This is a genomic window from Pradoshia sp. TA40_28, from assembly GCF_059694525.1.
The window spans coordinates 230,687-346,029 of sequence record NZ_JCATZO010000001.1; the positions used below are offsets into that span (position 1 = coordinate 230,687).

96 protein-coding genes, 1 pseudogene and 2 riboswitches (2 of these 99 running past the window's edge) are annotated in these 115,343 nt (G+C 37.5%); of the genes and pseudogenes, 78 read left to right on the forward strand and 19 right to left on the reverse strand.

Going from position 1 to position 115,343, the window contains the following annotated elements; genetic code table 11:
- The 14 genes from AC58NB_RS01070 to wecB (AC58NB_RS01135) form a co-directional block, all read left to right on the forward strand.
- Positions 1-490 carry the 3' portion of a tyrosine-protein phosphatase gene (locus tag AC58NB_RS01070; RefSeq protein WP_497424954.1) on the forward strand. It extends 275 nt beyond the left edge of the window, so the window shows 490 of its 765 coding nt (coding positions 276-765); the start codon falls outside the window, past its left edge; it ends in the stop codon at positions 488-490.
- Between the two features lie 333 nt (positions 491-823).
- Positions 824-1,699, forward strand: coding sequence for a UTP--glucose-1-phosphate uridylyltransferase GalU (gene galU, locus AC58NB_RS01075; protein WP_497424955.1), 876 nt, complete (start codon positions 824-826; stop codon positions 1,697-1,699).
- A 55-nt stretch (positions 1,700-1,754) separates the two neighbouring features.
- The gene (locus tag AC58NB_RS01080) at positions 1,755-3,584 is read left to right on the forward strand and encodes a polysaccharide biosynthesis protein (RefSeq protein WP_497424956.1); all 1,830 of its coding nucleotides are present in this window, start codon (positions 1,755-1,757) and stop codon (positions 3,582-3,584) included.
- Between the two features lie 246 nt (positions 3,585-3,830).
- Positions 3,831-4,466, forward strand: coding sequence for a sugar transferase (locus tag AC58NB_RS01085; protein WP_497424957.1), 636 nt, complete (start codon positions 3,831-3,833; stop codon positions 4,464-4,466).
- Entirely contained in the window at positions 4,463-5,329 is an 867-nt protein-coding gene (locus AC58NB_RS01090; RefSeq protein ID WP_497424958.1) for an NAD-dependent epimerase/dehydratase family protein, read from the forward strand. Before AC58NB_RS01085 ends, AC58NB_RS01090 begins: the two co-directional genes overlap by 4 nt.
- On the forward strand, positions 5,326-6,468 hold the full coding sequence (locus AC58NB_RS01095; protein ID WP_497424959.1) for a glycosyltransferase family 4 protein: 1,143 nt from the start codon (positions 5,326-5,328) through the stop codon (positions 6,466-6,468). Before AC58NB_RS01090 ends, AC58NB_RS01095 begins: the two co-directional genes overlap by 4 nt.
- Positions 6,469-6,706: 238 nt before the next feature.
- Positions 6,707-7,843 (forward strand): glycosyltransferase family 4 protein, encoded by a 1,137-nt coding sequence (locus AC58NB_RS01100; protein ID WP_497424960.1) that lies wholly within the window; start codon positions 6,707-6,709, stop codon positions 7,841-7,843.
- A gap of 67 nt (positions 7,844-7,910) precedes the next feature.
- Positions 7,911-9,101 carry a glycosyltransferase gene (locus tag AC58NB_RS01105; protein ID WP_497424961.1) on the forward strand — a complete coding sequence of 397 codons (1,191 nt, stop codon included), beginning with the start codon at positions 7,911-7,913 and terminating at the stop codon, positions 9,099-9,101.
- 847 nt (positions 9,102-9,948) lie between these two features.
- On the forward strand, positions 9,949-11,034 hold the full coding sequence (locus tag AC58NB_RS01110) for an EpsG family protein (protein ID WP_497424962.1): 1,086 nt from the start codon (positions 9,949-9,951) through the stop codon (positions 11,032-11,034).
- Between the two features lie 15 nt (positions 11,035-11,049).
- Entirely contained in the window at positions 11,050-12,099 is a 1,050-nt protein-coding gene (locus AC58NB_RS01115; RefSeq protein WP_497424963.1) for a glycosyltransferase family 2 protein, read from the forward strand.
- 52 nt (positions 12,100-12,151) lie between these two features.
- Positions 12,152-13,156, forward strand: coding sequence for a stealth family protein (locus AC58NB_RS01120; RefSeq protein ID WP_497424964.1), 1,005 nt, complete (start codon positions 12,152-12,154; stop codon positions 13,154-13,156).
- 29 nt (positions 13,157-13,185) lie between these two features.
- Complete coding sequence (locus tag AC58NB_RS01125; protein WP_497424965.1) at positions 13,186-14,637, forward strand: lipopolysaccharide biosynthesis protein; 1,452 nt, start codon at positions 13,186-13,188, stop codon at positions 14,635-14,637.
- Between the two features lie 31 nt (positions 14,638-14,668).
- Positions 14,669-15,661, forward strand: a complete 993-nt coding sequence (gene galE, locus AC58NB_RS01130) for a UDP-glucose 4-epimerase GalE (protein ID WP_497424966.1) — start codon at positions 14,669-14,671, stop codon at positions 15,659-15,661.
- Positions 15,662-15,715: 54 nt separating this feature from the next.
- Complete coding sequence (wecB, locus tag AC58NB_RS01135; RefSeq protein ID WP_497424967.1) at positions 15,716-16,813, forward strand: non-hydrolyzing UDP-N-acetylglucosamine 2-epimerase; 1,098 nt, start codon at positions 15,716-15,718, stop codon at positions 16,811-16,813.
- 658 nt (positions 16,814-17,471) lie between these two features.
- Here the strand turns inward: wecB (AC58NB_RS01135) and AC58NB_RS01140 are convergent.
- Both AC58NB_RS01140 and AC58NB_RS01145 read right to left on the reverse strand, forming a co-directional pair.
- Positions 17,472-17,603, reverse strand: a complete 132-nt coding sequence (locus AC58NB_RS01140; RefSeq protein ID WP_497424968.1) for a hypothetical protein — start codon at positions 17,601-17,603, stop codon at positions 17,472-17,474.
- A 16-nt stretch (positions 17,604-17,619) separates the two neighbouring features.
- Positions 17,620-17,707, reverse strand: a riboswitch (cyclic di-GMP riboswitch).
- Between the two features lie 143 nt (positions 17,708-17,850).
- Positions 17,851-19,008: a HupE/UreJ family protein gene (locus tag AC58NB_RS01145; protein WP_497424969.1), complete on the reverse strand. Its 1,158-nt coding sequence runs from the start codon at positions 19,006-19,008 to the stop codon at positions 17,851-17,853.
- A 201-nt stretch (positions 19,009-19,209) separates the two neighbouring features.
- Between AC58NB_RS01145 and AC58NB_RS01150 the strand changes: the two genes are divergently transcribed.
- On the forward strand, positions 19,210-25,176 hold the full coding sequence (locus AC58NB_RS01150; RefSeq protein WP_497424970.1) for a DUF4350 domain-containing protein: 5,967 nt from the start codon (positions 19,210-19,212) through the stop codon (positions 25,174-25,176).
- A 138-nt stretch (positions 25,177-25,314) separates the two neighbouring features.
- Entirely contained in the window at positions 25,315-26,193 is an 879-nt protein-coding gene (gene galU / locus AC58NB_RS01155) for a UTP--glucose-1-phosphate uridylyltransferase GalU (RefSeq protein WP_497424971.1), read from the forward strand.
- 389 nt (positions 26,194-26,582) lie between these two features.
- Here galU (AC58NB_RS01155) and AC58NB_RS01160 read toward each other — a convergent pair whose 3' ends face one another.
- On the reverse strand, positions 26,583-26,903 hold the full coding sequence (locus AC58NB_RS01160; protein ID WP_497424972.1) for a hypothetical protein: 321 nt from the start codon (positions 26,901-26,903) through the stop codon (positions 26,583-26,585).
- A gap of 464 nt (positions 26,904-27,367) precedes the next feature.
- Here AC58NB_RS01160 and wecB (AC58NB_RS01165) point away from each other — a divergent pair, with 464 nt between their 5' ends.
- The gene (gene wecB / locus AC58NB_RS01165; RefSeq protein ID WP_497424973.1) at positions 27,368-28,510 is read left to right on the forward strand and encodes a non-hydrolyzing UDP-N-acetylglucosamine 2-epimerase; all 1,143 of its coding nucleotides are present in this window, start codon (positions 27,368-27,370) and stop codon (positions 28,508-28,510) included.
- 119 nt (positions 28,511-28,629) lie between these two features.
- Positions 28,630-28,791, forward strand: coding sequence for a YwzD family small protein (locus tag AC58NB_RS01170; protein WP_497424974.1), 162 nt, complete (start codon positions 28,630-28,632; stop codon positions 28,789-28,791).
- Positions 28,792-28,831: 40 nt separating this feature from the next.
- On the opposite strand, the gene tagU is transcribed toward AC58NB_RS01170, so the two are convergent.
- From tagU to AC58NB_RS01185, 3 genes are all read right to left on the reverse strand, one after another.
- Entirely contained in the window at positions 28,832-29,740 is a 909-nt protein-coding gene (tagU, locus tag AC58NB_RS01175) for a polyisoprenyl-teichoic acid--peptidoglycan teichoic acid transferase TagU (RefSeq protein ID WP_497424975.1), read from the reverse strand.
- A gap of 303 nt (positions 29,741-30,043) precedes the next feature.
- Positions 30,044-30,445 (reverse strand): GtrA family protein, encoded by a 402-nt coding sequence (locus AC58NB_RS01180; protein ID WP_497424976.1) that lies wholly within the window; start codon positions 30,443-30,445, stop codon positions 30,044-30,046.
- A 517-nt stretch (positions 30,446-30,962) separates the two neighbouring features.
- Positions 30,963-32,222 carry a C40 family peptidase gene (locus tag AC58NB_RS01185; RefSeq protein ID WP_497424977.1) on the reverse strand — a complete coding sequence of 420 codons (1,260 nt, stop codon included), beginning with the start codon at positions 32,220-32,222 and terminating at the stop codon, positions 30,963-30,965.
- 172 nt (positions 32,223-32,394) lie between these two features.
- Between AC58NB_RS01185 and AC58NB_RS01190 the strand changes: the two genes are divergently transcribed.
- The 4 genes from AC58NB_RS01190 (at position 32,395) to AC58NB_RS01205 (ending at position 37,567) form a co-directional block, all read left to right on the forward strand.
- A complete protein-coding gene (locus AC58NB_RS01190; RefSeq protein ID WP_497424978.1) occupies positions 32,395-34,296 on the forward strand; it encodes a peptidase S8 in 1,902 nt (633 codons plus the stop codon).
- 301 nt (positions 34,297-34,597) lie between these two features.
- Entirely contained in the window at positions 34,598-35,764 is a 1,167-nt protein-coding gene (locus AC58NB_RS01195; RefSeq protein ID WP_497424979.1) for a processed acidic surface protein, read from the forward strand.
- Positions 35,761-36,381, forward strand: a complete 621-nt coding sequence (gene srtD / locus AC58NB_RS01200; protein ID WP_497424980.1) for a class D sortase, LPxTATN-specific — start codon at positions 35,761-35,763, stop codon at positions 36,379-36,381. The genes AC58NB_RS01195 and srtD overlap by 4 nt, the downstream gene beginning before the upstream one ends.
- Positions 36,382-36,547: 166 nt before the next feature.
- Positions 36,548-37,567, forward strand: coding sequence for an LCP family protein (locus AC58NB_RS01205; protein ID WP_497424981.1), 1,020 nt, complete (start codon positions 36,548-36,550; stop codon positions 37,565-37,567).
- A 177-nt stretch (positions 37,568-37,744) separates the two neighbouring features.
- Here AC58NB_RS01205 and AC58NB_RS01210 read toward each other — a convergent pair whose 3' ends face one another.
- Together AC58NB_RS01210 and AC58NB_RS01215 are read right to left on the reverse strand one after the other, a co-directional pair.
- Positions 37,745-38,818, reverse strand: coding sequence for an MraY family glycosyltransferase (locus tag AC58NB_RS01210; protein ID WP_497424982.1), 1,074 nt, complete (start codon positions 38,816-38,818; stop codon positions 37,745-37,747).
- Positions 38,819-39,111: 293 nt separating this feature from the next.
- Entirely contained in the window at positions 39,112-39,846 is a 735-nt protein-coding gene (locus tag AC58NB_RS01215; protein WP_497424983.1) for a WecB/TagA/CpsF family glycosyltransferase, read from the reverse strand.
- A gap of 631 nt (positions 39,847-40,477) precedes the next feature.
- Between AC58NB_RS01215 and AC58NB_RS01220 the strand changes: the two genes are divergently transcribed.
- Positions 40,478-43,327 carry an N-acetylglucosaminidase gene (locus AC58NB_RS01220; RefSeq protein WP_497424984.1) on the forward strand — a complete coding sequence of 950 codons (2,850 nt, stop codon included), beginning with the start codon at positions 40,478-40,480 and terminating at the stop codon, positions 43,325-43,327.
- A gap of 352 nt (positions 43,328-43,679) precedes the next feature.
- Positions 43,680-46,982, forward strand: coding sequence for an N-acetylglucosaminidase (locus AC58NB_RS01225; protein WP_497424985.1), 3,303 nt, complete (start codon positions 43,680-43,682; stop codon positions 46,980-46,982).
- Between the two features lie 232 nt (positions 46,983-47,214).
- Here the strand turns inward: AC58NB_RS01225 and AC58NB_RS01230 are convergent, their stop codons facing one another.
- The gene (locus tag AC58NB_RS01230) at positions 47,215-48,759 is read right to left on the reverse strand and encodes a glycosyltransferase (RefSeq protein WP_497424986.1); all 1,545 of its coding nucleotides are present in this window, start codon (positions 48,757-48,759) and stop codon (positions 47,215-47,217) included.
- Positions 48,760-49,037: 278 nt separating this feature from the next.
- Here AC58NB_RS01230 and AC58NB_RS01235 point away from each other — a divergent pair, with 278 nt between their 5' ends.
- From AC58NB_RS01235 to tagH, 9 genes and pseudogenes are all read left to right on the forward strand, one after another.
- Positions 49,038-49,754, forward strand: a complete 717-nt coding sequence (locus tag AC58NB_RS01235) for an IspD/TarI family cytidylyltransferase (RefSeq protein WP_497424987.1) — start codon at positions 49,038-49,040, stop codon at positions 49,752-49,754.
- Positions 49,747-50,778, forward strand: a complete 1,032-nt coding sequence (locus AC58NB_RS01240) for a ribitol-5-phosphate dehydrogenase (RefSeq protein WP_497424988.1) — start codon at positions 49,747-49,749, stop codon at positions 50,776-50,778. Before AC58NB_RS01235 ends, AC58NB_RS01240 begins: the two co-directional genes overlap by 8 nt.
- 34 nt (positions 50,779-50,812) lie before the next feature.
- The gene (locus tag AC58NB_RS01245; RefSeq protein ID WP_497424989.1) at positions 50,813-51,973 is read left to right on the forward strand and encodes a CDP-glycerol glycerophosphotransferase family protein; all 1,161 of its coding nucleotides are present in this window, start codon (positions 50,813-50,815) and stop codon (positions 51,971-51,973) included.
- A 119-nt stretch (positions 51,974-52,092) separates the two neighbouring features.
- Entirely contained in the window at positions 52,093-53,997 is a 1,905-nt protein-coding gene (locus tag AC58NB_RS01250; RefSeq protein ID WP_497424990.1) for a CDP-glycerol glycerophosphotransferase family protein, read from the forward strand.
- A gap of 344 nt (positions 53,998-54,341) precedes the next feature.
- Positions 54,342-56,636, forward strand: coding sequence for a bifunctional glycosyltransferase/CDP-glycerol:glycerophosphate glycerophosphotransferase (locus AC58NB_RS01255; protein ID WP_497424991.1), 2,295 nt, complete (start codon positions 54,342-54,344; stop codon positions 56,634-56,636).
- 263 nt (positions 56,637-56,899) lie between these two features.
- Positions 56,900-57,298: a glycerol-3-phosphate cytidylyltransferase gene (tagD, locus tag AC58NB_RS01260; RefSeq protein ID WP_497424992.1), complete on the forward strand. Its 399-nt coding sequence runs from the start codon at positions 56,900-56,902 to the stop codon at positions 57,296-57,298.
- Positions 57,291-58,487, forward strand: a complete 1,197-nt coding sequence (locus AC58NB_RS01265; protein WP_497424993.1) for a CDP-glycerol glycerophosphotransferase family protein — start codon at positions 57,291-57,293, stop codon at positions 58,485-58,487. Before tagD ends, AC58NB_RS01265 begins: the two co-directional genes overlap by 8 nt.
- A gap of 59 nt (positions 58,488-58,546) precedes the next feature.
- Positions 58,547-59,353, forward strand: a complete 807-nt coding sequence (locus AC58NB_RS01270) for an ABC transporter permease (protein ID WP_497424994.1) — start codon at positions 58,547-58,549, stop codon at positions 59,351-59,353.
- Positions 59,354-59,371: 18 nt separating this feature from the next.
- A pseudogene (gene tagH, locus AC58NB_RS01275) lies at positions 59,372-60,151 on the forward strand (teichoic acids export ABC transporter ATP-binding subunit TagH); the annotation flags it as partial.
- A gap of 194 nt (positions 60,152-60,345) precedes the next feature.
- Here tagH and AC58NB_RS01280 read toward each other — a convergent pair.
- On the reverse strand, positions 60,346-60,978 hold the full coding sequence (locus AC58NB_RS01280) for a YigZ family protein (RefSeq protein WP_497424995.1): 633 nt from the start codon (positions 60,976-60,978) through the stop codon (positions 60,346-60,348).
- A gap of 306 nt (positions 60,979-61,284) precedes the next feature.
- Between AC58NB_RS01280 and AC58NB_RS01285 the strand changes: the two genes are divergently transcribed.
- From AC58NB_RS01285 to fliS (AC58NB_RS01380), 20 genes are all read left to right on the forward strand, one after another.
- Positions 61,285-62,439, forward strand: a complete 1,155-nt coding sequence (locus AC58NB_RS01285) for a sensor histidine kinase (protein WP_497424996.1) — start codon at positions 61,285-61,287, stop codon at positions 62,437-62,439.
- 115 nt (positions 62,440-62,554) lie between these two features.
- Entirely contained in the window at positions 62,555-63,241 is a 687-nt protein-coding gene (locus AC58NB_RS01290; RefSeq protein WP_497424997.1) for a response regulator, read from the forward strand.
- Positions 63,242-63,365: 124 nt separating this feature from the next.
- Positions 63,366-63,872, forward strand: coding sequence for a GNAT family N-acetyltransferase (locus AC58NB_RS01295; RefSeq protein WP_497424998.1), 507 nt, complete (start codon positions 63,366-63,368; stop codon positions 63,870-63,872).
- Between the two features lie 111 nt (positions 63,873-63,983).
- Complete coding sequence (locus tag AC58NB_RS01300) at positions 63,984-64,832, forward strand: DegV family protein (RefSeq protein WP_497424999.1); 849 nt, start codon at positions 63,984-63,986, stop codon at positions 64,830-64,832.
- A 58-nt stretch (positions 64,833-64,890) separates the two neighbouring features.
- Complete coding sequence (locus AC58NB_RS01305) at positions 64,891-66,273, forward strand: ATP-dependent helicase ComFA (RefSeq protein ID WP_497425000.1); 1,383 nt, start codon at positions 64,891-64,893, stop codon at positions 66,271-66,273.
- The gene (locus AC58NB_RS01310; RefSeq protein ID WP_497425001.1) at positions 66,270-66,962 is read left to right on the forward strand and encodes a ComFC family protein; all 693 of its coding nucleotides are present in this window, start codon (positions 66,270-66,272) and stop codon (positions 66,960-66,962) included. The genes AC58NB_RS01305 and AC58NB_RS01310 overlap by 4 nt, the downstream gene beginning before the upstream one ends.
- Positions 66,963-67,025: 63 nt before the next feature.
- Positions 67,026-67,439, forward strand: coding sequence for a TIGR03826 family flagellar region protein (locus tag AC58NB_RS01315; RefSeq protein ID WP_497425002.1), 414 nt, complete (start codon positions 67,026-67,028; stop codon positions 67,437-67,439).
- A gap of 212 nt (positions 67,440-67,651) precedes the next feature.
- Positions 67,652-67,915, forward strand: coding sequence for a flagellar biosynthesis anti-sigma factor FlgM (gene flgM, locus AC58NB_RS01320; protein ID WP_497425003.1), 264 nt, complete (start codon positions 67,652-67,654; stop codon positions 67,913-67,915).
- A gap of 56 nt (positions 67,916-67,971) precedes the next feature.
- On the forward strand, positions 67,972-68,466 hold the full coding sequence (locus tag AC58NB_RS01325) for a flagellar protein FlgN (protein WP_497425004.1): 495 nt from the start codon (positions 67,972-67,974) through the stop codon (positions 68,464-68,466).
- A gap of 18 nt (positions 68,467-68,484) precedes the next feature.
- Positions 68,485-70,089, forward strand: coding sequence for a flagellar hook-associated protein FlgK (gene flgK, locus AC58NB_RS01330; protein ID WP_497425005.1), 1,605 nt, complete (start codon positions 68,485-68,487; stop codon positions 70,087-70,089).
- 10 nt (positions 70,090-70,099) lie between these two features.
- A complete protein-coding gene (gene flgL / locus AC58NB_RS01335) occupies positions 70,100-70,975 on the forward strand; it encodes a flagellar hook-associated protein FlgL (RefSeq protein ID WP_497425006.1) in 876 nt (291 codons plus the stop codon).
- Between the two features lie 80 nt (positions 70,976-71,055).
- Positions 71,056-71,634 carry a DUF6470 family protein gene (locus AC58NB_RS01340; RefSeq protein ID WP_497425007.1) on the forward strand — a complete coding sequence of 193 codons (579 nt, stop codon included), beginning with the start codon at positions 71,056-71,058 and terminating at the stop codon, positions 71,632-71,634.
- 12 nt (positions 71,635-71,646) lie between these two features.
- Positions 71,647-72,087 (forward strand): flagellar assembly protein FliW, encoded by a 441-nt coding sequence (fliW, locus tag AC58NB_RS01345; RefSeq protein ID WP_497425008.1) that lies wholly within the window; start codon positions 71,647-71,649, stop codon positions 72,085-72,087.
- Positions 72,088-72,090: 3 nt separating this feature from the next.
- Positions 72,091-72,330 carry a carbon storage regulator CsrA gene (csrA, locus tag AC58NB_RS01350; protein WP_497425009.1) on the forward strand — a complete coding sequence of 80 codons (240 nt, stop codon included), beginning with the start codon at positions 72,091-72,093 and terminating at the stop codon, positions 72,328-72,330.
- Positions 72,331-72,455: 125 nt separating this feature from the next.
- Complete coding sequence (gene hag / locus AC58NB_RS01355) at positions 72,456-73,298, forward strand: flagellin Hag (RefSeq protein WP_497425010.1); 843 nt, start codon at positions 72,456-72,458, stop codon at positions 73,296-73,298.
- 305 nt (positions 73,299-73,603) lie between these two features.
- Positions 73,604-73,768 (forward strand): carbon storage regulator, encoded by a 165-nt coding sequence (locus AC58NB_RS01360; protein ID WP_140461804.1) that lies wholly within the window; start codon positions 73,604-73,606, stop codon positions 73,766-73,768.
- Positions 73,769-73,967: 199 nt separating this feature from the next.
- On the forward strand, positions 73,968-74,888 hold the full coding sequence (hag, locus tag AC58NB_RS01365; protein WP_497425011.1) for a flagellin Hag: 921 nt from the start codon (positions 73,968-73,970) through the stop codon (positions 74,886-74,888).
- Positions 74,889-75,020: 132 nt separating this feature from the next.
- Entirely contained in the window at positions 75,021-75,383 is a 363-nt protein-coding gene (flaG, locus tag AC58NB_RS01370) for a flagellar protein FlaG (RefSeq protein WP_497425012.1), read from the forward strand.
- A 12-nt stretch (positions 75,384-75,395) separates the two neighbouring features.
- Positions 75,396-77,402, forward strand: coding sequence for a flagellar filament capping protein FliD (gene fliD / locus AC58NB_RS01375; protein WP_497425013.1), 2,007 nt, complete (start codon positions 75,396-75,398; stop codon positions 77,400-77,402).
- A gap of 22 nt (positions 77,403-77,424) precedes the next feature.
- Positions 77,425-77,826, forward strand: coding sequence for a flagellar export chaperone FliS (gene fliS / locus AC58NB_RS01380; RefSeq protein WP_497425014.1), 402 nt, complete (start codon positions 77,425-77,427; stop codon positions 77,824-77,826).
- A gap of 49 nt (positions 77,827-77,875) precedes the next feature.
- On the opposite strand, the gene AC58NB_RS01385 is transcribed toward fliS (AC58NB_RS01380), so the two are convergent.
- On the reverse strand, positions 77,876-78,079 hold the full coding sequence (locus AC58NB_RS01385; RefSeq protein WP_497425015.1) for a hypothetical protein: 204 nt from the start codon (positions 78,077-78,079) through the stop codon (positions 77,876-77,878).
- Positions 78,080-78,311: 232 nt separating this feature from the next.
- Here AC58NB_RS01385 and AC58NB_RS01390 point away from each other — a divergent pair, with 232 nt between their 5' ends.
- The 20 genes from AC58NB_RS01390 to AC58NB_RS01485 all read left to right on the forward strand — a co-directional run bounded on the left by AC58NB_RS01390 (position 78,312) and on the right by AC58NB_RS01485 (position 99,989).
- A complete protein-coding gene (locus AC58NB_RS01390; protein WP_497425016.1) occupies positions 78,312-80,528 on the forward strand; it encodes a hypothetical protein in 2,217 nt (738 codons plus the stop codon).
- Positions 80,525-80,824, forward strand: coding sequence for an EscU/YscU/HrcU family type III secretion system export apparatus switch protein (locus AC58NB_RS01395; RefSeq protein WP_497425017.1), 300 nt, complete (start codon positions 80,525-80,527; stop codon positions 80,822-80,824). Before AC58NB_RS01390 ends, AC58NB_RS01395 begins: the two co-directional genes overlap by 4 nt.
- Before the next feature lie 41 nt (positions 80,825-80,865).
- Positions 80,866-81,291, forward strand: a complete 426-nt coding sequence (gene fliS, locus AC58NB_RS01400; protein ID WP_497425018.1) for a flagellar export chaperone FliS — start codon at positions 80,866-80,868, stop codon at positions 81,289-81,291.
- A 20-nt stretch (positions 81,292-81,311) separates the two neighbouring features.
- Positions 81,312-82,136, forward strand: a complete 825-nt coding sequence (locus tag AC58NB_RS01405) for a flagellin N-terminal helical domain-containing protein (protein ID WP_497425019.1) — start codon at positions 81,312-81,314, stop codon at positions 82,134-82,136.
- 18 nt (positions 82,137-82,154) lie between these two features.
- Positions 82,155-82,592 carry a YaaR family protein gene (locus AC58NB_RS01410; protein WP_497425020.1) on the forward strand — a complete coding sequence of 146 codons (438 nt, stop codon included), beginning with the start codon at positions 82,155-82,157 and terminating at the stop codon, positions 82,590-82,592.
- Positions 82,593-82,656: 64 nt separating this feature from the next.
- Positions 82,657-83,010, forward strand: a complete 354-nt coding sequence (gene fliT / locus AC58NB_RS01415; RefSeq protein WP_497425021.1) for a flagellar protein FliT — start codon at positions 82,657-82,659, stop codon at positions 83,008-83,010.
- A gap of 178 nt (positions 83,011-83,188) precedes the next feature.
- Complete coding sequence (hpf, locus tag AC58NB_RS01420; protein WP_497425022.1) at positions 83,189-83,737, forward strand: ribosome hibernation-promoting factor, HPF/YfiA family; 549 nt, start codon at positions 83,189-83,191, stop codon at positions 83,735-83,737.
- A gap of 671 nt (positions 83,738-84,408) precedes the next feature.
- Positions 84,409-86,913 (forward strand): preprotein translocase subunit SecA, encoded by a 2,505-nt coding sequence (gene secA, locus AC58NB_RS01425; protein ID WP_497425023.1) that lies wholly within the window; start codon positions 84,409-84,411, stop codon positions 86,911-86,913.
- Positions 86,914-87,072: 159 nt separating this feature from the next.
- A protein-coding gene (prfB, locus tag AC58NB_RS01430; protein WP_497425024.1) for a peptide chain release factor 2 occupies positions 87,073-88,174 on the forward strand; the annotation gives its coding sequence in 2 pieces (ribosomal slippage) (positions 87,073-87,144 and positions 87,146-88,174; 1,101 coding nt in all).
- 138 nt (positions 88,175-88,312) lie between these two features.
- The gene (locus tag AC58NB_RS01435) at positions 88,313-89,242 is read left to right on the forward strand and encodes an ABC transporter ATP-binding protein (RefSeq protein WP_497425025.1); all 930 of its coding nucleotides are present in this window, start codon (positions 88,313-88,315) and stop codon (positions 89,240-89,242) included.
- Complete coding sequence (locus tag AC58NB_RS01440; protein ID WP_497425026.1) at positions 89,239-90,189, forward strand: ABC transporter permease; 951 nt, start codon at positions 89,239-89,241, stop codon at positions 90,187-90,189. The genes AC58NB_RS01435 and AC58NB_RS01440 overlap by 4 nt, the downstream gene beginning before the upstream one ends.
- 198 nt (positions 90,190-90,387) lie before the next feature.
- Positions 90,388-91,260, forward strand: coding sequence for a YitT family protein (locus AC58NB_RS01445; protein WP_497425147.1), 873 nt, complete (start codon positions 90,388-90,390; stop codon positions 91,258-91,260).
- 59 nt (positions 91,261-91,319) lie between these two features.
- The gene (locus AC58NB_RS01450) at positions 91,320-91,658 is read left to right on the forward strand and encodes a c-type cytochrome (RefSeq protein ID WP_497425027.1); all 339 of its coding nucleotides are present in this window, start codon (positions 91,320-91,322) and stop codon (positions 91,656-91,658) included.
- 345 nt (positions 91,659-92,003) lie between these two features.
- Complete coding sequence (gene ftsE, locus AC58NB_RS01455) at positions 92,004-92,690, forward strand: cell division ATP-binding protein FtsE (RefSeq protein WP_497425148.1); 687 nt, start codon at positions 92,004-92,006, stop codon at positions 92,688-92,690.
- Positions 92,680-93,573 (forward strand): permease-like cell division protein FtsX, encoded by an 894-nt coding sequence (gene ftsX / locus AC58NB_RS01460; RefSeq protein WP_497425028.1) that lies wholly within the window; start codon positions 92,680-92,682, stop codon positions 93,571-93,573. Before ftsE ends, ftsX begins: the two co-directional genes overlap by 11 nt.
- Before the next feature lie 99 nt (positions 93,574-93,672).
- Positions 93,673-94,935, forward strand: a complete 1,263-nt coding sequence (locus tag AC58NB_RS01465) for a murein hydrolase activator EnvC family protein (protein WP_497425029.1) — start codon at positions 93,673-93,675, stop codon at positions 94,933-94,935.
- Between the two features lie 847 nt (positions 94,936-95,782).
- Positions 95,783-96,889, forward strand: coding sequence for an AimR family lysis-lysogeny pheromone receptor (locus AC58NB_RS01470; RefSeq protein ID WP_497425030.1), 1,107 nt, complete (start codon positions 95,783-95,785; stop codon positions 96,887-96,889).
- Between the two features lie 4 nt (positions 96,890-96,893).
- On the forward strand, positions 96,894-97,019 hold the full coding sequence (locus AC58NB_RS01475; RefSeq protein WP_497425031.1) for a hypothetical protein: 126 nt from the start codon (positions 96,894-96,896) through the stop codon (positions 97,017-97,019).
- Positions 97,020-97,135: 116 nt separating this feature from the next.
- A complete protein-coding gene (locus tag AC58NB_RS01480) occupies positions 97,136-98,572 on the forward strand; it encodes a S41 family peptidase (RefSeq protein WP_497425032.1) in 1,437 nt (478 codons plus the stop codon).
- A 232-nt stretch (positions 98,573-98,804) separates the two neighbouring features.
- Positions 98,805-99,989, forward strand: coding sequence for a PDZ domain-containing protein (locus AC58NB_RS01485; protein ID WP_497425149.1), 1,185 nt, complete (start codon positions 98,805-98,807; stop codon positions 99,987-99,989).
- 199 nt (positions 99,990-100,188) lie between these two features.
- Here the strand turns inward: AC58NB_RS01485 and AC58NB_RS01490 are convergent, their stop codons facing one another.
- Both AC58NB_RS01490 and AC58NB_RS01495 read right to left on the reverse strand, forming a co-directional pair.
- A complete protein-coding gene (locus tag AC58NB_RS01490; protein ID WP_497425033.1) occupies positions 100,189-100,860 on the reverse strand; it encodes a PH domain-containing protein in 672 nt (223 codons plus the stop codon).
- A gap of 10 nt (positions 100,861-100,870) precedes the next feature.
- Positions 100,871-102,112 (reverse strand): YHYH domain-containing protein, encoded by a 1,242-nt coding sequence (locus AC58NB_RS01495; RefSeq protein ID WP_497425034.1) that lies wholly within the window; start codon positions 102,110-102,112, stop codon positions 100,871-100,873.
- Between the two features lie 387 nt (positions 102,113-102,499).
- On the opposite strand from AC58NB_RS01495, the gene AC58NB_RS01500 reads away from it, so the two are divergent.
- The 3 genes from AC58NB_RS01500 (at position 102,500) to AC58NB_RS01510 (ending at position 104,606) form a co-directional block, all read left to right on the forward strand.
- Positions 102,500-103,657, forward strand: a complete 1,158-nt coding sequence (locus AC58NB_RS01500) for an FtsW/RodA/SpoVE family cell cycle protein (RefSeq protein WP_497425035.1) — start codon at positions 102,500-102,502, stop codon at positions 103,655-103,657.
- A 362-nt stretch (positions 103,658-104,019) separates the two neighbouring features.
- Positions 104,020-104,229, forward strand: a complete 210-nt coding sequence (locus tag AC58NB_RS01505) for a hypothetical protein (RefSeq protein WP_497425036.1) — start codon at positions 104,020-104,022, stop codon at positions 104,227-104,229.
- Positions 104,230-104,358: 129 nt separating this feature from the next.
- A riboswitch (cyclic di-GMP riboswitch) is annotated at positions 104,359-104,444 on the forward strand.
- Positions 104,445-104,480: 36 nt separating this feature from the next.
- Positions 104,481-104,606 (forward strand): anti-repressor SinI family protein, encoded by a 126-nt coding sequence (locus AC58NB_RS01510; RefSeq protein ID WP_497425037.1) that lies wholly within the window; start codon positions 104,481-104,483, stop codon positions 104,604-104,606.
- Positions 104,607-104,734: 128 nt separating this feature from the next.
- On the opposite strand, the gene AC58NB_RS01515 is transcribed toward AC58NB_RS01510, so the two are convergent.
- Together AC58NB_RS01515 and AC58NB_RS01520 are read right to left on the reverse strand one after the other, a co-directional pair.
- A complete protein-coding gene (locus AC58NB_RS01515) occupies positions 104,735-105,061 on the reverse strand; it encodes a helix-turn-helix domain-containing protein (RefSeq protein ID WP_497425038.1) in 327 nt (108 codons plus the stop codon).
- A gap of 169 nt (positions 105,062-105,230) precedes the next feature.
- Positions 105,231-106,178 carry a cation diffusion facilitator family transporter gene (locus AC58NB_RS01520; protein ID WP_497425039.1) on the reverse strand — a complete coding sequence of 316 codons (948 nt, stop codon included), beginning with the start codon at positions 106,176-106,178 and terminating at the stop codon, positions 105,231-105,233.
- Positions 106,179-106,588: 410 nt separating this feature from the next.
- On the opposite strand from AC58NB_RS01520, the gene AC58NB_RS01525 reads away from it, so the two are divergent.
- Positions 106,589-108,238: a pyridoxal phosphate-dependent decarboxylase family protein gene (locus AC58NB_RS01525; protein ID WP_497425040.1), complete on the forward strand. Its 1,650-nt coding sequence runs from the start codon at positions 106,589-106,591 to the stop codon at positions 108,236-108,238.
- Complete coding sequence (locus tag AC58NB_RS01530) at positions 108,222-109,919, forward strand: methyl-accepting chemotaxis protein (RefSeq protein WP_497425041.1); 1,698 nt, start codon at positions 108,222-108,224, stop codon at positions 109,917-109,919. Before AC58NB_RS01525 ends, AC58NB_RS01530 begins: the two co-directional genes overlap by 17 nt.
- Positions 109,920-110,097: 178 nt before the next feature.
- On the opposite strand, the gene AC58NB_RS01535 is transcribed toward AC58NB_RS01530, so the two are convergent.
- From AC58NB_RS01535 to AC58NB_RS01550, 4 genes are all read right to left on the reverse strand, one after another.
- Complete coding sequence (locus AC58NB_RS01535) at positions 110,098-112,038, reverse strand: glycoside hydrolase family 15 protein (RefSeq protein ID WP_497425042.1); 1,941 nt, start codon at positions 112,036-112,038, stop codon at positions 110,098-110,100.
- A 36-nt stretch (positions 112,039-112,074) separates the two neighbouring features.
- A complete protein-coding gene (locus tag AC58NB_RS01540) occupies positions 112,075-112,896 on the reverse strand; it encodes a carbohydrate ABC transporter permease (protein ID WP_497425043.1) in 822 nt (273 codons plus the stop codon).
- Positions 112,897-114,192 carry a carbohydrate ABC transporter permease gene (locus tag AC58NB_RS01545; protein ID WP_497425044.1) on the reverse strand — a complete coding sequence of 432 codons (1,296 nt, stop codon included), beginning with the start codon at positions 114,190-114,192 and terminating at the stop codon, positions 112,897-112,899.
- 107 nt (positions 114,193-114,299) lie between these two features.
- Positions 114,300-115,343, reverse strand: partial view of an ABC transporter substrate-binding protein gene (locus AC58NB_RS01550; RefSeq protein WP_497425045.1) — the 3' portion only. 243 nt of this gene lie beyond the right edge of the window; only the last 1,044 of its 1,287 coding nucleotides appear in the window; the start codon falls outside the window, past its right edge; the stop codon is at positions 114,300-114,302.

The window sequence follows — 115,343 nt, forward strand, 5'->3', positions numbered from 1 at the left end:
GCAGGGCTTCATCCAAACCGTAAACAATTCCTCTTATCTCTTGATTGAATTTCCTTCAAATCATATACCAAGGTATGCTAATACGTTATTTTTTGAACTGCAGCAAAAAGGAATCAACCCTATCCTCGTTCATCCCGAACGGAACATGGCCATAGTTGAGAATCCAAATCTCCTCTACGACTTTGTTCAGAGAGGTGTTAGTACCCAGCTTACATGCGGCAGTATCGCCGGTAAGTTTGGCAAGAAAATTAAGAAAGTATCTATGGATTTACTATCATCTAACTTGATTCATTTCGTGGCATCTGATGCACATAATGTTTCAACCAGACAGTTTTGGATGAATCAAGCATTGGATGAACTAGAAAAACAGTTCGGATTAGACCAAATCTATTATTTTGAAGAAAATGCAGAGTTACTCATTAGCGGGCAAACAATCATGAGAGAAATGCCTCAGCCAGTCAGACAGCGTAAGTTTTTAGGGCTTTTTTAATGATAGATCATGTAGGTGATGCCTCCTAACCTTTATCAAAGGAGACACTCGACCATACTGTGGGAGGTAGGAAAAGCTTCCTTAGATGCAAGTAGTCATCAATAGTATGGTGTGAGGGTGGGTTAGATGCCCATTTGTTTTAAAATTAAAATTCTGAGTATTTCATATAAAATAATTTGTAAGATTATAAAGCGCTTTTGGGAAATTACCCTTACTTAGAATTATTAAACACATTTATATAAATTGTCTAATGTTTTTAGTTTATTTTGATAATTTGATAATATGTACCCATAAAATGCGTGTTTGGATAAAACTTTAGGAGGAGATTTACCTTTGCAAAAAGTAAGAAAAGCAATTATACCAGCTGCTGGACTCGGAACACGATTCCTGCCAGCCACAAAGGCGATGCCAAAAGAAATGCTTCCAATCGTCGATAAGCCGACCATTCAATATATTGTAGAAGAAGCGATTGAATCCGGGATAGAGGATATTATTATCGTGACCGGTAAAGGAAAGAGATCCATCGAGGACCATTTCGATCATGCGTATGATTTAGAGAATAACTTGATGGAAAAGGGCAAGTTTGATCTTCTCGAAAAAGTGCAAGCTCCTTCCAAGGTCGATATCCATTATATTCGCCAAAAAGAGCCAAAAGGATTGGGTCATGCCATTTGGTGTGCACGTAATTTTATTGGCAACGAACCATTTGCGGTCTTACTTGGTGATGATATTGTCCAGGCAGACAAGCCATGCCTTCGTCAATTGATGGATGAATATGAGAAAACATTTTCTTCTATTATAGGTGTACAGCACGTGCCAATGGAAGATACCAATCGATACGGCATTATCGATCCAATTGAGCAAAACGGGCGCCGCTATCAGGTGAAGAACTTTGTGGAGAAACCAGAAAAAGGAACTGCGCCGTCTGATTTAGCTATAATGGGCCGTTATATTTTACGTCCAGAAATCTTTGCATTCCTTGGTGAGCAAAACATAGGGGCAGGTGGAGAGATTCAGCTGACAGATGCAATTCAAAAACTGAATGAAATACAACGAGTATTTGCCTATGATTTTGATGGGAAACGTTATGATGTCGGTGAGAAACTAGGGTTTATTGAAACATCGATTGAATTTGCCCTTCAGGATTCATCCTTGCGCAATGATTTATTGCGCTTTATGGAAGAAAAATTAAATGTAGTGAAAAAATAATTTGTATGGAAAAAGATCGGCATATGCCGGTCTTTTTTAGAGGAGAGGGTAAAACGTGACATACCGTAAAAGGCTAACCACATTGGTATTATTAGACTCCATCATCGTGTTAACAGCTATTTATTGCAGTTACCTGGTTCTCCATCCGTATTTGGGAATTTTTAAAAAGGAAACTTTACTAATCACCTCCCTTGCTCTGTTAATCAGCCATCATGTATATGCATTTATTTATAGACTTTATAACAAAGCATGGGAGTACGCGAGTGTACGAGAGTTATTTGCAATTGTAAAAGCTGTAACGTTCACGATTTTAACAACTGCCATCATTCAACTGATTGTTTTTCAAGATGTTTATGTACGTGCATTGGGGATTACCTGGATGCTTCATATCCTGCTAATTGGGGGGTCGCGATTCTCCTGGAGAGTATACAGGGACCGTTATATGGCTATCAGTGACCATTCAAAAAAGCGGACGTTAATTATCGGAGCCGGTGCAGCCGGAACCATGGTAGCGAGACAGCTGCTTCAAAAGGTGGATGCTGATTTAGCACCAGTAGCCTTTATTGATGATGACCCAAATAAACAAAGGCTCCAAATCCATGGTTTACCAGTAGTAGGTGAGACTGCAGATATCTCAATGGCTGTTGCCTTACATGAGGTTGAAGTTATCATTATTGCAATTCCTTCTCTGTCAAAGGGAGAGATCAAGCGAATTTATGAAGAATGCTCGAAAACAATGGCAAAGGTTCAAATTATGCCCATGATTGAAGAGATTATGTCCGGAAATGTATCAGTCACACAGTTTAGAGATGTTGAGGTTGAAGATTTATTGGGCCGTGAACCAATTCAGCTAGATATTGAGACCATATCTGAATATGTAAAAGGAAAAACAATTCTAGTTACTGGTGCCGGCGGATCGATTGGATCGGAAATATGCCGTCAGATTTGCAAGTTTACACCTGATAAACTCCTTTTACTGGGACATGGTGAAAATAGCATTTATTTAATTGATATGGAATTACGGAAACAATACGGAAAATCGATTGAGATTATTCCCATTATTGCAGATATACAGGATCGAAATCGAATTTTTGATGTGATGGATAAATACAAACCAGACGTTGTTTATCACGCGGCAGCGCATAAACATGTTCCAATGATGGAGTATAACCCGAGAGAAGCAGTGAAAAATAATGTGTTTGGCACTCGGAATGTTGCAGAAGCGGCAGATATATTTGGTGTTGGTACTTTTGTCATGATTTCAACTGATAAGGCAGTAAACCCTCCAAATGTTATGGGGGCAACGAAGCGTTTTGCTGAAATGATTATTCAGAATTTGGCAAAGGAAAGTAAGACGAAGTTTGTGGCGGTACGGTTTGGAAATGTGTTGGGTAGTCGCGGCAGTGTTATTCCATTGTTTAAGAAACAAATTCAAGCCGGCGGTCCTATAACGGTAACGCATCCTGATATAACGAGATATTTTATGACAATTCCAGAAGCTTCAAGGCTTGTGATACAAGCTGGGACATTGGCACGTGGAGGAGAAATATTTGTCTTGGATATGGGGGAACCGGTTAAAATTGTTGACCTTGCTAAAAATCTAATCACCCTTTCAGGATATTCTGTTGATGAGATTGGAATGCAATTCTCTGGTTTAAGGCCTGGTGAGAAAATGTATGAAGAGCTTCTTAATGAGAATGAGGTTCAAAAAGATCAGGTGTTTCCTAAGATTTTTATTGGGAAAGCTCAGCCGATGGAGAAGCGCGAACTTTATGAGGTGATTGAGACTCTTCTTGATATGAATTCGATTGAGATGAAAGAAACGCTTGTTGGGATTGCAAACACGAAGTTTAGTGAAAAACATTCTTTAATGATTGGTAGTTAGGGATTAGTGAAAAAAAGTAAGCCTAACTATTTTTACCTTCACAAATAACAATATCGTTGTTTAGATAATTAGGGGTAATCGTTGGTTAGTGAATGTGAAAAATTGATTCACTAACCAACTTTTAGCAACCTTAAATGTGTTTGAGAGGTTAAGAGTGTCTTTAGTAGCTTAGTAGTTAACTGGAATGATAATTTTTCGAATTAAATCCTAATCTACTAAAGAATAAATTTAAAGGAGTGTTACATAATGTATATGAAGATTAAAAGATTGATAGATATCTTACTATCTTCAATTGGCCTAATAATTTTGTCACCATTTCTTTTGATTTTAATTATTGCTATTAAACTTGATTCAAGAGGTCCGATTCTATTTAAACAAAAACGTATTGGAATCCATAAGACGCATTTCAATATTTTGAAGTTTCGAACGATGAGGATGGATACACCAAAGGACACTCCAACTCATTTACTAAAAAACCCTGATCAGTATATTACTAAAGTAGGTAAGTTTTTGAGAAAGACTTCATTAGATGAGCTACCACAAATTTGGAATATTCTAGTTGGTCAGATGAGTATTATTGGGCCTAGGCCAGCGTTGTGGAATCAATATGACTTAATTGCAGAACGGGATAAATATGGTGCAAATAATGTCCAACCTGGACTGACTGGTTGGGCGCAAATTAATGGAAGAGATGAACTTCCTATAGAAATAAAAGCAAAGTTGGATGGTGAATATGTTAAAAATATTAATTTTGTAATGGATGTTAAGTGTTTCATTGGAACCATCATAAGTGTCGTTAAGAGTGATGGCGTTATTGAAGGTGGGACGGGAACTATTGAGAAAAAGAATTTATTGAGCAATAAGGAGAGCGTTCCTAAATGAAAAAAATATTGATAACAGGTATAAACAGTTATGTTGGGAACAGCCTAAAGGAATGGCTAGGGAATTACCCTAATAGATATCTAATCGATAAGATTAGTTTAAGAGATGATTCTTGGAGAGAGATTAGTTTATCTGAGTATGACGTGATTTTCCATGTAGCTGGAGTAGCACATGTTTCAACAGACCCCAAATTGGAAGATTTATACTATAAAGTTAATCGCGATCTTACAATAGAAATTGCTAAGAAAGCTAAAGCAGAAGGTGTAAAACAGTTTATATTTATGAGCAGTATTATCGTATATGGAGACAGTAGTAGAGAAAAGAAAATAATAACAAAGACTACAGTGCCTACACCAAGTAATTTTTATGGAAATAGCAAACTACAAGCGGAACAAGGTATTAGAGGACTGCAAAATGATAATTTCAAAGTTGTTATTATAAGACCACCAATGATATATGGAAAAGGCTCTAAAGGGAACTACCCTATACTTGCAAAAGCAGCTCGTAAGTTACCTTTTTTTCCTGACATTGAGAACCAGCGTAGCATGCTTCATATCGATAACCTTTGTGAGTTTATTAGGTTAATGATTGATGAAAAAGAAAGTGGCCTATTCTTTCCACAGAATAGTGAGTATGTCAGGACCAGTGACATGGTAAAGTTGATAGCCGAGGTGCATGGTAAGAAGATTATACTTACAAAATTATTTAATCCATTTTTAAATATTATTGGTTTGAAGTTTGGAATAATTAATAAGGCATTTGGAAATTTAGTATATGATAAATGTTTATCTAAATATGATAAGGACTCCTATCATGTAGTAGATTTACGAAGTTCTATTGAAAAAACGGAGGCAAAGTGGTGAAAAAAGCGCTAATATATGCTTCTGTTGCCTCAATGATCGATCAGTTTAATATGGATAATATTTATATACTTCAGGAATTAGGATACAAGGTTGATGTTGCTTGTAACTTTGAGTTTGGAAGTACTACATCTCAAGAAAGAGTAAATGAACTAAAAAGAGAATTGGATAAAATTGGAGTAAATACTTATCACATTCCTGTGCCAAGAAAGATATCTTTGATAAAGGACATGTTCATGGCTTATAGACTAACAAAAACATTAATAGAAAATAATAAGTATGATATTGTTCACTGCCATTCCCCTATAGGTGGAGTCATTGCAAGATTGGCTAGCAAAAATAGTCGAAAAGAAGGAACAAAGGTTATATACACCGCACACGGATTTCATTTTTATAAAGGTGCACCTAAGCTTAATTGGATGATATTTTATCCTATTGAAAAATATTGTGCTATGTTTACTGATACACTGATTACCATTAATAGTGAGGATTTCAAACAGGGAAATCGATTGAAAGTTAATGAAACATGTTATGTCCCTGGAATAGGAATTCATGTAGATGAAATTAATAGTATTAATGTAAATGTTGAAGAAAAGCGAAAAGAACTTGGTGTATCGAATGATGACTGTTTATTATTATCTGTCGGCGAACTTAATGATAATAAAAATCATGAAGTAGTGATAAAAGCTCTAGCTAAAATTAATGCTTCATATAAATATATGATTTGTGGAATTGGTGAAAAAAGGGAATGCTTAACAAGACTAGCTCAAGAATTAAATATCGAAGATAAGGTGATCTTTGCTGGGTATCGAAATGACATAAAAGAAGTATTAAAAGTGGCAGATATATTTTGTTTGCCTTCAAAAAGAGAGGGTTTATCAGTCGCTTTAATGGAAGCTTTAGCTGCTGGGCTTCCTTGCATTGGCAGTAGGATTCGTGGAAATGTAGATCTTATTCAGAATAATCAAGGTGGATATTTAGTAGATAGTGAAAATGTGCATGGATTTAAAGATAGTATTGAAAAGTTAGTAAATAATAAAAATACAAGAAAAACATATGGGGAATTCAATAGGAATTATATAGAAAAATTCAGTGCGGAAAATGTAAAGGAACACATGCTAAAGATTTATAGTAGAGACTGACTTACAGTGTTCAAGTAAACGATAAACTAGGCTCAACAGATATCCATAGATAAGTATAAACAGATAACGATAAAAAAGGTTTTCTATGCTTTAGAAGCTTGTTTTTTGAAGCCTCTATACCAAATAAATCACTCGAATATTTAGTGTTATATAGGCTTATCTATTGAATTATTTGTTTTTAGAATGAGTTTATAAACACAAAGTATTAAAACAATTATGGGGATAAGTTGGTGATATTATGAAAGTTATCTTTGTCCGCTCCAATCCTGTTGACCCGGATTCAAGGGTTGAAAAGGAAGTGAATAGCTTATTAAAAGCTGGGCATGAAGTAGAAATATTAGCCTGGGATAGGAGTAACAAATATAGAACTAAAGACAATGTATTAAACTTAGAAAATGGATCAGTTATCATTCATAGGGTGGGCATTTTGGCATCTTATGGTGGAGGATTAAAAAAAAACCTGGTACCATTAATGAAATTTCAAATCAGATTAGGTATTTGGTTATATAAAAATAGAGATAAATATGATGTTATACATGCGTGTGATTTTGATACAGCTTATGTATCATCTAAAATAGCCAAGTTTCTTAAAAAGAAGTTTGTTTATGATATATTTGATTATTATGTTGACTCTTTTAATGTGCCGAATTTCCTAAAAAAAATAATCAAATCTAGTGATCATAAGATTATTAATAGTGCAGATGCAGTCATTATATGTACAGAAAAGAGAAAAGAACAAATAAAAGGAACTAAGCCTAACAAATTAACTGTAATCCATAATACACCGCCTAAAGTTAAAATAGGACCAGAAGTTCTTAATTTAAATAAAAATAAGATAAAGATTGTCTATGTGGGAATTTTAGCAGATGGTAGATTTATAAAAGAAATTGCAAATATAGTTAAAGACAATATGAATTATGAATTTCATATTGGGGGATTTGGAAAGTATGAAAATTATTTTATTGATTTATCAAAAACATTAGACAACATTAAGTTTTACGGAAAATTACCATACAGAAGAACCCTAGCTTTAGAGAAAAGTTGTGACATTATGGTAGCAATATATGATCCAACTGTATCTAATCATTATTATGCAGCGCCCAACAAATTTTATGAAGCATTAATGCTAGGCAAACCAATAATTATGGCGAGAAATACAGGAGTAGATTATATTGTAACTCACCATAGTATCGGTGAAGTAATTGAGTATAAGACTGATAATCTTAAAGTTGCATTAGAAAATTTAGTTAAGCGAAAAGATGAATGGCCTGAAATATCCAGGAAGATGAAACAACTATATTTAAATGAGTACAGTTGGACGGAAATGGAAAAAAGGCTTATAGAATTATATAGTGAATTGTGTGAAAATGCGTAAAGAGTATAGACAATTGATTTTTATGTAACAAATGTAGTTAATAACTTCTAAATAAAGAGGTGAGCATATGAAATTATTAATTGTTGCACAGAATTTCCAGACAGGCGGAATCCAACGCGCGTTAATAAATATGTTAGATGTAATAAGTAATGACCAATATAATATTGATCTATTTGTTTTTGGGGATGGCTCCATGTTAAAGGAAGTTCCGAAAAATGTAAATATCATTAAAGGGAAGCGCTTGTTACGTTTAGCCGCTACGCCATTTTCTATTATTAAAAGTGAGGGAACTTTTTTTGATAAGTTGTTAAGATTGATTTTGATGTTACTAGTTAGATTAATAGGACCCAAAAGATTTTATCAATTTTTATTTAAATTGGAGAAAAATACAGGTGAATATGATTTTGCGATTTCATATTTTAATGATCTTCCCAATAACTATTTTAACCAAGGTACAAACCAATATGTATCTAATTTCGTGCGAGCTAGAAAAAAAATAGCTTGGATTCACACCGATCCAATATTGGCAAATTTTAACCAAGAGGATTGTAGAAATAAGTATAAAGACTACGACTATATAGTGTGTGTATCGAATGCTGTATCAGAGAAGTTCAAAAAATTCTTGCCTGAATATGCTACTAAAGTAGTAACTGTTTATAACTTCTTTCCAATAAATAAAATTAAACGTTTAAGCAATGAAAAAGTTATACAAACATATGCAGACAGATATTCTCTTATTACAGTGTCTAGAATAAATAATGATCCAAAGAGATTAAACATAATTCCTGAAATTGTAAATAGATTACTACAATCTAATGTCAGTAATTTCCGATGGACCATAGTAGGAGATGGCCCTGATTTAAATTTACTAAAGAAACAGGTGGAAGAATTAGGCGTAGAGGAATATATTAACTTTGTTGGTAATCAACAAAATCCATATCCATATATTAAAGCAAGTTCTTTATTCATATTGGTTTCTAAGTATGAAGGTTATCCTATGGTGATAGGGGAATCGTTAATTTTAGGTACACCAGTGCTAACAACTAATTTTGCTGCAGCTACTGAACAAATAATAAATGGAGTTAATGGTATTATTGTTGAGATGGATGAGGAGTCTATATATTCAAAATTAAAAGGGATTTTAAAACATGGTAATAAAATCTATGAATTAGAAAGATATATTACTGAAAATCCATATACAAATAAAATAGCAAAGCATCAATTGAAGACTATTCTGGATACAGAATACGAAAAATAATCAAAGAGTTTTTGAGCTAAGCTACAGAAAAATCAAAAATTGTTAATTAACGGTATTGATCTAATTAAAAGCTAAATGTCCAATAGTATTTTTTGGTTGGAGACGGTCCATTAAAACAACTATAGCGAACTAGTAGATAAGCTGAATTTTAGGGTATCGCACGGACGTTCCTAACCTGATGGGATTATCTGATATAGCCGTATCATCGTCAAGACAAGTAAGCTTATCAGTCAATGTTATAGAAGCCTTGGCAACTGCATAACCACTGATTGTTACAAATTCAAGAGGAAATAGTGATTTGGTGAATCATGGATAAAATAGATTTGTAAGTAAAAAGTTTAACGATAACAATTTACCGATGCAATCGTTCAATTATATAAATCTAAAGAAATCAGGAGAAAGTTTAGCCGACTCAACCTTCATTTGGTAAATCAGTATTTACAAGAACGAATTAAGAGAAGTGAATGGAAAACTGATGTGAAATATTATAACTGTTATATGAGGAATTTAATCTGTGAAGAAAGTGAGTGTAATATTGTTGCGTTCCAATTCTGTAGATTCCGACTCACGAATTGAAAAGGAGGTTGATTGCCTCTTAAGCAGGTTATAATGTAAAAGTTTTAACTTGGGAAAGAAAATACAAATATAAAATGAAAAAGAATTTCTACAATCACGAAATGGACAAGCAGATATATTGAACATAGTAAAAATATAAATACGATAAAAGAAAATATTAAATTTGATAAGATTTCAAATGAAGATGTCTCAGTTTCTAGCTTGTTTCCCAATAACGTACACTTTGATTTAAATAGGATGTGTTTCTTTGATCATTTCGCTTTTTACCTATATGTCTTCTTTTATAATCTCTGCTATCATGGCTGTTATTTATCAGAAAAGATTTATAAAATTTAATAGTAACACTTTATCTCAGAAATCTAGTAGTAAAGTGATATGGATGATATTTATCGTTGGAGTTCCAGTCTTTTTAGCTTCCGTACGAAATGGAGTTGGCACGGATTTTTACAATTATTTATCTATATACAATGCAACTAAAGGTCTTTCGATAAAGGATATATTTGATTCAGCTTTAAGTGAACCACTGTTTCTTCTAATTAATCGAATTGCAGAGTTAACTTTTGGAGAATGGGGATTATTTTTATTTGTTTCTTTTTTAACATTAATGTTCATTTTTATGACTGCAGATTATTATAAATCCAATCTTAGTATAGCTGCTGTCATGATGATTTTTTATTTATCATATTACTCTACTTCACTCAATATCATGAGACAAATGCTTGCTGCAGCTATAGTGCTTTATTCATTTCGCTTTATTTTAGAGCGTAAGCCAATCAAGTACTTGTTTTTTATTCTCATTGCCTCACAAATTCATACAAGTGCATATATTTGTTTATTATATTATCTAATTGGATTTAAAAGGAATGGGTTATCACTATTAAAAAAAATAATGTATTATTTAGCAATTATTTGTTCATTTATTATAGCTGTACCCTTAATGGAATTAGTGATTCGGATGCCTGTTTTTGCTAAATATTTGCATTCCTATTCGGTTACAGAAAATGGTGTAGGCTTTGGATTTTTAATCCTTATCCTGCCAGTATTATTACCTATATTATTTTTTAGAAAGCAAATAATTAGTAAAGGAAAAAAATATGACATCCTTATTGATTTATTCATATTGCAAATTCCATTGCAATTTATGGGGTATTTTAGTGACTTTGCAATAAGGTTGACGATTTATTCAGAAATCATTCAAATTATTCTTATACCAATACTAGTTAAATCCATAAACGATAAATCTGAAAGACTGATTGTTGGGGGTTATTACACTATTTGGTATGTAGGTTATTATTTTTACTATATGTATTTCTTGAATAACGGAGGAACTTTCCCTTACGAGTGGATATTATTATAGTAGAGGAGGAAAATAATGGAGCCATACTTAAGTATAATTGTACCAATTTATAAAGTAGAACCATATTTACACAAGTGTATTAATAGTATATTAGAACAGACTTTTAAAGACTTTGAATTAATTTTAGTTGATGACGGATCTCCGGATAATTGTCCTGCTATTTGTGATGAATATGCATTAAAAGACGACAGAGTAAGGGTAATTCATAAAAAAAATGGAGGACTAGTAGATGCACGTAAAACAGGATTAGAGGCTGCATGTGGAACATATATAGGTTATGTAGATGGTGATGATTGGATAGAAAAGGATATGTTCGAATTACTCTGTTCAGCTTCTAAATATCACGATGCTGATATCGTGATATGCGATATTTTAGAGAGTTATCCTAATGTAGAGATAAAATTAACACAAAATATAGCTCCAGGTTATTATGATAAAGAGGCAATGAAAAAATATATCTATCCTTTTATGCTCTATTCAGGCCATTTTTTTGAATTTGGATTGTACCCAGCAGTCTGGAATAAAATATTTAAAAAGGAAATTTTGGAGATTAATCAATATAGGGTAGATAGTAACATTCGTATGGGCGAAGATGCAGCTTGCACATATCCATCTTTACTTGATGCGACTAGTATCTATATTTTAGATAAAAAGTATCTTTATCACTACCGTCAAAATTCCTTGTCAATGACTAAGAAATATGATGATAAGTTTTTTGAAGGTATTATGACATTGCACATACTACTTAAAGAAATAATTGCTGAAAAAAATATTTATGATTTATCTGTTCAACTTGACTATTATCTAGCGTATCTTACAATTGGAGCAATCGATAATGAGCTCAATAAATCAAATAAAAAAAATAGTCGAGAAAAACAAAATTATATTAAGAATATACTTTCAAATGATGAAATAAATCATGCTTTACATGTTATTCCATTAAAGGGGATTCCCATTAATACAAAAATATATTTATGGTTATTGAGAAGGAAACAGATTACATTGTTGAACTTGATACTAAAGGGGTACCGAATAATGAGGAAAAAGGACGTAATTAAATTGTAATTTAGACCATTGACATAAAAGGTACATGAAAGGTAAAGAGGAGAAAGAATATATGGAAAATAAAATCGATTTTGTGCTTTTATGGGTAGATGGAAATGACCCCGAATGGCAAAAGGAAAAGATAAAGTTTTCTCCGAATGAAAAGGAGAATGTCTCTATTAATAGGTACCGAGATTGGAATAACTTACAGTACTGGTTTCGTGGGGTAGAAAAGTATGCACCTTGGGTAAATAGAATCCATTTTGTTACGTACGGTCATTTACCGAATTGGTTAAAAATAGATCATCCTAAGCTAAATATTGTAAAGCATTCAGACTTTATGCCCAAAGAATACTTGCCAACATTTAGTTCCCACCCGATTGAGTTAAATTTACATAGAATAGAGGGATTATCGAATCAGTTTGTTTATTTTAACGACGATATGTTTATCATAAATAGGGTTAAGCCGGAGGATTATTTTAAAAGTGGAATGCCATGTGACAGTGTTAGAATGTGTCAGCTTCAAACTGTGCCACAATCAACCTTTAATTATATTTTATTAAATAATAGTAGTGCCTTAAATCAGTATTTCAATAAAAATAAAGTTGTAAAAGCCCATTTCACAAAGTTTATAAATTTAAAATATGGAGTAAAGGGTAGCTTGAGAAACATTCTTTATTCTATTTTAGATAAGAATGAATTTCCTTCCTTTATTTATGATCATTTACCAGCGCCTTATTTAAAATCGACTTTGCAGGATGCATGGGAAAAGCTTCATAGTGAACTAGATAAAACTTCAAAAAATAAATTTAGAAGTATGGAAGATATAAATCAATATATCTTTCGTTATTGGCAATTCGCGAGCGGCCGATTTTATCCAATTAATATGAGAGAATATGGTAAGGGATTTAGTGTTCCTATTGATTTAGAAAGAATTTATAGCACAATCAAACAGCAAGAATACAAAATGATTTGTATTAACGATAACGATGACAGCATTGATTTTGAGGCTATTATGAAGGAATTGAATAGTCATTTTGATAAAATATTTCCCGAAAAATCCACTTTTGAACTCTAATAACAGAATCATTTAAAGGATAGATAATAATGGAAGATAGTAGTATGAAATTCAATGTTCTAACGAATTTATTTTGGAAATTTATGGAACGTGGTGGATCTCAGATTATCCAGTTTTTGGTTCAAGTTCTCCTTGCTCGTGTATTGTTACCAGAGGACTTTGGCTCGATTGCTATATTAACAATTTTTACAAATTTTGCAAATACAGTTATCCAAAGTGGATTTAACATGGCTCTTGTGCAAAGGAAAGATGTTAATGAAGTTGATTACTCATCGGTTTTTTATCTAAGTTTGGGTGTATCAGGAATTATCTATACATTTTTATTTTTAACCGCTCCTTTTATAGGTGACTTTTATAACAATCCACAACTTTCCAGTATGCTTAGAGTACTGTCTATTATATTATTCTTTGGAGCATTTATTTCCATTCAAACAGCAATTGTATCTAGAAGGATGGAATTTAAAAAATTGTTCTTAAGCAGTCTAGGTGGTTTAATTATTTCGGGGATTGCGGGTATCCTGCTAGCATATAATGGGTTTGGGGTCTGGGCACTGGTATATCAGCAAATAATAAACCAAGTAATATTATTTTTAATACTATACTTTACTGTAAAGTGGAGACCTACGCTTGTATTCTCAATTAAGAGAATACAACGACTTTTTTCTTTTGGTTGGAAAATTTTGTTGTCGCAGTTGTTATACAATTTATATAACGATACAAGAACTATTTTAATTGGAAAGTTATATAGCCCACAAATTCTGGGTTATTATAATAGGGGGTCACAACTACCAGAATTAATTGTTGGTAATATTAATGGTTCAATTCAATCAGTTATGTTACCTGCCTTTGCTAAGCAGCAAGATAATAAACTAAGATTAAAATCTATGATGCGAAAATCAATTATTATCAGCTCGTATATTGTTTTTCCGTTAATGGCAGGACTATTTGTAGTTGCAGAACCGCTAGTTGAAGTTTTATTAACTGATAAATGGCTGCCTAGTGTTCCTTTTATAAGGATTTTTTGTGTAGCCGTTGCCTTCATCCCAATTCACACATCCAACCAACAAGCAATCAACGCGTTAGGAAGAAGTGATATCTCTTTAAAACTAAATATCATAAAAAGGCTAGTTGATTTTACTACGCTAGGGATAACGTTTTATATGGGCATCTACGCGATTGCATTTGGTGGAATCATAAGTGGAATAATAGGGACATTTATTAATGCGTATCCGAATAAAAAACTTTTAAATTATGGTTATATTGAACAGTTGAAAGATATAATGCCCTCATTATTATCTTCGATTTTTATGGGAGCAGTTGTATATAGTGTTCAATTTGTTCATATGTCTGTATATCTTACTCTAATTGTTCAAATCATAGTTGGTATTATATTATATTATATTATTTCAAAGCTATTTAAACTTGAAAGTTACGGTTATTTGATACAGACACTTAGAGAATATTTCTTTTCAAGGAAGTAAAATATAAAATTTAAAAAGGGTAGGGAGAGCTTTGAATATACTAGTAACGGGCGGTGCCGGATATATTGGTTCACACACATGTGTTGCTTTATTGCATGCAGGACATTCAGTCATTATTGCCGATAATCTTTGCAACAGCAAGAGTGAAACTGTTGCAAAGATTATGAAAATTGCAGAAAAGGAAGTTGATTTTTACGAAATTGATGTTACAGATGTAGAAGTTGTTAATAATATTTTTAAAAATCATAAAATTGATGGGGTTATCCATTTTGCTGGATTTAAGGCAGTAGGTGAATCTATAGAAAAACCGCTAGACTATTATTACAACAACATAGTAAGTACAATGGTTCTATTAGAAGCTTGTCAGAAATATGGTGTAAATCGATTTGTATTTAGTTCATCAGCGACAGTATATGGAGATAACAAAGTGCCATTTACAGAGGAAATGGAGCTACTACCAACTACAAATCCGTACGGTGAAACAAAAGCAATGAGTGAGCGGATTTTAACTGATATAGCCAATGCAAACCCTGCTTTCTCAGTATCAATCCTTCGATACTTCAACCCAGTAGGAGCTCATGAGAGCGGATTAATTGGTGAAGATCCAAATGGAATACCAAATAACCTTATGCCATATTTAACTCAGGTAGCCAAAGGTAAGCTTGAGAAATTAGGGATTTTTGGTAATGACTATGCAACTGTTGATGGAACAGGAGTTAGAGATTATATCCATGTAGTAGATCTTGCAGAAGGTCATGTTGCTGCTTTGGAAAATGTAACTGAGGGTGTTCATGTATATAATTTAGGAACCGGAAAAGGTACTAGTGTCCTAGAATTAGTGAAAGCTTTTAAAGAAGCTAATGGCATTGAGGTCCCTTATGAGATTGTGGATAAGAGACTCGGTGATATTGCTTCATGCTATGCTGATACTTCAAAAGCAAAGAGAGAATTAGGTTGGAGTGCAAAACGTGATATTACCGCCATGTGCCGAGATGCTTGGCGGTTTGAGGAAAATCATAAATAAGTTAAAAACATTATTCTTAATGTAAATTACTTAAGTAAAAGTTGGTAGATAAAAATGAAGAAAAAAATGATGATAGTATTTGGGACTAGACCAGAAGCTATTAAAATGTGTCCCTTAGTAAAAGAACTAAAGACTAGAACAAACTTGGATACGAAAGTTTGTGTAACAGGGCAACATAGAGAGATGCTAGATCAAGTATTGGAAGTTTTTGGTGTAGTTCCAGATTATGATTTATCAATTATGAAAGCAAACCAAACCCTATTTGATGTAACAATAAATATTTTGAATAAAATGAAGAATATATTGGAAGAATCAAAACCTGATATGGTATTAGTCCATGGGGATACATCTACAACTTTTGTTACATCTTTAGCTTGTTTTTACTTACAAATACCAGTTGGGCATATTGAGGCTGGGCTAAGAACTTATAATATTTATTCGCCTTTTCCAGAAGAGTTTAATCGCCAGGCTGTAGGTATTATAGCAAAGTATAATTTTGCTCCTACAGAAATGTCTAAACAGAATCTTTTGAAAGAAGGAAAAGATCCTTCAACTGTTTATGTGACTGGTAATACAGCTATTGATGCACTCAGGACTACGGTAAGAGACGACTATTCACATGAGCAACTTGAGTGGGCAGCAGATAGCAAACTCATTATGATAACCGCCCATAGAAGAGAAAATCTTGGAGAGCCTATGCATAACATGTTTAAAGCAATTAAAAGAATTGTGGATGAACATATGGATATTAAGGTTATTTATCCTATACATATGAACCCAACTGTCAGGAAGGCGGCAAATGAAATATTAGGGGAAAATGATAGAGTGAAAATTATTGAACCTTTAGAAGTGCTAGATTTTCATAATTTCCTTTCTAAGTCTTATTTAATATTGACTGATAGTGGTGGTATCCAAGAGGAAGCACCAAGTTTAGGAAAGCCAGTTTTAGTTATGCGTGATACTACTGAGAGGCCTGAAGGAATAGCCGCTGGAACACTCAAATTAGTAGGTACAAATGAAGAAAATATCTATAAGAACTTTAAATTACTCCTAGAAGATAAAGAAGAGTATGAAAAAATGAGTAAAGCTAGTAACCCATATGGTGATGGTTTTGCAAGTAAAATAATTGCAGATATATTAGAAGGTAAATAATATAATCCACTCTATTAATTTGTAAAAAACGGTGTTTTCTGGAAGTTGTTTTACCAAGACTTACCTTTTATTTTGGGCTAAGTAGATTGAAAGTTCGTATTACAGTTATTATAAAAAATAAGTGATTAAGAAGACCGGAGAAATCGTTTAAGATCTCTCCGCTCTTCTTAAGGATTAAATACCTCTAACAATTAACCTTGTTGTCACTCTTGAAAAAAATCCACCAAAATGATTGTATAGAAATGGTGATATTTCACAAAGGAGAGTATCTTAACAAACATAATTTTTAGTATAAAGTCTAAATCATTCACCCTTTCTTCACGACATAGATAAGAAAATTATCTTAATATAACCGATATTTTATAGGTAATATTGCTTTTAGTGAAGAAATGAGGGATATAGGTTGAAGCATAGAACGCTTAGGTGTCCAGAGTGTAAGACTTGGTATGATTATGAGGATGAAGTTATACTAGATTTTGCGAATACAATCTATCATAAAGATTGTTATGAATCTCTTGATAGAAGGTTTACTTTGGAGGATACAGGTACATTCTTAGAACTGTGTATGAAACATGGTTTCTTAGAAGGAAGGCTCTTCTTGCATTAAATAATAAGGTGGATGAGTATAAAAAAGAATGGAACCTTTGTTCCATTCTTTTTACATATTGTAGAGTAGTACTTGTAATCCTAAAATAATTCCAACTGCTCCTACAACTAAGATCGCATAGGTTACGTTCTTTTTGATTTTCCTTTTTCGATACATTTCCTCAGGAGTTTGATAGTAATTCAATTCCGTACCTCCTCGTTTCGGTAACTGGCTGACTTAGCGTGAGTTAAGCCTTAGTCCCTTTAGTTTTGCGTCACCAGTTTTCGCTGGCTTTGCCGTTATCAACGTATAGTATAATGGTACAAAATGTAATATATAGAAAACAGGGTCCAAAGTCGCATTTTGTCAAAATATAACTAAAAGTATATTCATTATTCTTATTGACAAATGAAAAGATATCAGCCCTATGGGAACTGATATCCTAAGTATTCTAAGCTATAATCCTTTCAATCAGCCAATAGGCTCCCATCATAAAGGTAAGAATCGATCCGATGACCATAACGTTTCGATAGAAGTTTTTCTTTTGATACCAAACAAGGAGCGGCAGTAAGAGAATTACAATGATAACCTGTACAATTTCGATTCCTACATTAAAGCTGATCAGCGCCGTAACCAACCCCTCTTTTGAAATGTCCATATCCTTTAAGATATTGGCGAAACCCATTCCATGAATTAATCCGAATAAGAAGGTTAATAACCAGCGTTTCGAGACATGTTTCTTAAATATATTTTCAATCGCCACATAGCAAATACTTAAGGCAATCATCGCTTCTACAAATCGGGATGGTAAATCGGCGATTCCAAGAACAGCTAATGTTAACGTAATACTGTGTGCCACGGTAAAGGCGGTGACCAGTGCGATATATTCCTTTAGGCTTTGGCGTCTGATTAAGAGGACGAATAAAAATAATAAATGATCATACCCAGTCAGGATATGCTCCATCCCGAGCTTGAGGAACGAAAGCCAACTGACATTGCTTTTTGGTTCTGCTGCAGTTGTCTCAGTAACTGGTTGCTCTGATTGTTCCTGCTGTCCGGGAGCCAGCAGCATCGTCACTTCCCGATTCTTTTTCCCCTGCAGTGCACTTTCATAGCTTTGGTTGTCATAGGTAATGCTGACAAAGTTGGTATAATACTTGGTGTTGCTACCTTCCAAATAAATACCGTCCGAGAATTCAATCGATTGGCCTTCCTTTAATCCTGGTAAGGTGAAGGTTAGGGTGGCGACATCCGTTTCATTTTTACTTTCGATTACTAAATCCTGCAGTTCAGGTGATTGAGGTTCCCCATCCGCCTCGAGTAAAAGGCCGTGTTCGATCCATTCCTCAACGCGGTGAGAGATCTCCTTCACTTCTTCTGCATTCAATGTATCATCTTTGTTTGTATCTCCCCCGATTCCTTCAATGATAGATAAGGTATCAATCGAATAGATTAACGTAGATTCCTGTTCTGTAATCATAAGAGATGTATAGGCAGCGCTTAATGGATGAGCATACGAAATACCTTGAAAAGTCAGTGTAGAAAGAATGAATATCATAATACCGGTGAGCCATTTAGAAATAGGTAGCTTTCTCTTATTTTTCGTCAATATGTGTCAAATCCTCCCTAGATTGTTGTTTGTTTTACAAATCTATCATTAAAAATTTTGGAACAAATGTAAAGATATTTTTAACAATATTATATAAAAATGTTAATAATATGTTATTTTTGAAAAATATATATTTAATAAATAGGAAATTTGTTATGATAGATAAGCAATAAAAATATTCCAATAATTGGGGGAGTTTGTGTGAAGAAGCAACGGAAATGGTTTGGCTTACTATTATCCATTCTGTTAATTGTAAACGCTTTCCTGCCACCCTTTATGAGTGGTATCGCACATGCCGAGGAATCGACACGTGTCGCTGATCATCTCGTGATCAGTGAAGTATATGGGGGAGGAGGAAATAATGGAGCTCCATATCTGAATGATTTTATCGAACTATATAATCCAACGGACAAGGATATGAGCCTGGAGGGTTGGTCTATTCAATATGCTTCTGCTTCGAATGATGGAACGAAACCTTTTTCAGGACTTCAAGATCTGACTGGAACCATTAAAGCACATGGCTATTATTTAATCCAGGCAGCACCTGGTGCGGGGAATGGAGTCGCTTTGCCAATGGTTGATGCAACGGCACCTTCTAGTTTTAATTTATCTGGAACAGCCGGACATATTGCATTGGTAAATGGAAAGACGGCTATTTCAAGTAAAGATGATTCAGCTGTCATTGATTTTGTTGGTTACGGCACCACTGCCAAACAGTTCCTTGGTTCAGGACCAACGATAGCGCCCTCGAACTCAGAAAGTGTGGAGCGGTTGGCAAACGATGGCTCAGATCCATCAAATGCTGGAGTCGGTAAAGGAAATGGGTGGGATACAGAAGACAATGCAATGGATTTTGCGAAAGTAAAACCGAATCCGCAAAACAGTTCTTCACCCATAGAGGATGGCTCAGGTACAGGTGAAGTGCCAGGTACACCTGAAGAACCTGAGGTACCGGCTGACCCGACGACTGTGACCAAAATCGGGGAAATCCGCAAATTACAAAGTTTAACTGGATCACCAACGAATGTGGGTACCAAATATTTAATCGAAGGTATCGTATCCGTTGATGATCAGATCTTAGATAACAGCAAAAGCAGCTTTTACATACAAGATGAAACAGGCGGCATTAATGTCTATGGATATACAGGCGATGTAAAGGTGAAAAAAGGGGACAAAGTAAAAGTCCTTGGCCAAATTTTATTTTATAATGGCTTAACTGAATTCGTTTCTCCAACGGTAGAAGTGATTGGTTCGGCTGATGTGCCGGCTCCGGTAGAGATGGAGATAGCTGATCTAGCAAACTACGATAAAGCTGAGCCGCTTGAAGGAATGCTGGTTAAGGTAAAAGGGAATATTTCCTCACTTCCAGACGCTCTTCCTGCCAATGTGACTTTATCCGATGAAGATGGCAAAAGCATCACTCTTCGGATTATGGCAAAGACCCAAATTACATTGGGAACAGATATCAAGGCAGGCGATTATGAAGTAACCGGTATTTTAGGGCAATATGCATCCAAATCACCGTATACTTCAGGCTATCAGATCTACCCAAGGGATAAAGCAGATTTAGCTATCTATTATCCGCTTACCTTAAAACATGAAGCGCTTAAAGAGGCGTATACAGAAACAGATGTCACCATTTCTGCACAAATTGCCGGCGCTGATTCTGCCTCACTTTTTTACAAAGCAAAGGATGCAACAGAGTATGTACAAAAAGAATTAGTAAAAGGGGCTCAACAGCAATACAGCTATACGATTCCAGCCAGTGACGTACCGCAAGCAGGCTTTGACTATTATATAGAAGTAAAAAATCAAAGTGCGACGAAAACAAGCGGTTCAGCTACAGAGCCACATAGCGTGATGATTGTAAAAGATGAAGCTGGTCCGGTGATTTCTGATGAGAGCCCGGTTAATGGTTCTCAAACGGAATCTAAACAGCCGACCATTTCAGCCCAGTTGAAGGACCCAAGTGGGATTGATAAAGCATCCATTAAAATGACCATTGATGGACAGGCTGTTGAAGGTGTATTTAATAAGGAAGCTATTGAATATACTCCGGCGAGCGAGCTATCCCTTGGTGAACATAAAATTAAGGTGACAGCTGCTGATAAAAAAGGCAATCATACAACATATGAATGGTCCTTTACAGTCACGAAAGTATTTACCGAGGGCAAACATTTCCGTGGAACGACTCATAATCATACGAATCTTTCCCACGATGCAGCAGGTACTCCTGAAGAAGCCGTTAAAGCTGCACAAAAGTATGGCTACGATTACTTCGCCTTCTCTGATCACTCACATGATCTTGATGCCGAATTGGTTGGTCAGGACACAGTGAATCGTGACGGAATGCAGGAACGTTCCGGTGGCGCTGATTGGAAATTAACAAAGGATGTTGCTAAACAATATTCGACTGATCAATTTACCGTTTTCCCGGCCTTTGAAATGACCTCCACAACATGGGGACATTCCAATGTATTTGGTACCGAGAACTTTATTGATCGAAATATAAACAGTAAGCAATATCAAACACTCAGCCAATATTATGCGTGGATCCTGACTTACGATGATATCGTAGCCCAGTTTAACCACCCGGATATGTCGGCCAATGCGTTTAATAACTTTACGCCATATGATAAAAATGTTGATAAGTTATTTACGATGTTTGAAGTGGGTAATGGCTCAGGGCATTATTCCTATGCGAATGCAGAAAAGAAATACTTCACTGCCCTTGATTTAGGATGGCATATCGCACCGACTTACGGTGAGGACAACCATGATCAAACATGGGGCGAAACGATGAGACGAACTGTCATTGTTGCGGATGAAAACTCGAATGCTTCTTTGCTAAATGCGATGAGTAAAATGCGTGTCTACATGACAGAGGATCCGAACTTTACGCTTGATGTGTTAGCGAACGGAAGATATATGGGATCGATTGTAGATGGAGATACACTGAAATTTGATATCTCTGGTTCCGATGACGTGGCGGAGAATAACTCAATCGCTGAATATGACTATCTCGATGCGAAATATGTATCGAATGATGAGATTGAAAAAGTAGAATTAATGACTAATGGCGGTAAAGTGATTGATACGTACAAGCCATCCGGTAAATCATTTAACTGGAAACCTGAAGTAAGCATTAAAGGTGGCCAGCAATGGTTTATTGTCAAAGTCACTCAAAAAGATGGTGAACAAGTTTACAGCGCACCGATTTGGTCTGAAGAGAAAGAAGTAGATGTTCGGATCAGCGGGGCCGAGCTGGCAGATGGTGTGGCAATCACCGGCAACCCAACCACTCTTTCAGCAGGTATCAGCAATCTTGGTACTGGTGATTTAACCGGCTTAACGGTTAAATTTTATGAAGATAAAGTGGATGAGGCCAATCTGATTGGTACGGCGCCTATTTCTAAATTAGCTGGTAAAACAGCGACAACGGTTTCTGCCGTTTGGAAAAGCAAAACAAGTGGTGATCAGAACATTATTGTTGTGGTGGATACACCAGAGGGCGACAATGCAGATGATAACCAATTCGTACTGAACGTGAAAGTAAAGGATGCTCTTGGTAAAACTGTCTTGATTGATGCTTCTCATAAAAATGAGAATACTTCAACAGATGGCGGCTCCTATAAGGACAATTTCAAAGCGTTTACGAAATTGATTCAAAATGAGGGCTATAAGGTAGAGGAAAATAAGACTCCTCTAACAGCGGAAGTGCTGAAGGATGTATCGGTTCTTGTGATGACACATCCGGCAAGCAGCTTAACTGCAGAGGAACGTGTGGCTGTGAAGGACTTTGTCACGGCGGGAGGCTCTCTATTCCTGGCTGCGAAAAGTAATAACAGCGGCGGTTCAACCAGAAGCAATGACTTGCTTGCGGAGATCGGGGCAACGATTCGGGTAAGTGATGACCAAACGAATGACTTATCTAAGGAAGGAAACTTCTGGTCCAATCCGGAAACATCTCCATTCGCGATTCGTTTACATCCGGGTCTTGTGAACAGCTTAATCACAGACCGCGTCGCCACGATTGAGTATTACAGTGGCTCCAGTCTGGAGGGGGCTGGACATAAACCATTGGTAAACTCAGATACGGTAAGTGTCCTTGTATCCGGTAATGAAACGACCTTCCAGAAAAACGCGAGGAATGAAACATATGTATATGATGCCGTTTCGGATGAAACAGGCGGCTCAGCCATTCCGATGATTGCATCTGAAACGATCGGAGAAGGAAAAATCATCGTTGCTGGCAGTAACTTTGCGAATGATAAACAGCTCGATGAATCGTATAATCCAAAGGGCAATGATGAAATGGCCCTAAATTCGATTAACTGGCTGGCAGAACGTGAAACGAAAGTAACATCGGTTAAAGAAGTAAGGAAGCTGGCTGATGGAGAGAGCGCAGTCATTGAAGGAACGGTCACAACAGCAGCGGGAACTTTCTTTGATGCCTTCTATGTTCAGGATGAATCGGGCGGAATCATGGCCTTCAATGAAGTACCGACTGATGCTGACTTGAAGCTTGGAGATAAGGTTCGTATTTATGGACATATCAAAACCTTTGATAATAATAAGGAAATTGAATTTGATGCCTTTGCGCTGGACGTAATAAAAACAGGCAAAACCGATCCAGTCGCGCCAAAAGTGCTTACAACAAAAGAAGCCGGTATGGATGAAAATCAAGGCTTGCTTGTAAAAGTAACGGGTCAGGTTGTATCGAAGTATGATGAAAGATCCTATGTCATCAATGACGGTTCCGGAGATATCCTTGTCTTTACAGATGGGTATATCGAAAATCAAGGTGAAAAAGTGAAAGTACCTTCCTTGAAAAAAGGAGATACGCTTGAAGCAGTCGGATTAACCGGTGATTTTGCTGACGGGAAACGGATCCGTGTCCGGGATACGAAAGAGTTGAAAAAGATAGCAGATGCACCGCCTGGATCTCCAATTGTTAATGAAGAAATTAAAGACCATACGAAAAAAATAACAGGTAAGGCAGAAGCGGGCAGCACGATTATTGTCAAAGTGGGCACTACCATCATCGGGGAGACCAAAACGGACGCGAGCGGAAGCTTCACTGTTGAAATCAAACCGCAAAAAGCAGGAACTGTCCTTAACATCCTTGCTAAAGTTGGAGACAAAGAAAGTGTTGTCCTCACCAAAACAGTTACTGATGGAACAGCTCCAACTAAACCAGTTGTTGATAAGGTAACGGATCAATCCAAATACGTAACTGGGAAAGCGGAAGCGGGATCGACAGTAACGGTTAAAGCCGGAAAAGCTAAATGGGTTAGTAAAGCTGATAAGAATGGGAAGTTCAGCATCAAGATTACGCTTCAAAAAGCAGGAACAGTTTTGATTGTTACGGCGACGGATTCAGCGAAACATATCAGCCCCGAAACGAAAGTAACAGTAGCTGATAAAACGGCACCTGCTAAACCAACCGTTAATCGGATAACAGACAAAGCAACGACTATAACCGGGAAAGCAGAGGCTAAATCAAAAGTTACGGTTTATAAAGGTACTCAAAAAGTTGGTTCTGCCACTGCTGAGAAAGATGGCAAGTACTCTGTAAAGATTTCGAAACAAAAAGCGGGTACAGAGCTGCGCATCACAGCTACTGACGCAGCTGGCAATAGTAGTTCTGTAACAAAAGTGAAGGTTGTCGACGCAACGGCACCTGCTAAGCCGAAGCTTAAAACAACCATCACTGACAAAACAACTAAGCTTGAAGGATCTGCTGAAGTTGGTTCAACGGTATCCGTCAAGGTTGGCAAGAAAACATGGACAGCTAAAGCGGATAAAAAAGGCCAATTTAAGTTGTCCATATCCAAGCAAAAAGCTGGAACCACCGTGACCATCTGGGCTACCGATGCAGCTAAAAATAAAAGCCAATCTCTAACGGTTAAAGTGAAGGACAAGACACCACCGGCTGCACCAAAATTGTATCCGGCCTATTCCTTCCAACGGCAGCTTTCTGGAATGGCTGAGCCAGGAGCAACCATTACCGTAAAACACAAAAACCGTGTGATCGCTACTACTAAAGCAAATACAAAAGGCTATTTCAAAGCACGCATCAATTACAAAAAAGGGGTTGTTATAACCATCACCGCAACCGATGCTGCGAAGAACAAAAGTAAGGCAACATCTGTAAGATTAAAATAATCGAAGAAATGTAAACATCCTGCTCTAACCGGAAGATTGGTCACGAGCAGGATGTTTTTTTCGTTCCTAAAGGAATAGAATGGGATATAGAGTATTAGATATATAGAATGATTATATTGATGAGCAAAGGGGATTCGTATGAAAAAAATCACGAAAGCAATTATACCTGCAGCAGGCCTTGGAACAAGGTTCTTACCAGCGACGAAAGCCATGCCGAAAGAAATGCTGCCAATCGTCAATAAACCGACCATTCAATACATAGTAGAAGAAGCTGTAGCATCTGGGATTGAGGATATTATCATCGTGACGGGTAAGGGAAAGAGAGCGATTGAGGATCATTTCGATCATGCTTATGAATTGGAGCAGAATTTAAAAGAAAAGCGTAAATTTGATTTATTGGAGGAGGTCCAAAAGTCATCCGAGCTTGCCAATATTCATTATATCCGTCAAAAGGAACCAAAGGGGCTCGGCCACGCTATCTGGTGTGCGCGTAATTTTATCGGGAATGAACCGTTCGCTGTTCTGCTTGGAGACGATATTGTCGTCCATGATAAGCCGTGCTTACTCCAATTAATCGAACAGTTCGAGGAATTGGATTCATCGGTGATTGGAATTAAGTCTGTTCCGGAAGAAGAAACAAATCGCTACGGTATCATCGATCCAATTCAGGTGGATGGACGTTGCCATATGGTCGGTAGCTTTGTAGAAAAACCGGCACAAGGAACAGCACCCTCTAATCTGGCCATCATTGGACGGTATATTTTTAAGCCTGAAATATTCGACTTTCTCGGTGAAATGGAAATAGGAGCGGGCGGTGAAATTCAATTGACGGATGCCATCCAAAAGCTCAATCATATTCAGCATGTGTATGCATACGAGTTTGAAGGAGAACGATATGATGTCGGTGAGAAGCTTGGGTTTATCAAGACGACCATTGATTTTGCTTTAAAGAATGAAGAGATACGGGAGGAAGTATTGCGATACCTGGCTTCGAGGGTGGAAATAGAAAGAAGATAGAATATATTAAGGAGTAGAATGATCAGGGTTCCCTGAATTCTACTCCTTCTCTGTATCTCTTATCGGTTGTAATTTCCGTTTCCATGAAGGTCTGACAGGTTAAACTGTTCGATTTCGTTAAGCTTCAAGTGTAAGGAATAGATTTTTTTATTGATATCTTTTTTCGTTTCGGGATGATTACAATAATCTGCTTTATTGATAAGGTATTTCAATCTACTTTTATACCAATATCGTTTGAGTAGAATCATTTTAACACCTCATTTTTTTCAGTATATAAAATGGTTATTCCCTCTTGATTATAAAATAATCCATTTATACTGGATATAGGAAAAAAGTCATAGGGTTATATGGCTGAAAAAAGGCTGAGTTAGCTCAGTCGTCTAGTAAAATCATTTCTCTTTTTGCTCAATCAAAGGAGTCAGGTCCTGTAAAACCTCTTTCAGTTCGCTGCTTTTATGCTTGGAGTCATCATACACTTTTTTGATCGTCTTATGGGCCTCTTGTAACTTTTTCTGCCCAGGAGTCGGTATGGATTGCCTCTCCTTCTCAAGTTCAGCTTCAGCCAAGCTTAAGTTTGCCTGCTCCTCTGTATATTGCTTGTACGCATTTGCACGTGTTTCCTCTATTTCCGCATGGTAATGACGATTTCCAAAGACTAAAATTCCAATACAAAGCAAAGCGGATGCACCTGTAATCCAAATACGCTTCATAGTTCACCTCTTCTGTTTTTCCAAATAATAACATGTTGATTGACGGCTGGAAAGGCTATTTCAGTATGTTTGTTGGGGTTGGGAGATGGGTGTTCGATATAGTGATTGAGGGAGGAAAGGGATGTTATTTCGGCAGAGTTATAAAGGTCTATTAATTGGAAAGCTGACGAATCCAAAAGATGATCAGCCAGATGAACAGTAAGTTAGTTGACCTAATTTCTGTAAAAGGACCCTATAAAATCCTAGTATACTTTTAGAGATTCAGGGTATTAGGAATTAGCGGATCTTTAGTTAATGGTTGGAGTACTTTTTGTTTTAATGGATAGTATAGGGACAAATAAGGGTGTTGTAATAAATTTTCGAAAATTTCTTTGTTCATATGGAGCTTACTTGTTACTATAAGATAGATGGACTAAACAAGACTATGGTCAGTGTACATTGTCTGAAGAAAAAGGAGAGTTCTGATGGCTCAAAAAATAAAAGTAATGACTGTTTTTGGTACAAGGCCAGAAGCGATTAAAATGGCTCCCTTAGTGAAAGAATTGGAAAAGTACCCAGAGCAAATTGAAGCGATTGTTGCGGTAACAGCGCAGCATCGACAAATGCTTGATCAGGTACTTGATATTTTTGATATTAAACCGGATTATGACTTAAATATTATGAGAGATAAACAAACATTGGCGGGGATTACGACCCGTGCGCTTGAAGGATTGCACGAAGTTATGGGGGAAGTAAAACCGGATATCGTGCTTGTTCATGGGGATACGACAACAACTTTCGTAGCAAGCTTAGCAGCGTTCTATCATTCCATACCGGTTGGGCATGTGGAAGCGGGCTTGCGAACACATAATAAATATTCTCCTTATCCAGAGGAAATGAATCGTCAGCTTACAGGAGTCTTAAGTGATTTACATTTTTCACCTACATATCAGTCTAAACTCAATTTATTGAAGGAAAATAAACCGGGAGAATCTATTTTCATAACTGGAAATACGGCTATTGATGCGTTGAAAACAACGGTTAAAGAAACCTATTCCCACCCTGTTTTAGATACTTTGGGAAATGACCGTCTCGTCTTAATGACGGCTCATCGACGGGAAAACCTTGGACAGCCTATGCGCAATATGTTTAAAGCGATTAAGCGTTTGACTGAAGTTCACCAAGATATACAAGTAGTCTATCCAGTCCACTTGAATCCTGTCGTTCGGGAGCTTGCAGCTGAAATATTAGGTGAAAATCCACGTATTCATTTAATCGAACCTTTGGATGTCATTGATTTTCATAATTTTGCATCCAGATCCTATTTAATTCTGACAGATTCAGGTGGCGTTCAAGAAGAAGCTCCGTCTCTGGGGGTTCCAGTACTGGTATTAAGAGATACGACAGAACGTCCGGAAGGAATCGAAGCGGGAACCTTGAAGCTCGCTGGTACGGAAGAGGATGTTATTTTTAAGATGGCCAATGAGCTTTTATCGGATGAAAAGGCACATGCCAATATGGCTAAAGCGTCTAATCCGTATGGAGACGGGGAAGCATCCAGACGGATCGTCGAGGCTATTCTGTATTATAAAAAGGAAAGAAACGAAAGACCGGTAGATTTTTTGTAATCTGTATAGGGGAATGTTTCGGCCATATTACTATTCCGTGTCAAAAACTTTGTAGGTATATACATTAATTAGAAAAATTTGTATAATGAGGTAATGGTTTTTGGAGGAGAAAAGTGAGAATGACAAATGAACTGAAATACAGGGAAATAGAAGATACTCAGGTAAGAGCATTTATGGACTTGATTAAAAATGCTTATGATCGTGGGACATCAGATGCATCATTATCTGCACAGGAATTTATCGAAGAAATTAAATTGGAAATCAAGAATATCTATAAATAAGAAAACGGATTAAGCTCCAACAAGCTTAATCCGTTTTTCATTATTTATTCACTTGTAAATGTGTTTTTAATGTATCCTGAAGGCTTGTCAAAGATTTATCAGACGGAAGATAATAATAGACACCATCGATTTTAGTTCCCTGTCCTTCAAGCTGAAGCTGGTCTAGTGACTTGGCTGCTTCCTTGTAGTTCTGTTGAATGCTAACCATTTGAGAGAAGCTGATATCTGTCTTTACATTATCACCCAGTGCATCAAAAATCCCATCAAAGCGAGTTAGAGAAGATAGGCTTGCTCCTTTGTTTAGGACTGCCTGGATAATCTGTCTTTGCCTCAATTGGCGCCCGAAATCTCCGCGTGGGTCTTCATACCTCATTCGTGAATAGGCCAAGGCTTGTTTCCCGTCTAAAGTAAGGGTTCCTTCTCCAAAGTGGTAGCCATCAGCGTTAAAGTCAAGATCATTGACAACCGTAACGCCGCCAACAGCATCAACAATATCTTTAAATCCTTCCATGTTTACCTGTGCATAGTAATCAATTGGGATATCAAGGAAGTTTTCTACCGTATCCATAGACATTTCTACGCCACCAAAGGCATAGGCATGGTTGATTTTATCCTCAGTTCCTCTACCGACAATTTCCGTTCTTGTATCCCGGGGGATACTGACCATTTTGACGGATTCGAGAATCGGATTCACCGTCAGGACAATCATCGTATCAGAGCGTCCTTTATCTCCATCTCTTTCATCTACACCTAATAAAAGTACAGAAAAAGGAGTCTTATCCTTTAGGCTGACTTTCTCTACCCTTTTTTTGGAGCCTTCTCGACTAGTAGGATTGTGCATGGAATCCAAGGCACTATCGAAAGAACGATACACCGTAAAGGCAAATACACCACCGACTAAAACAAATAGCCCTATAATCCCTAAAACTACTTTCTTCCATGTTTTCATCTTTTTCCTGTTAGTTCTATCTGATCGCATAATGTTCCCCATTTTCTACAAAAAATTACAATCTATTTATATTATATATTATTTTTGGATGAATGAAACGATGAAATTCTATTTAGTAAATCGCCAGGAGTAATTAGGTACTTATAATATGTGTACGAATCAAAAGATTGTTCGGATCACAAACGTAGTGATATGGTGCAACGTATATGGGTAGGAAGGCAAGGAAATGTACCGTTTTTTTGGAAGGGTAGAATTAATCTCGCTGTATCTTACAATAAAGTTCATTTTGGGATCTGAGTAGTCCTAACTGTCTTTGAAAATGAAAAACCTACTAAATATGTAATTAGCGGTTACTACAATTAGGTTAGAACATAGTTTAGCAGAGGTTCCGCCTATAGCCATTCCAGTTATGAGAGCAATCATTGCTGCCATATCCATTAAAAAAGATAGGAATCTAAATCCTAAAAATGCTAAAAATTCTTTAAAGGTATCCTTGAAACTTTCAGTCTTGCTTTCAAATACATAATGTTTATTCGTGTAATAGGCAAATAGCACCGCAAAAACCCAAGCAATAGTGGTTGCTAGGCGATAATCCATTAAATATATTTCCGTTGAAATACAATAAGCAATTACGTTAATGAAAGTTGCAAGCACTCCCATAATTACATACATTACATTTCTATAAATTATTTTGTTATTTTTCATCGATGTTCACATTCTCATTAGTATATCTCTGCATAAAGGATAGTTTAGTTGAAAATTCGTACAGAAAGAAGCACCGATACTATATGGAGTTATAAGCTGAATATTATTCTCTATCTCCTTTGGGAGAAACCTCAACATTTGAAATAATTTATCGGAGAGATTTATTTATAAGATGTGAATTTCTTTAACCGATTTTCAACTTCTCGTTACTTTTTATGCGTTTTAGATAAATTAAAATATTTATTATATTCATATAATAATCTAAAAAACATTCTATCATATTTTTTTGGATATTACATCTTGTTTCAGGCATTAAATTATAGTCAAGGAATCGAGATTGAGCATTGATTACTTTTATAAACCTTGGCGATACTTTGCGGATCAATTACTGTCATGATTGATGTATTATCATAGCTACCTTATATACTAAATTCTCTTTATATCAGCCAATTGAAGGGTACTTAAGGCTTTGTACAAATAAAAAATCCAGCCCAAATGGTTCTGGCTGGATTTCAGTTTAATAGAATCTTTTAAAGCTAGAAAAATGCTTTTTGTAATAGGAATTGCTTAAGCTCACAATTCGCACGCCGCTATTATCTGCGTTGATGAATTGATTATTTCCTATATAAATACCTAAATGGGAAATGCCCTTTTTATAGGTATTCTCGAAAAATACTAAATCGCCGGGCTTGGGAGTATTGACGTAATAAGAACGGTCATAATAGCCTGCAGCTGAGAGACGATTAATATCATAACCAGCTTTATTAAATACATAATGGATAAAACCGCTGCAGTCAAATCCTGATGTGGAAGTCCCACCAAAGACATATCTCGTACCAATAACCTTCTTACTTTCATTAATCAGCTTGTTAGTGAAAGTAGAATTGCCGATCATGCTAGAAGAATCATCCTGCCCTTTTTCCTCTTGTTTTGGAATAGTTGGTGTACTTACAGCTGATCCTGATAGCTTCAGCTTCTGCCCTACATAAATCATGTCGGATTTAAGATTGTTTAATGACTTTAATTTAGCGACTGTAAGTCCATTCTTCTGTCCGATTTTGCTTAGTGAATCCCCGCTCTTTACCGTGTATGTTGATGTCGATACCGGAGATTTAGATGGAGCCGGCTGTTTTGCTGGTGTTGGAGCTGCTACAGCTGCACCTGTCAGTTTGAGTTTTTGTCCGACATAAATCATATCTGATTTAAGGCTGTTAAGGGATTTTATCTTAGCAACTGTTAAACTGTGTTTTTTGCCAATATGGCTTAGTGTATCTCCGCTCTTCACAACATAGACTGCATTGGATGAAGGGGAGGAAGGTTTAGGCGATGTGACTACTGGTTTAGTAGTACCCCCTGTCGTTTTTGAAACCTTCAGCACCTGATTTGGATAAATGAGCGTGCTCTTTAAATTGTTCCATTCTATCAGATTGCTAATTGATATTTTATGCTTGGCTGCTATTTTGGACAAACTGTCTCCTGAAACGACTTTATACGTTTTAGCAGTGCTTGCCTGAGCAGTACTTTGTTTGCTCTTGTTTGTTGCCGTTTTAACAGCAGTAGTGGATTTTACTTTTAATACTTTGTTTGGATAAATGATGTCGGATTTTAGACCATTTAACTGTTTAAGGGCTGCAACGGTTGTGCCGCTTTTATTGGCAATGGCCGACAAGGTATCCCCTTTTTTGATTGTATATGTAGTGGAATCGGCAGAAGCAGATCCAGCATATGTGACAGAAAGAATGGCTACGGCAGCAAATGCGGCAGCTTTTGTTTTCAAATAGAACTCCCCCTTTGTAATATTATCTCCTATAATATAGTAACACAGGAAAAATAATGTTGAAACTTGTTTCTATGGTATTGAACGAAAAGGACTATATGACTCTATTGAAAATAATGGTAATATTGGGTCTAAATGTACATTCAAAGAAGTGAGAGGAGAAATAGAAAGAATGAAGAGATTTATCGTGGCGCTAAGCATAGTCATTTTGGCCTTGGCTCCGTTACCCCTTGTTAATGCAGCTAGTCAAAACTCAAAAAATAGCAAAGAAACGACTGACCGGGTTATTGTAAAGGTGAGCCAATCAAAGTTGGTGAATCGATTTCTTCAATATGGCAGTTCAATGCTAGAAAAGAAGATTAATCTTATGACAGTGGAGAAGCCAAATAACAAATCTATGGCTGCCTTTTTGAAGGAGTTGAAAAATCAACCGGGAGTTCTCTATGCGGAGCCTGATTATAAGGTGACTCTAGATGCTCTGCCAAATGATCCTTTACTTAAGAATCAATGGCATCATACGGTTATTCAATCAGGGCAAGCGTGGAATACGACAAAAGGTTCTCCGCAAACGATTGTTGCTGTCATTGATAATGGGATTGATTTAAAGCATCCAGATCTTTCACAGAATATTGTTAAGCCATTTGATATTGTAGCCAATACCAATAAGAAGATGCCTGTCGGGGAGCATGGTACGCATGTAGCCGGCCTAATTGCTGCTGTTCATAATAATAAAATGGGCGGTTCGGGAGTTTCCCCTGCTGTGAAAATTATGCCAGTCAATGTTTTCGTGAATGACGAGGCTTATCTATCGGATATCATTAAAGGGATTCAATATGCGGTGAAATCTGGGGCAGATGTTATTAATATGAGCCTTGGAATGTATGAAAGTTCTAAAGCATTAAATGATGCTATTCAGGCCGCATATAAAAAGGGCGTTCTAATTGTCGCAGCAGCCGGGAATGAACAGACTACTAGACCATCCTTCCCGGCAGCTTTGCCAAATGTGTTATCTGTTAGTTCTACGACCCAGTTTGATAAAAAATCTTATTTCTCCAATTATGGGACAACGATTGACCTTTCAGCACCCGGTTCAGAAATTACGTCTACTTTGCCTAATAATAAATATGGGGCAATGAGTGGAACCTCCATGGCTTCCCCTATTGTAGCTGGGGCAGCTGCATTGGTTCTATCAAAGGAGCCTAAATTAACAAATGAACAGGTGGCTTATCGGTTGACATCTACGGCCAATGACCTTGGGGCAAAGGGGAAGGATACCAGTTATGGAGCTGGCAGAGTCAATGTGGCGAATGCTCTGAAATACCGTTTGCTTGCTAATCCGGTGGTCAGCCAACTAACCGACAAAGATAAAGCGATTCGTATACAGTACAAAGAAGCATTTAAAGGTAAAGTTATTGTGACTGGAAAAACAAGAATTGAAAAGCAGATAAATTCAGATCGAGGATTTAATCAGCTGATCAGCATTCCTTTGCAAAAAGGTGAATCCATTGTTTCTATTAAGTTAGTAGATGAAAAAGGGAATGAGAGTTGGCCTGTTAAAAGGAAGGTAAAAGATGCCACACCACCTGCAGCACCTAAGATGACGAGTATAGGAGACAATAGTAAAATCGTTCAAGGGAAAACAGAAGTTGGTGCTAAAGTTACTGTCCGCAAAGGGAATGCCCAATTGGCATCAGGGAATGCAAACAGTGCAGGTGATTTTAAAATCACGATGACCGCAGCCCAAAAGGCAGGTTCTGTTCTTTATATTCAAGCGACTGATAAAACAGGGAACAATAGCCCAGCAGTCAAAGCAGTCGTGAAGGATAAAACAGCACCTAAATTACTCAATATAAATAAATTCACTCCAAGCTCAACAAAGGTAAAAGGAACAACTGAGCCGAATGCTAACGTTGTTGTAAAGATCAACAATAAAGTGATAGGGAAAGGAAAAGCGAATAAATCCGGAAGCTTCTCTGTCACGGTGAAAAAGCAGAAAGTGAACACAACCATGAGAGTTTATTTATCTGATACAGCTGGAAATACAAGTTCTTACAAGTTGACGGTTAGGAAATAATCGAAAAAGCCTGTGATAAAAATTCACAGGCTTTTTCTAATGGTAAAGTTAGGTAACCTTTTGTTTCTAACCTCTATCATTACTTACTTGTTATTTGGATCTTTTTCGGCAGATATCTATAATAAACGCTTTATATAGAAGACATAGCGACTTATTCAAAGTAAGTATTAGTGCAAAATTAGTATGTGAAATACTATAACTTTGTCTTTTTTTAGAAACATATGGTAATTATTGTTAAACCATACTATAATAAATTTTGAAATGTAATAATCTTGTAATAATAAGTTTGAGGGGGAGAAAAATGAAACGATTAGCCTTATCTTTAGTAGCTTTTCTGTTGTTATTTACGGTTATGAAGCCAGGAGTCGGTTTTGCTGCAATGAATGAAGAAGAGTTTAACAAGTTTGCTGAAACAGAAGGGATTTCACCCGACACATTAAAAGAACTTATACTTACATATTTTGGGGAAGAATATTCCGATTATAACTCGATTGATGAATTAAAGATGGCATTGGGTGAAAAAATTACGGAAGAGAATCTTAATGCTCTTATCGAAACATATGGATTTTCTGGTCGTGATGAATTGATGGATGAATTGGTATACCAAGATGGATATGATCCATCTAAATCAATAGAGGAATCTTATGTTTATATCAATTTTTTAAAAAATGCATTGAGCCTAGAAGATTTTGAGGGAACTGAGATCACAGACGAAACCTTGAGACAATGGCTTGTAGATTACGAAATGACTTTAGATGATTTAAATAAGATGTTATCCAGTCATGGAGATAGTCTATCTAACTATAAATATCTTGAAGATCTTGAAGAAGCAGTCCTTGGCTATATGTTTATGGATGTCCTACTGGAGATGCTTGCTGAATTTGGTATTGATAGTCAGGAATTAGAGAATATTGATAAACATCTTTCAACTATAGACTTTGAGGATCCGGCACTTGAAGAAAGACTGTTAGAATTAGAAAAACGCGCAGATAATCTGCCAGATTTTGAAAGCGCATCAGAATTAACAGAGGCGCAAATGAGAGAAATAGTAGATTTGTTTAATGATGTTTTGGACATTTTTCAAATGGAAGCAAAATTTTATTTAACGAAAGATGGCAATAAGAAAGCCATTTCTATAGAAGAACTTATGGTTCTTGAGTCAACGAATGGTGCAGATTTGTTAATTGAGTTTTATAGCAAACAAGGGGCATTTCTTGCAGATATGATTATTACAGCTGACATGTTTGGTTCTGATTTAATTGATCAAGTTACTGCTCCAGTAAAGCAAGTACCAGTAAAAACGGTACCTAAGCCTGAAGTTGAGAAAAAAGCAGGTAAAACCATTAAGGGCGGTAAATTGCCAAATACAGCAGGAAATTATGCTGAAGGTGTATTGATGGGCATGGGAATCTTAGTTGCGGGAGCTGGGATGTTGCTGTTCCGTAGAAAAAACAAGGATGCCGCATGAAATCTAAAGGTAGAATAATGGCGGTTTTAGCCGGTATTCTTATTATTGTTGGATTGGGTTTGGTCATTAAGAACGGCCTGCCGCTCATCACAGCGAAAACGCCTGATAAGAATGTTTCTGAGGCTGTGCCTGAACCTGAACCGGAGGCTACACCGATTTCCATAACTGAAGATACGGATTCTTCGGAGGACTTATATAAAGTGTACCCAAAAACGGGTGAAGAAATCGGTGAATTGATTATTCCAAAGATCTCAGCTCAACTTCCTATCATTGAGGGGACAGATGAGGATGAACTGGAAAAAGGTGTGGGGCATTATGCGGATAGTGTCCTGCCTGGAATGAAGGATAATTCGGTTCTATCCGGTCATCGAGATACGGTTTTTCGTAAACTCGGACAGGTTGGTAAAAATGATGAATTAATCGTGAAGACAACAGCTGGTACATTTACTTATAAAGTCTTCGGTGTTCGTATTGTTGATGCGGATGACCGGACTGTCATTGTGCCTAAGTCACGTCCCGTTTTAACGGTTACGACCTGTTATCCGTTTGATTATATTGGTGATGCACCTCAGCGGTATATTCTGTCAGCGAATTTAATAAAAATGGAGAGACACTAGAATGGTTTAATCTAGTGTCTTTTTTTGATATATGTTGATGAAATTTGAATATGGAAATCTAGCTGGGATTAAATATTGATTTACGGAATTTAAGAAAAAGGGTAAAATGATGTATGACTCAAAAATTGACTTCTATTTTTTAATATATATTAAAAGGAGAAAACCAATGCAAAATAGGCAGATGCGCAAGGTGAGGCGCAGGAAGAAAAATAAGAAACGCATCGCAGCCGTTATCTTATTTCCAATTCTTATCGTTGTTTTAGTCGCTGGTGGTTATGCAGGTTATTTATATGTGAAGGCTCAAAACGTGCTTTCCGATTCATATGATGACGGTTTTGTGAAAAATGGACGGGATGTAAATCCTGCTAAAGATAATGTATCCGTGTTATTTATGGGTGTCGATGATAGCAGTGTACGTGATAATGAAAAAGGCTCCAGGACAGATGCGCTTATGCTTGCTACATTCAATGATGATAAAAAAACAGTTAAATTGTTAAGTATACCGCGTGATTCCTATGTATATATTCCTGGGAAAGAAAATTATTCAAAAATCACACACGCCCATGCATATGGCGGCGTTAAATATACCATTGATACAGTCGAAGAATTATTAGATATTCCGGTGGACTACTATGTAAAAATGAATTTTAATGCTTTTGTGGATGTGGTTGATGCTTTGGGCGGAATCGATGTTGAGGTACCGTATACATTCACTGAGCAAGACTCCAGTGATAAACAAGGTGCGATTACACTTGAAGAAGGTTTACAAACCTTGAACGGTGAAGAAGCATTGGCTTTAGCCAGAACAAGGAAGAAAGACAGTGATATTGAGCGTGGGAAACGTCAGCAGCAGATTCTTACTGCTATTATTGATAAAGCAGCTTCGGCTGGATCCATTACGAAATATGCGAATGTAATCGAAGGTATCGGTAAAAATATGAAGACGAATATGACCTTTAAAGAAATGAAGAGCTTCACGAGCTATGTACTAGGAGCCGCTAATCTTCAAATCGAATCCATTAACTTGGAAGGTCAGGATTCCTATATTGGTGGTACGTATTATTATCAGTTGGATGAGCAAGCCCTGGAAAATACCAAATTGGAGCTTCAACAACATCTCGATTATAAAAAGGATGCAGAAACAGAATCAGAATCCCTTCCCAATGGTTCAGTAATAGTTGAATGATGATGAATGGCTAATATGACCCCGAATTCTTAAAAAGAATTCGGGGTTTTTAGCATTTAAAGAGAGAAGATCATTCTGTGTCAGGCTGAAACTAGTAGGAGAGATCGAAACTGTTATGATTCAAATAAAAAAGAAAAAAGCCGCCATTTATTAAATGACGGCTTAACAATTCCTATATCAAGATCTTTCTTTTGACTCAGCAGTACGTAATGCTAAAAGCTTGTGTAATGGTCTGTGGTTTTCACCAAGAAGACCAATTCGTTCAACCAGCAGCTCGAGTAAGATAAGCAGGATGAAAATGACGAATATTCCGCCCCAGAAAGTGGCCATACTAAAGATGAAAGCAGCCAGTCCAAAGACGGCAGCCATTGCATAAATCATCAGAACGGTTGTCCTATGAGAATAACCTAAACGCAGTAAGCAGTGATGCAAATGCGATTTGTCCGGCGCGTGTAATGGTTTCTTCTGCAAGAATCTGCGTACGATTGCAAAGAATGTATCTGAAATAGGTACACCTAAAATCACAATCGGTATAATCAAGGAAATCACAGTGACATTTTTAAATCCTAATAGGGATAGTACGGATATCATGAACCCAAGGAACATCGCACCTGTATCTCCCATGAATATTTTAGCTGGGTAAAAATTGAATTTCAGAAATCCTAATGTACTTCCAGCTAGGATTAAAGCAATCATAGCCACGAATATATCGCCGATTCTAAAGATTGCCATTCCGGCGATGGTTAGTAAAGCTATGGTTGAAACACCTGCTGCCAATCCGTCCAAGCCGTCAATCAGGTTTATGGCATTTGTGATGCCCACAATCCAAATGACAGTGATCGGTATAGCCATAAAACCAAATTCAATCGTTTCCCCAAATGGTGTATTAATATAGTTGAGCTGGATATCACCGACAAGCACTATGATTAAAGCAGCGGCTATTTGCCCTATGAACTTTACTTTTGCATTCAATTCATATATGTCATCGAATATGCCAAGGATCAAGATAACGGCTGCACCCAAAAAGAGGGCTGAAAATGTATCTGATCGAGCTATTTCCGGTGAAAAAATCGGAAGAGTCATAATAAAACTCAGGAATATAGCTAATCCGCCCATGCTTGGCATTACTTTGTTGTGCACTTTTCTATTGTTGGGAGCATCGGTAGCTCCGATTTTATGAGCTAATTTAATAACAAATGGGGTGATGAGTATGGTTAGGCATATGGCAACTATAAAAGCTGCAATTAACAAAATATCCACCCTCTATCTTATAAGTCTGAATAAAAATACCCTTTTTCGAGTATTTTTAAACCCAATTCAAGTAAATAGTATAGTAGATTGAAATAGTTGTATAAATATATCAATCTAAGTATCAATTATATACGGTTTACGTCAAAACCTCTACTAAAATTTGATTTTTCCTTCGTTATTTTACAAAATATGTAACTTTACTGTATCTCTATCTAGTTAAACTCTAAAGAATAATGATAGAAAGAAATAAAAAAATTAACGAAAAGAAAAAGGGAATGTGATCCCCCTTCATTTCATTTAATCAATTTATGTTTAATTACTCTTAATAGAAATAACGGAAGGACCAGCATCCTTTTCCAACGGCTGGGCTGCATGAACAGTCTGTACAGCCATTCAAGATTTAACTTAATCCAAATTTCGGGTGCTCTTTTCAGTTTGCCGGAAAAAACATCGAAACTGCCGCCAATACCAATGAATAGACCCTTATTAAATTTATCGTAATGTTTGGTGATCCAGTTTTCCTGACGTGGAAACCCCATGCCAAGTAGTATGAGATCCGGTTTTAAAGCGCTAATTTCCTCTGCAAATTGATCATCCTCTAGATCGAAAAAGCCATGGTGATACCCAACCAGTTCAACATTTGGATAAGTTTCTTTGACTTTTTTGGCGCAAATTTCAATTACATCTGCTTCAGCTCCAAGCATATATATGCGCAAAGGCCGCTTCGTATTCATTTTGAAAAATTCAAGCATCATATCATAGCCGGTTATTCTCTCTTTTAATGGTGTGTTGAGAATTTTAGAAGCAATAATAATGCCAACACCATCCGGCGTGATATAGTCAGCTTGCATAATGATTTCACGGTAATCAGTATGATTGCGTGCATATTCGACAATCTCCGGATTAGCAGTAACGATAAAAGTCTTCTCCTCTTCATCAATCCGCTTCTTTATCTCTGTGTGAACAAAATCCCCCATCGTTGATGAGTAAAAAGGTATTCCTTCTATATAAACAACATTCTTCTTCATGAGTGTGTCTGCCCTTCTAAAGATAATTCTGTTTTTATTGTACTTTACTAAAGATTAAAAAGAAAATCTTAATATAAATCATCAAAGTTGGTAAGAGATGAGGTTTTGGGTTAACGAGGAAGTAGAATTTAATACGAGTTTCTCAGTAAGCTGGGTATGGGGGAAACTTTTGAAGGCACCCTTTATTTATCATCGTAACCTCTTCATGTACAAATCCTCTCTGGCTAATGAGTAAAAAGGTAGATCCTTTATGAAAACAATTTTTTTTGTACACCAAGTTGTTCTTCTAAAACAACCACGTTTTTAAGGGAGCTTATGGTTATTTAGGTCTATGATAAACATTTATAATCTATTGTTTATCATTTAAGAAATTATAGTACTGAATATATATTCAATGATATATAAAGAATCACTTTAATTATTATATTTAAAAAATATTTTTATTTTTATCTTGTTATTAACAAACACTGATTAAATCAATATTCTTCCTAATTATTCTATAGTTGGATACTATTTTCTGGGTAATTCGTGTATAAAAAAAGTTAAAATCAAATGTAATCGGCCTGATGCGCCTATTATTCGTAAGTGCTGTTAGTTACTTATGAAAAAATATTATACCGGGAGGAAAAGAATGCGAAGGTTTTTAGCAGCATCGCTGATTTTAACAATGGTTTTTAGCTTAGTAGGCCCATATTATGCGGAGGCGACAGGGAATACAGTAGGCAATATCCAAAACGATAGTACAGAGGAGGGTAGTGTTCAAAATTCTGATACACAAAGCAATCAATCGAATAGTACTGATTCAGCAGAAGATATAACAGAAAATACAGATTCTATTGTGTCTAACGAGAAGGAAGAACTATCAACAGAAGACACTTTAGTAAACCAGTCCAATCATTCAAATAGTGAAGAAACAATGACTCCGAATACAGAGGGAATTAGTGAATCTACAGAAGAACAAAATACTGTGGATGAAACTACTGGTGAGCAAGAAGCTATTAAGGATTTACAGCCTGAAGAATTAGAAGAGAATGTTGATAATGAAGCAACTGTTGATAACAAAGTCGAAGCAACATCACCTTCATTAAAACAAACAATAGAAGAATCTTCTGCAAGTATGCTTGGGCATATTAAAAATTCGACTGTTAAAATATATAAAGATTTGAACAATACTTCCTCTTATCACACAGCGGGTTCTTCCTATACGAATGCAGTCTATTATATAAAGAAACAAGCTGTTATCGGCGATAAAACGTATTATTTAATCAGCACAAAGCCAAGTAGTGTGAATGGAGTAATAGGCTGGGTTAAATCGAGTGATTTGGATGCCCGTACTCATGTGGGAGTAGATAAAGAAACGAAAGCCTTTTATATCAAAGGAACTGGCAAAGCATACAGCAAGGCATGGGGTGGATCAAAAGATTTAGTCTATGCTGATTTGTCAGATTACAAGTATCAAGTTTTTGCTGTGAACCTAACAGAAAGAGTAGGAAACAATACTTGGTACAGAGGTACTTTGAAAGGTGAGACTGTTTGGATTCATTCTTCCTATGTAACGACGCCTCTTGAAAGTTCTGCTAGTTTATTAGCTCATATTAAGAATAAAGATGTTAAGATCTTTGAAGATTATATGGACCTTACCAGCTACACCAAAGCCGGAACTTCCTATACGAATGCAGTCTATTATATAAAGAAACAAGCTGTTATCGATGATGAAACGTATTATTTAATTAGCACGAAGCCAAGTAGTGTGGATGGAATAATTGGTTGGGTTGAAACGAGTGATTTAGATGCTCGTACTCATATGGGAGTAGATAAAGAAACGAAAACCTTTTATATCAAAGGAACTGGCAAAGCATATAGCAAAGCATGGGGTGGATCAAAAGATTTAGCCTACGATGATTTGTCAGATTACAAGGATCAAGTATTTAATGTGAACCTAACAGAAAGAATAGGAAACAATACTTGGTACAGAGGTACTTTGAAAGGTCAAACCGTATGGATTCATTCTTCCTATGTAACGGAGCCTCTTGAAAGTTCTACTAGTCTATTGGCCCATATTAGGAATAGTAATGTTAAGATTTTTGAAGATTATACAGACCTTACCACCTACACTAAAGCCGGAACAACCTATACCAATGCTGTGTATTATATAAAGAAGCAAGCTGTTATCAGTGATGAAACGTATTATTTAATTAGCACGAAGCCAAGTAGTGTGGATGGAATAATTGGTTGGGTTGAATCGAGTGATTTAGATGCTCGTACTCATATGGGAGTAGATAAAGAAACGAAAACCTTTTATATCAAAGGAACTGGTAAAGCATATAGCAAGGCTTGGGGTGGATCAAAAGATTTAGTCTATGCTGATTTGTCAGATTACAAGTATCAAGTTTTTGCTGTGAACTTAACAGAAAAAATAGGGAATAATATTTGGTATAGAGGTAGCTTGGGTAGCAAGACCGTATGGATCCATTCTTCCTATGTAACTGAAGATAGGGCGCTAACAACATATACTGATTATAATTTGACCCTTGATAGAATGCTAGAGATTCAAATGGCTGTCACTCCTGTCTCTCCACAAACCGACAAGAGTTATAAGCTTTATCTAAGGGAGGATGCTTTCGGAAGTATATCAGATGGTAAAGGTATAGTTCGTGGTGATAATTGGAATTTAAGAAGAGGACCGGGAACAAACTATTTAGCCGATGGTCAAGTAAATAATGGGTCTGTCCTCACGATTTACAGTAGTGAACCTGGAACAGATGGTTACACATGGTATCATGTGAGAAATACCTCTGGTTGGGTTAATGCTGATGCTGATGATGTCAAATATTATTTAAACCCTTTAAACTTTACTAGTAGTTTAAAAGACTCCATGCAATTCGTGAAACTCTCCGAAAGTGCTAATCTCAATGTAAATGAAGTTAATCAGAAAATATTAGCTGGAAAAGGAGTATTGGCTGGGAAAGCGCAATCGTTTGTTGATGGTGGAAAAGCCAATGGGGTTAATGAAGTTTATCTAATTGCCCACGCTTTACTGGAAACTGGAAATGGAACATCTCAATTAGCGAATGGTGTAGAAGTAGGGCGTGATAGTAAAGGAAACTTAGTACTGGCTAATGATAGTAATAGAAAAAATTTAACAGCAATCAAAAAGACTTATAATATGTACGGAATAAATGCTATTGATAGTAATCCACTAGTAGGTGGGGCGACATATGCCTATGAGAAGGGATGGTTTACTCCAGAGGCTGCTATTAAAGGAGGAGCCGCATTTATAGGTAATGGCTATGTGAATAAAGGTCAGGATACTCTTTATAAAATGCGTTGGAATCCTTTATATGCTGCAACTTATGGAAAAGCATCACATCAATATGCTACGGATATTGCCTGGGCATATAAACAAACATCTAGAATGTATCAGTTATATCAATTATTAGATGAATATACGCTTGTTTTGGATATACCTAGATATAAATAGTATTTTTTTAAAACCCTCTGAAAGTTAGAAACTAACTTTCAGAGGGTTTTTGTCTTATGAAATTGTCAAAATGTATGGTAAGTATGAACAAATGTTTTGCCCATGCTAGACAGTTATAACAATAAACCATTTATTAATACTGAAAATGGACATATATTTTATTTTTGATTTACTATAATTTATTGTTCTGCGATATTCCTCCCTGTTAACCCTCCTTAAAGAAATACTCCATATTTCGCTAAAAACTATTAAAATTTGCAAAAAATTGCCGATTTATATATAGAATACAAATTCAGCGAATTACTAGCATCCATATAGCGAGAAAAAATAAATATTAATCGGAGGGAAATAATTGAGAAGGTTTGCGGCAAAATTATTAATAGTACTGGTGATTTTTAGTTTAGTAGGTCCTTATTATGCTACAGCGGAAGAAAAGGAAAACACGATAGACGGCAATAAAATAGAAATAGAAAATGAAAATGATCAAAAGGATATCAGTCAAAATTCTAATACTCCAACTATCCAGTCAGATATAGAAGTTCAGCAAGGTGAAGAAACAGTTGATAGTAGTCAAGATGAATCTAATGTTGATATCGGAGAAGAAATAACAAATGAGGATGCTACAATAGATCGTTCAAATGATTCTATTACAGAAGGAATAAGTGAACCTGAAGAAAATGAAAAAAATCAAGTGAATGAATCTAATAATGAAGATAGTGATCAATCCTCTTTAGAATCGAAGCAAGAATCAACAAAAAAGAAAGTTGATGTACAAAGAAAAGCTGATATAAACCTAATAAGGGAAATACAAATCGTTCAATCAGCGATAAGTAAGTTAGGTCATATTAGGAGCTCGACTGCTGAAATATATAAAGATATAAATAATACTTCCTCCTTTTTCACGGCAGGTTCTGCCTATACAAATTCTGTATATTATATAAAAAAACAAGCTGTCATCGGCAATCAAACTTACTATTTAATTAGTAAAAAACCGAGCAGTGTAGATGGTACAGTCGGTTGGGTAAAAGCAGGTGATTTAACGACATATAATCACACAGGAGTAGATAAAGTTTCGAAGACATTTTTTATAAAAGGGACGGGCAGTGCCTTTAATAAGGCATGGGGCGGATCAAAGGATCTTATTTATACGAGTCTATCAAATTATAAGAATCAAACTTTTGAAGTGATGTTAACGGAAAAAGTAGGAAGTAACATTTGGTATAGGGGTGTGTTGGCAGGGAAAACAGTTTGGATCCATTCTTCCTATCTAACAAATAGTTCAGAAATCTCGATTAGCAAATTAGGTCAAATAAAAAATCAGGATGTAAAAGTTTATAAAAATTATAAAGATACTTCTACCTCTTTTTTTGCGGGAACTAACTATACAAACTTAGTCTATTATATTAAGAAGCAAGCTGTATATGCGGGAAAGACATATTACTTAATCAGCAATAAACCTAGCAGTATAAATGGTGTGGTTGGCTGGGTTGACTCTAGTAATTTAAAAACATATTCTCATGCAGGAGTAGATAAAGAATCTAAAAGATTTTATATAAAAGGATCTGGCAGTGCTTATAGCAAGGTTTGGGGTGGATCAAAAGATCTAGTCTACGCTAGTTTATCAGACTACGAAGATCAAATTTTTAATGTTAATTTAACAGAAAAAGTAGGAAATAATGTTTGGTATAGAGGAACGTTGGCCGGAAAGACAGTTTGGATTCATGCTAGCTACCTCTTTGCTAAGGAAGAGAGTGCTACAAGTCGTTTAGGTCAAATAGCAAACGCAAGTGTAAAGATATATCGAGATCTTGAAGATGAAAAAAGTGCCTTTTTAGCAGGGCAAACATATAGTAACAAAGTGTTTTATATTAAAAAGCAGGCGAGAATTAATAATAATATCTTCTATTTATTAAGTACACAACCAAGCTCCGTGAATGGAGTGATAGGGTGGGTCTCATCTGATGATATAAATTCGTACGCTCATAGTGGTGTTGATAAGGAGCCTAAAACTTTCTATATCAAAGGAACCGGCAAAGCTTACAGTAAAGTCTGGGGCGGGTCAAATGATTTGGTATATTCTAGCCTAACAAACTATAAGGACCAAATTTTCAAGGTGAACTTAACTGAAAAAGTGGGAAACAATATTTGGTATCGAGGGACATTGGCTAATAAAACGGTTTGGATTCACTCGAGCTACCTTGCAGAAAAAGTAGAAAGCAATACAAGTCGTTTAGGCCAAATACGAAATTCAGAAGTTAGGATATATAAGGTTATTGGAGAAACTTCTTCTGCTTTTGCAGCTGGAACACAATATATGAACTCCGTCTACTATATTAAAAAGCAGGCTACGGTTAATGATCAAACTTATTATTTGATTAGTACTCAATCAAGCAGTGTGAATGGTGTAGTAGGATGGGTACACATATCAGATTTAACATCTTATACCCATGTCGGAGTAGACAAAGAGACTAAAACGTATTATATAAAGGGTACTGGTAAGGCTTATAGCAAGGTATGGGGCGGTAGCAAAGATATGGTTTATTCAACATTATCAGGCTATAAGAATAACAAATTTACTGTGAACTTGACTGAAAAGGTAGGAAATAATACGTGGTACCGTGGTATCTTGGGAAGCAAGACAGTTTGGATTCATGAAGCCTATCTTCATCAAGGAAGTGTAGTTTCAAACTCATATACGGACTATAATTTAACCCTCAATACTATGTTGGAATTACAAATGTCCGTATCTCCTCAAACTGATAAGAGCTATAAGCTTTGGTTAAGGGATGATGCGTTTGCATCTGTAGCAAATGGAAAAGGAACGGTCAAAGGAGAAAATTGGAATCTGAGAAGGGGGCCAGGAACAAATTATTTAGCTGATGGTCAGGTAAGTAATGGTACCGTCTTGTCAATTTATAATAGCGCAAAGGGATCAGACGGGCATACATGGTATCATGTAAAAGACACCTCTGGTTGGGTTATAGCTAATCCAGAAGATGTAAAATACTATTTAACACCTATCAACTTTACAGGAACGCTAAAAGACTCTATGCAATTCTTGCGTCTCTCCGAAAGTGCTAATCTGAATGTAAGTGAGGTTAATCAGAAAATATTAGCTGGTAAGGGAATATTGGCTGGGACAGCACAGGCTTTTATTGATGGTGGAAAGGCCAATGGGGTTAATGAAGTTTACCTAATCGCTCACGCTTTACTTGAAACTGGAAATGGGGCGTCACAATTAGCAAATGGCGTAGAAGTAGGTATCGATAAAGATGGAAAATTAGTCTTGGCTAATGATCGCAACAGAGAAGATTTAACAGCTATTAAAAAGACTTATAATATGTATGGAATCAGTGCTTTTGACAATAGTGCATTATTAGATGGAGCAACATATGCCTATGAGAAGGGGTGGTTTACTCCAGAAGATGCAATAAAAGGAGGAGCTGCATTTATAGGGGATGGTTATGTGAATAATGGTCAGGATACACTTTATAAAATGCGTTGGAATCCGTTATTTGCTACTACTTTCGGATTCGCTTCACATCAATATGCCACTGATATTGGCTGGGCATATAAACAAACCTCTAAAATGTATGAGTTTTATCAATTATTAGATGAGTATACGATTGTTTTAGATATACCTAGATATAAATAGAGTAACAAGGGTCTAATAATTGAAGCTTATCTCAAGTAAAGTATTATAAGGTTAAGTTCTATAGAAGATGATTCCTGATAATAGGGATCATCTTTTTTTGGTTTAAATATAACCGATGATAATGGCAGAGAAATAATCATATTAATAAAGTAATTCCTATTTCGTGATATAAAAAGTACCTTGCGGAGATTGATAAGTCTACTCTGCAAGGTACTTTTTAATGACAATTTTATTAATTATTTTGCTTTAATTTATTAAATAGCTCTATCCACTGCTTTTTTACCATTTCATTTGAATAGTGCTCTTCTACTTTTCTTCTTCCCATTACACCCATATTTTCGACTTTTTTAGGGTCATCGAGCAATCGGATAATTGCTTTTGCAAATTTATTTTTGTCCCCTTCTCGAATTAAATAACCATTATGCTCGTGTTCGATAATATCGCTAGGGCCATATTTCACATCGTAGCTTATAAACGGTGTTTTGTTTAGTAAAGCCTCGATAATTACGATTCCGAATGCTTCATATTTTGAAGTCAAAATGACAGCTTGTGATTTAGCCATTTCTTCATGTACGTTATTACAATAACCTTTTAAGAATATATTATTTTCCATCTTTAATTCTCTAATCATCTCTGCATATTTATCATGGCCATTGCCGCTACCCCAAATATTTAATATAGCTTTTGGTTGCTTTTTAACTACCTTGCTGAAAATGGTGATTGCATCTGGTATTCCTTTTGTATCAATAAGTCTTGAAAATAAGGATATGAGATATGGCTGTTTTTCAATGTTTTTTGTATCTACAGAATTTATTGCAATAGAATTTGGAATGACATCTAAATTACCTGGATCACCAAACTGTTTGACAATATCATTTTTTTGTTTTTCGGTAAGGATGACAATAGATTCAGCTGTATCATAATGATTAAATAACGCCTTATGATCAGCTCTAATTGGACTTCCGACAGTTCTTGGTTCATCTAAGTGATTTGTGTGAATAGGGATTATTTTATGTACAAACTTATCGTTGACTTCAAATAGTTTGGATGCAGTTCCTATACCATCACATATAACGAAAGGTTTCGTATCATGCTCCTTAAAGAAGTTATTTAACCAGTATATGTGTAGTTCCCTTAAGTTTTTGAATTTTAAAGATTTTTTGGTATACCGATCAAAGAGAAATACATTTTGAATGTTTTCATTTTCATGGTTATACCAAATGGATAAATAACAAAAACCGTCAGGTGTATAAAATAATTCTTGATTCTTTTTATTAGAGTTTAAGTTAAAATGAGTATCCATATGATGGAATCCATTTTGGCTGAATTCAGACCGCATTGTTCTGCATCTGTTTCCATTAAAATAGTCAACAAATAATAAATTTCCTTTAGAATCCCATTTCTTGTATTTTGTATAAGTTCCATTTAAAAAGTATCGAGCATATTTTTTCTTTTCATATTCATCATCTTGAATGAATAGGGCATCTTCTTTTAAAACGTTTTCTTTATCATATATGGTTCTGTTGATGTCTTCACTGTTTGAGTAGTGCTTTATTAATTCATCGTACATGTTTATAATTGATACATTTTGGTCTAATCGCCCTATTTTTCTCAGTTCACTTTCAATATCTGAATAATTCAGTGTGTAATCCAGGGTTAGGATATCTGCCTTCCAAGCATCATCGTTTAGCATGTTTGCTCTGTTCATTAGTGCCTGAGTAGCACCACCTCGATTAAGCTTTATGTCATTAATTAACATGTATACATGATCTTTCATATAAAATATTCTCCTTATCATATATGTTCAAAGATATAATATTTTTATCCGTTATTATTAGATTTTAACATAGTAGTTATATAATAAATAATGAAATAAATTTTAAAACCTAAACATTCCATCACTATTTGATAATAGTAAAAGTAGCCACGATAGAGGAACGCTTGAAATGATGTATAAAAAAGTGTATAGTTTACATGAATTTTTATAATGCAATCAACTGATGAATTTAATCTTTTTTATCATATTTTGAATAAAAAAAGAAATGAGGTAAGTTAATGATTTATGCAGAAATATTAGCAGGTGGAAAAGGCACTCGTATGGGCAATACGAATATGCCTAAACAGTATTTACCTTTAAACAATAAACCAATCATCATTCATACAATCGAAAAATTTATGCTGAATGATCGCTTTGATAAAATTTTAGTTGTTACACCTAAAGAATGGATTAATCATACGAAAGATATCATTCGAAAATTCATTGGACAAAATGATCACATTGTAGTGGTAGAAGGCGGTAAAGACCGTAATGAATCCATTATGAGTGGGATCCGTTATATAGAGAAGACTTTTGGGGTTAATGATGATGATGTCATCATTACTCATGATTCCGTACGTCCGTTTTTGACACATCGTATTATTGAAGAAAATATTGATGCCAGTCTTAAATATGGTGCGGTTGATACAGTAATTGAAGCAATAGATACCATTATTCAATCTGAGGATGGAGAGACGATCTCAGATATTCCTGTGCGTGATACCATGTTCCAGGGACAAACGCCACAAAGCTTTAATATCAAAATGCTGACGGAACACTATAACTCTTTGACAGATGAACAAAAGCGTATATTAACAGACGCTTGTAAAATCTGTGCATTAAAAGGCGAAAAAGTTAAAATCGTTAAAGGAGAAGTATTTAATATTAAGGTTACTACTCCTTATGATTTGAAAGTTGCTAATGCTATTATACAGGGGCGGATAAACAATGATTAATCAAGTATACAGGCTTGTCTCGCCAAGACAATTTGAAGTTTCGTATAATGATCGATCACTAAAATATGATAAGGATTTTGTAGTCATACGGCCAACTCACCTATCGATTTGTGCCGCTGATCAGCGATATTACACAGGCTCTAGAGGGAAGGAAGCTATGGCGAAGAAATTGCCAATGGCCTTAATTCATGAAGCAGTAGGAAAAGTAGTCTATGATCCAAAAGGCGAGTTTAAAAATGGAACAATGGTCGTTATGGTGCCTAATACACCGGTTGAAACTGATGAGGTAATTGGTGAGAACTACTTACGTTCCAGCAAATTCCGTTCAAGTGGCTATGATGGATTTATGCAGGATTATGTCTTTATGGGACGTGACCGTGTAGTTGAATTACCGGAAGGAATTGACCCACATGTCGTCGCATTTACAGAGTTGATGACGATTGCAATGCATGTTATATCCAGATTTGAGAGTCGGTCTCATAACCGCCGCAATGTATTTGGCGTATGGGGAGATGGAAACCTTGGGTTCATTACGACTCTATTCCTGAAAAGAATGTATAAAGACTGCAAAGTAATTATCTTCGGTAAAACAGGCTATAAATTGGACAACTTCTCCTTTGTAGATGAAGTTTATACAATTGATGAAATTCCGGAAGATTTGAGAATCGACCATGCATTTGAATGTGTTGGCGGGAAAGGAAGCCAATATGCGATTGATCAGATGATCGATCACCTTCACCCGGAAGGTTCTATCTCTTTAATGGGAGTTTCCGAGTTCCCTGTTGAAGTGAATACCAGAATGGTACTAGAAAAAGGGATCACATTAATAGGAAGCAGTCGCAGTGGACGTGAAGATTTCGTGAAAACCGTTAATTTCCTTAAAGAACATCCGGATGTTGTGGAGTATTTAGGAACTTTAGTTGGTGAGGTACAAGAGGTTAAAACGATTGGGGATATTTTATCTGCATTTGAAAAAGATTTAACATCCTCATGGGGTAAGACAATCATGGAGTGGAAAATATAGGATTTTCTTTAATGAGAGGCAGGAAGGCGAATAAATGAAACACCTACGTATATTACCTACATTATTCACTAAGTATCTTATTCAGTTCGCTTATTTCCTGACCTCTCTTTTTACAAAAGTTAATCCTAATAAAATAACCATCGCTACTTATCGGGCTTCAAGTTTGGAAGGTAACTTAGCCTTTATTAAAGAAGAAATTGACCATCATTATCCCACTATCAAATGTTTCGTCCTCGCAAAGAAGTTTGATAGCTCTCTATTTGGTAAAATTGAATATGCCATTCATTTAATAAGAGCCAGTTTTCATATGGCTACCTCCCGATTTTTTATCATTGATGATTTTTACTTTCCTGTGTATGTAGTTCGTCCAAGGACAGGAACGGAGATTGTACAAGTTTGGCATGCAGCCGGAGCTTTTAAGAAATTTGGTTTAAGTACGTTGGATAAATCTTTTGGTCCTAGTAGTGATTATTTAAAGCATGTTAAAATTCATGCCAATTATTCCAGGACGTATGTAAGCTCTAAAGAAGTTATTCCACACTATGCTGAAGCTTTTGGCATGGATGAAAGCCGTATTTATCCTCTTGGTGTACCAAGAACGGATTATTTTTTTGATGTAAAAAAGAGTGATCTTGTAAAAGAAAAGTTATATCGCGCGTATCCTGACTTAATAGGTCGAAAGCTGATTTTGTATGCTCCTACATTTAGAGGGAAAAGTCATTACCAGGATACATTCAACATCCCTATGAATATGAAGTTAATGAAAGATCATCTGAGTAATGAATATGCTCTGTTGGTTCATTTACATCCTTATATGACTAAGGGAGTAAAATTAAATGAAGATTTAAATGGGTTTGTCTATCATATTCATAAAGATTTTTCTATTGAAGAATTATTACTGTTATCAGATATACTAATAACAGATTATTCCTCTATCATTTTTGATTACAGTATACTTAATAGGCCAATTGCATTCTTTGTTCATGACTTAGAATCTTATCTAGAGGAAAGAGATTTTTATTATTCTTTTGAGACGTTTGTCCCTGGCCCAATCTTTAAGGAAAGCGAAGCGCTGGTAAAGTGGATAGATGATGAATCAAAAGATTTAGAAAAAATCGAACGCTTTCGACATCGCTTTTTTGATCAATTAGATGGAAAATCATCCGAAAGAATTGTAAAAGACCTTTTAGGATAAAAATAAAAAGGGGTTTATACCTCTTTTTTTTATATATTATATTCGAAAAATGTTTTTCTTTAGTATGTTTTTTTATACAATTAAATTAGAGTATTCTGATATAGATAGGAGAAACAACAATGTTTTCAAGAATGAGAAGAAAGCTCTCCAGAAATAACCGACCGTCTACACCTGTAGTGCAAAATGCTGAAGTAGTTCCAGACGTATATCTGGAAGAAGATCCTCTGGTTATAAATGATAATGAATTAATCGTAAAGCGGGATAAGTTAGAGGAATCCTTACCGATTATTGAAAGATTGGCTAATCTAGAAGAAAAGCTTATTCCGAGAAGAAAAGTAACATCTTTGGAATGGAATGGCCCTATCATGGAAGTTGGTGGATACTTCTATTTAGAAGGAATCCCTATGTTAGATGAAGATCTCGTTAAAAAGAGACTATTATTAGTTAATACAAAGGCAAATAACAGCATCATTATTCCTTTAACAGATGTGGCGATAACAGAAGTTAACCCAGTTCAAGACATAGATAATCAATATTACTGGTCTGGTTTTCATGGGAAGGTCAACTTTGCTACTATATCTGATAAGAATATGCCTCTTTGCCAAGGGGAATATCGTGTTTATTTAGAAGTAGAGGTCCATATACTTGGAGATCGTAAGTATAGTAAAAGTTTTCCACTGGGGAACATCAATGAATTTTTGGACAACGGGTTCCATTCTACTAAGATGGAATACTTTACGGCGAAAAGAGAAATGGCCTTTAATTTGCTGGTAACTTATGACTTACCTAAGAAAACACTAAAAATCACTTCGACTAAATTAAAAGATATGGATCCAGCTGAAATGGCATTGGATGCTGAAGAAAAAGAAAGAGGCTTTGTTTATAAAGCCTTATCAAAAACTTTATTTAATATGGCATATCGCTTTTATTGTTTATATCCATTAAAAGAAAATAAAATCGTGTTTGCTTCAGATAGCCGTGATGACTTAAGTGGAAACTTCCAATTTGTCTATGATGAGTTACTGAGGAGAAATGAAGATTTTGAGTTTAAATTTATGCTAAAAAGAGCGGTAGATGAAAAGAAAACATATAGAGAATTAATCGACCTTGCCAAACAGTTGGCTACCTCTAAATATATTTTACTTGATGATTTCTACCCACTGATTTATCCATTGAAAATTCGTGAAGGCGCTGAATTAATACAATTATGGCATGCTGTAGGAGCTTTTAAAACATTTGGTTTCAGCCGACTTGGCCGTCCAGGTGGTCCTTCGCCAAAATCGATAAATCATCGGAATTATACTAAAGCGATTGTAAGTTCTGAAAATGTCGCAAAGCATTATGCTGAAGGTTTTGGAATAGAGAAGGAAAATGTTATTCCAACTGGTATTCCGAGAACAGATGTATTTTTTGATGCTGAATATCAGCAAGAAGTTAGAAATAGATTATATGAGGAATATCCATTCCTAAAAAATAAAAAAGTTATTATGTTTGCTCCAACCTTTAGAGGTAATGGCCAACAATCAGCCCATTATCCAATGGAAGTCCTTGATTTAAAGAGACTTTATGAAAATTTAAGTGATGAATATGTATTTTTATTTAAAATTCATCCATTTGTTAAAAATGATATTAGTATTCCATATCAATATAGCGATTTTTATTATGATTTTTCTTCATATAGAGAAATCAATGATTTATTATTTATCACGGATATCTTGATTACGGATTATTCTTCCGTTTGTTTTGAATTTGCATTATTAAATAAACCAATGCTCTTCTTTGCCTATGATGTAGAGGAATATGTAAGAACGAGGGATTTCTATTATGAATTCCACTCCTTTATACCTGGTCCGCTTGTCAGAACAGCTGAGGAAATTGTTGACACTATTGAAAAAGGTAATTACAAAATGGAGAAAATACCTCCTTTCGTTAACTATTTCTTTGGAGATTTAGATGGTAAATCGAGTGCTAGGGTAGTTGATCAATTGATTCTTAATGAGAATTTGGAAGAAGAAGTAGAGTAAATAGTAATAGGAGAGATAGCCCCGATTTTAGATCGGGGTTATTTTTTTCACAAGAATTTAATATGTGCATAAAGGCTTCATCCTCATATGTTGAGTCATTAAAAGAGAACTTGTTGGGTGGCCTCAGGACTGGGTGTTCCGTGCAAATGGTATGAAGGTGCCGCCATATGAATTGATGTAGCTTTGATAGCCAATAAAATAGGCGTCGATTATAATGATCAGAGTACGCTAATAATGAATAACAGGTCCATTTAGCGTAACGGATTGAAAAGGTATGAGTTAGACGGTTATACATTGAAAGAATAGAATAGATAATTAAATCCTACTTAGAAAGGTACAATGATATGAACCATAGTATTAAGGTAAGTGTTATTACACCCGTTTATAATGTAGAAGAATATATTGAAGAAACATTGGACTCGTTAGTAAAACAAACATTGACTCCGATAGAGATCATTATGGTAGACGATGGTTCAAGTGACAATAGCTCAGAAATAATTAAAAAGTATCAGGAAAATCATACAAATCTTATCTACATCAAGCAGCAAAATTCTGGTCCAGGTGTTGCGAGAAATAATGGGTTAGCAATCGCTAAGGGTGAATTTATCAGTTTTGTAGACTCGGACGATATCCTACCAACAGATGCATTGGAAAATTTATATAAGGCTGCTGTTGAAAAAAAGGCTAAATTAGTGATAGGGGCTTCCAAAAGTTTTAATAAACAAGAAACCTGGTTCATTGCCAGCCATTATAATCATGGAGTATATATTGAAGGGAATAAAAATCTCGTCTCTAATCAGGAATTATTATATTCTTTAGGACCCTGCAACAAGCTTTATCGCCGGGACATTGTTCAGGATATTTCATTTCCAGCAGGAATAAAAGTGACAGAAGATCAGCCGTTTGTTATTGAAGCATACCTGCGAGCTGGTGAGGATATTTATACAATCGATAAAGTAATTTACAATTACCGTTCAAGAGAAGATGAAACCAATTTATCTTTATCACAGACAGTACGTGTTAATTCGGTTAGTGTCCTAAAAGATATCATGATGAGTATGTCTATTTCTGATCCTTTATGGGATCGATATATTGAGAATGAAGTGGCACGTTTTCACGTTAAGAAATATTATTATAATCGATTGGTTACCGCTGATATATGGCCGGCTATACGGAATGCAGTGGATAGTAAAAACAACGAGATCTTAGTTCAAACCTTTGAGATTTTTAATGAGTGGCTAAAGGGTCTGGATAAACATTTGTTTAATGAAATTCCATCGCTTCATACGATTATATTTAAAAACTTGGTGAATCGCTTTGATTTAATGGGATCATCTGCAAGAAAAAGTTATCAGGAATGTTTGGTTATTGCAATAAAGAAAATTTCACTCAAAACGGAATCTAGTTTATTAGAAGCTCCTGCTTTTAAACAAACATTCAAGGCGGCAAAAAAGACTGGAGAGAAGAATAGCTTACTCCCTATCCAAAAGTATGTGTACACAAGAAAATACAAAAGGTTTAGAACAAGAGTGAGAACAGCAGCGGTAAGACGCATCGTTTTTCCGTTATGTGGATTTTTACCATTACAAAATAAAATTACTTTTACTTCTAATAAAATGAATGGATTGCAAGATTCTTTTGAGTATATCTACAATGAAATCGCAGAATCTAGACCTGGCTATAAAGTAGTAGGGCATTTTAAAAAGAAAAGGTCCTTTAAGGATTTTGCGAAATTATATTATGACATAGCGACATCCAAATATGTCATTCTAGACGATTATTATCGTCCCTTATATAAATTGAAGGTTAGAAAAAGAACGGAAGTAATTCAAACCTGGCATGCTGCCGGTGCGTTTAAGAAATTTGGCCATAGTGCAGTCGGTTATCGAGAGAGTAACACGAAAGAATTCGAAAATCAGGCACATGGATCTTATACGAAAGTGGCCGTTACAAGCAAGGAAATTATCCCTCATTATGCGGAAGCCTTTAACATATCTGAAGAGAATGTCTTTCCAATCGGACTTCCGAGAACAGATGCGTTCTTTGATAAAGAAGGAATTGAATATGTTAAACAAAAATATGCAGCGGTTTATCCAGCTTTACGTAATAAGAAAATCATTACCTATGCTCCAACCTTTAGAGGAGGACCAGGAAAGCGTGCCAGCTTCAATATACAGCTGGATTTGAAGAAAATGGCGGAAGAGCTTTCTGATGAGTATGTATTGGTATTAAAGCTTCATCCTTCTGTCACTAAAGGGATTAATATTCCGCAAGAAGCCGAGGATTTTGTCTTAAATTTAAGCAAGAATGATATTAATAATGTTCTTTTTATTACAGATATATTGATTAGTGATTATTCATCAGTCATTTTTGAATATGCACTGCTTGAAAGACCAATGATTTTCTTTGCGTACGATTTGGAGGATTATTTGGAAGATAGAAGCTTCTATTATGACTATAAAGACTTTATTCCAGGACCTCTTGCAGAGAAAACAGACCAAGTGATCTCTTTGATTCAAGAAAATAACTTTGATATCGAAAAGGTTAAAGCTTTTAAAGAACGGTTTTTTGATGACTTTGATGGACACGCGACTAAACGCTTTGTTGACACATTCATAAAGCCGATTAAGAAATCATGATCAATTAGATCATGATTTCCTTTTTTTGTGAGATGAATTCGAACCAAAGACATGTTATAACCAAATATACCATCAGGCACCATTAACTTTATTGTTACAAATAGTACGTGGATACGTTATAATTTAGAGAGTATTCGACACAGGTTTGAAAGTTCGATGCAAGAGATATATAATTAACAATAGGTTTTTTTATATTGTTATAAGTTGCTCCGTTTTTTGGTCAGTTACCAGTTTGCTAACGAACTAGGTAAGGAGATGTAGAAATGAAAAAGATTATTACGTACGGCACCTTTGACTTATTGCATGTCGGTCATATCAATATTTTACGAAGAGCCAAAGAAATGGGCGATTATTTAGTAGTTGGCTTATCCACCGATGAATTCAATAAAGAGAAAAATAAAAAGGCTTATCATAGCTATGAAAATAGAAAACTGATTCTGGAATCCATAGAATTTGTGGATGAAGTGATTCCAGAAGAAAACTGGGAACAAAAGGTTAAAGATATTAAGGAACATGATATAGATATCTTTGTTATGGGCGATGATTGGGATGGGCATTTTGACTTTCTCAAAGAGCATTGCCAGGTCGTCTATTTACCGAGAACAATCGGTATTTCCACATCTCAAATTAAAAAAGACTTATTCAAGGTGAAAAATGGGTAAAGAACTAGTTATTCAGATGTATTTGTTGATTGTTAAAATAATCTTTAATATTTTTAATCTATTTCCTATCAAAAACAAAGTGACCTTTGTGGTCTCTTTTGGTGATAATACTCAGTATGTTTATGAGGAAATGCGTCGAAAGCATATCTCTTTTGACGTAGTTTTTTTATGTAAGGGTTCAAGTTATAAACGTTTTCAGCAATATGAGGATACGAGGATTGCTTTAATCGAAACTAAAAACCCGATCGATTTTGTCCAATCTATTTATCATTTAGCCACATCACGTTATATATTGGTTGATAATTATTATGGTTTTTTGGCATCCACGGAATTTAGACCAGAAGTGGAATGTATTCAATTATGGCATGCCTCAGGAGCTATCAAGAAATTTGGGTTGGAGGATGCCTCTGTTCAAAATAGAACTGATCAAGCAGTAAAACGGTTTATGGATGTCTATAAACGTTTTAACAAAGTAGTTGTCGGTTCTGACATTATGGGCACTTACTTCATGAATGCTTTTAATTTAAAGGGAGAAAATATCCTTAGAACTGGTATCCCCCGAACTGACTTTTTTTATGACCAAATTGAGAAAGAAAATGTATTTAATCGATTGACCAAGGAAAATAAATTACTTTGGGATAAAAAAGTGATTTTATATGCGCCAACTTATCGTGATAATGAATTAAATCAATTTCAGTTAGAATTAGATCTGAAAAAGTTATATGCAGAATTATATGACGAGTATGTCGTTATGTTACGCTTACATCCAGCTATTAAGGATATTCCGGATTATACGAAAATCTATCCTGATTTTATCCTGAATTATTCTTCGCCAGAGTTCGATATTAATGAATTGCTGGTGGTTGCTGACATTTTAATAACCGATTACTCATCGATTTCATACGAATTTTCTTTATTGAAGAAACCGATGATTTTCTTTGCGTATGATTTGGACGAGTATACAAGAGACAGAGGATTATGGGATCAATACGAAAATATGGTCCCAGGACCAGTAGTAAACAATACAGAGGCACTTATTGACCTCATTAAAGAGAACAGCTTTAATATGGACATGATAGAAGAGTATGCGAATAAATGGAATAAGTATTCAAAGGGTCATTCCAGTGAAAACTTAATTTCTTATTTGTTTGATGAAAAAACAATACTATCCAAACAGAGAGCGCTGTAAGAGTCTCTTTGCAATACATGTATCTGTTTTAAATTAGTGGGGAAGGATATTCAAAATTTATGAAGTCTATGTTTACGGTCATACAAGAGCAAATACGTTCATTCTATTTAATTAGACGATTGTCATTATTTGAATTAAAAAGTGCTAACAATAATAATTATTTAGGAATACTGTGGGAATTCCTAAATCCAATGATTCAAATTGGTGTGTACTGGGTCGTATTCGGTATGGGAATTCGGGGAGGCAGAGAAGTTGGGGATGTTCCGTTTGTCTTCTGGATGCTATCCGGTATTTCCCTATGGTTCTTTGCCAATCCAGCTATTATGGATGGAACGAAATCTATTTATACGAGGATTAACTTTATCTCCAAAATGAGTTTTCCGATGAGTGCGATTCCATCGTATGTCATTATGTCGAAATTTTATCAGCATGTTGTCATTGTGATTATTGTATCCATCATTCTGCAGTTTGGTGGATTCCCTATAACTGTTTACTATTTGCAGTTGCCTTATTTTATGGTTGCTGCGATGATTCTGTTTTTTGCTGTCACACTCGTTACTTCCACGCTAGCTACGATTGTTCGTGATGTGACGATGATAGTCCAAGCCATTATGAGGATGCTCATTTATTTAACACCTATTTTGTGGGTATCAAACAGTTTGCCTGGATTCTTACAAATGATTATAAAATTTAATCCACTTACTTATCTAGTGGAAGGGTATCGTGCAGCGATGCTGGGTCAATCATGGTATTTCATCGAGCATTCACACTACACCTTATACTTTTGGGGAGTAACACTTGTGTTACTAATGATTGGATCAGCGCTTCATTTGAAATTTAGAAATCATTTTGTCGATTATTTGTAAAATGGAGTGAGGTCTACTATGGATACAGTTATTGTAAAAAATGTTTATAAAAGATATAGAATGCATAGCAAAACCTCTGAAAAATTACTGGATATTATTTTGCCGGGAGGATATGGTGAGGATTTCTATGCGCTTCAGGATATTAGTTTTACAGCCAGTAAAGGAGATGTTATTGGACTGATTGGGGTTAATGGATCAGGAAAATCAACATTATCCAATATTATTGCTGGTGTTGTCCCTCCTACGATGGGTTCGGTTGAAACAGTTGGAACAACCTCATTAATTGCGATTGCTTCCGGTTTGAATAACCAGCTGACAGGTCGGGAAAATATTGAATTGAAGTGCTTAATGCTAGGATTCAGTAAGAAACAGATTAAGGAATTAGAGCCAGAAATCATTGAATTTGCGGATATCGGCAAGTTCATTGACCAGCCTGTTAAGAAGTATTCCAGCGGGATGAAATCTAGACTTGGCTTTGCGATTTCCGTTACTGTGGACCCTGATATTCTGATCATTGATGAAGCTTTATCCGTGGGGGACCAGGCGTTTGCCGAGAAATCGAAAAAGAAAATGTACAGCTTCCGAGACCAAGGGAAAACGATTTTCTTCGTCAGCCATGCGATTGGGCAAATTAAGGATTACTGTAATAAAGCATTATGGCTTGAGTATGGAGAAATAAAAGACTTTGGTACTGTAGAAGATGTTGTACCGAAGTATGAGAAATTCCTGAAAGAATACAGAGCGATGAATGCAGCTCAGCAAAAAGCATTTAGAGAAGCTGCTATGAAAAAACAAAGCAGTTTGACTATAACTTCAAAATAATTAGCAAATGTCTTTTTAAAAAACTGGCCATCATCTTGGAGAGATGATGGCCAGTTTCGTTTTATAATTTCAAGGTTTTTAACAATAGAGCTATTAAAGAATACCCATACTCATTTAACTTTTACTTTAATAATCCGAAAAGGATGCGCTTTTTAATAAATCTTTATCACTTAAAGTTCATGCTCCAAATACAACATATCGCCTTCTTCAATAGATGCCTGCCCATTGGATAAATCCGTCATCCAGTCTATGAAGGCTTGCTTTGCGTCTTCTTCTGCAAAGGATTCAATCATGACTTTGTCCAGGTAGTGGATTTCTTTAATGGAATAGTGCGAGTTGCGAAGCTCATTTTCGATTTTCCCGAGGAGGGTATAGTCGAATGTTGATTTCATGACACGCATTAGTCTTCTTTCCACCACACCAGTCGCATTTATTCCTTCTGAAGCCGTACTTCCGTAAGCGCGGATTAATCCTCCGGCACCGAGTTTAATTCCACCGAAATAGCGTGTAACCACGACTGCGGTATCTTTCAGTCCCTTTTTCTTAATGACTTCAAGAATGGGAACGCCTGCTGTACCGCTTGGTTCACCATCATCATTGGCTTTTTGAATAAGGTCGTTTTCACCAATCATGTAGGCTGAGCAATTATGGGTAGCATCCCAATGTTTTTTCTTAATCGATTGAATAAATTGTATGGCTTCTTCCTCTGATTCGACACGGTTTACATAGGCGATAAAGCGTGACTTTTGGATGATTTGTTCCGTCTCGCCATACCCTTTTACCGTTTTATATGAATTCAGCATCTAAAACTGCCGCCTTTCCTTCTATATCAACTCTAGTATACTTTATTCTTCTGTTCCTAAAACATCTTTTATTACAGAGATAATATGTTTGTGATATAGATGTAATATAGTAAAAGTAAAAAAATACTGGAAAGCATGCTATAATTTAACTATTATGTAGTATTTCACTTCAATAATAGTTGAACTATACCCTAAATGATCAGTCTTACCCACAAAGGAAGTTCGTGACGAACGAACTGCTTTTTTATGAAATTGGTATAGATAAAGTAGATGATTCTTTTTGCACCATAACAGGAGGTAAGTACAATGCGGGTACCTAAGCTGGATGGGAAGGGACTCGACAGCATCCTCAATCATATGATTAGTACCGTAGACAATAGCAAGGGAGAAATATATGAAATAGGTGAACACTGCCAGCATGAGTTTGATCAACTTTCTTCTGAATTGGGTTCTGTGAAAACAATGGTACTAAAGGTCATAGGTGATGGGGATGATTTGGAACAGAAAGCGCGAGATTCCCGTAAACGTTTGTCAGAAGTTTCATCGCGTTTCAAGGAGTTCACGGAGGAGCAAGTACGGGCTGCCTATGAACAGGCTCATACGTTCCAAGTCGATTTAACAATGAATAGAGAGCTGGAAAAACAGCTTCGTAAACGTCGCGATGATCTAGAAAGAAGGCTAATTAATCTTAAAGATACGATTGATCGGGCTGAGGGTCTTGTCTCCCAGATTACTGTTGTTATGCATTATTTAACGAGTGATTTGAGGGATATGTCAGAGGTTCTTGATATGTATAAACAGAAACAGGACTTTGGCTTTAAAATCATTGAGGCTCAGGAAGCAGAACGAAAAAAACTTTCCCGTGAAATTCATGACGGGCCCGCCCAAATGCTCGCCAATGTGATGGTTCGTTCTGATTTAACAGAACGGATTTTTAGAGAGCGCGGTCCGGAAGAAGCGTTACTGGAGATTAAATCTTTAAAACAAATGGTTCGTAGTGCCCTGGCTGAGGTCAGGCGAATTATTTATGACCTGCGGCCGATGGCCTTAGATGATCTTGGGTTGATCCCGACATTGCGTAAATACTTGCAAACAATCGGTGACTATAATCCGAGTATTGAATTTAGATTTCAGATGTATGGACAGGAAAAAAGACTTGAGCCGAATTATGAAGTGGCTTTATTCAGACTTGCTCAAGAAGCGGTCCAGAATGCGATTAAACACGCCAATGCCAGTCTTATTCAGGTGAAGCTTGAGCTTTTGAACGAAAGAGGAACATTAACTGTACGAGATAATGGGCGTGGATTTGAACCGCACAAACAAAAGGAAGAGTCTTTTGGGATTATGGGCATGAATGAGCGTATTGAGACGCTTGAAGGAGAAATGACCATTCAATCAAGTGTGGGCGGCGGTACTTTAGTCTATATTCAAATCCCACTAAAGTCATCGGCAAATGTGTAAATATTTATTAAAATAGTTTTATAGTTATATTTTTGGTAAATGTTTGGTGTTTAAAAGTAGTCAAGAATATAATAGAGATAACGACTACTTACTAGAGTTATGGGGAGGAGAAATAATGACAACAACAATTGCAATCATAGATGATCACCAATTATTTCGAGAAGGGGTTAAACGGATTCTGGATTTTGAATCTTCTTTCTCAGTAATCGCTGAAGGGGACGATGGCAGCGAGGCTATTACAATTATGGATACCTATCATCCGGATGTAGTGATTATGGATATCAATATGCCTAATGTGAATGGTGTCGAAGCAACTGGACAGTTGATTGAAAGATTCCCGGATTCACGAGTGATTATGCTTTCAATCCATGATGATGAAAACTATGTAACCCATGCTTTAAAAACAGGTGCGCGTGGCTATTTATTAAAGGAAATGGATGCTGATGCCCTAATTGAAGCGGTTAAAGTGGTATCAGATGGGGGTTCCTATTTGCATCCTAAGGTTACACACAATTTGGTACGTGATTACCGCAGGTTGGCAACAGATGAGGTAACAAATAGTGGGAATGTGATGAATGTGGAGATTCGCCGCCCATTGCATTTACTAACGCGCCGTGAGTGTGAGGTTCTTCAATTATTGGCTGATGGCAAGAGTAACAGAGGAATCGGTGAGACCCTGTTTATCAGTGAGAAGACTGTTAAAAACCATGTGAGTAACATCCTTCAAAAAATGAACGTAAATGACCGTACCCAAGCGGTTGTATATGCCATAAAAAATGGCTGGGTTGAAGTTAGAGTATAATAAGAATATAGATGATAGCACCGGCCATTAGGTTGGTGTTTTTTGTCTCTATTGATGGTTAATCAATAGGGATTACTTGGTTTTTATCATTTGAGTAGATTTTACGAAAGATAGGGTGGAGACTGTGGATATTCCATATACAATAAGAGATGCTAATCAAGAGGACTTAGCTCGAATCGTTGAAATTTATAATTCCACTATTCAAAGCAGAATGGTAACAGCCGATATAGAAATGGTAGAGATTGAAAGTCGTTTGGATTGGTTCCTGAATCATACCTCTGACAAAAGACCTTTATGGGTAATGGAAGATGACGGCACGATTATTGGGTGGCTCAGCTTTCAGGATTTTTATGGACGGCCTGCCTATCAAGCAACCGCAGAAATCAGTATCTATATGGACCTGTCTTACCGGAAAAAAGGGGTGGGAGCCTACTTTTTAGAGTATGCCATAAAGCGGGCTCCGAGCTTGGGGATTGAGACCTTACTTGGATTTATATTTGCCCATAATGAGCCAAGTATCCGCCTTTTTAAGAAGTATGGGTTTGAGGTATGGGGCCATTTGCCGGGTGTGGCAGAATTAGATGGATTGAAAAAAGATTTGCTGATTCTAGGGAAGAAAATAGAGGAATGAATAATCTAAAAATTAGCATTTTGAACAATATAATGCAAACAGACTGATAATCATTTAAAATGAAGAATATAATAGAGGAAAATCTCAATAACAAGGAAGGTTTTTCAAATAATGAGAACAGCAATAATTACGGATAGTACAGCTTATATACCAAAAGACCTGCGAAAGCGTTATGACATACATATGATCCCATTAAGTGTAGTGTTTGGAGATGAAGTTTATCAGGAGGAGAATGAATTACCTGCTGCTGATTTTTATGAGATGGTGGAACGTTTGGATATGCTCCCAACGACATCTCAGCCATCAACTGGTAAATTCGTTGAAAAATTCGAAGAGCTTGCAAAAGACTATGATGCTGTTGTCTCGATCCATTTATCCAGTGGAATCAGCGGTACCTATCAAGGTGCCATTACAGCTGGTGAAATGGTTAAAGACATCAAAGTTTATCCTTTTGACTCCGAAATCACCTGCATGATTATGGGTTTATTCGTCATTGAAGCAGCCAAAATGGCGAAGGAAGGCAAACATCCAGAGGAAATCATTGCCCGTTTACATGAACTCCGCGAATCATCTGATGCCTACTTCATGGTAGATGATCTTTCAAATTTACAAAGGGGCGGCCGCTTAAATGGTGCTGCAGCTTTAATTGGCAGCCTGCTTCAAGTAAAGCCAATCCTGCATTTTGAAAACAAGGTGATTGTCCCTTTTGAAAAAATCCGCACGAAGAAAAAGGCTATTAAACGCATCGTTGATCTTTTTGAACAGGAATATAAAAAAGGTGTGCCTCTTCAAGCTGTTTTAATTCATGGAAATAATGAAGAAGAAGCAGACGAAATGTTAAGTGAACTAAAAGAAAAATTCCCGGAAGCCGAATTCAGTCTCAGCTATTTTGGTGCCGTGATCGGTACCCACTTAGGCCAGGGAGCATTCGGACTTGGCTGGGCAAAGCGATATAACTAATCATCATCAGGGTCGGCTGTTTTGCTGGCCCTTTACTTTTTAAAAGGAGGTTTTCCATATGAAAGCATCCAGACTCGATCCCCCACACTCTGCTACTCCTCTTCAACAGCTCCTCGTTGGTAAAGAACTCCTCATCACTGAAATTCCAAATGAATTAAAGGATCAATTGAATTCGAATGAACAAGTATACTCTGTTAAAGGGATTGAGAATGGTGTATGCAGACGCTGCGGCAATGCGGATCCCCGATTATTTGCCACCTTTTTGCACAGTGTCTGTGGTGAGAACTGCCTCTATTGCCGTTATTGTATTATGATGGGTAGAATCAGTGCCTGCACCCCCTTGTATGGATGGAAAGGAAATATGCCACCCTGGAATCCAGAGTCGGCCCAGCTCGAATGGAATGGGGCACTCTCTTCTTCGCAAAAAGAGGCATCAGATAAAATCATGCAGGCAATTCGTAAGAAAACAGATCTGTTAATCTGGGCAGTATGCGGAGCCGGCAAAACGGAGATGATCTTTGCGGGTATTGAAGAAGCACTTTGTTCCGGGAAACGTGTCTGCCTGGCTACTCCGCGCACGGATGTTATCCTGGAACTTGCTCCAAGGCTCCGTACTGTATTCCCGAACATTCCGATTGTGGCCCTTTATGGGGACAGTGAGGAAAAACAACTTTTTGCCCCATTCGTCTTATCGACTACTCATCAATTGATGCGCTATGCTGAGGCTTTCGATGTCATGATTATTGATGAAGTAGATGCGTTCCCTTATTCCTTTGATCAACATCTTCAATACGCCGTTCAAAAGGCCTGTAAAAAAGACGCTGCGATTATTTACTTGACCGCAACACCATCCAAACGATGGCAGCGTGAATTCCAGCAAGGCAAAAGAAATGGAATCCTGCTTCCTGCCCGCTTTCACAGGCATCCCATTCCAGTTCCCTTTATGAAATGGATTGGAAACTGGTCTTCCTCCATCCAGAAAAATAAACTTCCAAACCCTTTGATCCAATGGCTGAAACAGGCCATCGAATGCAAGAAACCCTTTCTTATTTTCTTCCCCAATATCGCGTTAATGGAAAAAGCTCTTCCTTTATTTCAAACCTATACATCTAATCTTCTGTCCGTCCATGCGGATGATCCTGAACGTAAAAATAAAATCATGCAGCTGCGCAAGGGCGAGATTCAAGGCTTGCTGACAACGACGATTCTAGAAAGAGGTGTGACGATTCCTAAATTGAATGTGGCTGTTGTTGGGGCAGAGGAGGAAATCTTCACAGAGTCAGCACTTGTTCAAATTGCGGGACGGGTTGGCAGAAGTAAGGATCATCCACATGGTGATTGTGTATTTTTTCATTATGGGAAAACGAACGCCATGCTTGATGCCATTCAACAAATCAACCAAATGAATAAGGAAGCCGTTAAAAGGGGGCTGTTGGATTGACCATTTTCCATTCCTCTCTTTGTCTCTATTGTCATAGTCCAATCCAGGAGATTGCCGGCTGGGCGCATATCCTCTTTTTAGAGGAAGCTGATTTACTCTGTACAACCTGTCGCTCCAGGCTTACACCCATTCAAGGGAATACGTGTGTCGTTTGCTGTAAACCACTTCAGGAGGGAGGCAGATGCTCGGATTGCGAGCAGTGGCAGACTGACCCCTTATATGGCCAGGCACTTGATTATAATCTTTCCTTATATACGTATAATTCGTTTATGAAGGAGTTTATTGCTCGCTTTAAATATCGGGGAGATTATGAATTGGTTCGCTTATTTAGCAAAGAACTGCGAAAAAAGGCGCCGCGAGCAGACATTGTCATTCCCATTCCGCTAAGTGACGAGCGTCTCCAGGAACGAGGGTTTAATCAGGCTGAAGCGATTGGTGTGATGGCCGGGATGCCTCTGACATATGGGCTGATTCGTGTCCATGGAGAGAAACAGTCGAAGAAGAGTCGGTATGAACGCATCCATACGAAACAGGTATTTGGGATCCATCCTAAAGCCTCATCTTTCCAAGACAAAACCATTCTTGTGCTTGATGATATCTATACAACAGGCTCCACCTTAAGGCATGCTGGTGCCATTTTAAAGGAGGCAGGTGCAAGGAGTGTTGTTTCTTTGACCATCGCTCGATGACCTTCATCTTTCAACGATCGTTCCGATAAGTAAACTATAACCTTGCTTATGAGGAGGAAACCAATGATGAATGAACTGACCAATTGTCCGAATTGCCAGGCTCTGTTCGTGAAAAATCAATTCAGAGATGTCTGCGAGACTTGTTATAAAAAAGAAGAAGCAATCTATAATGAAGTATACCAATATATCCGTAAGCGTGAAAATCGCACAGCAACGATTGTTCAGGTTGTCAAAGCAACCGGTGTGGATGAGTCCTTGCTAATGAAATTTATTAAAAGCGGGAAGCTTAGAATCGCTTCCAATCCACATTTAGGCTATGCCTGTGAGCATTGTGGTTCAATCATCCGTGAAGGAAATTTTTGCGTGAGCTGCAGGAAAGATTTGCGGGCTGACCTTGAGCGGCATGAACGGGATGAGGCACTCCAAAAAGAGATTGAAGAACGTGGGCGCCAAATGACCTATTACCGTAAATCTTAGGGGAAATAAGCATTTAGACCTGTCTGATCATTTTTGATTAATGATGCCCCGTATGTCATAATTTTCTGGGCAGATACGTAAACAAATGATCTTTGCTGTCGATACTAACAGTAGAGATGCAAGAAGGACTGATTGATCATCTTTTAATCAGAAGACAGATCATCAACATACCTTAGAAGCTAATGTGACGGAAGGAAAGTGAGGAACGCGAAATGAAAATTAACCATCTAAATCAATATGGCGTAAATCCATACCAAAAGGCAGTCAATAAAGCCGATACCTCCATGAAGCCTTCCCAGCTTGCCGATAAAGTGGAAATTTCCAGCCAAGCGAAAGAATTGCAGAATATATCGAGTGTAGCAGTCGAACGTCAAGCAAAAATAGACGAAATTAAAAAGCAAATTGAGAATGGCACGTATGAAGTTAATGTCAATGAGACAGCGAAAAGCGTATTCAATTTTTATTCGAAAAAATAAGGCGGAGGCCAGTATGAGGCTTGTACTGGCTTCCTCTTTTTATATGGGGTGAACGAATGTCAGCTCAATCGATTATTCAAACACTGCGGCAGCTCATTGACCTGCACAGGGAACTGAACAGGATGGCTCAGGAAAAAACAGAAGCAATCAAAGCTGAAGAGCTAAAACTATTGACCAGCCTGCTGGTTCAGGAAAGAAAGTTCGTCGTTGCCATTGAAAGAGTAGAAAAGATTCGGCAGGATGACGTCCATGCTTTTCTTGAGAAAAAGGGCATACCTAGCGGGTCCGCCTCTTTAGCAGAGTGTATCGAATATGCTGAAGGGTTCGAGCAAGCTGAACTGAAACAGTTAGGAACTGAATTGCGAACTGAGGTTATGCGTTTAAAAGAACGAAATGAATTAAATCAGCAGTTAATCTATCAATCTTTGCAATTCGTGAATTTAAACTTAAATCTGATGCTACCAGAGACTGAGAATTATACATATGAAAGGCCACAGGATTCAGAGAGTGGAAGAAAACAAAGCCAATCGCTATTTGATTCGAAGGCCTGAAAAAATGGAGGAGCTTTTATGACATCAACCTTTCATGGGTTAGAAACAGCAAGGCGGGGACTGACGACTCAGCAGGCTGCTTTATATGTAGTGGGTCAAAATGTTGCCAATGCCAATACACTCGGATACTCTCGCCAACGGGTTAATATGACACCGGAAACGGCTTTTCCTAATCCTTCAATGAACCGCGAGGAAATTCCCGGCCAATTGGGCACAGGGGTTAAAGCGGGTTCCATCCAACGGGTTCGTGAAAGCTTCTTGGATGTTCAATATAGAAGCGAAAGCACAAAGCTTGGGTTTTGGACTGCCAAAGCGGACGGCTTAAGCAAAATAGAGGATGTCATGAACGAGCTGAGCGGAACAGGTCTTTCTGATTCTATCGATTCATTCTGGCAATCCCTGCAGGACTTGGCCATAAACTCCGTTAACTCTGGAGGTAAGGCTGTTGTTCGTGAGCGGGGAACTGCCCTGGCTGATACGTTTACCTATTTGAATGGGAACTTAACGATGGTCAGGTCCGATCTGAAGAATGAGTTGGGTGTGACGGTTGAAAAGGTCAATGGGTTGATGGAAAGCATCGATAACCTCAATAAACAAATCGCGGCGATTGAACCGCACGGGTACTTGCCGAATGATTTATATGATTCACGTGATCTGTTAATTGACGAGTTATCCTCCATGGTGAATATTAAGGTCGATTATGTGAAAAACGGTGGGAGTTCACAGGCGCAAGCAATGGGAACAGCCGTGATTAAGCTGAATAATGGAACGGCTGAACCGATGACGCTGATTGATTCGACGAACGTTCATCCAATCTCTCTTACCTATAATGGAGAAGATGGGGCGGTTGATTCAATTGGTATTGGCGGAAATGTCATGACTTCAGCAAACTTTACTTCTGAAGGGAAACTGCTGTCTCTTCTCCAAACTCATGGCTATATGAATGCGGAAGGAACCGTGACAGGGGATTTACCGGATATGCTCAAAGAACTTGACCATATGGCCTATACCTTTGCAACCGAGTTTAATAAGGTTCATAAGGAAGGCTTAAGCGCGAAGGAGCTGGCAGCCTGGAAATTAGCTTTGGAGAATGATCCAACTGCGAAGGTAGAAGACTTTAATGAAGATATTCTTTTCTTTGTTGATGAAAATAACGCAGATCCTCAGAACGTTAAGGGCTTTGCCGGCCGTATTCAACTATCTGATGAAATCCAGGAAAGCTATGATTATATCGCAACTGCATCTGTAGCTACTCCCAATGACGGAGACGCCAGTCATGTCTTAAAGCTTGCCGCTGTCTTTTATGAAAAGTTCAATTATAAGGATGCATTAGGGGACACGTCTGCCAATGCTGAAAAAGAATCTTTGGGCGCTTATTTGCAAAGTGTAATTGGAACTATGGCGGTTAAAACGGAACAAGCAAATCGTTTATCTGACAACAGTACGACTTTGCTGCAGAATGTCAGCGACAGACGTTCTTCTGTTAGTGCTGTCTCATTGGATGAAGAAATGACGAATATGGTTCAGTTTCAGCAGGCATATAATGCATCGGCGCGAATGATCACGATGTTGGATGAATGCCTCGATAAAATAATCAACGGCCTTGGCGTCGGTGGCAGGTAGGTGAATGGAAATGAGAGTCACACAAAGTATGGTTGCAGCCAATTCTTTACGGAATATCAATAAGAGTTATGGATCGATGGCATCGTATTTGGAACAGCTGTCAACAGGCAAAAAGATTACGAAAGCTTCGGATGATCCAGTGGTTGCGCAAAAGGGAATGTATTACCGGACAAGCCTCAAGGAAGTCGAACAATATAAACGTAATTTATCAGAGGTCTATCTTTGGATGGACAACTCGGAAGCTTCTATGGATCAGGCAAATAGCAACTTTCAGCGAATCCGCGAACTGATGCTGCAGGCAAAAAATGACACGAATCAAACAGAAGACCGGGAAGCAATCCGTAAAGAAATTTCTCAGTTGAAAGAAGACTTAGTATCTGTAGCCAATACGCAGGTTGCCGGCCGCTATATTTTTAATGGAACAAGCGTCAATACACCTCCTGTTATCTCCGATCAAACCGGGGTCACCGTGAGCTCACAAAATGATCCCTATTTGGTGGAAGTATCAAGAGGAATTCAATTAAAGGCCAATGCAGATCCTTCACAGCTATTCAGTCAGGAACTCTTTAATACAATTGGTGAGATTGAGAACGAGTTATCCGATGAAAATATGAATTTTGATTCCTTACTGGAGAAATTCGATAGTCTAGTAACCACTTTTTCAGCGGAGCGTTCTGATCTTGGTGCTCGCTATAATCGTCTGGAACTATTGGAAGCTAGAATTGATAACCAAGAGGTATTAGCCAAAAAGGTATTGAGTGAAAATGAAGATGTAGACATGGAAAAGGTCTATACGGATTTTATTACGCAGGAAAGTGTTCACAGAGCTGCTTTACAAATGGGAGCAAGCATCATTCAGCCAAGCTTGGTTGATTTCTTACGCTAAAAAATGGAGTTGGCTCAAGAAGCGCCTATTGGCTAATCTGGTCAACTCTTTTTGTATGTTAAGAGGAGGAGAGACAATCCATGCCTATTGCCCAATTGCAAATGAACTCAACATCGGCACAGCTTGGTTATCAAATTACACCTATTAATCAATCGATTGATCAAGAGATGGCAGATGTATCAATTGAACAGCCAAAGGCAGCCATGACCATCTATCATCAGCATTCCAGATTAACGATTGATCAAACTAAAGCAAGAGAGGATGTCAATCTCTTCAGTGCCATTCGCCTGAATGAAAAGTTTGCGCAGGAAGGACACCAAGCATGGCTGAAATCACTAGCCAACACGGCTGAAGAAGGGAAGCAGTTACTGCAGATTGAGAACGGCGGCGAGACATTAGCAATGATTGCGAAACAAAATACGACCCGCCCCTTCTATAACTCAAGGCTCGCTTTCATTCCGTCACATGGAAGTGTGCGGATTCATTACGATCCTGGCTCGGTGGAAGTAGATATACAGCCCCGAAAGGTGAATATTCAGGTGCAAACCCATAAGCCGAATATCAATTATATCCCAGGCAGTATAAGCTATTATATGAAAGAATATCAATCTCTTACGTTTTTTGTAGTCAACCAAAATCCATTTGAAATCAATATATAGGGGTGAAGAAGAGTGAAGCTAACAACAAAATATCATGGTGAGCAAGTAATCGAGGAAAAAGAGATGATTGTGTTTAATGAAGGCATTCCAGGTTTCCCATACGAAAAGAAATTTGTGCTTCTTCCTTTAACAGATGATCAATCCTTCTTTGTGCTTCAGTCTGCAACAACATCTAATCTGGCTTTTGTGATGACAAGTCCATTTTTAACCTATCCGGATTATGAATTTAAATTGGATGATGATATCGTGAAGTCATTAGGGGGAACAGAAGAATATATGACGGTGTTTACGATTGTGACGGCAAAGGACCCTTTTGAAGAGTCAACGATCAATCTTCAAGCTCCATTGATTATTGATACGAAGAATGGCAAAGGAAAGCAAATCATTCTTAATCAAACAAACTATCAAACGCGAACACCTTTATTTCCAAAAGTAGAAAGCAAGGGGGAGTAAAGCATGCTGATTCTATCAAGGAAAAAAGATGAATCCATTTTAGTAGGTCCCGATATTGAAATCACGGTTATTTCAGTCCAAGGCGATCAAGTTAAGCTCGGGATTAAAGCACCGAAGCAAGTCGATGTGTATCGGAAAGAATTATTTGAAGAGATCCAGCATGAGAATGTAGAAGCAGCAGAGATTACGTTTAATATAGGTGAATTGATTAATAATTCTAAAAATATGACTAAAGACTCATAGAGAGCGATGGAATTCACCCGATAGAAATAGTGTACAAGGAAAGGAAAGGCGGTCGCTTTTCTCCATTTGTACATATCAAGGACCACATGGACGTGATCCGTTAAAATCAGGGAGGATTTTTTAGTATGATTATTAATCACAATATCGCAGCTTTAAACACGCATCGCCAGTTATCAAGTGCAAATGGTGCCCAATCTAAATCGATGGAGAAATTGGCTTCAGGTCAACGAATTAACCGTGCAGGAGATGACGCAGCAGGTCTGGCGATCTCAGAAAAAATGCGTGGACAAATTCGCGGATTGGATCAAGCTTCCCGTAATGCTCAAGATGGTATTTCTATGATTCAAACAGCTGAGGGTGCTTTGAATGAAACGCATGATATCCTTCAACGTATGCGTGAACTTGCTGTTCAATCTTCTACAGATACCAATACAGATACCGACCGTGCTGAATTGCAAAAGGAATTTAATCAATTGGCGAAAGAAATTACACGTATTTCTAAAACAACGGAATTTAATACGCAAAAGCTTCTGGATGGATCAGATGCGGATGGCAAAGTATTTCATATTGGGGCCAATGCCGATCAGAGCTTAACTCTTACGATTGGAGCCATGGATGCTACTACTCTATTAGTTGGTACGGGAACAACGGAAACCGATACTGTAGGTATCGATATTTCGACGCAAACAGGTGCTGATGCTGCTATTACATTAGTGAATACGGCGATTGAGACTGTTTCAACGGAGCGTTCTAAATTAGGAGCTACTCAAAATCGATTAGAGCACACGATCAATAACTTAGGTACATCTTCAGAAAACTTGACAGCTGCTGAATCACGTGTTCGTGATGTTGATATGGCAAAAGAAATGATGGAGCAAACGAAAAACTCCATTCTTTCTCAAGCATCTCAAGCGATGCTTGCCCAAGCCAACCAAACACCGCAAAACGTACTTCAGTTGCTGCGTTAATTCTATTAAAATCGGAATCCTCATATGGATTCCGATTTTTTTAAATAAAAAATGTTAAAATTTTATATTAAAACTATTAAATGTTAAACTAAGTTTCCGATATAGATTATGTAAGCGAAACAAACCCGGAAATTTCATACTGATTGCTCAGGACGAGTAAATATTTCTTATTGAATCATCGCAGGACGCGGATGTGAGATAGGGGATGTTTACTCTTTTTATGCGTACTCAAGCATAAGGAGGGTAATGTTCTCTATGGGGGTCTTACATACTGATTACTTTTCTCAAGGAGGAGGACCACAACTATGCTAGTACTGGGTAGAAGACCGGGTGAATTTATCAAAATCGGTGATGACATCATCGTAAAGGTCGTTAAAAGTGAAGATGGACATCTTCGCTTAGCTATAGATGCTCCCAAACACGTAAAAATTACGCGTGGGGAACTTTTGGATAATCAACAAAACAAATAGAATACCTATTTGCTCACGGACGAGCGGAACTGACAAAGGATGCATGGAAGCATCAAGGATCAGCACCGTTCGTCTTTTTTGATCTCGTTATTACTGGCAACCCCCATCCTAGGCAATGGGCAAGTTTCCATTAATATATAAATTTAAAGTAACAGGTGGAAAAGGAAGTCCACCTACACATTCCAAGGAGGAAAATTAAATGATTATCAATCACAATATTACTGCCCTTAAAACTTACGGGCAACTAAGCAGCGCAAACAGCGCACAAAGCAAATCCATGGAGAAATTATCTTCTGGACAACGTATCAACAGTGCAGCTGATGATGCAGCGGGCTTAGCTATCTCTGAAAAAATGCGTGCTCAAGTACGTGGGTTAGACCAAGCTTCCGCAAATGCGCAAGATGGTATCTCTTTAATTCAAACAGCTGAAGGTGCATTAAGCGAGACACATGATATTCTTCAGCGTATGCGTGAATTAGCAGTTCAATCTTCAAATGATACAAATACAACTACTGATCGTGGAGAATTACAAAAAGAAGTAGATGAATTAGCAAAAGAAATCACTCGTATTGCCAATAATACTGAATTCAATACTCAAAAACTATTGGATGGACAAGGTGCTGAAGAGCTTACTTTCCAAATTGGAGCTAACAAAGACCAAACTATGAAAATTAGTATACGTGCAATGGACGCAGAAACACTTGAAGTGGCAGCGACTACTACAACACCAGGTGATAATGCAGCTGCAACTCCAGGAACTCCTGCAAGTGGTGCAATTGAAGCTGTTCCAGGAACTCCTGCTAAAACTTCAGGCGGTCTTGATATTAGCACGGATTCAGCAACAGCATCAGCTGCAATTGAAACTATTAATAAAGCCATTGAAAAAGTGTCTTCTGAACGCTCTAAACTTGGTGCCAACCAAAATCGTCTAGAACATACAATTAATAACCTAAGTACTTCTTCAGAAAACCTAACAGCAGCGGAATCTCGTATCCGTGATGTTGATATGGCTAAAGAAATGATGGAACAAACTAAAAACTCTATTCTTTCTCAAGCTGCACAAGCGATGCTTGCTCAAGCTAACCAACAACCACAAAACGTACTTCAATTGTTACGTTAATCTATATTTGAGAGGGACCTATTCTGGTTCCTCTTCTTTTTATTCCCTCACAATTCTTACAGTTCCTCTTAAAGTTTCCCCAATCTTACCGATATACCTAATAACAGTGAACTGAATAGTTGGAGGTGTGGTATGGTGAATGGTGTTTCGGCTGATGTGGGTCATTTGGCTCCACAGTCACTTACTAAAAGTACTGGTCCTATAAAGGAGCAGGCTTTACTTCAGAACGTTATTCCTCAACAAGAACAGGCACCTATGACAGATGTACAAATGAAAGAAAAGCTTACAGAAACGACGGAAGCGATGAATAGATTTATAGGACCAATGCATGCATCTTTGAAATTTGAGCTTCACGAGGATTTAAATGAATACTATGTAACTGTGGTTGATGATGCAACTGGCAATGTGTTGCGAGAAATTCCTCCAAAGAAGATGCTCGATATGTATGCAGCTATGGTAGATAATATGACTTTATTTGTAGATAGAAAAGTGTAAGGAAGTGAAAGAATGCGTATTTCAGGTTTAGCTAGTGGAATGGATACTGAAACAATGGTTAAACAGCTGATGCAGGCTGAAAGAATTCCCTTAGATAAATTAAAGCAAAATAAACAATCGCTTGAATGGAAGAGAGATGACTACCGTTCAATTAATACACTGTTAACGAATTTCCGGCAAGAAGTATTGAATATGAAACTTAGTTCATCCTATCGCTCTAAAACAACAAGCAGTACGAATGAGGCAATGGTTACTGCCACTTCAACATCTGGAGCGAGTGCAACCAGTTATTCTTTATCTAAAGTTACACAGCTGGCGAAAGCTGCTTCTCTTACAAGTATGGATAAATTATCGAGATCAACTGCAGATAAAATAGATACCAGTAAATCATTAGAATCCATGGCCGGCAATTTTGGTTCTTCCATCACATGGGATCCAAAACCTGGTGTCGTTGAAACACAGAAGTTTACGGCAATGGGATCTGGCATCGATCTTAAATTACCTGACACTGTTGAGATTCAAGATAATCAGGTTCAAATTAAAGTGGCAGGAAAAGTGTTGGAACGGTACTCTAAGAATAACGAGGGTGCAACAGTAGAAAATTATGAAATTGATATAAAGGGAAATATTACGTTCGTTAATAATATTCCAGAATCTGGTTCAAATATCGAAGTCAATTATATAGCAAATAAGAAATTGGAGACAATATCTATAGCTAAAGATGCATCGAGCTTTCAACTTTCAAAAGGAGCCATTAATAAAGATTCATTAAGCCTGAAAATTGGCGGTAAAACGATTTCGATTGATGAAAATAACGGTTTTAAGGAAGGTTCTTTATCAGGTACGATAGATTTCAGTACAGGCAAGGTCATACTTAACTCAGCTGCGAGTGAAGCTGTAGATATAGAGGCTGAATATACGCAAAAGTATTCTACGATGAATATGAAGACGACTACCTCAAGTGGTGAGATAAATGAAACATTCTTCATTACAGCTGATCAATCATTAGATTCGGTTATTAATAAAGTAAATTCATCTAAGCTTGGACTAACCATGTTTTATGATTCACATACAGATAAAATTTCGATGACTAGAAAAGAAACAGGTGATTTTGCTGGAGCGGCTGATATCCAAATTGCTGATTCATCACTAGCAAGAGCCTTTCAATTATATGGTACACATACGGATGGCACTGTTAAACAAGCGGCTGTAACGTCAGGTGCCAATGCTAAATTTACTATTAACGGGTTAGAGACTCAACGGTCAAGTAACACTTTTTCTATGAACGGAGTAACATTCACCCTTAAAAGTAAATTTACCGAGGAAGTAACTGTCGGTATCAACAACGATACCTCCAAAGTATATGACAATATAAAAGGGTTTGTGGATAAATACAACGAATTAATAGCTGGAATCAAGGGGAAAGTCAGTGAGGAACGTAATCGTAATTATCTCCCTTTGACAGATGAAGAACGGGATAGTTTGAGTGAGGATGAGATTGAGAAATGGGATAAAATTGCGAAGGCTGGGCTTTTGAAAAATGATTCCATTTTGACCGGTGTTTTAAACAATATGCGTTCCAGTTTTTCCAATTCGATTTCCTCATCTACTGGTTTGTATAAACAATTAAGCAGTATTGGCATCTCCACTACCTCTGATTACTTAGCAGGCGGAAAACTCGAAATCAATGAAACGAAATTAAAGCAGGCATTGGAAGATGATCCTGAAAGTGTAGAGGCTTTATTTGCTTCAGAAAACGGGATTTTGTCTAAGCTGCAGGACAATATATCCGCAGCTACTGACCAGCTGAAGACAAGAGCGGGAACGTCCTTGTCGACGAATGCTACGTTTACGATGGGCAGAGATTTAACGAACATTGAAGATCGAATCAGTAGATTCGAAGACCGGCTGCTCCAAGTAGAGGACCGCTACTACAAACAATTCACCGCTATGGAAAAAGCAATTCAGCAGGCGAACAGCCAATCAGGTTATTTATCTTCCATGTTTGCGACTGGTTAATAAAAAAGGAGTGTACGTATAAATGGCAATACAAAATCCGTATCAGGCTTATCAAACGAATACTGTGAATACCGCTTCCCCAGGAGAATTGACGCTTATGCTCTATAATGGCTGCCTGAAATTTATCAAAGCAGCACGATTAGGGATGGAATCGAAAAAAATCCAAGCCAGACATGAGAATCTCCTAAAAGCGCAAAATATCATTAGTGAACTACGAATTACATTAAATATGGACATGGCTATCTCTCAAAATATGATGACCATGTATGATTATATATACGCTCGTTTGGTTGAGGCGAATACAAAGAATGATCCGACCATTTTAGATGAGGTGGAGGGATTGGTAGTCGAATTCCGTGATACATGGAAGCAGGCTATCCAGCTCAACCGCCAAAAGCAATACACCTCAGGCGGACAGGCTTAAATTTTATAAAGGAAGGGCCGAAAGATTATTCTTTCGGCCCTTTTGCTAGTTAATCGATTATATCTTGATCTTCTATTTGGGTTATCCACCAGTCATGTACACCATTTATAAAGGCAATCATGAAAATTTGGACAGCTCCAAGAACTATTAATTTCAATCCTTCTAAACTTCCAGTTATGTATGAATAGATATTAAATAAAATTAAACCAATCAGTATGGCATTCAGTATATGGATTCCTTTATCCATTTTCATATTTCTGCCTCTTTCCATTCTCATTAAAAACCCTTTTATGTTAAATATATCCATAGTTATTATGACCTATTTAATCCGATAAATCAAGTATGTTTTTCCATTTATTAAGAATTATTCGTTCTTATTAACGAATAAAGCCTAGGAAAATAGGTCTGTCTCCTCAACAATAGCTAATGTTTAAACGGAATCTGCCGATAAAAAAAGTAAGGAATTTGGACGGAGAGTGAGTTAGATGCAGATTCAAGCATTCCATTCTGGGCAAAGCATGAATGGAAAAAGCGATTCATATACGGTTGGACAAATCCAGTCTGTCACGATTAAAGAACGAGTATCTGCCAATACGGCTGTCGTGTCGATAAAAGGAAAAGAGATGAGCGTGACATTTGAAAATGGTGTTCCGTCTCAAGACAAAGCACAAGTAGAAATAACGTCTGTTGATCATGATCAAGTAACGGTTAAATCCCTATCAACAAGTCAACCTGCAGTAGAAGGAAAAGCCTCTACCAAGATTGAAGAGATTCTGAAAGCCGCCGGAGTGGATCCTTCTGCTAAAGAGGTTCGCCAGGCTGTGCAAATCCTTCAGGAGAAGGGGTACTCTCTTTCTAAGGATCGTATACAGACGATCCAGCGCTTTATGAACACAGAGGCTGGCACAGTAGAACAGAAATTGGCGGCCGTTACGGCTTTGGCTGATCGTCGATTAGAGGTACGCTTACCTGAATTAAAAGCCATTCACACGGCCCTAAATGGTCAATCTCTTGGGAAATTGGTCAGTGAGATTGGTAGTGATATACCAGAGATTTCGAGAGTTAGCACACCATCTATTCATACGTCAGTCACTACACTTCGGGGTCTAAAAGGAGCCATCCAGTCTCAAACAGATTTTTCGAAAATCGCTGAACAGGTGATGAAATTCCTAAAGGGATCAAAAGATCTTTCTCCTGCCGAAAAAAGTGCCATCTTAAAATCTCTGCAGGTAAGCAAGGAATCCTTAATCCAAACACTCAGTACGATTGAACAAAGTAAGGAAACAGCGAATCCTAGAAATATAGAGTTATCTGCAGAAGGCAAGGAAGTCATGAATCTAATGAAAAGCGTTCAAAAGGATTCTTCCATGTCCACCGTATTGGCGAAGACAACAGAATTCCTGAATAGTGAGTCTGCCAAACGTCTCGAGGGTGTGGTAGATTTTACAGCCTCAATCGAAAAGGTAACAGAGCTTACTTCCAAGGGCAGGGAATTAACTGCACGTAAGGAACTTATGACGGCATTAACCACCTTGCAGGAGGGGAATCCGCAATTATCGGAAGTGAAAAAAGCCATTCCTCTATCCGAAACGGAACAGAATGCAATCAATCAAGCCATTCAGGGATTAAATCTCTCCTCAAAAGATGTGATGGTGACAGAGATTAGCCAAAAGCTTTCCCAGCTTGCGATGGATTTTAAACATATAAAAAGAGAGATTACAAGAAATCTCGATCAGTCTATCAAAATGATGGAACAAAGACAGCCACAGGTTAAACAGGTGCTGGAATCTACCATTAAGCAGCTGGATCAGGCCATCTTAAAGGGTGAATTCATGCTATATACCGACATGTCGACAGAGAAGAAGCTCTTACAGGCGAGTAGCCGATTGCAGGAAGCAAAGGCTCTGCTTATGTCTGGAAAAACGGCCGATGCCAACCAGATTGTAAAGGAAGTCAAAGCAAACGTTGAGGGCTTAATCTTTAAACCGTCTGATGTCAAAGTTAAGCATTTCGTGGCGGGTATGACGAGTGAACTGGGTGAGGATGTTTTTATCCAAAGTTCAAAGCCGGAGCAATCGGGACGGAATGTGCTGGAACTGGTTCGTAAACTGGGCATGATGAATGAACATGATGTGGCGAAATCGATTTTGAACGGGAAACAGGCGGATGTGCCGCAAACAGTTAAATCCTCTTTACTTTCTTTATTGCAATCAGACCAGCTCACACCAAAGCTGAACCAGCAAGTGGAGCAGGCAGTCCAACAGTTAACCGGTCAACAGCTTCTCTCTAAACCTGACTCTTCCGGGATGCAAAACTTGGCCCTTCAGCTGCCGCTTTTGCTTCATAAGGAAGTGGAAAACGTAAAGGTATTTGTCAATTCGCAAACGGATAAAGATCAAATTGATTGGGAGAATTGCAGTCTTTATTTTGTCATGGAAACGAAGCGGCTTGGCGAGGTTGGCATCTCGCTGACAGCGACCAATCGCAATCTATTTCTTACCTTTAAAAGTGACAAGGAAGAGTTGCAGCAAATCATCTCCGGTATAACCGATTCTTCATTGGAACGATTTAAGGAGATTGGATACTCGATTGGCTCCATTCAATTTAAGCCGATGACTGTGGAAACGAAGAATCCAGAAAGAGAAGTAAGCCCATCTGCTCAAGCAGGCTTTGCGAAGAAGGGGTATGACATAACGATATGAGACAGCAATATTTCAATCAACTGAATCGGAAAAAAGTGAATGGACCGACAGCTGCTGTCATCCGCTACGATGAGCAAAATGGAGATGCCCCGCAGCTGGTCGCTCAGGGAACAGGAGAAGTAGCCAGAAAGATCATTGAAATGGCAAAGAAAAACGATATTCATCTCCAGGAGGATGAATCATTGGTCAGCCATCTTTTAGACATCGATCTCGGAGATTCAATTCCTCCGCAGTTGTATGCCGTCATTGCAGAAGTTCTCCTTTTATTGGAGGAGCTTGATAAACAATATAAATAGAACGTCGATATAGTAAGTAGTAGGACAGGGAGGTTCGATGAGTGGAATTTTTAACGGAAGAATTCATTGTACAAAAGTCATCTCAGGAATTAACAGCATTATTATATGAAGGACTAGTAACCTGTTTACAGGATGCTAATCGTCAAATTGAAGAGACTGATTTGTACCAAGCCAATAAAAGTCTGCAAAAGGCAGGAGATATCGTGCATCGCCTTGGCATCGGACTGCGCTATGAAGCAGGTCTGATCGCGGAGAATTTGGACACACTCTATAACTTCTTGGCTGAAGAACTAATCAGGGTGAATATCACCAAAAATACGGATACAATATCCAATCTGATCAAAATCGTCGAAACGCTTTCCGCAGCTTGGAATGAAGCGATACAACTAAAAAATAATCTGAAGGCTGATTCTTTAATCAAGAAAGTATCAGCCTATGAAAATAGTGTCATGAGGGTAAAATTCTAATTAACTGAAGGAGCATTTCTATGAAAATTAATCATAATATATCTGCCTTGAATGCCTATCGTAATCTATCTGCCAATACAACGAATACGAATAAAAATTTGGAGAAATTATCATCTGGGCTTCGCATTAATAAAGCGTCGGATGATGCAGCCGGCCTTGCCATTTCTGAGAAAATGCGTTCACAAATCCGCGGTTTAAATATGGCGGAACGGAATGCTTTGGACGGAGTTTCTCTCATTCAGACAGCTGAAGGCTCCTTGTCCTCTGTTCATGAAATGCTGCAGCGTATGCGTGAATTGACTGTGCAAAGTGCAAATGGAACGTATACAGATGAGGATCGTAATGCAATCCAGGAAGAATTTAATCAATTAACCGAAGAAATTGATCGCGTGAGTCAGACGACAGAGTTTAATAGTGCGAGCTTATTAGATGGAAGTCATTCATCCTTTAGTTTTCAAATAGGCGCCAATGCAGGGCAAACAATTGAATTGACGATTAAGAAAATGAGTGCGGACGAGCTTGGCTTAGGTTCCGGGGCTGCGCCATTGAATGTTAAAACAGCGGCACAGGCTAATGCGGCCATATCGAAAATTGATGCGGCCATCGCAACGGTTTCGGCAGAGCGATCTAATTTAGGGGCTATGCAGAACCGGATGGAGCATACGATCACGAATTTACAAACGATGAGCGAAAATGTTACGTCAGCAGAATCACGGATTCGTGATGTAGATATGGCTCTTGAAATGACAGAGTTCACAAAGAACACCATTCTGAATCAGGCAGCACAGGCGATGTTGGCACAAGCGAACCAACTTCCGCAGGGTGTGCTACAATTACTGAAGTAACAAAGTTGAGGTGATCTCATGGAGGTACAACGTGTAGGCAGGACGGGATTGCAAAAGACCGCTTCTAAAGAAGAGATAGCGAAGGATTCTGTGTCCTTTAAAGAAGTCATCGGAACAAGGCGCAGTGACATAACTATTGAACGGTTGACACGAAAAATGCAAGAGGTGGAGGAGCAGGGCAAAAGGCTCGGTGAAACTCAATCGATTGATCATTTGCGGAAATATAAAAAGCTTGTAAAGGACTTTTTGGATGATGCGGTGAAAAACAGTCTGCAAATAGAGGAGCATCGCGGCTTTAATCAGCGCGGTTCCGCGAAAGTGTATAAGCTAGTAAAAGAAGTAGATAAAAAGCTGGTCGACCTCACCAATGAAGTCCTGGATAAGGAAGACAAGAGCATACGTTTATTAAGTATGATTGGAGAAATTCAAGGCATGCTTATTAATATTTATACATGATGGTTGTATGGCCTTGACCTTTGGAGAGTCAGGGCTTTTTTTAGAGGACGGAGGAGCTCAGTTTATGATGAATGTGCTGCGGGAATACTATTTGGTAACGAAGGAAGCGATTGAATCATTAAGTGATGTAAGCTGGAAGCAAGATCGCGAGAAAGCTATGAGCAAACTGGATGACATCATTATGATTCGTGAACATTTGCAAAAGGATATACAGCCGCCTTTTACAGATGAGGAAAAACAGCTTGGCGAGTCATGTGTAAAACTGAATGATGAGCTGACCAAAGCGATGGCGAAACGAAGAATGGAGCTTGCGCGGGATCTCAAAGTGGTACGGGAACAAAAGCAGCATAATCAAAAATATGCCAATCCTTATGAAGCGATGTTGACGGATGGAGTTTATTACGATAAGAGGAAATGATTACCTTAACTGAATTATCATGAGAACTAGTGCTTTTTTTCTGTTGAATAGGGTATACTATATATGAATTCCTGAAAAACCTGAATATTTCAAAATAAATAAATTGTCGAGATACGCAGGACTTTTTATAGGAATTAGAGAATATAATAGTTATAGAGTAGAAAAGGAGGACTCACTTATGAATTATAACATTCGTGGTGAAAACATTGAGGTAACTCCAGCAATCAGAGAATATGTAGAGAAAAAAATCGGAAAATTGGAAAGATACTTTACACAAACACCTGATGCTAACGTACATGTTAATTTAAAGGTGTACAATGATAAAACAACAAAAGTTGAAATCACAATTCCGCTACCTAACCTGGTCCTACGTGCAGAGGAAACAAATACAGACATGTATGCAGGTATCGATTTAATTAACGATAAATTGGAAAGACAAATCCGTAAATATAAAACAAAAGTAAACCGTCGTTCTCGTGAAAGTGGTAAAGAATTATTTACTTTCCCAGCTGGAGAAATCAGCACTGAGCAAGAAGATGACGATAAATTAGAAGTTGTGCGTGTAAAACGCTTTGATCTTAAACCAATGGACAGCGAAGAAGCGATTCTTCAAATGGACATGCTTGGCCACAGCTTCTTCATCTACACAGATGCAGAAACAGATGGTACTCACATCGTTTACAAACGTAAAGATGGCAAATATGGTCTAATCGAAGCTCAAAATTAATTCAAGATATAATAGAGAGCAGCTCCTGTGGGGCTGCTCTTTTGTTTGAACTGCTTATTTAAAGATAGGATTGGGTATGTTTGACTTGCTGGAATTATAGCAATCTATGAATCATTTCGCTCCTATTCTTTTTATTGCGATCATTATTAGGAAATCGCTCATTTATCTGTGCTTTTCGCTCATAACTACTAGGAAATCGCTCATTTATCTAAGCTTTCCGCTCATATATATTAGACTATCACTCATTTATCTCGGCTTTCGCTCGATTCTCTCAGAAATTTCCTCTGTTATTGCTGCGTTTACTCTATATAAAGTTATAACTCTTTCTATTGTCACAGCCATTCAAAGATTTGAATATTAAATGCTATTTAAATAGTCTTGAAGAGTGTCTACTCCTGATTTCAATCGAATTCATGTCTATCTCCAAATCGTCTTTCTGGATTAGATTCACGAAACAATTTTCCTCTTCTATTTTTTAAGGCTTAATTACAGCTCAAAGCGTATTTTCAAGGAAAAATAAACCAAAATGATCATGTGTACACGTACGCCTTCTGTTGTTTTGTCCATTTGTAAGTGTTACTATTAATGTGATATTTAAAATTGGACGATTGTAAAATTATTTTCATTCTAGGGTCCGTGAACCCTTTACGAATAAGAGGAGAGACTGCTAAATGGGGATTTTGAAAAAATTGTTTGACCCTAATAAATCTGAACTTAAACGCCTGAATAAGGTTGCAAATAAAATTGAAGCACTAGCATCTTCTATGGAAGGTTTAACTGATGAAGAACTAACGGCCAAAACAGCGGAATTCCAGGAACGTTATGCGAATGGTGAGAAACTGGATGATCTATTGCCGGAAGCATTTGCGGTAGTTCGAGAAGCATCTCGCCGTGTACTTGGTATGTATCCGTTCCATGTTCAATTAATGGGTGGTATTGCTCTTCACGAAGGTAATATTTCTGAGATGAAAACAGGGGAAGGTAAAACGCTGACTTCCACTATGCCTGTATACTTAAATGCCATCACTGGTAAAGGTGTTCATGTTATTACAGTCAATGAATACTTGGCCAGCCGTGACGCGACTGAAATGGGACAATTGTTTAATTTCCTTGGATTATCAGTCGGCTTGAACCTTACCGGCATGAGCCGTGAAGAAAAACAGGAAGCGTATAATGCTGATATCACATATGGTACAAATAACGAGTTTGGTTTCGATTATTTACGTGACAACATGGTGCTCTATAAGGAACAGATGGTTCAGCGCCCACTTCACTATGCAGTGATCGATGAGGTTGACTCCATTTTGATTGATGAAGCGCGTACGCCATTGATTATTTCTGGGAGCGCTCAAAAATCAACACAGTTGTATATGCAGGCCAATGCCTTTGTCCGTACGTTAACGAGGGATAAAGATTACACATATGATGAAAAAACAAAGGGTGTACAGCTGACTGAAGAAGGGATGAGCCGTGCTGAAAAGGCGTTCGGCATTGATAACCTCTTCGATATTAGTCATGTTGCCTTGAATCATCACATTAACCAGGCGTTAAAAGCGCATGCTTCCATGCATTTGGATGTAGATTATGTGGTTCAGGATGGCGAGATCATCATCGTTGACCAATTTACCGGCCGTCTGATGAAAGGACGACGTTACAGCGATGGCCTCCACCAGGCTATTGAAGCGAAGGAAGGCCTGGAAATTCAAAACGAAAGCATGACACTTGCGACGATTACGTTCCAAAACTACTTCCGTATGTATGAAAAGCTTTCTGGTATGACTGGTACGGCGAAAACAGAGGAAGAAGAATTCCGTAATATTTATAATATGAATGTTATTGCGATTCCAACAAACCAAGACATTGTCCGTGATGATCGTGCAGATTTGATCTTTGCCTCTATGGAAGGAAAGTTTAAAGCGGTCGTTGAAGATATTGCAGAACGTCATGCGAAAGGTCAGCCGGTACTTGTCGGTACGGTGGCCATTGAAACGAGTGAATATGTATCTGAATTATTGAAGAAAAAAGGGATTCCGCATAATGTCCTGAATGCGAAGCAGCATGAACGTGAAGGAAATATCATTCTGGATGCCGGTCAGCCGGGTGCTGTAACGATTGCGACGAATATGGCCGGCCGTGGTACGGATATCAAGCTTGGCGAAGGTGTGAAGGAAGTCGGCGGTCTTGCCGTTATTGGTACAGAGCGTCACGAAAGCCGTCGTATTGATAACCAGCTTCGCGGACGTTCCGGTCGTCAGGGAGATCCAGGGGTTACGCAATTCTATCTTTCATTAGAGGATGAATTAATGCGCCGTTTCGGGTCTGACAATATTAAGAGCATGATGTCCCGTCTTGGTATGGATGATGATCAGCCGATTCAAAGCGGCATGGTATCCAGAGCGGTTGAATCTGCACAAAAACGGGTTGAAGGTAATAACTATGATTCCCGTAAACAATTGCTTGAATATGATGATGTGCTTCGTCAACAACGTGAGATTATTTATAAGCAGCGTTATGATGTCTTATCCAGTGAGAATCTGCGTGGAATCGTTGAAACAATGATTCGTTCTTCCCTACAGCGCAATGTCTATGCATTTGCGCCAGATGTGGAAAGTGAAGGCTGGAATATTGAAGGACTCTTAGATTATGTCTATGCCAATCTTTTACCTGAAGGTACTTTTAATGCTGAGGAATTAAAAGAGCTGGATGGGGAAGAGTTAATCGAATTGATTTATGATAAAATCATCGAAAAATACAATGAGAAGGAAGAGGAACTTTCTTCCGAACAAATGCGTGAATTCGAAAAAGTTATCGTATTGCGTGCGGTAGATAGTAAATGGATGGATCACATTGATACTATGGATCAATTGAGGCAAGGTATTCATTTACGTGCCTATGCTCAAATCAATCCGCTGAATGAATATCAGCAAGAAGGATTTGCGATGTTTGAAGCCATGATTTCCTCTATCGAAGATGATGTAGCTAAATACATCATGAAGGCAGAAATCCGCAATAACCTAGAGCGTGAAGAAGTTGTGAAAGGGCAAGCTGTTAATCCAAAGAGTGATGAAGAAGAGACAGTGAAGAAAAAACCGAAACGCAATGAAGAATCCGTGGGACGTAACGCACCGTGTCCATGTGGAAGCGGCAAAAAATATAAGAATTGCCATGGAAGATAAGTAAGACTTTATTAGTATCTTTACATGACGTTGACGCGTATAATAAGGATATGTTAAATAGAGAGGGACGGCTTTTAGGTTAGGCCGGCTCTCTTTTTCCTGAAAAGAGGATTCAACTGTTGTAACAAGCTTTTGTAAAAATAGATGAGGTGAACGTAAATGGAAATAGCAGAAATACGTAATGAGTTAGAGAAAACAGCCAAGCGCTTGGCGGACTTTAGGGGGTCTCTTTGACCTAGAAGAAAAAGAAGCCCGAATCATGGAATTGGATGAAATCATGTCCGAGCCTGAATTTTGGAATGACCAAGCGAAAGCGCAAGGAATTATTAATGAAGCAAATGGGTTAAAAGATCAAGTTAATGAATTTAATGCGTTAAATGAATCCTATGAGAATCTTGAGTTAACCTTTGAATTAATCAAGGAAGAGCCGGATGTAGATCTTCAGGAAGATTTGGAGAGCGAGCTAACAGAGCTTTCTGAGAGATTGAATGCATTCGAGCTTCAATTGTTGCTGAGTGAAGAATACGATAAGAATAATGCCATTTTAGAGCTTCATCCAGGTGCAGGCGGAACGGAGTCCCAGGACTGGGCTTCTCTATTGTTGCGTATGTATACAAGATGGGCTGAAAAGAAAGGCTTCAAGGTGGAAACCCTTGATTATCTTCCAGGTGATGAAGCGGGCGTTAAAAGCGTGACGCTTGGAATTAGAGGCCATAACGCGTATGGCTATTTAAAGGCAGAGAAAGGCGTACACCGTCTTGTACGTATCTCGCCATTTGATTCCTCAGGCCGTCGCCATACTTCTTTTGTATCCTGTGAAGTGATGCCTGAATTTAATGATGAGATTAATATCGAAATCCGTACAGAGGATTTAAAAATTGATACGTATCGTGCGAGTGGAGCCGGTGGTCAGCATATCAATACAACCGATTCCGCTGTTCGGATCACTCACTTGCCAACCAATACAGTGGTGAGCTGCCAAACAGAACGTTCTCAAATCAAGAACCGTGAAACAGCTATGAAAATGTTGAAATCCAAGCTTTATCAGCTTGAAATTGAGCAGCAGGAAGCTGAGTTGGCGGAAATTCGTGGAGAACAGAAGGAAATTGGCTGGGGAAGCCAAATCCGTTCCTATGTATTCCATCCGTATTCCATGGTAAAGGACCATCGTACAAGTGCCGAAACCGGGAATATCCAAGCCGTCATGGATGGAGATTTGGATATGTTCATTGATGCTTATTTACGTTCGAAATTATCTTAATTGTATAGAGAACCCTTTAAGACCAGCTATATTCTAGCTGGTCTTTTTATTGTTTTTTCAATTTTTATGTAAATTCTGTAACTTTTATCCAATTTATACGTTATGATTATAGATGAAATTTTAAAAAGGAGTGATGGTATGAATGCACTAGCTCTTGAAGTAAAGTCACTATCTAAAAGAATCGGCAACACGACTATTGTCAATGATGTTAGTTTCAGTGTTAAAAAGGGTGAAATCTTTGGTTTGCTCGGTCCGAATGGTGCGGGAAAAACTACGATTATCCGAATGATTGCCAGCCTGATTAATCGCTCAAATGGACAGGTTATGATTAACGGCCATGATTTGGATGAGGATTTTGAAGGAGCCATGCATGATTTAGGAGCGATTGTTGAGAATCCTGAGTTTTACAAGTATATGAGTGGCCGAAAAAATATGATCCACTATGCACGTATGGCGAAGGAAAAGATTACGGAAGAGCGCATAAATGAGGTCGCTCGCCTCGTAAAGCTTGACCATGCCATGGATAAGAAAGTAAAGACCTATTCGTTAGGAATGCGACAACGTCTGGGTGTTGCGCAGGCGGTATTGCATCGTCCCCAATTACTAATCCTCGATGAGCCGACAAATGGATTGGACCCACAAGGTATAAGAGAATTCCGTGACTATTTACATCAACTAGCCAATGAAGGAATAGGCGTGTTAATTTCCTCTCATTTATTATCCGAGATGCAATTAATGTGCGACCGTTTTGCTGTTATTGAGAAAGGTAAGCTGATACATATTGAAAACAATAGCTTAGAAGAAAAAGAAGAGGATTTAAGAGAAGTCGTCTTTTCTGTTAGTGATGTATTAACTGCTTCCAAGGTAATCAGAGAACAGTTTTCAAATCTGGTTATTGTTCGACAAGATGAAAGAATGATTTCAATCCAGGCTACTCGAGAAAACGTGGCAAAAGTAAATCGTCAATTAAATGAAGCAGATGTGGATGTTTTTGAAATTACTGCCGTGAAGAAAACGCTTGAGGACCGTTTCTTTGAGATTACGAAACAGGAGGAGGTGCCAGTATGATTTCATTAATTAAAAATGAATGGATGAAAATATTCTCTAAAGTGTCATCGTATATTTTTATAGGCTTTTTGATTGTTGCCATTGTAGGGAGTGCCATTCTTGTAAAGACATTTAATGATACGAATGATTGGAGAGCGGAACAGGAGGAGAATATCAGTTTGCAGCAAGCAGAGCTGGAAAATCCGAATACTCCTGAAGAGGATAAAGAATGGATTAAGGAAGATATCGCCCGCAGTCAGGAATTATTGGATACGGGTATCAACCCTAACCAAGAAACAAGCTGGACCTTTATGGTGAATTGGGTTACATCTATCGCTTCATTTGTCACCCTATTTGCTGTTATCATATGCAGCGCATCCGTTTCTGCGGAATTCTCTGATGGTACGATTAAGCAATTATTAATCCGACCTCATCGGCGCTGGAAGGTTCTCCTTTCTAAATATATAGCATCTTTATTATATGCGGGTTCAATGGTTATTGTATTAATTGCTGTAGGATACCTCGTTGGGCTCCTATTCTTTGGGTCAGCATCCTTCACGGATAAAATGATTGATCCAACAAATTATGAAATGGTCAAAACAATAGAAGCAGGTCCATACTTTTTTGAGTTGATGTTATATTGGATACCTGGATTCCTCCTTATTAACATGATGGCCTTTATGCTAAGCACATTGTTTAAAAGTCAGGCTATCGCAGTAGGTGTATCTGTTTTCATTTTGTTTGCTTCTTCAACCATCAATATGTTAATCACGTCCCTTGTTGAACGATACGAATGGTTGAAATTTGTCTTATTCCCTCATCTAGACCTGAGAAGATATATTATGGATGCAGCACCTATGTTTGAGGGAGCAACAGTTGGGCTCTCAATCGGTGTGTTAGCTGTCTACTACTTACTGTTTGTTGTGATTACGTTTTTGGTTTTTCAAAAGAAAGATATATCCATCTGATTAGGAAAAAGTACTCTGTAAAGATGTTGCACTCCGAAGGTTAGAGAAAAACTAACTTTTGGAGTGTTTTTTTTTATGCTTTTTGAAGGATGTACACATTGTCGGAATTTTCTTCATCATTTGTCTTTGATTGTTTCATGATGAAATATCGTATAGAATGAATATGCTTTACTAATTGTTTGGACGGAGGCATCTGGAATCGTGAAGAAAAAAAGAAACGTTAAGAAGGATACACATCCTTTCTTACATGCCATTCAAGATTATTTATTTGTTTTAATAGGTTCTGCTATCGTGGCCATCTCCTTTAATCAGTTTTTACTGCCAACAAAAGTGGCATCAGGCGGAGTCAGTGGAATCAGTACGATTACGTATAATTTATTTGGATGGGAGCCTGCCTTTGTTCAATGGGCCTTTAATATTCCACTTTTTATAGCTGGAGTTCTATTGCTGGGTAAGCATTTTGGTATAAAAACAGCTGTCGGAACTGTCTTTTTTCCCTTCGTTGTCTTTTTGACCAGTGATTGGTCTCCGTGGACTCAAGATCCTTTATTGGGAGCCTTGTTCGGCGGGATTGGTGTTGGTTTGGGACTTGGGATTGTATTCCTTGGCAAGGCTTCGACGGGCGGTACCGATTTGGCGGCACAAATTATTAATAAATACACTGGGCTATCTTTAGGAACATGTGTTGCTTTCATTGATGGTTTAATCGTAGTGGCTGCTTGTATTGTATTTGATATTGAGCAAGGTCTGTATGCTCTTATCGGCTTATATGCAACTAGCAAGACGATTGATTTGGTTCAGGTCGGCATTAATCGATCCAAAACGGTGATGATTATTACCAATCATGAGGTAGATGTAAGAAGAGCCATCCTGGAAGAGGTGGATCGTGGAGTAACAAAATTAACCGCGCAGGGTGGTTATACAGAAAATGAGCGGCCTGTATTAATGTGCGTGGTTGATCAGACCGAATTCACGAAATTGAAACAAGTGGTACAACAGATTGATAAGCATGCTTTTGTGGTCGTAATGGATGCAGCCGAGGTGCTTGGAGAAGGTTTTACAAAAGCCTAGTTACAGCTATTAATTAGGACAAACACTTGTTTAATTCCTTAAATTGGGAGGGGCCTTCTATGAAGAACTATTTGCATTTTGGTATAGCAGTTGTTATGATTGCCCTTGTTGGTTGTTCAACTAATCCGGGTGCCGGAAAAGAAGAACCATCGTCAGCTCCTGCTTCTATTGCGAATGATGGAAGTGAAGCAGCCAAGATTTATGAACAAAAATGTTCGAATTGCCATGGGGATACTCTTGAGGGACGTATTGGTCCTGAATTGTCCTCTATCGGGGATCGATTATCTGTGCAACAAATAGAAACCATTATTAATGATGGGGCACCTGCTATGCCAGGGGATTTAATTGCAGAGGATCAAGCCGAAAAAGTGGCTGAATGGCTAATGAATAAACAATGATCGTTTTAATAGAGATTGGTCGAACCGGAGGAGATAATCTTACCGGTTTCTGTTTGCCTATTATTCAATATTCATGGGTGAAAAGAACTATTTTTCGCGTAAAAAACCGGTGAATAAAGGACTATAAGTGCTGTTATAATGGTATTTACGCTATCTTACAAAAAAGGTAATATAGTTGAAATATAAATGTAATATATCCGTGGTTTTTCTGACATTTTAGGATGTTATAATAAATCCGTGACAAAAGATGGTTTAATCCATCAAAAAATGTGAAATAACGACATCTCTGTCGATAAAACATATAGTACGAAACACAACATGAAGGTAGAAAAAGGTGAAAACGACATGATAGAAATGATTGATGTTCAGAAAACATATCCTAATGGCGTTTCAGCAGTTAAAGGCCTTAATATAAAAATCAAATCAGGAGAATTTGTTTACGTTGTTGGGCCAAGCGGCGCCGGAAAGTCTACATTTATAAAAATGATGTACCGTGAAGAAAAACCGACAAGCGGTACAATCATGATCAATGGCAGAAATATCGCTAACATCAAAAATTCCAAGGTACCTCTTTTAAGAAGAGATATCGGGGTAGTCTTCCAGGATTTCAAACTGTTGAATAATCTAACAGTCTATGAAAATGTAGCATTTGCTCTGGAAGTTACAGAAGAAAAACCTCAAGCCATTAAGAAAAAGGTAATGGACGTACTAGATTTGGTCGGATTAAAGCATAAGGTACGTATGGTACCAACCGAATTATCAGGGGGAGAACAGCAAAGGGTAGCCATTGCCCGTTCTATTGTCCGCTCACCGAAACTCGTGATTGCTGATGAGCCGACTGGTAACCTTGATCCGGAAACATCATGGGAAATCATGAAGATTTTTGAGGAAATTAATAGACTTGGTACTACAGTCGTGATGGCAACACATAATAAAGAGATTGTAAATACATTGCAGCGCAGAGTTATCGCGATAGAAAATGGACTGATTGTGCGTGATGAACAGAAGGGGGAATATGGTTATGAACTTTAGAACCTTCTTCCGCCATGTTAAAGAAAGTTTCAAAAGTATTGGCAGAAACGGCTGGATGACATTTGCATCAGTCAGTGCCGTAACCGTCACACTATCTTTAGTTGGTGTATTCGTTGTTATCATGATGAATTTAAATAACTTTGCTACAAGTATAGAGAGCAATGTTGAAGTCCGTGTGCATGTGGATCGTACAGCTACAGAGGACCAACGAACTCAGCTCGAAAGCAAATTGAAGACACTGGAAGAGGTTGAATCTATTACTTTTTCCCCAAAAGAAGATGAACTAAACAGTTTGATAGAGAATATGGGAGAGCAAGGCAGCGCCTTTAAACTCTTTGAGCAGGATAACCCCCTGAACGATGTATTCATTTTGAAAACTCATCTTCCTGAGGATGTCGCGAAAGTTGCTGAAAAAGCAGAGAAAATGGAATCAGTAGAGATTGTTAAATATGGACAAGGCTTCGTAGAAAAGATGTTTACGATTGTGGATACGTCCAGGAATGTGGGAATTATCTTAATTGTAGCTTTGCTATTTACAGCGATGTTCCTGATTTCCAATACAATTAAGATAACGATCTTTGCGAGAAGACGTGAAATTGAAATTATGAGATTAGTCGGTGCAACAAATGGGTTTATCCGTTGGCCGTTCTTCTTGGAAGGTTTATGGCTTGGCATAATGGGGTCTATTATTCCGATCACACTTATTGCAGTAGGCTATAAATACCTTTATGACAATTTCGCCTCTGCCTTGACCGTTGATTATATGGATTTACTTGCTTATAATCCGTTTATTTGGCAGGTTTCCCTCCTAATTGTCCTTTTTGGGGCTTTGATCGGAGTTTGGGGAAGCTTAATGTCAGTTCGTAAGTTTTTGAAAATATAATTCTAATTTTATTAAAACAATTGCGCCCCCTTTCACAAGGGGGTTACATACAGAGAAAAGACAATTGTGCGTTACCTAGGTATGAAAGGGGAAAGTCCAGTGAAGAAGTCTCTTGTTGCATTAAACACGGTTTTTGTGTTGGGGTTTGCCAGCCTATTTGGTGGCAGTGTCCAGGCAGCATCTATTGATTCTTTACAACAGAAGAAGAACAACATCCAAGAAAAGAAATCAGCTGTGGAATCCAATATTTCAGACGCAAACAGTAAGATCAATCAAATTGAATCTCAAAAAGCTGAAGTAAAAACAGAACTTAGTAAATTACAAAAATCGATAACTGAAACACAAGAAAAGATTAAAGAGAAAAATAGTCAGATTACGACTACACAAGAGAAAATTACGTCTTTGAAAGAAAGCATCAAAGAAACTGAGGAACGAATTGAAGCTCGTAATGAAATCTTGAAAGAGCGTGCTCGTTCCTATCAGGTAAATGGTGGGGGAGTAAACTATCTGGAAGTTGTGTTTGGAGCCAGCAGTTTTGGCGAATTCATCGAACGTATTGGTGCTGTCAACACGATTATGGAAGCGGATAAAGATATCTTAGACCAACAGGAAAAAGATAAAGCTGAATTGGTTACCCAAAAAGAAGAAGTCGAAGATAAACTTAGCAAATTAAATGCCATGAAAAAAGAACTGGTAACGATCAACGAAAAGCTTGATGGTCAAAAGGTCGAAAAAAATAAATTGATGGCTATTTTAAAATCCGAACAGGCTGAACTTCAAGAAGAAAAACTAAGCTTGGAAGAGGAAAATCAATTATTGGCGAGCCAAGCGGAAGCTGTAAAAAAAGCGATTCAGCAAGAAAAAGACCGTCAGGCAGCAGAAGCTCAAAAAGCGGCTGCTAGTTCAGGTAGCGGAAGCGGAAGTGGAAGCAGCCAAACAGTATCAGCTCCAGCCGCTATTTCCGGTAAATTTATTCGCCCTGCAGCAGGGTATGTATCCTCTGGATTTGGAGGAAGATGGGGTAAAAACCATAATGGGATTGATATTGCCAAGTCTGGGACAGTTCCTGTCGTAGCCTCTGCCGCTGGTGTCGTAACAAGATCGTCATTCTCCAGTTCATATGGAAATGTCATTTATATTTCGCACTATATCGATGGACAAGTTTACACAACTGTTTATGCCCATCTAAGATCTAGAAATGTTTCTGAAGGTGCTACAGTGAGCCAAGGCCAACAAATTGGTCTTATGGGTAATACTGGTCACTCTTATGGACAGCATCTACACTTTGAACTATACGTGGGTCCATGGACAGCTTCACACTCCAATGCTGTCGATCCACTTAACTATTTAAGCGGTATGTAAGCTGAATCAAATGAACAAAAAACGCAGTTCTAATGGGAACTGCGTTTTTTTTTGTTATAATAGGCATTTTTATCATTTTGATGGTTTTTGTATAGATGTCACTAATGGGATAACAAAAGATCAACATACTGTATAAGATTGGCTTATTCAACTATCGGAGCAGGTGGATGAACTCAATTCCTTACCTAGTGCAGTATTCATTTTAGAAGGATGTAATCTAATTTACTTTATTTAACCAGAAACTTCTTTAACAAAAACTCGGAGATAAAAAGCAATGCTATTCCTGAGAATAAGATAGTGCCTGAGCTTGTAATGAGCTCTCTTCCCTTGTATAACTCAAAGCAATAGTTGATAAATAAGATGACGCACCAGTATACGAAAGTTATATAGTAAGCCCAACTAGTCGCATCTTTATTGTGATTCCTATCTTCTTTAAAAAACACGGTTTCACTCCTCTTTAATGTACTCTATCAAAACTGTACATATTCTTGGAAAATAAGTCCAGATGCTCAGGGGTGATGAGGTCTTTGATTATTTTTACTATATATAGAGATTATGAGGTGCACTAAAAGACAGATGTGAAGAATGATAGAATTACGTTTTATTAATGTATATATAAAATAACCACTTCCTTTTTGAGGTGTATATTTCCATAAAGACAAATAGTTAACAGTCATAACAAACTATACTAAAAAGGTTTTTTATAATAGAGTCACTTACGAAATATGTCGGTTTCACACTGATTTTGATGGACAGTAATTATATACTATTTAGACAACACCTGCTAAAATTTGTATTATGTTATAAAAATTTACAAAACGTGAGGTGTGGCATGGAGGGTTTAATATTGAAGGATTATTTGATCAAGGACGATCACCAGTTTACCGATTTTATCAGTAAACAAAAAGAACTCTATGATCCTACACAAATGAATATACATAGCATTATCTTTTCACTGAATGACTTATTCCCCGCTGACTATGAAAAACAGAAGGGTTTTCTGAAAGAATATTATTTGAATTGCAGGGACGCTATAAAACCTTATATCTTGCTGGAATATTTTACGATGCAGGGAGATACGGAAGAAGTAGAATATATTCTCCAGTCTGAAAAGGAATTAGATGATCCCGAAATGAGAACATGGGTATCTATTTATAGCATCCTTAGTAGACGAAAAGAAGGATTATTATCAGGGACTGATTTAATTGATGCCATTTTCAAAGTGAAAAATACCACTAATGAAACGCTTATTCTTTCATTGATTATTCATTTATATGGAATTAGCGAGACGGGTTTGTATGAACCTTTTCATAAAGTTAGGCGTGTAGTTGTTCCAATGGTTGAATTAATGGATAATGATTTTTTGCGAGAGTCGTATTCAATCCGATTGGTTGAAATGGAAGTTCTCACTTATTTATATATGAATAAAACAGATCTTTGCAGAGAGAAATGCTTGGAAGTGATTGAAAGACGGGAGCTGGAAGTTTACTTTCCTGTCATATATGCTGGATTTTATCATGTGTTGGGCCAATCTTTCATGTTTGAAAACTATGAGGTCTCAAAATACTGGATTGAAAAATCAATGACGACAGTAGGTTCATTGCCAGCTGCTACGAAAGAAATCCGAATGCGTTATTTGCTGAATACCATGGACTTTTTGAACTCGTATTGGGGAGTCGATATGGACTCGGTACCAGATGATACGGCTGAAAAAGCACATCGTTATATTGTTACAGGACGAGTGGAAGAGGCTGTACATATTTTGGAGGAGCTTAAAAAAGAGAATGGATATTTAACCTCCTACCAGTTGTTCTTTTATAGTATCGCAACTGATAATGATAAATTATTACAGGTTGCCAGAGATGTTTTCACAGCGAACTCAAACTTTTTTTATCTCCAACTAGTAAACCCCGAGAATACACATAGATATAAACAAAGATTGAGAGGTGTATAGGTTGATGAAGCGAATAGCTGGGTTTGTCATCACGTTATCCTTACTGACTTGCGCTTTTGGCAGTGCTGCGGTATTTGCTTATGATCCAGGACCGATTGCTCCTGGTGCCAGTTCAGAGATTGATCAATAAATAATCATACTATGTACAAGCCATTCATACTGTATATAGTAGAACTAAGCATTGCACATCTATATGTGTAATGCTTTTTTTATGGGTGAATTTGAAAAAATGGAAAGGAGAGATATATGAATAATAAACGGTATTGGCCTTTCATTGTAGTCATTGTCCTATTAGTTGTTACACTGGCAGGATTTTGGTGGAAGTATGAGACTTTGGAGAATTCGCTGGAATCGAAGAAGCAAAAAGAGAATCAAGTGGATTCATGGCCCCAGCTTGAAAAAGTAAAACAGGCTTACGATGTTATTACATCTAATTACGTGGAGCGTATAGATGGAAAGCAACTGACTGAAGGAGCTATTAAAGGGATGCTTGGCGAGTTGAATGATCCCTATTCAGTGTATATGGATGAAGAGACTTCCTCTCAGTTCCAACAGACATTGGATTCCAGTTTTCAAGGGATTGGGGCGGAAATCAGTCTGATGGATGGGAAATTTATTATTGTGTCGCCGTTTAAAAATTCTCCTGCAGAGCGCTCTGGAATTAAGCCCGGTGATGAAATCATCCGTATCGATAACAAGGATGTGAAAGGAATGGAGCTCTATGATGTCGTTTCCTTAATCCGAGGTAAAATCGGCACTAAAGTAACCATCGACATCAAAAGAGGCGGTAATGATCAGCCGATTCCATTTTTGGTAGAGCGTGATGAGATTCCAATTGAAACGGTCCATACGGATATAAAAAAAGTGAAAGATAAAAAAATAGGGTATATCCAAATTACCTCATTCAGTGAACATACAGCAGAAGATTTCTCGAGTGGCCTAAAGGATATGGAAGAGGATAAGATGGATGGGCTGCTAATTGATGTGCGTGGGAATCCGGGGGGACTGCTGACAAGTGTTCAGGAAATTCTCAAGGAGTTTTTAACGAATGAACATCCTTATATTCAAATTGAGGAGAGAAATGGGAAGAAAAATAAATTCTTCTCTACACGAAAGGAAGAGAAGGAGTATCCAATTGCAATCCTTATTAATAAAGGAAGTGCCTCAGCTTCTGAAATATTTGCCGGAGCTATGCAGGAAGCAGAAGGGTATCCATTAATCGGTGATAAAACATTTGGGAAGGGCACTGTTCAACAGCCAGTTTCGTTGGGCGATGGAAGCACCATTAAGCTGACCTTTTATAAATGGCTGACACCAAAGGGAGAATGGATTCATAAACAAGGCATTAAGCCAACAATGCCTGTTCAACAAGAAAGCTATTATTCCTTGCAGCCTCTGGTTGTTACGGAAACCTTACGCAAGGATATGAATACTAAGCAGGTGAAAACCTTACAGCAGATGTTAGATGGAGCGGGATATGCACCTGGACGTACAGACGGATATTTTAGTGTTAAAACAGAAAAAGCAGTCCAAGCCTTTCAGCGAATGCATAAGTTGCCAGTTACCGGAGAGGTCGATCAGGATGTAGCAGCAAAGATACAGGAAGCGATCGTGGAGATGATAAAGGACGAAAAAAATGATCGACAGCTGCAAACCGGATTAAGCTGGTTAGCACAGCAATAAAGAAGGTAATAGATACCCTAAAGAGTAGCCGTTTTGAAAAGGTTTCTTGATAGGGTATTTTTTTTCTGGAGTGAATCTGTTTTTAAAGAGTTAGAAATTAAGGTCTTCATTTTAGAGAGCGAATAGGTCTAGTAAACTATTACGTCAGCTATTTACTTCTAACAATCGTAAAAGAATGATAGGAAAGGAAGGGGGGATTTGATAGAATATTAAGTAAGTGTATGCAAGGTTGGTGATTAATTTGTGGGAAACGTGGATAATTGAAATAGCTAAAGGAATAGGGGAATTGTTTTTACACCCGCTTTTCTATGTTGGATTCGTAATTACTTATATACTCGGCTCCATGAGGGTCAAACAGGAAAGAAAACTGTTTCATGTCCGTGTGGAAGATCCTATGATTGAAATGAAGGAATATATCGTTCCCAGTTTAGTATGGGGGCTTATTCTCTCCGTTATCACTGGACTGATTGGCTTAAATGTCCCATTTGATTTTATTTTATTAGTGGGCATCCTAATCGTATTAATAAGTTTAAGCATGCAAATCAGATTTCTTTCCCCAGCGTATACAGTTGGGCTGGCCTTTCTCGTTATCTATATCTTATATGGGACTGGATTTGACGGCATTTTGAGTAATAGGTATTTTTCTTTTGAACAGGCAATCTATCCTTCAATTGCTGTGTTAACAGGTCTATTGTTACTGGCAGAAGGATTCTTAATTCGGAATAGAGGAGCCATTCAAGTATCTCCAACGGTTGAAAAGGGGAAGCGTGGGCTCTTTATTGGAGCGCAAAGAACGAAAAGAGTATGGCTCGTGCCAGTTTTATTATTTATTCCTAATGGAGTTTTACAAGTAAGTGGAGATCTTTGGCCCGTCTTTACATTTGGCGGAACAGATTGGAGCCCCATTCTTGTACCATTTTTCATAGGATTTTCATTTAAAGCGAAAAGCAATTTGATGAGCCAAGTAGTAGGAAGGCTCGGTAATCATGTGGCTATTCTTGGTTTTATCGTGTTAGTTCTGGCTGTGGCTGGAAAGTGGTATCCTATTGTCAGTTTAGCAGCAGTAGTCATCGCGATTATTGGCCGCGAAGTTATACATTTTGTGTATAAAAATCATGAAAACCAATCAAATCCTTTCTTTACTTCAGGGAAAAAAGGTCTCATGATCTTAGGTGTCCTACCGGAATCACCAGCTGAACGAATGGGTTTAAAAGCGGGTGAGCGCTTGACACGGGTGAATGGTCAACAGGTTTCCAGTTCTGATGACCTATATAAAGCATTACAATCCAATCGTGCTCATTGTAAGCTGGAAGTCTTCGATACGAATGAGCAAATCAGGCTTGTTCAAAATGCCCTGTACGAGGGAGATCATCATGAGCTTGGTATATTGATGGTCGATAGTGAGTTGGAGAGGTAGAAAAAGTTAGGGAAATAAAATTATCTTTATCAACTCAAATTAGAATTATAATTATCTTCAAAGAAATAACTAGTATTTAAAAAAACAATTACAGCCTAATAGAAATAGCCACAGGGTTTACCTGTGGCTATTTTTCTGGATTTTTATATGTGAGTGATTACGAAGATATTTAGTTTTCATTCAGCGTATGCTATTTTATTCAAATAATATTCTTAACAGAGTTATTTAAGATAATATTACCTACTCTTTTCATCTGCTCTTGATCGAATATTTCATCAAACTCTAATCTTCGCTTACCATATTGGATTTTTAAACCTTTTTCTATTAATCCATCTTTAAACCAATTGACATTCCTAATGGTCTGATACCTGAATTTATTCATAAAACTGAGATCCTTGGTAATAAAGATCATTCTTTTATTTGTAGGAATTAAGTATCCTTTAATTTCTTGCTTGCTGTCCTTATCATATTCGCAGAAAATAAAGCTAAGAGCTTTCTCGTCAGGTGTAAAAACGCGTGAGATAAGTGATTGAAAGAATACCTTATTTCTCTTAACCTCGTTAAATTCATATGAGGAATAACCTTGGTCATTATTTTCCACCACGTTTGATATGATTTGTTCAACCTCTCTTTTTTCACGTTCTTCTTGTAATTTCTTGATTTGATTCTTTTCATGTTGCTGTTGATTTTGAATTAAACTTTGTTCTCTATTTGTTTTAGAGCGTGCTTCTTTTCTACGGAGGCGAGCAAGTTCTTCTTCGCTTCTATACTTCGCTACTTTCTCCATAATAATAGCTGGTTCCTCTTTTTTTGCTAACAGTTTAATAAACATATCTTCAAATTTATAACAAACAGTTTGGTAAATACTCATTTTAACCACCTTAACTAATCATTTTTTTAGCCACATATAGTCTTCTGCCTAACCAACTAATAGTCGCTAGTCCAATGCCACCAACTGCGGTAGCCTTATTTTGTTTTTGCTCTGCTAAATGTTTTTTATAACCTTCTTGATAATAATGTTTAAATATATCTTCGCCTTTTTTTAATTCAGATGGAATGGAATATTCCTCACCAGTTTCTCCTAGAAGGTATCCAGTATCTTTTATTTCCACTATCTTTTCATTAGAATTAAATCCATTTTTATACCATTTTGTGAATTTATCGTTAGCAATCTTTGGCTCCTTATATTCTAATATTGTAAAGGCAGCTTCATAGCCCATCTTAAAGTATTTGTTTTTCAATTCTTCTTGAGCTTTATCATAACCTTCTTGGTACGATTCAATAAATTTGGCCTGTATATTTTGAGGAGGGGAGTGAGTATCCACTTTACCGTCTTTATAGCCTAAGTTTTGATAATTTTTTTTCTTAGCTTCAGTTCGTTCTTTTACAGCCTTATTAAAGCCGCTTTCATAGGACTCTGTTAGACCTGGGTGTTTTGTATAAGCCTTAGGGATTGCAAGTTTATCCTGTTTTTCTCCTAATATATAGCCATCATTGGTTGCTTTTGTTTTTTCGGATGCGATTTTCCTTATACCTTCCTCATAACCTTTTCTATAACCGCTGGTATAACCTGATCTAAAGGCTTCTGAACCATCAGAAATAGAGTCCATATCATCCGCTTCGGTGTATCCATCCTTAAGACCTTGATTGTAGCCTTGATTTTCTCCGTTATCAGCATCCACTTTCTCTTGTTGAAATTGAAGTTGCTCAGGGCTATTATTGATTTTAGTTTTATCGTATCCCTCAGGAGCTTCACAAGGAATACCATCATCAACTTGGTTATTTCCCCAACCATCTAAGTTTTCCGGATCATTGGTAGCTGTATAGCCTTTTGAGTTCCAATAGTTAACTACTTCATCATAATTGGCAAAATCAGTACAATTCTTGTCATTACTGGTCGTAGCTGGCTGCTTGGTTGTTGAAGATGAATCTTCAGAAGATGAACTACCAGAGGAGGAACTACCTCCATTGTGATAATGGTAACCAGAACAAAGACCCTTGGCCTGTGATTTTTGACTGCAATTGTGTCCACCGTTAGAATCAGTTCTCCCACTGTGTGCATAGGTATTAGTACCAAAAAGTAAAAGTAATAGACATATAAAAAACGTGACTTTTTTGTTCAATTTTTTCCTCCAAATGTTATTTTATGTATATTATAGTATTCTATGTAAATAGATTCCATGATATAACTGAATTTCCACTATTGAAATTATTTATACCGTATAAAATAAGCTTTTAAATTTTAAGGAGGAATCGCTTTCTTTTTTTAAACTGTAATATTAGATGGAACATGGTTATTTTTATAATAATGATATTTTTAGCAAATTATGATATGGGCAAAAATACTTTTTCATCGGATACCTTTAAAGGTTGGTGAAAAAATGGAAGTATAAGGGACGCAGCTAATAAATGGCTTGTCTTTTTAATATTGCCCTAATAGTTTTTGTAATATTTGAAATAATCAAGGAATAAATGTTATAATATGGAAAAAGATAGGTAGAGGTTGTTTGATGAGTCTAAATAAGGTTCGTAAAAGTTACTTTGATTTGGATTTATTACTGATTATTTTACTCTTTATGGGGATTAGTTGTTTTACTATTTATAGTGCGCAAAAGTATCTACCTTATGGGACCTCTTTCGCGATGAGACAGGCCGTCTACTTCTGTGTGGGATTTATTTTAACAGCTATTGTTTATTATTTTGATTTCAGGCAAATTAAGAAATTATCCACGTATCTTTATGTGTTGGGAGTAGGTCTTTTGTTTCTGCTCCTAATTGCTCCTGAAAGTATAGCGGAAACGACTAAAGGAGCAAAATCCTGGTTTTATCTACCTGGTTTTTCTGTGCAGCCATCTGAATTTATGAAAATATTCCTTATTCTTTATTTGGCAAAAATCATTAGCAGCCATAATGAAAAATTTAAGAAATCACAATCGATAAAATCTGATTTTGGATTAATTCTGAAATTAAGCTTGGTGACTCTCATCCCGCTTGGGTTAATTCTCAAACAGCCGGATGCCGGTACAGCTATGGTGATTGCCGCTATTTTAATTGGCATGATATTTGTTTCCGGAGTAAACTGGAAAATCATATATTCCCTATCTATAGCAGGGATCTCTACCGTAGCTATATTGGTATACATATATATTTATCATACGAATCTATTATTAAGTTTTTTAGGTACCTTTCAGTTGAATCGAATTCATGCCTGGGTAGATCCCTTTAATTTTAGTGAAGGGTATCAGCTGAAAAATTCCATTTTGGCCATCGGCTCAGGAATGAACTCAGGCAGGGGTTTTAACAATGGCGTGATGTATGTACCGGAAGCCCACTCTGATTTCATCTTTACGGTGATTGCAGAAGAAGGCGGGTTTATAAGGGCGAGTCTGGTTATTGCCCTTTACTTTATAATGATTTATAAAATCATCGCTATTGCGACAGTAAATAAGGGGCAATACGAACGGTTTATTTGTGTTGGAATTGTATCCATGCTCACCTTCCATATATTTGAGAATATCGGAATGGTCATGGGGCTTGTCCCGATTACTGGTATCCCATTGCCACTGCTAAGCTATGGAGGCAGCTCTGTTTTGGGAACACTTTTGGCTTTAAGTATTGTATTGAATATATCAGCAAAGACGAGGACTTACATATTTTCGAAAGAGTGACGAATCTTCTCTCTGTGGAGGATTTTAGATTTTATACAAAAGGAATTCAGAATGGCTTTTATAGTCCTAATCTGAATTCCTTTTTTGTTTTTAATCTCCCGTGTGGAATTCTATACTTGCCCGTAGAAAGCGTAATCTGAATTCTTTTGCAGGAAGAATCTCGCCCTTTTACCAGATTTGACCGAAAAATATAATAATAGTAAGATGTTCTTAAAAAAGAACGTTTGGTAGGTCTTTTTAAATGATAAGATTTGAAACTAGATTCTCAAGTAGTCCTTATCTTTAATCGATTCATATTGTTAAAGGGCATATTTTTTTGAAATAAACGTTCTTAAAAGAGAACAAACGAAAGGAGGGATTTTATGTATCGTAAAAATTGCTATATTTGTTATCGGGCTTCCTATAGCAGCTGTGAAATGGGAGAGTGGCTGTGCCCTTCCTGCGGGAACGATCTAACTAAGCAACAGGTACTTAGAGCAGTCCAATATTCGGTAAACAAACAAAACTATTATGATAAATATCAACATCAAAAAGACAAATTCCATTCATATACGACACGAAACATCGATTAAAACACCAGTAATTGATTCATATTACTTAGATTTGTAGAATAATGAAGGAAAATATACTCATATAGATGTTTGAAAATTACAAATAGTGGCAATGGAATGGGGGATAAGCATGTATACTGATTATAACTAAACAGAAAAAGGCAAACTTATTGAAAAATAAGGGCGCAAAGTCACAGATCTAAGGTATTGAATACTATGATGGCTGGACTGCCTGAAATACAGGAACGTATTTTAGGGGGGAGATTAGATTGGTGTCTACGGTGAGTGCTGATTTGGATCAGGAATGGGTAGATCTGATATTGATTGCCCGAAAATTAGGATTTAGTAAAGAAGAAATCAGGAGTTATTTAGAGAGAGAAGGTAAAAAAGAGGAATGAACATGAATAGGTTAAGAGTTGCCTCGATTATAATGAAAATGGTCGGGGTATTTATTTTATTCTTTATAAGAAAAATCACTTACAGTTGTAAGTGATTTGAGCTTAACCCATTTATTATGTTGGCATTTCTACTCTTCTTCTTTATTTGTACGCCATTTATTAAATTCAATAAATTCTTTAAACTGATTCTTAGATACTCCAGATTTCATTGCTTCTTTTACTAACTCAGCCCAGTCCTCGTCAAGATAATTCAAATCTGGTTCATCGTGTAAAAGAGCATTAAGCGGTACATGAAGTACAGCTGCTATCTTTTCAAGGAATTGAACGGATGGATTTACTTGGATGTTTCTTTCGAGTGAGCTTAAATAGGATTTGGCTACACCCGCTTTCTCTGCCAATTCAGTCATCGACAACTTTTTTTCTTTTCTGATTTTCTTTACACGATCACCAATCATTTTATATTCCCTTTCCGGATAGATAACTACATATTATGTAAATTTAGCCATAGTCCACTACATTAATTATAATAGTTAGAACCTTCACATACAATTCCTTTTGGGATTTTATTCTAAAGAATGGCTAAAAAATGTATGGGAAAGAAGGATAAAAATCCATCTTTCCATCTTAATTACATATTTCATGCTGAGTGTCCTCTGTTATACTTTTTCCTTCAATCTGAAATGTACAGTGTTCAATCTGATGATCGTGCATTAATCGTTTTTGTAATTGAACAAGGATTAAATCTCGATCTACTCCTTGATTCACGACTACGTGGCAGCTAAGGGCTGGAAAGCCTGATGTAATGGTCCAAATATGCAAATCATGTATATCCAGAACACCATCCATGTCCAGGAGACTGTTTCGTATCTGCTCAATATCGACACCAGCTGGGGTACCTTCCATTAAGATATGGTAAGAATCCTTTAATACTCGCCAGCCGCTAATGAGTACAAGAGTTGCAACGATGATGCTGGCAATTGGATCTGCTATATTCCAGCCGAACAGAATGATTAAAATACCAGCAATGATTGCACCGACTGAACCAAGCAAATCGCCTAATACATGCAGAAAGGCGCCTCGCATATTCAGATTTTCCTCTGTATCTCCCTTCATCAGGATCCAGGCCACTATTAGATTGACGATCAAACCAATTAAGGCAATCCAAAGCATGTTCGAGCTAACCTCAGGTGGTACTCTAAAGCGTTCAATGGCTTCCCAATAAATAAATAGGGCAATGATGACCAATGTCATGCCGTTTATAAATGCTGCCAATATTTCAAAACGTTTATATCCATAGGTTTTGGAATGATCAGCTGCCTTTTCAGAAAATGTGAAAGCAAATAAACTTAATCCTAGAGCAGCTGCATCGCTGAGCATATGACCTGCATCAGAAAGAAGTGCTAGGCTGTTAGTCCAAATACCACCAATGATTTCGATAATCATAAAGGTGAATATGAATCCAAAGCTGATGGCTAAAGCTTTTTTGTTCGCATGATGATGGTGGTGATGGCCACCGCTTCCATGGTTATGACTATGATGGTGTCCGTGGTGATGGGAATGTTCCTCAGACATCATAAATACCTCCAACTCTTTTCATTCGTAGTGTCTCCTGCTTATGTATGGATAGTTTATGTCATTCTATAGGTTATGTACCCTATTTTATAAATATTTATCTTGTAATAAAACCCTAATTTGTTTCGTAGATCCAGCTTTTAATTCTGCACAAATAGATTATTTCAGTTCGTATTTTCTAAATTATCTAAATAATGTTATTTTATCAAACTGCTCAAATCCACTCTAAATTTGTCGATATGTTCAATAACGCTTTACTTACCTTTAAATTTCTATTGAAGATTAATGATATATCCGGACCAAATATCTGTGAGTATTGAAAGGTATTCCTAGACGAATTATTGCCTTTAATCTTATAGGGTTTAAACCTTGAACCAATTATAATGACAGTTTTGTTTGGAGGAGACACCATGGATTTTAAATCAGTACAGCAACTATTCCCAAGTGAAGATGGAAATAAGCTTCAACAAGTAACTTTTTTGAATTATATAGAAAACATTATTATGACAATGGACTCATATAAGGATCCGAATAAATCAACATTGGGCCCAATCGAGGAAAAATCAGATGATTTCTATACAGCTATTATGGAAAATGCTCAAACACCACAGGAAGGATATGATCTAAATGTGGTTGTTGAAGAGCTGACTAAACTGACAAAGGGTCATCCATACCATACGAAGAACTTTGTGACCAATGTACTTCCGATGGCGAGCATTCCGGGTATCCTCGGGTTATTGACAACGACTCTATTGAACGGAAATAATCTTTGGGATGTTTATGGACCAGCCGCTGCTGAAACAGAGGTTAAGGTTATTTCAATGATGTCTAAACTGGTAGGCTATGATTATACAAAATCATGGGGATATACAACTTGGGGAGGACAGGGAGCGGTATTCAGTGGTCTTCGCCTAGCCATTGCGAAACAGTTTCCAAAGGCAAAGGAAGAAGGGGTTCCTTCCAATCTGTATTGTTTTGCATCTGAAAATGCCCACTACAGCTTGTTGAAATCAATGGAGGCTGTCGGAATTGGCAGCAATCATTTAATCCGTGTCAAAGCTGGACACGATCATTCAATGGATATGGAGGATCTACGAATAAAGCTTGAGCAAACTATTCAAAGTGGAGGCATCCCAATCTATGTAGTAGCTACAACTGGTACTACAGATAGTTTTGGAATTGATGATGTGAAAGCTATCAAAGGCGTAACTACCTCCCTGGAAGAATTACATGGTATACATCCTATCCATATTCATGCAGATTCTGCTTTAGGCGGTTTTTATAGTTTATTCCGGGAATATGATTTTGCGGCCAATCCTCTTCAATTTGAGGATGACGTGTTAGAAGGCCTATCGAAAATTAATGAGAGAATGCAATGGATTTGCCTGGCGGATACTCTTTGCTTTGATTTCCAAAAGCTTGGACAAACACCTTATCTGACAAGTTTATTTTTAGTGAAAGACGGCAACAGTCTTGGATTGCTTGATTTGGAGGAATTTGAAACGCCATATGTTGGTAACCGTGGATATGGTAATTATCATACGGGCTATACATTGGAATGTTCACGTATGGGCAGCTCAATCGCTATTTATGCAGCTCTTATGGCCTTTGGCGTGGAAGGTTATCAACAAATTCTTGCAAACTATGTTCGTGTCAATTTGGCATTTAGAAAAAAACTGCTTGCCAAAATTCCAACGATAAGTGTAACGAATATGGAGAATATCGGACCTGTTACAACCTTCAGAATCTATGATGGTGAGGTTCAATGGGATCAAGAGTTGGATGGTAGGTCAACGGCTGACCAAATTCAGGCGGTAAATGAGTTGAACCATCAATTGTTTGAGATTTTGGGAGCAAACAGGGAAGATGTCTTTTTTGGAGATACAACAAAACAATGTTTAGTAGATACGTTGGATCTTCCGGATCGTATGCCGATTTATGCAGCGAAATTCTTCTCGATTTCTCCTTATACGGAAGTGGAACATTTGGATTATATGGTAGAGGCTATAGAGCGTTCTATCCATGCGATGGAGGGAGAAAAGATTGAAGTTAATAGCTAAATTAAAAAGCTCGATTTTATATAAATATATTATAAGTTTTATGGTTCCTATTACAGTGATATCGATCGTTCTTTGTTCCGTCCTCTATTACTTTTCTATGGATATTATCAATAAGCATGTCATTGTCCAATTTGAGAAAAGCTTGCAATTAATATCAGAGGACGTCATGACAGATATAAACCGTCCACTTGTTGAAAATGCCGATCGGAAAGAAGATGGGTATTTGGATGAACTTAAGGACGTATTGAATGACTATCAGGTTAAGCATGAGGTGGAGAATACCTATGTGCTGGCTAAAACAGATGGTAAAGAATATATAGTTGCCTTAAGTAACACGGATGAAGAGGGAGCGGACTATCCCTTTACGGAGGATATGAATAAAGCTCTTGAAGATCGGAACCCACATTTTAGTCAAATCTATACAGATAAATTTGGGACACATAAATCAATTTTTACTCCGATTGACGGTACGAATATGATTGTTGGTATTGATATGGATGCCTCCTTTATCAAAGAGCTAGAAAAAACAGTCATTGTATTATCTCTCGTTTTAACAGTTGTATTTATTATTTTGGGTGTTATCATCGCTTATGTGGTAAGTAAGCAAATTACGAAACCACTGCTGTCAGTCCTTGGATATGTAAAACAGGTGGCAAGCGGAGATTTATCGATAAAAAAAAACAAGGTAAAGGGCAATGATGAAATTGCTCAGTTGGACAGTGGGATTCAGGAAATGGTCTATGATTTAAATCATCTGATCAATCAGATTGCGGAAAACGCCGAACAAGTTGCTGCCACTTCTGAAGAATTGAATGCAAGTACGGAAGAAACCAGTTTATCTGTTTCACAAGTCACTGAAGCTATGCAAGAGGTTGCCAGTGGATCTGAAAGTCAAAATCAGCAAATCACCCATATGAACAAGGGGGTTGCGAATATTTCGGAGGGTATGCAGGCCATTACCGATCATGTGGCAAACGTTACGAAGAGTTCGGAAGCTGCTTCTGAAATAGCCGAAAATGGGAATGCCATTATTGCAGAATCCCTAGAGAAGATGGATATTACGCATGTTAAGATTAAACAAACATCCGAGATTATCCACAGATTAAGTGACTATTCACAGGAGATTGGTGATATTGTTACATTAATTACTCAAATAACCGAACAGACTAATTTATTGGCCTTAAATGCATCAATTGAAGCGGCCCGCGCAGGAGAACAAGGTAAGGGATTTGCAGTCGTTGCTGGTGAAGTCCGTAAATTGGCAGACCAATCTAAAAATGCAGCCAATGAAATTAGTAAAAAAATTGCTACGATAAAAACAGAATCCTCAAATGCTGTGGATTCGATGGCTATTGGATATGGTACGTTAGAAGAGGGGTTAACGGTTTTTGGAAGTGCCGGAGATGCTTTCCGTACGATCTATGAATCGGTTGGTGGAGTCAATAATCAAATTCAACAGGTTAATCATGCGATAGGTGATATGAATGAAGGAGTGCAGCAGATTGCTCATTCAATGGAGGAATTGAGCGCCATTTCTACACAGTCTTCCGGTAATATTGAAAATATTGCGGCTGCCTCTGAGGAACAGTCTGCTATTGTTGGTGAGATTGCTGCTTCTTCACAAAATTTATCTCAGCGAGCTGAAGCGTTGGCACAAGCTGTTCAGAAGTTTAAGATTTAATTGTTAAGCTAGAAAGGAAAAGGATCTTCGGGCATGTGATAAGCCTGAAGATCCTTTTTGTCATCCACAAATATTTATTTATCCACAGGGAAAAGTGGATTTGGATTTATCTTATTTAGTAGAAAATGTGATAACCGTGTATAAGCTTGTGGAAAACCCTACTTATCCACAAGGCCGATTATACTTCCATCCCATTCTCTTTCATCTCCAATACGGTCAGTATAAACATGGCATGTGACCAGGTAAGTGGCAATACCCAGGCAGGACGGCCTGTAATTTTGTCGATTTGTTCAGCGAGAAGGTCCAAATCAGTGGCATGGTCGACTACCCAATTAAATAATTTCTTTGCCTCGAGCTGTTTATTTATTCGAATATAATAGATTGCAAGCCATAAGGTAGCTATAATCCAAGGGTCACCACTTATATAGATGTCTCCAGGGAAACGTTCAATTCCTCCAATAATTTTGGAGCGGCACAGCCTGTCGATGGTTGCAGCCGTCTGCTTCATTTTTGGGTCATTGGGATCAATCATGTTGAATGGTACCGTAAGGCCAAGCAGGCATATATCAATCACATCATCTCTTACCTGACGATAGATTGGATATCCTTTGGAGTCATATTCCTTCGAAACATCTTTGCCCTGGGCTTTTTTATTTAAGTAGGCTGGTTCATCAAGCCTTAAGTGAAAAGCTCGGAAAAAGGCTTCGTTTGTCTCGTTGTATCCTATTTGCAGAATCGTCTTTTTCATAGCTGCTGCTGTATTCCGATAAAGAATGGATTTTTCAGGATGGCCTAATCTTTCGGCAAAAGCAGCAGAGCCCATGAGCCCTCCATACACAGCTGCCGCTGAATAGAAGTGTTCAGCCTCCCTTTTTTCCCATATATCCATACTTGGCAGTGGAAGATGGGTGATCGGGTCAATAAATTGCGTGAGAAAATCGGCGCCCTTTTCGATAACGGGCCACATTTCAATCATAAATTCTTCATCACCGGTTATTTTATAAAATTGATGGAGTCCCCACAGAATGGAACCTGTTTCATCTATTTGTAATCCCCAAGCGGGAGCTAAATGTCCATCTAAATAGTGGCGTTGGTCCCATTTTCCATCCTCATCCTGAAGAGTTCGGGCAAATCTATAAAACTCTTTGACCTGTTTGTGATAGCCGGCTCGAGCATAGGCTGTCGCCGTATAGGCAGCATCCCGCCCCCAGCAAAAGGAATATCCTCCTGAAAAGGCATACTCCTCATCTACTTCTGGAGCAGCAATAAAACCGCCATTTTTATTGTTCATTAAATGAAACATGAGCAAAGAACGTTCATAAATTTTCTTCGTTCGTTTGTCGTTAATCTCGATTGGCTTAGCTTGATCTAAATAATCATACCAGTAGTGTAAGGTCTCCTGTAGATGCTCCTCAAAGGAAACCTGTTTGGCATCATGTAAGACATCAATCGCTCCTGTTGAGCCATTGCCTGCTGCAATGTAGAGTGTAATAGATTTTTCTTCGTTTGGGCTAAGAGAAAGTGGCGCATATTCAATCCCGCAGGAAGATTTATTGGCTATTCTTTTTCCAGGCAGAAAACCGTCATTTAATTCCTTGAATGTAGCCCCGCATTGAAATCTCTTTACATTTTGGTCAGAGCCAACCGCAAAACCGTATTCTCTGTGATAATGAATAAAGCTATCAGTATCCTCATCAAACTTAACCGTTTGGTAACGTCTTTTTTCATCAATCATAAAATCGCTGTAAATCACGAAGCTTAGATTTTGCGGACGTTCCGAAAGGTTTTTAAACGTAAAATGTCGTACATAGACATCTTTTTTTGGTAACACGAAATCCAGCTGTCTGATCGACAAGCCAGAGCCTCCGAGTGTAGAAATGGTTTCTAAAATATTCGTGCGGTCAATATAAGCTTGCTTATGATTCCAAACATTTTCATGAAGGAAGAAGGTCTTTACTGAGCCTTCGATGCCGCGAATACCTGTATAGAATAGATTTAGATGCTGGGGAAAGTCGATATTCGGCCATGTGATTCTTTGCGCCTGTCCATCTTTTGTTAAAGATACCAGCATGCTTGAATTTCCGATGATTGCTTCCGTAATATACGGTTTCTTTTCCATCCAATTTCCCCTCCATGTTGAAACAGAACATGAGTGTTATCCCTTCACGGATCCAGATGTCAATCCAGATACAATTTTTCTTTGGAAAATTAACACCAATATGACGATTGGAATCGTGACGATGACAGTAGCTGCTGTAATATCACCCCATGGAATGGTGTAGTCACTTTGATAAAGGGAAATTCCAACCGGTACAGTTCGTGCTGCTTCTTTTGAATTAATTGTTAAGGCAAATAAATATTCGTTCCATGCTGCGATAAATACAAGGATGGCTGTCGTAAACACGCCAGGTGCAGCCAATGGAAAAATGATTTTTCTAAATGTCTGAAATGGTGTAGCACCATCCATTTTAGCTGATTCCTCGAGATCCTTTGGTATTTTCTGAAAGAATGTGGATAATAGCCAAATAGCCAAAGGTAAACTGAATGTAATATATGGTATCACCAATCCTGTATAAGTGTTACGTAAATTGAAGCTGGTAACAAAGTTATAGATTGGTGAAATAATAGCGATATGAGGAAACATTGACGATGCTAGTATTACAGCAAATATTATACCCTTTCCTTTAATCGGTAAACGTGTTAACGCATAAGCGGCAAAGGAGGCAAAAGCAATGGCAATAATGGTAGTAACGGAAGAAACTATTAAACTATTTTTCATATAAACGAGAAGCGGCCTTGAAGTTAAGGCAGATTCATAGGAGTTAAAAGAAGGGTTCTTGGACCACCATTTATAGGAGGCGAAAATTTCCCCCGGCTCTTTTAAGGATGTAAGAAAGACCCAGAGAAATGGGAACATCACAATAAAAATGAAGAGAGCAACCAACAAATAGAAAAGTACTTTTTTTGCATGCTTCATTTAATTTTCCCCCTTTCCTTTTATGCGATCTCCAAATAGATCAGAACCGATAAATTTAATGTAAATCAGGCTGATCAACGCCACTGACACAAATACGATAATGGAAAGGACCGAGCCTTCTCCAAAATTCTGCTGGGCGAATAAAGTTTTGTACGCATAAATTGTAATCACTTCTGTTGAATTTGCAGGACCGCCTCCAGTTAGAACGAAAATGAGGTCAAACACCCTGAAAGCATCCAATGTACGGAATAATAAGGCTACGAGAATACTGGATTTTAATAAGGGCAACGTGATTCTTCTGAATTGATACCATTTGCTTGCTCCATCAACTGACGCGGCCTCGTAGACATCCCGCGGAATGGTCTGCAAACCGGCTAATAGCAGCAAAGCCATGTAGGGAGTTGTTTTCCAGATGTCTGTTAAAATAACGGAGGCCATTGCACCGACACCTGTGCTCAATAAGTCTCCTGCATTTGATATAAGATGAAGCTCTTCAAACAAGTGGGCGATGATTCCGGATTGGCCATCGTATAGAAACATCCACATCATGGCCGATACAGCTGTCGGGATTGCCCAGGGAATTAAAACAACAGCTCTGACAACACCCCTGCCGAAGAATGCCCGATTGATTAACAGCGCAATCGCCAATCCGAGCACTAATTCGAAAAAGACAGTCACGATAGTGAAAATAAGTGTATTGGACAGGGATTTCCACATCCGCGCATCCGTTAGGTATTTCCCATAATTACTTAAACCAACGAAGTTATCCTTTAGAATGGATTCAGAAACAGAGGAGGATAATGCAGCTGTATCCTTGGCGAGGTCTGCTTGATCTCCTTTAATCGATTTTAACTCAGTTTCTATAGAGGCTAATTCGGCTTGATAGGCTGCTGCTGTTTTCTCATCGATCTTTGCATACTTTTCGTCTTCCTCTTTAATTGGTTCAAAGTTTGCGACCTTTTCTTCTACATATTCGTATTGCTTTTGGATATCCGATTCTTCTAATAAATTTTTGTGATTTTTATCGATTGTTTGAGCCCATTGGCTCGATTTATCATTGTCCAGCTCTTCTAGATTTTTCTGAAGAAAGTAATAATCGGTTGCATACCGTTCCAAATCAATTTGACTAGATAACATTCGAACTGATTTGGTTGGATTATTTAATCGATAATCAAACATGCTATTCCAAAAGGACATGGCAATTGGATAGAGAACGACAATGGCGATCAGAATAAGAGAGGGAATAATCATGGCATATCCTAATTGCCGTTCGGATAGGGAGAATTTCTTTTTCATATCATTACTCCTTTCATACTCGAGATTTTCCAAAGCTAAAAAATAGGAGACAAGCTTTATGTGCCCATCTCCTTCTTTCCCATTGCGTTACCTATCAGGCTGGTATTCTATTCGTTCAATTCTGTTTTCATTTTTGATTCCATATTTTCAATGGCTTGATCGACTGTGATGTCTTTTGTTAATGCTTTGGAAATTTCAATTTGTAGAATATCTGATATTTTTTGATAGTTTGGAGTAACAGGTCTTGGTACAGCATTTTCCAATGTTTCAACAAATGATTTTTCTTTAAAAACAGGGGCTGCATCCTGTACTTCCTTGTCTTCGTATAAAGCTTTTATGGTTGGAGCACGTCCACCTTCTGTAGCTGAAATCTTTTGACCTTCTTCACCGGTCATGAATTTTATAAATTCCCATGATTCTTTTGGATGATCTGTATAACGGTTAATCATGGCCATATAGCCTCCAAGTGTTGAAGCAGAGCCCGCATCACCGGCAGGCAGTGAGGTGAAGGCAAAGCTGCCAGCTACTTTAGAGGTGTTTTTATCCGCAGCTGTTTTAGCCATATAGGGCCAGTTGCGTGCAAAGACGGTTTGCCCCTCATTAAAAGCTGACTCCGTTTCAGTCTCGGTGAATGTTAAAATATTATTTGGCATGAAATCTGCATTGACGATTTCAACCATTTTACTCAGCCCTTTTTTGGCCTCTGGACTATTAATCACGACTTCATTGTTTTCATCAATGATTTTTCCTCCGTACGAAGCAATGAATTCCATGGCGTTCACAACAATACCCTCATATTGTTTAGCCTGAAAGACAAAACCTGAGCTGGTTCCTTCCTTCCCGCTTCCCTCTTTAGCCATTTCAATTAACTCATCCCATGTCTTCGGAGCTTCACCAATCAGATCTGTTCGATAAAAGAGAATGCCGGCATCAGAGTATTTTGGCATAGCCCATTGCTTGCCCTCGAATTTTCCGGCTTCGACTGTACCGGAGAAGTAGTCGTCAAGATTAATTTTATCCTGATCAATAAAGCGGTCTAATTCCATGGCGTAATTAGCCTGAGCAAATTCTGCCGGCCAAACCACATCGGCATCGAAGACATCAATTTCAGCACTTTTGCTACTGAACGCGGTTACATATTGGTCATGCTG

Excerpts from the sequence above, each read along its gene's own strand:
- flgL (WP_497425006.1), top strand. The coding sequence starts at position 70,100 with ATGAGAGTCACACAAAGTATGGTTGCAGCCAATTCTTTACGGAATATC.
- AC58NB_RS01535 (WP_497425042.1), bottom strand. The coding sequence starts at position 112,038 with ATGGAAAAGAAACCGTATATTACGGAAGCAATCATCGGAAATTCAAGC.
- flgM (WP_497425003.1), top strand. The coding sequence starts at position 67,652 with ATGAAAATTAACCATCTAAATCAATATGGCGTAAATCCATACCAAAAG.
- AC58NB_RS01505 (WP_497425036.1), top strand. The coding sequence starts at position 104,020 with ATGTATCGTAAAAATTGCTATATTTGTTATCGGGCTTCCTATAGCAGC.
- AC58NB_RS01190 (WP_497424978.1), top strand. The coding sequence starts at position 32,395 with ATGAAGAGATTTATCGTGGCGCTAAGCATAGTCATTTTGGCCTTGGCT.
- AC58NB_RS01250 (WP_497424990.1), top strand. The coding sequence starts at position 52,093 with ATGTTTTCAAGAATGAGAAGAAAGCTCTCCAGAAATAACCGACCGTCT.
- ftsX (WP_497425028.1), top strand. The coding sequence starts at position 92,680 with ATGAACTTTAGAACCTTCTTCCGCCATGTTAAAGAAAGTTTCAAAAGT.
- AC58NB_RS01515 (WP_497425038.1), bottom strand. The coding sequence starts at position 105,061 with ATGATTGGTGATCGTGTAAAGAAAATCAGAAAAGAAAAAAAGTTGTCG.
- AC58NB_RS01315 (WP_497425002.1), top strand. The coding sequence starts at position 67,026 with ATGATGAATGAACTGACCAATTGTCCGAATTGCCAGGCTCTGTTCGTG.
- tagD (WP_497424992.1), top strand. The coding sequence starts at position 56,900 with ATGAAAAAGATTATTACGTACGGCACCTTTGACTTATTGCATGTCGGT.
- csrA (WP_497425009.1), top strand. The coding sequence starts at position 72,091 with ATGCTGATTCTATCAAGGAAAAAAGATGAATCCATTTTAGTAGGTCCC.
- AC58NB_RS01305 (WP_497425000.1), top strand. The coding sequence starts at position 64,891 with ATGAAAGCATCCAGACTCGATCCCCCACACTCTGCTACTCCTCTTCAA.
- AC58NB_RS01220 (WP_497424984.1), top strand. The coding sequence starts at position 40,478 with ATGCGAAGGTTTTTAGCAGCATCGCTGATTTTAACAATGGTTTTTAGC.
- AC58NB_RS01300 (WP_497424999.1), top strand. The coding sequence starts at position 63,984 with ATGAGAACAGCAATAATTACGGATAGTACAGCTTATATACCAAAAGAC.
- AC58NB_RS01270 (WP_497424994.1), top strand. The coding sequence starts at position 58,547 with ATGAAGTCTATGTTTACGGTCATACAAGAGCAAATACGTTCATTCTAT.
- AC58NB_RS01385 (WP_497425015.1), bottom strand. The coding sequence starts at position 78,079 with ATGAAAATGGATAAAGGAATCCATATACTGAATGCCATACTGATTGGT.
- AC58NB_RS01525 (WP_497425040.1), top strand. The coding sequence starts at position 106,589 with ATGGATTTTAAATCAGTACAGCAACTATTCCCAAGTGAAGATGGAAAT.
- AC58NB_RS01265 (WP_497424993.1), top strand. The coding sequence starts at position 57,291 with ATGGGTAAAGAACTAGTTATTCAGATGTATTTGTTGATTGTTAAAATA.
- flaG (WP_497425012.1), top strand. The coding sequence starts at position 75,021 with ATGGTGAATGGTGTTTCGGCTGATGTGGGTCATTTGGCTCCACAGTCA.
- srtD (WP_497424980.1), top strand. The coding sequence starts at position 35,761 with ATGAAATCTAAAGGTAGAATAATGGCGGTTTTAGCCGGTATTCTTATT.
- AC58NB_RS01410 (WP_497425020.1), top strand. The coding sequence starts at position 82,155 with ATGGAGGTACAACGTGTAGGCAGGACGGGATTGCAAAAGACCGCTTCT.
- AC58NB_RS01395 (WP_497425017.1), top strand. The coding sequence starts at position 80,525 with ATGAGACAGCAATATTTCAATCAACTGAATCGGAAAAAAGTGAATGGA.
- AC58NB_RS01325 (WP_497425004.1), top strand. The coding sequence starts at position 67,972 with ATGTCAGCTCAATCGATTATTCAAACACTGCGGCAGCTCATTGACCTG.
- flgK (WP_497425005.1), top strand. The coding sequence starts at position 68,485 with ATGACATCAACCTTTCATGGGTTAGAAACAGCAAGGCGGGGACTGACG.
- AC58NB_RS01085 (WP_497424957.1), top strand. The coding sequence starts at position 3,831 with ATGTATATGAAGATTAAAAGATTGATAGATATCTTACTATCTTCAATT.
- hag (WP_497425010.1), top strand. The coding sequence starts at position 72,456 with ATGATTATTAATCACAATATCGCAGCTTTAAACACGCATCGCCAGTTA.
- AC58NB_RS01450 (WP_497425027.1), top strand. The coding sequence starts at position 91,320 with ATGAAGAACTATTTGCATTTTGGTATAGCAGTTGTTATGATTGCCCTT.
- AC58NB_RS01240 (WP_497424988.1), top strand. The coding sequence starts at position 49,747 with ATGATTAATCAAGTATACAGGCTTGTCTCGCCAAGACAATTTGAAGTT.
- AC58NB_RS01215 (WP_497424983.1), bottom strand. The coding sequence starts at position 39,846 with ATGAAGAAGAATGTTGTTTATATAGAAGGAATACCTTTTTACTCATCA.
- fliT (WP_497425021.1), top strand. The coding sequence starts at position 82,657 with ATGATGAATGTGCTGCGGGAATACTATTTGGTAACGAAGGAAGCGATT.
- AC58NB_RS01490 (WP_497425033.1), bottom strand. The coding sequence starts at position 100,860 with ATGAGTATTTACCAAACTGTTTGTTATAAATTTGAAGATATGTTTATT.
- AC58NB_RS01440 (WP_497425026.1), top strand. The coding sequence starts at position 89,239 with ATGATTTCATTAATTAAAAATGAATGGATGAAAATATTCTCTAAAGTG.
- hag (WP_497425011.1), top strand. The coding sequence starts at position 73,968 with ATGATTATCAATCACAATATTACTGCCCTTAAAACTTACGGGCAACTA.
- AC58NB_RS01290 (WP_497424997.1), top strand. The coding sequence starts at position 62,555 with ATGACAACAACAATTGCAATCATAGATGATCACCAATTATTTCGAGAA.
- AC58NB_RS01245 (WP_497424989.1), top strand. The coding sequence starts at position 50,813 with ATGAAACACCTACGTATATTACCTACATTATTCACTAAGTATCTTATT.
- AC58NB_RS01520 (WP_497425039.1), bottom strand. The coding sequence starts at position 106,178 with ATGTCTGAGGAACATTCCCATCACCACGGACACCATCATAGTCATAAC.
- AC58NB_RS01110 (WP_497424962.1), top strand. The coding sequence starts at position 9,949 with ATGTCTTCTTTTATAATCTCTGCTATCATGGCTGTTATTTATCAGAAA.
- AC58NB_RS01120 (WP_497424964.1), top strand. The coding sequence starts at position 12,152 with ATGGAAAATAAAATCGATTTTGTGCTTTTATGGGTAGATGGAAATGAC.
- tagU (WP_497424975.1), bottom strand. The coding sequence starts at position 29,740 with ATGAAAACATGGAAGAAAGTAGTTTTAGGGATTATAGGGCTATTTGTT.
- hpf (WP_497425022.1), top strand. The coding sequence starts at position 83,189 with ATGAATTATAACATTCGTGGTGAAAACATTGAGGTAACTCCAGCAATC.
- AC58NB_RS01235 (WP_497424987.1), top strand. The coding sequence starts at position 49,038 with ATGATTTATGCAGAAATATTAGCAGGTGGAAAAGGCACTCGTATGGGC.
- AC58NB_RS01230 (WP_497424986.1), bottom strand. The coding sequence starts at position 48,759 with ATGAAAGATCATGTATACATGTTAATTAATGACATAAAGCTTAATCGA.
- AC58NB_RS01105 (WP_497424961.1), top strand. The coding sequence starts at position 7,911 with ATGAAATTATTAATTGTTGCACAGAATTTCCAGACAGGCGGAATCCAA.
- AC58NB_RS01205 (WP_497424981.1), top strand. The coding sequence starts at position 36,548 with ATGCAAAATAGGCAGATGCGCAAGGTGAGGCGCAGGAAGAAAAATAAG.
- AC58NB_RS01090 (WP_497424958.1), top strand. The coding sequence starts at position 4,463 with ATGAAAAAAATATTGATAACAGGTATAAACAGTTATGTTGGGAACAGC.
- AC58NB_RS01480 (WP_497425032.1), top strand. The coding sequence starts at position 97,136 with ATGAATAATAAACGGTATTGGCCTTTCATTGTAGTCATTGTCCTATTA.
- wecB (WP_497424967.1), top strand. The coding sequence starts at position 15,716 with ATGAAGAAAAAAATGATGATAGTATTTGGGACTAGACCAGAAGCTATT.
- AC58NB_RS01435 (WP_497425025.1), top strand. The coding sequence starts at position 88,313 with ATGAATGCACTAGCTCTTGAAGTAAAGTCACTATCTAAAAGAATCGGC.
- AC58NB_RS01160 (WP_497424972.1), bottom strand. The coding sequence starts at position 26,903 with ATGAAGCGTATTTGGATTACAGGTGCATCCGCTTTGCTTTGTATTGGA.
- fliD (WP_497425013.1), top strand. The coding sequence starts at position 75,396 with ATGCGTATTTCAGGTTTAGCTAGTGGAATGGATACTGAAACAATGGTT.
- ftsE (WP_497425148.1), top strand. The coding sequence starts at position 92,004 with ATGATAGAAATGATTGATGTTCAGAAAACATATCCTAATGGCGTTTCA.
- AC58NB_RS01125 (WP_497424965.1), top strand. The coding sequence starts at position 13,186 with ATGGAAGATAGTAGTATGAAATTCAATGTTCTAACGAATTTATTTTGG.
- fliS (WP_497425014.1), top strand. The coding sequence starts at position 77,425 with ATGGCAATACAAAATCCGTATCAGGCTTATCAAACGAATACTGTGAAT.
- secA (WP_497425023.1), top strand. The coding sequence starts at position 84,409 with ATGGGGATTTTGAAAAAATTGTTTGACCCTAATAAATCTGAACTTAAA.
- wecB (WP_497424973.1), top strand. The coding sequence starts at position 27,368 with ATGGCTCAAAAAATAAAAGTAATGACTGTTTTTGGTACAAGGCCAGAA.
- AC58NB_RS01475 (WP_497425031.1), top strand. The coding sequence starts at position 96,894 with ATGAAGCGAATAGCTGGGTTTGTCATCACGTTATCCTTACTGACTTGC.
- galU (WP_497424971.1), top strand. The coding sequence starts at position 25,315 with ATGAAAAAAATCACGAAAGCAATTATACCTGCAGCAGGCCTTGGAACA.
- AC58NB_RS01115 (WP_497424963.1), top strand. The coding sequence starts at position 11,050 with ATGGAGCCATACTTAAGTATAATTGTACCAATTTATAAAGTAGAACCA.
- AC58NB_RS01280 (WP_497424995.1), bottom strand. The coding sequence starts at position 60,978 with ATGCTGAATTCATATAAAACGGTAAAAGGGTATGGCGAGACGGAACAA.
- AC58NB_RS01360 (WP_140461804.1), top strand. The coding sequence starts at position 73,604 with ATGCTAGTACTGGGTAGAAGACCGGGTGAATTTATCAAAATCGGTGAT.
- AC58NB_RS01180 (WP_497424976.1), bottom strand. The coding sequence starts at position 30,445 with ATGAAAAATAACAAAATAATTTATAGAAATGTAATGTATGTAATTATG.
- AC58NB_RS01500 (WP_497425035.1), top strand. The coding sequence starts at position 102,500 with ATGAGTCTAAATAAGGTTCGTAAAAGTTACTTTGATTTGGATTTATTA.
- AC58NB_RS01405 (WP_497425019.1), top strand. The coding sequence starts at position 81,312 with ATGAAAATTAATCATAATATATCTGCCTTGAATGCCTATCGTAATCTA.
- AC58NB_RS01540 (WP_497425043.1), bottom strand. The coding sequence starts at position 112,896 with ATGAAGCATGCAAAAAAAGTACTTTTCTATTTGTTGGTTGCTCTCTTC.
- AC58NB_RS01340 (WP_497425007.1), top strand. The coding sequence starts at position 71,056 with ATGCCTATTGCCCAATTGCAAATGAACTCAACATCGGCACAGCTTGGT.
- AC58NB_RS01285 (WP_497424996.1), top strand. The coding sequence starts at position 61,285 with ATGCGGGTACCTAAGCTGGATGGGAAGGGACTCGACAGCATCCTCAAT.
- AC58NB_RS01195 (WP_497424979.1), top strand. The coding sequence starts at position 34,598 with ATGAAACGATTAGCCTTATCTTTAGTAGCTTTTCTGTTGTTATTTACG.
- AC58NB_RS01545 (WP_497425044.1), bottom strand. The coding sequence starts at position 114,192 with ATGAAAAAGAAATTCTCCCTATCCGAACGGCAATTAGGATATGCCATG.
- AC58NB_RS01255 (WP_497424991.1), top strand. The coding sequence starts at position 54,342 with ATGAACCATAGTATTAAGGTAAGTGTTATTACACCCGTTTATAATGTA.
- AC58NB_RS01100 (WP_497424960.1), top strand. The coding sequence starts at position 6,707 with ATGAAAGTTATCTTTGTCCGCTCCAATCCTGTTGACCCGGATTCAAGG.
- AC58NB_RS01170 (WP_497424974.1), top strand. The coding sequence starts at position 28,630 with ATGACAAATGAACTGAAATACAGGGAAATAGAAGATACTCAGGTAAGA.
- AC58NB_RS01390 (WP_497425016.1), top strand. The coding sequence starts at position 78,312 with ATGCAGATTCAAGCATTCCATTCTGGGCAAAGCATGAATGGAAAAAGC.